The 103,147-nt window shown below is 39.8% G+C and carries 82 protein-coding genes, 1 tRNA gene and 1 other RNA gene; 41 read left to right on the top strand and 43 right to left on the bottom strand.

Annotation, left to right across the window (positions count from 1 at the left end; translation table 11 throughout):
- The coding region (locus tag HDF25_RS24905) for a non-ribosomal peptide synthetase (RefSeq protein WP_184629128.1) at positions 1-5,543 on the bottom strand (5,543 nt) is incomplete at its 3' end.
- Between the two features lie 82 nt (positions 5,544-5,625).
- Positions 5,626-7,224: an MBL fold metallo-hydrolase gene (locus tag HDF25_RS24900; protein ID WP_184629127.1), complete on the bottom strand. Its 1,599-nt coding sequence runs from the start codon at positions 7,222-7,224 to the stop codon at positions 5,626-5,628.
- Positions 7,225-7,644: 420 nt separating this feature from the next.
- Here HDF25_RS24900 and HDF25_RS24895 point away from each other — a divergent pair, with 420 nt between their 5' ends.
- The 6 genes from HDF25_RS24895 (at position 7,645) to HDF25_RS24870 (ending at position 14,650) form a co-directional block, all read left to right on the top strand.
- Positions 7,645-8,673 (top strand): alpha/beta hydrolase family protein, encoded by a 1,029-nt coding sequence (locus tag HDF25_RS24895; protein ID WP_184629126.1) that lies wholly within the window; start codon positions 7,645-7,647, stop codon positions 8,671-8,673.
- Positions 8,674-8,734: 61 nt separating this feature from the next.
- Positions 8,735-10,051 carry an ethanolamine permease gene (gene eat / locus HDF25_RS24890; protein ID WP_184629125.1) on the top strand — a complete coding sequence of 439 codons (1,317 nt, stop codon included), beginning with the start codon at positions 8,735-8,737 and terminating at the stop codon, positions 10,049-10,051.
- Positions 10,048-11,406, top strand: coding sequence for a glutamine synthetase family protein (locus HDF25_RS24885; protein ID WP_184629124.1), 1,359 nt, complete (start codon positions 10,048-10,050; stop codon positions 11,404-11,406). Before eat ends, HDF25_RS24885 begins: the two co-directional genes overlap by 4 nt.
- Positions 11,407-11,417: 11 nt before the next feature.
- Complete coding sequence (locus tag HDF25_RS24880; RefSeq protein WP_184629123.1) at positions 11,418-12,566, top strand: iron-containing alcohol dehydrogenase; 1,149 nt, start codon at positions 11,418-11,420, stop codon at positions 12,564-12,566.
- Positions 12,567-12,575: 9 nt separating this feature from the next.
- Entirely contained in the window at positions 12,576-13,289 is a 714-nt protein-coding gene (locus HDF25_RS24875) for a gamma-glutamyl-gamma-aminobutyrate hydrolase family protein (RefSeq protein WP_184629122.1), read from the top strand.
- Complete coding sequence (locus HDF25_RS24870) at positions 13,286-14,650, top strand: aldehyde dehydrogenase family protein (RefSeq protein WP_184629121.1); 1,365 nt, start codon at positions 13,286-13,288, stop codon at positions 14,648-14,650. The genes HDF25_RS24875 and HDF25_RS24870 overlap by 4 nt, the downstream gene beginning before the upstream one ends.
- Before the next feature lie 24 nt (positions 14,651-14,674).
- Here the strand turns inward: HDF25_RS24870 and HDF25_RS24865 are convergent, their stop codons facing one another.
- Together HDF25_RS24865 and HDF25_RS24860 are read right to left on the bottom strand one after the other, a co-directional pair.
- On the bottom strand, positions 14,675-15,673 hold the full coding sequence (locus HDF25_RS24865; RefSeq protein ID WP_184629120.1) for a hypothetical protein: 999 nt from the start codon (positions 15,671-15,673) through the stop codon (positions 14,675-14,677).
- Positions 15,674-15,725: 52 nt separating this feature from the next.
- On the bottom strand, positions 15,726-16,319 hold the full coding sequence (locus tag HDF25_RS24860; protein WP_184629119.1) for a TetR/AcrR family transcriptional regulator: 594 nt from the start codon (positions 16,317-16,319) through the stop codon (positions 15,726-15,728).
- Between the two features lie 177 nt (positions 16,320-16,496).
- Between HDF25_RS24860 and galA the strand changes: the two genes are divergently transcribed.
- The 3 genes from galA to HDF25_RS24845 all read left to right on the top strand — a co-directional run bounded on the left by galA (position 16,497) and on the right by HDF25_RS24845 (position 21,298).
- Entirely contained in the window at positions 16,497-18,944 is a 2,448-nt protein-coding gene (gene galA, locus HDF25_RS24855; RefSeq protein ID WP_184629118.1) for a beta-galactosidase GalA, read from the top strand.
- Between the two features lie 33 nt (positions 18,945-18,977).
- The gene (locus HDF25_RS24850) at positions 18,978-20,426 is read left to right on the top strand and encodes a S41 family peptidase (RefSeq protein ID WP_184629117.1); all 1,449 of its coding nucleotides are present in this window, start codon (positions 18,978-18,980) and stop codon (positions 20,424-20,426) included.
- A gap of 173 nt (positions 20,427-20,599) precedes the next feature.
- Entirely contained in the window at positions 20,600-21,298 is a 699-nt protein-coding gene (locus tag HDF25_RS24845; protein WP_184629116.1) for a hypothetical protein, read from the top strand.
- A 52-nt stretch (positions 21,299-21,350) separates the two neighbouring features.
- Here the strand turns inward: HDF25_RS24845 and HDF25_RS24840 are convergent, their stop codons facing one another.
- The 8 genes from HDF25_RS24840 to HDF25_RS24805 form a co-directional block, all read right to left on the bottom strand.
- On the bottom strand, positions 21,351-22,268 hold the full coding sequence (locus HDF25_RS24840) for a PorP/SprF family type IX secretion system membrane protein (protein WP_184629115.1): 918 nt from the start codon (positions 22,266-22,268) through the stop codon (positions 21,351-21,353).
- Between the two features lie 10 nt (positions 22,269-22,278).
- Positions 22,279-28,938, bottom strand: coding sequence for a gliding motility-associated C-terminal domain-containing protein (locus tag HDF25_RS24835; RefSeq protein ID WP_184629114.1), 6,660 nt, complete (start codon positions 28,936-28,938; stop codon positions 22,279-22,281).
- Positions 28,939-29,310: 372 nt separating this feature from the next.
- Entirely contained in the window at positions 29,311-30,330 is a 1,020-nt protein-coding gene (locus HDF25_RS24830) for a glycosyl hydrolase family 18 protein (protein WP_184629113.1), read from the bottom strand.
- Between the two features lie 25 nt (positions 30,331-30,355).
- Positions 30,356-31,360, bottom strand: coding sequence for a glycoside hydrolase family 18 (locus HDF25_RS24825; protein ID WP_184629112.1), 1,005 nt, complete (start codon positions 31,358-31,360; stop codon positions 30,356-30,358).
- Between the two features lie 33 nt (positions 31,361-31,393).
- Positions 31,394-32,965, bottom strand: a complete 1,572-nt coding sequence (locus tag HDF25_RS24820) for a SusD/RagB family nutrient-binding outer membrane lipoprotein (RefSeq protein ID WP_184629111.1) — start codon at positions 32,963-32,965, stop codon at positions 31,394-31,396.
- A gap of 9 nt (positions 32,966-32,974) precedes the next feature.
- The gene (locus HDF25_RS24815; protein WP_260409464.1) at positions 32,975-36,301 is read right to left on the bottom strand and encodes a SusC/RagA family TonB-linked outer membrane protein; all 3,327 of its coding nucleotides are present in this window, start codon (positions 36,299-36,301) and stop codon (positions 32,975-32,977) included.
- A 270-nt stretch (positions 36,302-36,571) separates the two neighbouring features.
- Positions 36,572-37,723, bottom strand: a complete 1,152-nt coding sequence (locus HDF25_RS24810) for a FecR family protein (RefSeq protein ID WP_184629110.1) — start codon at positions 37,721-37,723, stop codon at positions 36,572-36,574.
- 21 nt (positions 37,724-37,744) lie between these two features.
- The gene (locus tag HDF25_RS24805) at positions 37,745-38,353 is read right to left on the bottom strand and encodes an RNA polymerase sigma factor (RefSeq protein ID WP_184629109.1); all 609 of its coding nucleotides are present in this window, start codon (positions 38,351-38,353) and stop codon (positions 37,745-37,747) included.
- Between the two features lie 248 nt (positions 38,354-38,601).
- Between HDF25_RS24805 and HDF25_RS24800 the strand changes: the two genes are divergently transcribed.
- The 5 genes from HDF25_RS24800 (at position 38,602) to HDF25_RS24780 (ending at position 44,260) form a co-directional block, all read left to right on the top strand.
- Positions 38,602-39,816, top strand: a complete 1,215-nt coding sequence (locus HDF25_RS24800; RefSeq protein ID WP_184629108.1) for a TCR/Tet family MFS transporter — start codon at positions 38,602-38,604, stop codon at positions 39,814-39,816.
- 63 nt (positions 39,817-39,879) lie between these two features.
- Complete coding sequence (locus HDF25_RS24795; RefSeq protein WP_184629107.1) at positions 39,880-42,042, top strand: FUSC family protein; 2,163 nt, start codon at positions 39,880-39,882, stop codon at positions 42,040-42,042.
- A 47-nt stretch (positions 42,043-42,089) separates the two neighbouring features.
- The gene (locus HDF25_RS24790; RefSeq protein ID WP_184629106.1) at positions 42,090-42,500 is read left to right on the top strand and encodes an organic hydroperoxide resistance protein; all 411 of its coding nucleotides are present in this window, start codon (positions 42,090-42,092) and stop codon (positions 42,498-42,500) included.
- Positions 42,501-42,613: 113 nt separating this feature from the next.
- Complete coding sequence (locus tag HDF25_RS24785) at positions 42,614-43,219, top strand: hypothetical protein (RefSeq protein WP_184629105.1); 606 nt, start codon at positions 42,614-42,616, stop codon at positions 43,217-43,219.
- A 39-nt stretch (positions 43,220-43,258) separates the two neighbouring features.
- Positions 43,259-44,260, top strand: coding sequence for a hypothetical protein (locus HDF25_RS24780; protein ID WP_184629104.1), 1,002 nt, complete (start codon positions 43,259-43,261; stop codon positions 44,258-44,260).
- 9 nt (positions 44,261-44,269) lie between these two features.
- On the opposite strand, the gene mgtE is transcribed toward HDF25_RS24780, so the two are convergent.
- The 3 genes from mgtE to HDF25_RS24765 are packed head-to-tail and all read right to left on the bottom strand — an operon-like array spanning position 44,270 to position 47,398.
- Positions 44,270-45,619 (bottom strand): magnesium transporter, encoded by a 1,350-nt coding sequence (mgtE, locus tag HDF25_RS24775; protein ID WP_184629103.1) that lies wholly within the window; start codon positions 45,617-45,619, stop codon positions 44,270-44,272.
- A 45-nt stretch (positions 45,620-45,664) separates the two neighbouring features.
- Complete coding sequence (corA, locus tag HDF25_RS24770; RefSeq protein WP_184629102.1) at positions 45,665-46,783, bottom strand: magnesium/cobalt transporter CorA; 1,119 nt, start codon at positions 46,781-46,783, stop codon at positions 45,665-45,667.
- Between the two features lie 3 nt (positions 46,784-46,786).
- Positions 46,787-47,398, bottom strand: coding sequence for a WbqC family protein (locus HDF25_RS24765; protein WP_184629101.1), 612 nt, complete (start codon positions 47,396-47,398; stop codon positions 46,787-46,789).
- Between the two features lie 103 nt (positions 47,399-47,501).
- Between HDF25_RS24765 and HDF25_RS24760 the strand changes: the two genes are divergently transcribed.
- Complete coding sequence (locus tag HDF25_RS24760) at positions 47,502-48,527, top strand: glycosyltransferase family 2 protein (protein ID WP_184629100.1); 1,026 nt, start codon at positions 47,502-47,504, stop codon at positions 48,525-48,527.
- Here the strand turns inward: HDF25_RS24760 and aroQ are convergent.
- The gene (gene aroQ / locus HDF25_RS24755; RefSeq protein ID WP_184629099.1) at positions 48,502-48,921 is read right to left on the bottom strand and encodes a type II 3-dehydroquinate dehydratase; all 420 of its coding nucleotides are present in this window, start codon (positions 48,919-48,921) and stop codon (positions 48,502-48,504) included. The two genes, HDF25_RS24760 and aroQ, sit on opposite strands and share 26 nt — an antisense overlap.
- A gap of 42 nt (positions 48,922-48,963) precedes the next feature.
- Between aroQ and xerD the strand changes: the two genes are divergently transcribed.
- Positions 48,964-49,863, top strand: a complete 900-nt coding sequence (xerD, locus tag HDF25_RS24750; protein WP_184629098.1) for a site-specific tyrosine recombinase XerD — start codon at positions 48,964-48,966, stop codon at positions 49,861-49,863.
- On the opposite strand, the gene prmC is transcribed toward xerD, so the two are convergent.
- A complete protein-coding gene (prmC, locus tag HDF25_RS24745) occupies positions 49,864-50,712 on the bottom strand; it encodes a peptide chain release factor N(5)-glutamine methyltransferase (RefSeq protein ID WP_184629097.1) in 849 nt (282 codons plus the stop codon).
- Positions 50,713-50,795: 83 nt separating this feature from the next.
- On the opposite strand from prmC, the gene ribD reads away from it, so the two are divergent.
- From ribD to HDF25_RS24715, 6 genes are all read left to right on the top strand, one after another.
- Complete coding sequence (gene ribD / locus HDF25_RS24740; RefSeq protein WP_184629096.1) at positions 50,796-51,851, top strand: bifunctional diaminohydroxyphosphoribosylaminopyrimidine deaminase/5-amino-6-(5-phosphoribosylamino)uracil reductase RibD; 1,056 nt, start codon at positions 50,796-50,798, stop codon at positions 51,849-51,851.
- The gene (locus HDF25_RS24735; RefSeq protein ID WP_184629095.1) at positions 51,848-52,711 is read left to right on the top strand and encodes a DMT family transporter; all 864 of its coding nucleotides are present in this window, start codon (positions 51,848-51,850) and stop codon (positions 52,709-52,711) included. Before ribD ends, HDF25_RS24735 begins: the two co-directional genes overlap by 4 nt.
- Positions 52,701-53,315 (top strand): IMPACT family protein, encoded by a 615-nt coding sequence (locus tag HDF25_RS24730; RefSeq protein WP_184629094.1) that lies wholly within the window; start codon positions 52,701-52,703, stop codon positions 53,313-53,315. Before HDF25_RS24735 ends, HDF25_RS24730 begins: the two co-directional genes overlap by 11 nt.
- 35 nt (positions 53,316-53,350) lie before the next feature.
- Positions 53,351-54,226 (top strand): nucleoside phosphorylase, encoded by an 876-nt coding sequence (locus HDF25_RS24725; RefSeq protein ID WP_184629093.1) that lies wholly within the window; start codon positions 53,351-53,353, stop codon positions 54,224-54,226.
- Positions 54,227-54,230: 4 nt separating this feature from the next.
- Positions 54,231-55,460, top strand: coding sequence for a multidrug effflux MFS transporter (locus tag HDF25_RS24720; protein WP_184629092.1), 1,230 nt, complete (start codon positions 54,231-54,233; stop codon positions 55,458-55,460).
- A gap of 97 nt (positions 55,461-55,557) precedes the next feature.
- The gene (locus tag HDF25_RS24715; RefSeq protein WP_184629091.1) at positions 55,558-55,878 is read left to right on the top strand and encodes a hypothetical protein; all 321 of its coding nucleotides are present in this window, start codon (positions 55,558-55,560) and stop codon (positions 55,876-55,878) included.
- A gap of 36 nt (positions 55,879-55,914) precedes the next feature.
- Here HDF25_RS24715 and HDF25_RS24710 read toward each other — a convergent pair whose 3' ends face one another.
- Entirely contained in the window at positions 55,915-56,307 is a 393-nt protein-coding gene (locus HDF25_RS24710) for a hypothetical protein (protein WP_184629090.1), read from the bottom strand.
- A gap of 17 nt (positions 56,308-56,324) precedes the next feature.
- Entirely contained in the window at positions 56,325-57,191 is an 867-nt protein-coding gene (locus HDF25_RS24705) for an RNA polymerase sigma factor RpoD/SigA (protein WP_184629089.1), read from the bottom strand.
- A gap of 208 nt (positions 57,192-57,399) precedes the next feature.
- Between HDF25_RS24705 and HDF25_RS24700 the strand changes: the two genes are divergently transcribed.
- Both HDF25_RS24700 and HDF25_RS24695 read left to right on the top strand, forming a co-directional pair.
- Positions 57,400-57,864: an Lrp/AsnC family transcriptional regulator gene (locus HDF25_RS24700; RefSeq protein ID WP_184629088.1), complete on the top strand. Its 465-nt coding sequence runs from the start codon at positions 57,400-57,402 to the stop codon at positions 57,862-57,864.
- Between the two features lie 129 nt (positions 57,865-57,993).
- A complete protein-coding gene (locus tag HDF25_RS24695) occupies positions 57,994-58,893 on the top strand; it encodes a lysophospholipid acyltransferase family protein (protein ID WP_184629087.1) in 900 nt (299 codons plus the stop codon).
- Here HDF25_RS24695 and HDF25_RS24690 read toward each other — a convergent pair.
- From HDF25_RS24690 to HDF25_RS24670, 5 genes are all read right to left on the bottom strand, one after another.
- Positions 58,859-60,364: a malate:quinone oxidoreductase gene (locus HDF25_RS24690; RefSeq protein ID WP_184629086.1), complete on the bottom strand. Its 1,506-nt coding sequence runs from the start codon at positions 60,362-60,364 to the stop codon at positions 58,859-58,861. The genes HDF25_RS24695 and HDF25_RS24690 overlap by 35 nt on opposite strands.
- A 247-nt stretch (positions 60,365-60,611) precedes the next feature.
- Positions 60,612-61,859 (bottom strand): glutamate-5-semialdehyde dehydrogenase, encoded by a 1,248-nt coding sequence (locus HDF25_RS24685; protein ID WP_184629085.1) that lies wholly within the window; start codon positions 61,857-61,859, stop codon positions 60,612-60,614.
- 12 nt (positions 61,860-61,871) lie between these two features.
- Positions 61,872-62,951: a glutamate 5-kinase gene (proB, locus tag HDF25_RS24680; RefSeq protein WP_184629084.1), complete on the bottom strand. Its 1,080-nt coding sequence runs from the start codon at positions 62,949-62,951 to the stop codon at positions 61,872-61,874.
- A gap of 38 nt (positions 62,952-62,989) precedes the next feature.
- Positions 62,990-65,614, bottom strand: coding sequence for an MGH1-like glycoside hydrolase domain-containing protein (locus HDF25_RS24675; protein WP_184629083.1), 2,625 nt, complete (start codon positions 65,612-65,614; stop codon positions 62,990-62,992).
- A 52-nt stretch (positions 65,615-65,666) separates the two neighbouring features.
- Entirely contained in the window at positions 65,667-66,014 is a 348-nt protein-coding gene (locus tag HDF25_RS24670; RefSeq protein ID WP_184629082.1) for a hypothetical protein, read from the bottom strand.
- A gap of 120 nt (positions 66,015-66,134) precedes the next feature.
- On the opposite strand from HDF25_RS24670, the gene HDF25_RS24665 reads away from it, so the two are divergent.
- The 3 genes from HDF25_RS24665 (at position 66,135) to HDF25_RS24655 (ending at position 67,639) form a co-directional block, all read left to right on the top strand.
- Positions 66,135-66,575 carry a DoxX family protein gene (locus HDF25_RS24665; RefSeq protein ID WP_260409463.1) on the top strand — a complete coding sequence of 147 codons (441 nt, stop codon included), beginning with the start codon at positions 66,135-66,137 and terminating at the stop codon, positions 66,573-66,575.
- Between the two features lie 209 nt (positions 66,576-66,784).
- Positions 66,785-67,198 carry a YtxH domain-containing protein gene (locus HDF25_RS24660; RefSeq protein ID WP_184629081.1) on the top strand — a complete coding sequence of 138 codons (414 nt, stop codon included), beginning with the start codon at positions 66,785-66,787 and terminating at the stop codon, positions 67,196-67,198.
- 75 nt (positions 67,199-67,273) lie between these two features.
- Positions 67,274-67,639 (top strand): MauE/DoxX family redox-associated membrane protein, encoded by a 366-nt coding sequence (locus HDF25_RS24655; protein WP_184629080.1) that lies wholly within the window; start codon positions 67,274-67,276, stop codon positions 67,637-67,639.
- Here HDF25_RS24655 and HDF25_RS24650 read toward each other — a convergent pair.
- From HDF25_RS24650 to HDF25_RS24620, 7 genes are all read right to left on the bottom strand, one after another.
- Complete coding sequence (locus HDF25_RS24650; protein WP_184629079.1) at positions 67,603-67,920, bottom strand: hypothetical protein; 318 nt, start codon at positions 67,918-67,920, stop codon at positions 67,603-67,605. The two genes, HDF25_RS24655 and HDF25_RS24650, sit on opposite strands and share 37 nt — an antisense overlap.
- Positions 67,920-68,639 (bottom strand): pirin family protein, encoded by a 720-nt coding sequence (locus tag HDF25_RS24645; RefSeq protein WP_184629078.1) that lies wholly within the window; start codon positions 68,637-68,639, stop codon positions 67,920-67,922. Before HDF25_RS24645 ends, HDF25_RS24650 begins: the two co-directional genes overlap by 1 nt.
- A 76-nt stretch (positions 68,640-68,715) precedes the next feature.
- Positions 68,716-70,581, bottom strand: a complete 1,866-nt coding sequence (locus HDF25_RS24640) for a TonB-dependent receptor plug domain-containing protein (protein ID WP_184629077.1) — start codon at positions 70,579-70,581, stop codon at positions 68,716-68,718.
- 67 nt (positions 70,582-70,648) lie between these two features.
- Positions 70,649-71,275, bottom strand: a complete 627-nt coding sequence (locus HDF25_RS25960; protein ID WP_317618249.1) for a phosphatase PAP2 family protein — start codon at positions 71,273-71,275, stop codon at positions 70,649-70,651.
- A gap of 1 nt (position 71,276) precedes the next feature.
- On the bottom strand, positions 71,277-71,924 hold the full coding sequence (locus HDF25_RS24630; protein ID WP_184629076.1) for a DsbA family oxidoreductase: 648 nt from the start codon (positions 71,922-71,924) through the stop codon (positions 71,277-71,279).
- A 12-nt stretch (positions 71,925-71,936) separates the two neighbouring features.
- The gene (locus tag HDF25_RS24625; RefSeq protein ID WP_184629075.1) at positions 71,937-72,506 is read right to left on the bottom strand and encodes an NADPH-dependent FMN reductase; all 570 of its coding nucleotides are present in this window, start codon (positions 72,504-72,506) and stop codon (positions 71,937-71,939) included.
- Positions 72,507-72,528: 22 nt separating this feature from the next.
- On the bottom strand, positions 72,529-73,548 hold the full coding sequence (locus HDF25_RS24620; protein WP_184629074.1) for an aldose epimerase family protein: 1,020 nt from the start codon (positions 73,546-73,548) through the stop codon (positions 72,529-72,531).
- Positions 73,549-73,686: 138 nt separating this feature from the next.
- Here HDF25_RS24620 and HDF25_RS24615 point away from each other — a divergent pair, with 138 nt between their 5' ends.
- Positions 73,687-74,838, top strand: a complete 1,152-nt coding sequence (locus HDF25_RS24615) for a galactokinase (RefSeq protein ID WP_184629073.1) — start codon at positions 73,687-73,689, stop codon at positions 74,836-74,838.
- 15 nt (positions 74,839-74,853) lie between these two features.
- The gene (locus HDF25_RS24610) at positions 74,854-75,384 is read left to right on the top strand and encodes an RNA methyltransferase (protein WP_184629072.1); all 531 of its coding nucleotides are present in this window, start codon (positions 74,854-74,856) and stop codon (positions 75,382-75,384) included.
- 65 nt (positions 75,385-75,449) lie between these two features.
- Here the strand turns inward: HDF25_RS24610 and HDF25_RS24605 are convergent, their stop codons facing one another.
- Positions 75,450-76,916 (bottom strand): glutamate synthase subunit beta, encoded by a 1,467-nt coding sequence (locus tag HDF25_RS24605; protein WP_184629071.1) that lies wholly within the window; start codon positions 76,914-76,916, stop codon positions 75,450-75,452.
- Positions 76,917-76,918: 2 nt separating this feature from the next.
- Positions 76,919-81,430 carry a glutamate synthase large subunit gene (gltB, locus tag HDF25_RS24600; protein WP_184629070.1) on the bottom strand — a complete coding sequence of 1,504 codons (4,512 nt, stop codon included), beginning with the start codon at positions 81,428-81,430 and terminating at the stop codon, positions 76,919-76,921.
- Between the two features lie 438 nt (positions 81,431-81,868).
- On the opposite strand from gltB, the gene ffs reads away from it, so the two are divergent.
- Together ffs and fsa are read left to right on the top strand one after the other, a co-directional pair.
- Positions 81,869-81,968: signal recognition particle sRNA small type (ffs, locus tag HDF25_RS24595), an RNA gene on the top strand.
- 101 nt (positions 81,969-82,069) lie between these two features.
- Positions 82,070-82,735: a fructose-6-phosphate aldolase gene (gene fsa, locus HDF25_RS24590; RefSeq protein ID WP_184629069.1), complete on the top strand. Its 666-nt coding sequence runs from the start codon at positions 82,070-82,072 to the stop codon at positions 82,733-82,735.
- A 76-nt stretch (positions 82,736-82,811) separates the two neighbouring features.
- Here fsa and HDF25_RS24585 read toward each other — a convergent pair whose 3' ends face one another.
- Positions 82,812-83,309, bottom strand: coding sequence for a D-glycero-alpha-D-manno-heptose-1,7-bisphosphate 7-phosphatase (locus tag HDF25_RS24585; RefSeq protein WP_184629068.1), 498 nt, complete (start codon positions 83,307-83,309; stop codon positions 82,812-82,814).
- An 85-nt stretch (positions 83,310-83,394) separates the two neighbouring features.
- Positions 83,395-83,628, bottom strand: a complete 234-nt coding sequence (locus tag HDF25_RS24580; protein ID WP_184629067.1) for a hypothetical protein — start codon at positions 83,626-83,628, stop codon at positions 83,395-83,397.
- A 370-nt stretch (positions 83,629-83,998) separates the two neighbouring features.
- Here HDF25_RS24580 and HDF25_RS24575 point away from each other — a divergent pair, with 370 nt between their 5' ends.
- The 6 genes from HDF25_RS24575 to HDF25_RS24550 all read left to right on the top strand — a co-directional run bounded on the left by HDF25_RS24575 (position 83,999) and on the right by HDF25_RS24550 (position 90,058).
- Positions 83,999-85,327 (top strand): MATE family efflux transporter, encoded by a 1,329-nt coding sequence (locus HDF25_RS24575; RefSeq protein WP_184629066.1) that lies wholly within the window; start codon positions 83,999-84,001, stop codon positions 85,325-85,327.
- Between the two features lie 30 nt (positions 85,328-85,357).
- Positions 85,358-85,735 carry a hypothetical protein gene (locus HDF25_RS24570; protein WP_184629065.1) on the top strand — a complete coding sequence of 126 codons (378 nt, stop codon included), beginning with the start codon at positions 85,358-85,360 and terminating at the stop codon, positions 85,733-85,735.
- Positions 85,736-85,854: 119 nt separating this feature from the next.
- Positions 85,855-87,921, top strand: coding sequence for an OPT family oligopeptide transporter (locus tag HDF25_RS24565; protein ID WP_184629064.1), 2,067 nt, complete (start codon positions 85,855-85,857; stop codon positions 87,919-87,921).
- 205 nt (positions 87,922-88,126) lie between these two features.
- Positions 88,127-88,199 (top strand) — tRNA-Lys (locus HDF25_RS24560).
- A gap of 285 nt (positions 88,200-88,484) precedes the next feature.
- Complete coding sequence (locus HDF25_RS24555) at positions 88,485-89,093, top strand: Crp/Fnr family transcriptional regulator (protein ID WP_184629063.1); 609 nt, start codon at positions 88,485-88,487, stop codon at positions 89,091-89,093.
- Between the two features lie 86 nt (positions 89,094-89,179).
- Positions 89,180-90,058: a patatin-like phospholipase family protein gene (locus HDF25_RS24550; protein ID WP_184629062.1), complete on the top strand. Its 879-nt coding sequence runs from the start codon at positions 89,180-89,182 to the stop codon at positions 90,056-90,058.
- A 352-nt stretch (positions 90,059-90,410) separates the two neighbouring features.
- Here the strand turns inward: HDF25_RS24550 and HDF25_RS24545 are convergent, their stop codons facing one another.
- Positions 90,411-90,704, bottom strand: coding sequence for a hypothetical protein (locus tag HDF25_RS24545; protein WP_184629061.1), 294 nt, complete (start codon positions 90,702-90,704; stop codon positions 90,411-90,413).
- Between the two features lie 452 nt (positions 90,705-91,156).
- On the opposite strand from HDF25_RS24545, the gene HDF25_RS24540 reads away from it, so the two are divergent.
- The 4 genes from HDF25_RS24540 (at position 91,157) to HDF25_RS26000 (ending at position 95,103) form a co-directional block, all read left to right on the top strand.
- A complete protein-coding gene (locus HDF25_RS24540) occupies positions 91,157-92,476 on the top strand; it encodes a hypothetical protein (RefSeq protein WP_184629060.1) in 1,320 nt (439 codons plus the stop codon).
- Between the two features lie 8 nt (positions 92,477-92,484).
- Complete coding sequence (locus HDF25_RS24535) at positions 92,485-93,030, top strand: hypothetical protein (RefSeq protein WP_184629059.1); 546 nt, start codon at positions 92,485-92,487, stop codon at positions 93,028-93,030.
- Between the two features lie 451 nt (positions 93,031-93,481).
- Positions 93,482-93,943, top strand: a complete 462-nt coding sequence (locus tag HDF25_RS24530; protein ID WP_184629058.1) for a hypothetical protein — start codon at positions 93,482-93,484, stop codon at positions 93,941-93,943.
- Between the two features lie 674 nt (positions 93,944-94,617).
- A complete protein-coding gene (locus HDF25_RS26000) occupies positions 94,618-95,103 on the top strand; it encodes a hypothetical protein (RefSeq protein ID WP_411267948.1) in 486 nt (161 codons plus the stop codon).
- Between the two features lie 299 nt (positions 95,104-95,402).
- Here HDF25_RS26000 and cas13b read toward each other — a convergent pair whose 3' ends face one another.
- The 7 genes from cas13b to HDF25_RS24495 all read right to left on the bottom strand — a co-directional run bounded on the left by cas13b (position 95,403) and on the right by HDF25_RS24495 (position 102,710).
- Positions 95,403-98,804 (bottom strand): type VI-B CRISPR-associated RNA-guided ribonuclease Cas13b, encoded by a 3,402-nt coding sequence (gene cas13b, locus HDF25_RS24525; RefSeq protein ID WP_184629057.1) that lies wholly within the window; start codon positions 98,802-98,804, stop codon positions 95,403-95,405.
- A 119-nt stretch (positions 98,805-98,923) separates the two neighbouring features.
- On the bottom strand, positions 98,924-99,733 hold the full coding sequence (locus HDF25_RS24520; protein ID WP_184629056.1) for a zinc ribbon domain-containing protein: 810 nt from the start codon (positions 99,731-99,733) through the stop codon (positions 98,924-98,926).
- Positions 99,734-99,957: 224 nt separating this feature from the next.
- Positions 99,958-100,596 carry a DUF6266 family protein gene (locus HDF25_RS24515; RefSeq protein ID WP_184629055.1) on the bottom strand — a complete coding sequence of 213 codons (639 nt, stop codon included), beginning with the start codon at positions 100,594-100,596 and terminating at the stop codon, positions 99,958-99,960.
- Positions 100,584-101,000, bottom strand: coding sequence for a hypothetical protein (locus HDF25_RS24510; protein WP_184629054.1), 417 nt, complete (start codon positions 100,998-101,000; stop codon positions 100,584-100,586). Before HDF25_RS24510 ends, HDF25_RS24515 begins: the two co-directional genes overlap by 13 nt.
- A 98-nt stretch (positions 101,001-101,098) precedes the next feature.
- Positions 101,099-101,671, bottom strand: a complete 573-nt coding sequence (locus HDF25_RS24505) for a peptidoglycan-binding protein (RefSeq protein ID WP_184629053.1) — start codon at positions 101,669-101,671, stop codon at positions 101,099-101,101.
- Positions 101,590-101,979 (bottom strand): hypothetical protein, encoded by a 390-nt coding sequence (locus HDF25_RS24500; protein WP_184629052.1) that lies wholly within the window; start codon positions 101,977-101,979, stop codon positions 101,590-101,592. Before HDF25_RS24500 ends, HDF25_RS24505 begins: the two co-directional genes overlap by 82 nt.
- Positions 101,980-102,059: 80 nt before the next feature.
- Entirely contained in the window at positions 102,060-102,710 is a 651-nt protein-coding gene (locus HDF25_RS24495) for a DUF6266 family protein (RefSeq protein ID WP_184629051.1), read from the bottom strand.
- Positions 102,711-103,147: the final 437 nt, after the last annotated feature.

Genomic DNA, 103,147 nt, shown 5'->3' with positions numbered 1-103,147 from the left:
TACATCACATAACATAAATTACTAACAATAAGACTATTAATTACCGGATCAGATGAACTCTCATCAATAGCCTTCTGGTCTCCGTCAATAGAAATCACACGAACACCAGCATAATTATCCAGCAGTGCCCGGTTAGCTTCATTGCTTAAAACTAAACTAGCTGCTGTATCTGCAAGCATGTAGGTAATTCGTTCCTTTGGATATTCCGGATCGATTGGCACATAAGCTCCTCCAGCCTTTAAAATACCCAGTACACCAATCATCATATCAATGGAACGGTCTATACAGATCGGCACCAGGATATCTTCTTTGACTCCTGCCTGACGCAGATAATGCCCTAACTGGTTACTCTGCTGATCCAGTTCGCGGTAAGTCAGCTGCTGATCTGAATAAACCAGTGCAATAGCATCAGGGCTACGCAAAACCTGAGCACTGAACAAATCAACTACAGTCTGATCATCTGGATAAGCGACAGTAGTTGCATTGAAATCATATAACAAATGTTGCTGCTGTAATTCATCCAGTATCGGAAGCTCACCAATCTGTTGTAAAGGTGATGATACAATTGAACCAATCAGTTCCTGGTAATTCGTAAACATCCGGTCTATCGTATCCTTGCTAAACAGATCAGTACAATATTCAACCTGAATCTCTATTCCATCTGCCGCTTCTACTACAGCGATGTTCAAATCAAACTGACTGGTCTCCCGTTCTGTCCGGTATTCTGACAAAACAGCCTCTCCCAGGCTGAATTCAGGTACATCAGGTATATTCTGCACAGTAAAAATAACCTGATACAAAGGGTTACGGCTTTTGTCACGTTCCTGACCAACAGCCTCGACAACACGCTCAAAAGGTACATCCTGATGTTCAAAAGCTCCAAGAGTCATGTCTTTGACCTGTTGAAGCAAACTCAGGAAAGAAGGGTTACCACCCAGATTACTCCGCAACGCCAGCGTATTGGCAAAATAGCCGACCAGTCCTTCCAGTTCATGACGTGTGCGGCCTGCAATCACGCTACCTACACAAATATCGTCCTGATGAGTATAACGATGAAGCAGAACCTTAAAGATAGATAACATGGTCATGTACAGCGTCACATCATGCTGACGCGATAATAGCTTCAGACTTGCAGACAATTCTGCATCGATCTTAAACACTGAGCTTGATCCTTTAGTGCTTTGTATAGCTGGCCTTGGATAATCTGTAGGTAAATCAAGCTGATTAACTCCGTCCAAACGGTCTTTCCAGTAAGTCAGATCTGCATCCCACGAATCTTCCTGTGAACGCTGCCAGATGGCATAATCACTATATTGTAATGGAAGTGCAGGAAGCTCTGCTTTTAAACCATCCGTATAAGTCTGATATAGGGAAACCAGTTCTCTGACCAGTACAGATAACGACCATCCATCAGCGGCAATATGATGCAGAACGATGACCAGTACATGTTCCTGTTCTGACAGTCGGACCAGGTGTCCACGCAACATGTGGTCAGCATGTAAATCCATAGGTACCGAAGACAAAGATGACAGCAAACCTGTTAAACCTGCTTCACCTCCCTGATAATCGGTAATCCTGTCCAGTGACCAGTTGTCTTTTGCTGTAATCACCTGAAAAGGTTGCCCTGAGCCGTCCTGATGGATTACTGTCCGCAATATCTCATGACGATTAATGACTTCATTAATAGACTGCTCCAATGCTTCAACACTGAATACCCCGGATAACCGGAAGTATAAAGGCATATGATATTGCGTACTTCCACTCAGCTGATCTATCCGCCAAAGTCCCTCCTGTCCATAAGATAAAGGAATCTGTTCTTTTGACCCATTAACCGGAATAGGTAAATGATCCGGATCAGCAATTCTGTTTGCGGCAATGTATGCTGCCAGTTTCTCTATATTTTTACACTGGAATATGTTCTTTACCGGGACATTCACATCCAGTCTCTTTCGGATGTAACCACTCACCCGCATGGCCAGTAAAGAATGACCGCCCAGCTCTAAAAAGTTGTCATTAATTCCTATAGGAGATAATTGAAGCAGCTCCTCCCAGATACCGATTAACAGCGATTCAATCTCATTACTGGCAGGGACATAACTCCTGTTTAACTGATCTTTGGCAGTTACTGCAGGTAATGCTTTTTTATTCACCTTACCATGAGAAGTCAGCGGGAATACATCCATCTCTACAATTAGCCTTGGCACCATATACTCCGGTACCCGGGTTTCCAGATAAGTCACCAGACTCTCCCTGCTAAAGCCCCCGTCCGGAACTACATAACAAACAAGCTGATTACTGCCAAATTCATCCGCACGGACAATGACCACGCACTGTGCAACCAAACCACTCTGCTGAACTGCATTTTCAATTTCACCCAGCTCAATACGATATCCGCGTACCTTAACCTGGTCATCTATCCGTCCCAGGAATTCAATATTTCCATCTCCAAGCCACCTGCCTACATCGCCCGTCTTATATAATCGACCTCCGGTTGTTGTATTAAAAGGATCCGGAATAAAACGCTCTCTCGTTAATTCTTCACGGTTCAAATAACCACGTGCCACACCGTCGCCACCTATATAAATCTCACCAGGTATTCCTAAGGGCAATAAATTACCTCCTGGCCCCAGTATATAGATCTGCGTATTGCCTACCGGTTTACCAATCGGCAAATACTCGCCATTATCATCATTTTCATCGTAGTGATAGACCGTAGAAGTTATTGTACACTCAGTCGGACCATAGGCATTGGAAAACTTCAGTCCCGGACGCGTGGTAAAACACTGCGCCAGTAAAGTCGTACAACGATCTCCACCAGCCATCAGGTCTCTCAGGCTACCCGGAAGCTTTTCCGGAGGTATATTACTTAAAAAACCAGGTGTATTTAGCACATAAGTAACCTGCTCTCTTTCCAGAATAGCAAGAACCGCATTGCTATCCAGCAATACTTCCCTGGGTATGAGTACCAGTCTTCCACCGTGCAGCAAAGCCACGAACAACTGCTCTACAAAAGGGTCAAAAGTGTAATTTGTAAATGAGGCCACTCTATCACCAGGAGCTACCTTTAAAGTCCGTTGACGGTCACTGACCAGATTGATTACATTTCTATGCGCAATCATTACGCCTTTAGGCCTGCCGGTAGAACCTGAAGTATACATGACATAACACAAATTATCTGCGCGAAGAATAGCCGGCACTGGTGACCATGATTCCTGCGAGATCAGTTCCCGGTCGCCATCTATTGAAATCACCCGGATCCCTGCATGATAAGCCAGTAAAGCTTTGGTATCCTCACTGCAAACTACAATAGTCGCGCCTGCATCATCAATCATAAAACTGATACGATCCTCAGGATACTCCGGATCAACCGGAATATAAGCTCCGCCAGCTTTCAGAATACCCAGGATACTCATGATCATATCCAGAGAACGATCTATACAAACTGGCACCAGCATCTCTTCGCGGACACCTGCCCGGCGAAGATAATTTCCAAACTGATTACTTTGCTCGTCAAGTTCCCTGTAAGTTAACTGCTGATCAGAATAGACCACTGCAACTGCATCCGGGGTTTGCTCAGCCTGCATCTGGAATAGTTCTACCAGTGTCTTGTCATGCGGATAAGCAAAATCTGTCCGGTTAAAATTGTTTAATAAACTCAGTTCCTGTGCAGGCAACACCGAAACAGCTATAACCTGCTCATCATAATGGTTCCTGTAAGCATTTAGCACCTGCTCAAAATAAAGTTGAACATCAGTCAGTGTTTTACCACCTTTAAGTGCTCCGCTCAGTTCATAACTGACAAACAGCAGACCTTCTTCCGGACTGATCAGGCAATCCAGGTAACCACTTGTAATTTTAATACCAGAAAAGGCAGTTTTACGCTTTCTGAGCTCAGACAAACCCTGTTCGACCTTTGCAAAATAAGCTTGCCAGGTAGAGAAATCCACCGCCCGTTTATGGCTGAAAACCACATTACTTTCATCAATTTCTCCACTATTTATCGATATATTCAGGTTGATTTCGTCCTGATCTGAAAACAGGTCCAGTACAAATAGATAAGCCCCTAAAAATAGGCCATCTAAAGAAAGATCATTTGTTTTTGCCTGCTCCCTGATATCTTTTAAATGGCAATCAGCATATGTTTTTTCTAGTTTCTCTTTTGTAGCCTCGTTCCTGCTTACCGGATTGCTGCCTGCTTTCACAAATGCAGGAATTCCCATTCCGGCGTTAACCTGAATATTTCCGACAGGTTGTTCAAGCTTCTGATCAAACTGTTTAAGGATGGATAATAATTCTTTCAAAAGCAACTCAATTTCAGCTAACTGAAAGTACTCGTATCGGAATCCTATACTAAGTTCCAAAGGCTGTTTATCTCCATATTCGAGCCACATGATTTCTAAAGGGGCCTTTTGATATTCGCTATAAGCCAATGAATAGGCTGTCTGGATATCCGGCCCTAAATCAAGCAATTCGCCAAACACCACATAATTGACAATAATTTCAAAGAATGGCCCGTCTACAGGATCATGTTTAAAATCCCTGCTTAAATCACTGACCAGATATTCAAGATGACTATGATCTGTTCTTTGAGAACGGCTGATACTTTTTATAAAATCTATGAGTTTAATCTCAGACTGATAAGTTCCTTTAACCGGAACTATTCCCGAAAACATCCCTAAAATCTCTCTGAGTTGTTTTTGCTTTCTCTTATGAGATGGTGTTCCAAAAAAAGAGGTCTCCTGTCCATACATTTTTGCCAGATAGATGGCCATTGCAGCTATCGTTAAATGCTGGATACTCACCCCGCAATTAGTGGCTAACTGCTCTAATTGTCTTTGTTCATCACTTTGTAGTGCATAAATATAAAGGGCACTTTCTTTTCCAGATTTATTAATCACATCAAATCTGCGCTGAAGGACAGAGGATGGTTTAGCGCCAATTTTATCCTTCCAATATACACCACTGGCTTTATAGGCATCGGACTGTTTATAAGCGATGGCCTTTTCTATTGCTGATAAATAGGAAGGCGCTGTAAAGACTTCACCATCATTATTCAACAGGCTCTTGTATTTCCTGGAAATATAATTTGACCAGATTTTAACACTATAGCCATCAAAAAGCATATGATGGAATTTAAAGTGATAATAGTGTTCAGTATCCGATACCCTGAGTAAATGTTGTTCTACAAGTAAGTTTGATTTTTCAATTACAAAAGGTTGATTACCCTCGTTATGTATCCATTGGCGAATAGATTCGGCGGGATGATCTTGATGACTGAAATCAATGCGCTGAACGCTCAGGCGGTCATCATCAACTAACTCATAATTGGGAACAAAATCATCTGCTCCGATAGCCATTTTAAAAACATCAAAAACAGCATGAGAAGAAATTACAGCCTCGATAAATTTATCAACGGCCAATGCGCCGGTAATTTTAAAGTAACAATTGATATTGTAGTGCGGACTGTCCGAATTAAATAACTGATCAATATATACATCCTGTTGAGCAGGATGCAATGGAAATTTATTAGAATAAGTTGTCATTTGGATTTGTTTTTTTATCCCCATAGGTTGTGGGGTTGGTAGATATGATTCTGGTAAAATGTGTGCTGGCCGGGGAAACCAGTTATTTGTTATATAATATTTCTCTTTCTCCAAATAATCGTTCAGCAACAATTCCTCTGCTTTTACACTCTTCTATCAACTTGTTGGATTGAACAATCGGATTTGATTCATCAGTATATTTGATACTACTTATAAATTCAACCCAGGGCTCCTGGCCCATTGCATAAACGTAAACTTCTTTGGGATTGAAGATATTCACCAGGGACATTCCTTTTTTACAATCAGAACCTGACAGTCTTCTGCTGTTATCCTGGTCCCGGGGCAGCTTTTGGGTAAGCAATTGTCCGTACAACCACGATAAAGGGGCACCATCACATTCCATTCCCAGGAAAATAACATCAATATCCCCCAGTTTCTTCTGAACGTGGGCATACAATTGTGGTTCCATGATCCTTGAATCGGCAAAAAAGGCTATTTTAAAACCTCCGAACTGTACAAAATAACAAGCCTTCGTTAAGATATTCAAGTCGCTGTGTTCGCCTGTAAAAGGCATTCCTGTAATCACTGCATCGGCAAATTTGATGGACTCCATTTCATTGATGGAGGTCACGTTATGAAAACCAATATGATTAAACATCAGTTTTAAATCCGGATCCTGAAGTTTTCCACTGCAGGTATTAGGCACTATGATATTTTTAATTTTATGGCGTAAAGGCAATAATGTTTCAAACAGGATATGGTCCTGATGGTTATGCGTTATCAGTACATAGTCAATAGTATCAGGAAGATCTTCATCCGAGAAGTGATCTACCTCAGAATGATATCCATAATAACTGATCAGCGGATCAACCAATATGCTGATATCCTTGGTCTCTACAAGTATGCAAGCATGTCCAAAATACCGCATCCGGATCTTATCACCTGTATACTTCTCATACACAGGCGGAGGGGTTGTGGTAAAGAAAGTCTCAAAAAGCGCCGACTGATCTTCAGTAATGCCCAGTATTTCTTTAATGTATTCCATTGATTTAGGGCTTCTCTTCATTTTGGCCAGTTCATCGATACCAGCATGATCAAACGGAATTTCTAAATTCAGGGTACGCTCGTCATTTAATCTTGGCGTACTTAAACAAAAAGGTCTGTGATCATTATCGGTAATCCAGAAGGCCATACTTTGAGAACTTTTATTATAATAGGCACTATCATATAAAAGAGGTTCAAAGAACCTGAACCCTCCATTATTGTTGCGATCGTAATACAACTCTACATATCCTTTAAGTTCTTCAGGGACATTGGCATACAGCTCTTCCATTGCAAAACCTGTCGCATCAGCTTTTAAGAGTTTATCTAATTTATTTACTGCTTTTGAAAATCCCAATACAGATTGTTGTCTCGATAACGTGTCTTCATATATAACTTTTACTTCTTCAGCTCTTTCAACAGGTATGTCCATAAAAGGGCCCCCTCTTAATTTGGGATTCAGGACGGCCTCGGCATGAAGCTCCGGTGCCATTAAATAAGACTCCATTATAGTAAGGTGCCTGCCAGCTATATTCATAGCAGCAGTTGCAGGAGAAATAAGGTGACTCCATGCATACCATCTGTCTATTAATGGCTCCATTACGACGTTGGGTTTAAGAAATACTTCGATGTTTTTCATTGGGATGTTAATTACAGGTTAATTTAACTTTAAGATAAACAATATTATAATTATTTGATTTTTACAAATTACAAACTAATATTCTTGTTACAAAGCTTACGGATAAGGTATTTTTTACACTAAGTAGGTCAATAATAATTAATTAATAAACACAATTTCACATAGAAAAACCGTAAAAACAAATAATAATTACATATTATTGAAATATATTTTCAAATACTGGTAACATCATTGTTAATCTAGAAAAACCCACCATTACCAGACTGGCTAGTTGCCATCACCACTAATAGAAGACATCAAAACAGATTTAGTTATTTCTAAAAACTGACTGAAATTAGCCGTAAGGATTTGCGTGAAAAATAGTATACTTGGTATAATGGAATGTTACACTGGCCAATGAGCCTCAGAAAATAAACTCAGATGAATAACTCTTCTTCATTAAAATTAATAGCAGTACTCCTATTGCTTCTGGGAAGCCTCAGGTCCCATGCGCAAAGTCCCTGGGAAAAGTACTTTGAACATTATACACTTGCAGACAAGCAATTAGGAACTGTTCTCATCCATGTAACCAAAACAAATGGGGCAGCAAAAAAACCATTGCTGATTTATATTGATGGCTCTGGTAATTATCCGTTGTTTTACCGTAAAAGCTCTGGAAATTATAACACCTCCATTGCTTTCGATTTCATAAAATATTCCAGGGACTACACTATTGTATTTATTAGCAAACCTGGAACGCCTTTTAGCGATAGCCTGCATTATGAATCAGGTAAGCCATTTTATCCGGAGAATGAGATTTATAATCGTCTCTATAGCCTGCAATGGCGTGCGGGCGCTGCATCAAAAGCCATTGACTACCTGATCAGGAAAATTCCAGTTGACAAAAAACACATTGTTGTAATGGGGTATTCCGAAGGATCTCAGGTCGCTCCTATGGTCGCAGTACTTAATAAAAAAGTTACCCAAATAGTTTGCTTTGTCGGAAATGCACAAAATCAGCTGTATGATTTTATAATCAATGCCAGGCTTGATGCCGACAGAAATAAAATCACTCAGGAGCAGGGCCAGCAAATAGTCGATTCATTATATACGGTATATGAAAAGATTTATGCTAATCCCAAAGCCACTGATAAAAAATGGTTTGGGGCAACCTACTTCAAATGGAGCAGTTTCTCCCAATTCACCCCTCTGGAAAACATGCTTAAGCTTGATATTCCTATTTTATATGTCGCTGGAGGAAAAGATAACAATCAGACCATTATTGATATAGACTATGCTAAACTGGAATTTTTGAGAAGAGGCAAAAAGAATCTCACTTATAAAGTTTATCCGAACAGCAACCATGGATTTCAGGAAATCACGGTAAAAGATGGAAAAGAAACCAAGGTTGACCGAAGTGATGAAGTACATCAATTTGCTTTTAACTGGTTAGCAACAAGAAAAAGTTAATCTGAAATGACTTTTTAAAATACTTTATATTATATTTAGTTCCATACTAAACATAGCATAAATGACAGAACCTAAGGGGTTAAAGAAAACACTGACTCCATTTATGCTTTGGGGACTTGGAGTAGGTTATGTGATTTCAGGGATGTACTTCGGCTGGAATCTGGGCCTTGAAAAAGGCGGTACAGGCGGCATGGCAATTGCCACAGTTGTCATTGCCCTGATGTATGTAACTTTTACTTTCAGCTACGCAGAACTGGCCTGTGCAATTCCAAAAGCAGGAGGAGTATTTGATTACGCCAACAAAGCCATGGGCAACAACATCGGCTTTATAGCAGGTATCGCTCAAATCGTCGAATTCATCCTGGCCCCACCCGCTATTGCTTTTGCCATCGGAGCCTACTTTAATGCATTTTTCCCAACTGTTCCTATCCTGGCCAGTGCAATCGTCATTTATCTCATCTTCACCGCACTCAATATTTATGGTATTAAAGCTGCGGCTTCATTCGAAGTCATTGTCACCGTTCTCGCTGTAGGTGAATTATTGCTCTTTTCAGGCATTGCCCTTCCTAAAATTCAACTCTCAAACCTGACGCACAATTCTTTCCCTAATGGGTGGGATGGTGCGCTGGCAGCGATACCCTTTGCCATCTGGTTTTTTCTCGGTATAGAAGGACTGGCAAATGTTGCCGAAGAAACCAAAAATCCTCAAAAGGACATCAGTAAAGGCTTTGGCTGGGCCATATTCACCCTTGTTGTCTTATGTGTCCTCATTTTCATAGCAGCCACAGGTATTGCCGGATGGGAAGCCATCGTCTACAAAAACGGCATCAGCGGCGAAACTTCAGACTCCCCGCTCCCTCTGGCACTGGCAAAAATCACAGGAAGCAACCACCTGATGTATCATTTACTGATTACCGTGGGTTTGTTTGGCCTTGTAGCTTCTTTTCATGGGCTGATCCTGGCGGCCGGACGCTCCACTTATGAAATGGGACGTGCTCACAACATTCCTTCCTTTCTGGGAAAAATTTCTCCAAAATTCCAGACTCCGGCAAATGCGCTGTTTGGAAACATGGTCATTGGCATTTTTGCTTTGTTATCCGGTAAAACCTCCGAAATCATTATTATCTCAGTATTCGGAGCGCTGACCCTGTATATCATTTCCATGATTTCGATCATTGTTTTAAGAAACCGGGAACCAGAACTGCACCGCCCTTTCCGTGTTCCTCTTTACCCTGCCTTGCCAGTCATCTCTTTAATCATCGCTACCGGGTCGATCATAGCCATGTTCATCTTTAACATCAAGCTAGGTCTGATCTATTTTTCTATAATCGGAATTGCCTTTTTGTTGTATAAACTCCTTAAACCAGTTGATCAATGACAGTACAAGAAATATTAGCGTATATCAAAGAACACCCAGCGAACAAAGTCAAAGTGGCTATAGCCGATATTGACGGCGTGTTAAGAGGAAAGTATATTTCGGCGGAGAAATTTGCCTCCGTTATGGAAGGCCGCATCGGATTTTGCGATGTCACCTTTGGATGGGACGTAGGTGATGTAGCCTATGACAATGTAAAATTCACAGGATGGCATACCGGATATCCCGATGCACTGGTTAAACTGGACCTGGACACCTTCCGCCAGATCCCCTGGGAAAACGACATCCCATTTTTCCTGGGCGACTTTCTGGACCACCAGGATACACCTGCTTACACCTGTCCGCGTCAATTGCTGCGTAAAATACAGACGGAAGCCCAGCAAGCAGGTTTCCTGCCCTATTTTTCGCAGGAATTTGAATGGTTTAACTTTGCCGAGACTCCAGAAAGTGCACATGAAAAAGGTTTCAAAAACCTCAAACCTTTGACTCCAGGCATGTTTGGTTATTCTATTCTGCGCAGTTCCTTAGGCAGCGAGTACATGAATGATCTGTTTGATCTGCTGACCAAATTTGGCGTACCCATTGAGGGCCTGCATACCGAAACTGGCCCAGGAGTTTACGAGGCCGCGATAAAATACGCCCCTGTGTTGCAGGCAGCAGATCAGGCTATATTATTTAAGACTGCAGTCAAGGAAATTGCCTACAAATACGGCATCATGGCTACCTTTATGGCCAAATTCAGTGAAGATCTTCCTGGTTGCAGCGGCCACGTCCATCAAAGCCTCTGGGATAAGAACGCTAAAAAGAATCTCTTTTACGAAGAAAGTGATCCGGAAAAAATGAGCGAACTGATGAAAAACTACATCGCCGGTCAGCTCTATTGTCTTCCGCATATTCTACCCATGATCGCCCCCACAGTAAACAGCTACAAAAGACTCGTTGAAGGCGCATGGGCCCCTACAACCTTAACCTGGGGTATTGACAACAGAACCGTTGCTTTACGGGCTCTGCCGGGTAGCATTAAGGCCACAAGGCTCGAAACCAGGGTCGTTGGATCAGACACGAACCCTTATCTCGCTTTATCGGCCTGTTTAGCAGCAGGCTTATATGGCATCAAACATAAAATCAAACTACAGCAACCCGCCACCAAAGGGAATGGGTATAAAGACCTCTCCCACGGAGTTTTACCGCAGAACCTGCATGAAGCCACTCAGCGGATGAAACAATCACCCATAGCTAAAGAATTATTTGGTGAACAGTTTGTCGAACATTTTACGTTAACCAGGGAATGGGAATGGAAACAATACGCTAAAGTGGTGACTGACTGGGAGCTTAAACGATATTTCGAAATTATTTAAATACAATAGCCATGACATTTGATAAAGTATATCAGTATAATTTTCCGACTACTATTCGTTTCGGAGCCGGGGCAATTCAGGAACTGCCGGCTTACCTTCAGCAAAACGGTTTAAAAAGACCAATGATCGTAACAGATCCAACTATAGCCGGCTTATCCTTTTTTAAGGCAATTATAAGCGATCTGCAGACACATCACCTTTCGGTCGAAGTCTTTAGCGACATTCACAAAAACCCCGTTAAAAGTGATGTATACAAAGGCACGGAGGTATGGGATAATACTTCAAGAGATTGTATTATCGGAATTGGTGGTGGTGCAGCTATAGATGTGGCTCGTTCCATTGTACTGAGAGTAAACCACAGAGAGGATCTGTTCAAATATGACGATCTGATCGGCGGAGATATTTACGTCACGAATGATGTTCCTCATTTCATAGCCGTTCCTACTACAGCAGGTACAGGAAGCGAAGTGGGCCGTAGCGCTATCATCGCCGACGACGTGACACATCAGAAAAAGATCCTGTTCTCACCTAAACTGATGGCTAAGATTGTCTTTGCAGACCCACTGTTAACCATGGACTTACCTCCGTTTATAACAGCCGCAACAGGCATGGATGCACTGACACATAATCTCGAAGCCTTTTTAGCAAAAAACCCGCATCCATTATGCGACGGGATTGCCCTGGAAGGGATTTACCTGATTAAAGACGCTATTGAGCCAGCAACCAACCGCCCGGATATAGCCAGCAGAAGTAAAATGCTGATGGCCTCGATGATGGGTGCTATTGCTTTTCAAAAAGGCTTAGGTGTTGTGCATTCCCTGGCGCATCCGCTTTCTTCTTTATTGGACACCCACCACGGACTAGCCAATGCCGTGAACCTTCCCTATGGAATGGAATTTAACGTTGCAGGATTTGAAGACCGGTTCAGACGTATCGCCAGAACACTGGAGCTCAAAGAGGAAACTGGTGCAGCCGTAGTCAGGTATCTTTCAGAGCTCAATTCAAAAGTAAACATCCCGCACACCCTGAGTGAGATTGGCGTAAAACCAGAGCATATTGAAACCTTAGCTGATTTAGCCCTGGCCGATTTTGCGCATCCTAATAATCCAAAACCAGTGAGCAGGGAAGATTTTAAACAGCTATATCTAAAAGCACTTTAAGCAAAGCTGATGAAGAAGAAAATCGGAATAAGTTATACCGAAACTAATTTCCAGAATTACTGGAACTGGTTCACCGATACTGACCTGGGCAATGAACTTGAGCTGGTTGAACTTTCCTTCGAAAAGAACAATACCAAAGACATTGAAACCTGTGCTGGTTTTGTACTGACCGGCGGCATTGACGTAGAGCCCTCTTTTTATCAGGGCGCTCCAGACTACCCGAACAAACCCACAGAATTCCTGCCGGAAAGGGATCTTTTTGAGAAGCTGATTTATGAATATTCACAAGCACATCTAATACCTGTTTTAGGAATCTGCAGAGGTATGCAATACATCAATATCCTGGAAGGAGGAAGAGTTCTCGAAGACATTGGAAAGGCAAATGATATCCACAAAAAAACCACCGAAGATAGGATCCATCAGGTCGATATAAGTCATAACTCTATGTTATACGCTATAACAAACGTAAAAACAGGAATAGTCAATAGCGCACACCATCAAGGAGTTACATTAAACAACTTAAGTGACAATTTAATAGCTAATTCCTACTCAGTTTCTCCGGACGAACTTATCGAAGGACTGGAATTCAAAGACAAGACAGGCAAAGCTTTTATGCTCGCGGTGCAGTGGCACCCCGAAAGAATGAAAGAAAAAGAGATAAACCCGCTATCTCAAAAACTTAAAGAACAGTTTATAGAGGAAGTGAAAAAACAGGCAAAATGAACATCATCAATCCGGCTACAGAAGAAATCATAACGACATTACAGGAAGATAACAAAGCTTCACTGAACCAAAAGCTTCAGCTATTAAAGACGTCCTCTAAAGACTGGGCAAAAAAAGACCTTACCGAAAGGATAAAAGTCATCAGGCACTTTTCTGAACTACTCGAAACAGAGAAAGAAAAGCTAGCTTCAGTGCTTACTTCCGAAGTTGGAAAACCATTGCAGCAATCCCGTAACGAGATCAATGGTGCAAGGGCAAGAATCCAGTGGATGACCGAAAATTCAGAAAAATATCTATCTGATGAACAGATAACTAACACTGACGAATTAAAGGAAACAATCTCTTATGATCCACTGGGCGTAATTTGTAACATCTCTGCCTGGAACTACCCCTATCTGGTTGGTGTGAATGTTTTCATCCCTGCCTTATTAGCCGGCAATGGCGTTATGTATAAGCCATCTGAATATGCATCCCTTACCGGTCTGGAAATTGAAAGATTGCTCAAACTGGCCGGAGTACCTGACGGGGTTTTCCAGATCGCATTAGGCGCTAAAGATACAGGCGAGCAATTACTGGATATGGACTTTGACGGCTATTTTTTCACAGGTTCTTACCGCACAGGCCAGCATATTTACGAAAGAGTGGCAGCAAAAATGGTTCCCTGCCAGCTCGAATTAGGCGGTAAAGACCCATTGTATGTTGCAGACGATGTTAAAGACATTCATGCAGTAGCTGCCGGGACAGCAGACGGAGCTTTTTACAACAACGGACAAAGTTGTTGTGCGGTAGAGCGTATTTATGTCCACGAAAAGGTTTATGATGACTACATCGCTTCTTTTCTGAAAGAGGTTCAATCCTGGAAATCGGGCCTGCCTACCGAGGAAGGGGTTTATATTGGCGCCCTGACCCGAAAAGAACAACTCAGCGTTTTAGAAAACCAGGTTAAAGATGCTTTAGACCAGGGAGCAACACTACTTCAGGGCGGAAAACGAAAACCTGGTAAAGGATATAATTTCGAGCCCACCGTATTAACCCATGTAACCAACAACATGAAAGTGATGCAGGAAGAGAGTTTTGGGCCCATTATAGGCATTATGAAGGTAAAGGATGATGCAGAGGCCACAAAACTAATGCAGGACACTGAGTACGGCTTAACGGCCGCCGTTTACACCGACGATTTGAACCGTGCAAAGCAAATCCTGAAACAAATTGATTCAGGTACAGGATACTGGAATTGCTGTGACCGGGTAAGCGCTGGCGTTCCTTGGAGTGGCAGAAAACACTCTGGTATCGGTGCAACCTTATCTCATCAGGGATTAAGAGCTTTTACCAAAACCAAATCATGGCACCTAAGAAAATAAATATATAAAACTGACTAACAGCAATTAATGAACCTTATTTAATTGCTTAATATAATCCCTGATCAGCTTTACTCCTTCTTCATCAATAACCGTTGTACCCAGCTTGGGCATATGAAATGCGCCCAGGCTACTCACCCTGTCAACTATATTATTCTGATTAATGGCTATGCCTGTATGTACATACGGCATGTTATAATTCAGCAATAAAGACTTCCCCGAAGCCAGTCCATTTGGGTTATGACAATGTGCACAATTGATCTCCATATAAGCTCTGGCTCTATAGGCTGTTGCAACCATGGTATCTTCATAAGCAGGCAAAGCACTCAGTTTTGACAAACCGGTCTTGAATTGAAGCAATCCCTTATTTTGCAGATAAACCAACTGGTTGAGTTGATTTCCTTCACGGGTTACAGTCCTGTTCAGATTCATCGCCTTTGGGCCTATAGGCATAATTTCATCCGAAAACTGGTGACAACTGACACACTCCTGCTGACTGGGTATATGGTATCCTATTTTCCTGAGTTGCCCATTCTTGTTTTTCCAGGTCACCCCCACATTAGCAGTATCCTTCGTATAAAACGCCTCATTTTGCCGGGTATTCCAACGATAAGTCCCTGCGTTCCAATGACCATTTTTCAGCAATAACAGCCTGGTTTCAACAAGCTGTCTTCCTGCAGCAGGATCATTCTCCTCCTTATCATAATAGAACGTCTTGATCAGCAATGTGCCTTCAGGATATTGAGGAAGGCCGTTTCCAGTCACACTCATACGGGAACCCGGAGGCAGCTTCATCAAACGTTGTTTTTTAGCATAATCTGTAAAAAGCGTAGAAGAAAGCTCTATTAATTCTATACCCGATGACGGAATCAAGTCTTTCGGTTCACCAGTAAAAAGTTTAAATGCAGATAGTTTTTGGGGAAAATCAATCCGGGTTGCCACCAGGCTTCGCTGGTTTCTGTTACGGGACAGCAAATAGATCAGGGGAAGCAAAAACAACAATACTACAACAATTTTAGACCTCATTTTTTATTTTCAGTACAATACATTAAAAATTTATCAATCAGATACTTATTACTTAATCACACCTTAACTGTTCAAGATATATCTTCAGTTCCTTCAGGTAAACATCATAGACCTCTCTTCCAAATACCTTACCCGTATTGCGTATGCCAGCATAGCCGCTTGTGAGAAATAAAGCGACCTGACCGGGATGCACTTCTTGTTTAACTATTCCTTTTTTCCGGCCATTTTCTAAACTGCTGCTCATTGCCTCCTGCCACTGCTTAACCTGAAAACCCAGCTCCTCCCTAAAAGATTCATTGACCGACGCCATCTCTGCGATCATACTCATTGCGGGACATCCGTACCGGGCATCAAAAAAAAGGGTATCCGATAATAAACCCTCCATCATTTCATAGATAGCTGTGAGCGGATCTTCAGCAGCAACCAGCGGTATAATCAATGTGTCATACATACCAGGTCGCATAACTTCTTTAACCATGGCCAGTCCCATTTCATCTTTACTCTTAAAATGATAAAAGAATGCCCCTTTGGTCACCTTCATCGTAGCTATAATATCATCTATACTGGTGGCCTGGTAACCATTTTTATAAACGAGTTCAAATGACTTTTGTAATATATTCAGCCTGGTCAGTGTAGCTTTATTCATAAGATACTAATTAGTATGTTTTATGCAATGCTACCTAATATTTCTGAAACAGGGTAATCATTAAAACTATTTGACCAGATCATGACCAGATAAAATCGCTTAGTATTTTGGTAAATTCACAGTATACGATGCTAAAGTGATTTTGTTTCTTTATGAACCACACCTAAATACACAGGAATGAAAAATAACCTTCTTAAAATAACTTCAATACTACTTATAATCATTTATTTTACAGATAGTAAAGCATATCCAACTAAACCTAATACAGAGAAGGAAAACCATGAACGCCTGTCATTGGATAAAGGATGGCGGTTTAATCTGGGCGATATTCCATTCCCTGAAATCAAGGGCCACGAGGTTAGCTATAGTAATGCCAAAGCAGGTAAAGCATGGGGTGCAGCTGCTCCGGAATATAATGACACCAAATGGAGAACGGTTAACCTGCCCCATGACTGGGCTGTTGAAGCGCCTTTTGATTCTACAGCTAATGTATCCCAGGGATATCGTCAGCGAGGTTTCGGCTGGTACCGCCGTAATTTTAAGTTATCAAAAGCCGATAATGGTAAACACCTTGAACTGCAATTTGATGGTGTGGCTACAAACTGTACGGTTTGGGTAAATGGCATTGTGGTACACCGCAACTGGTGTGGTTATAATTCATTTTATATTGATATTACTGCTTTGGCCAAATACGGCGATGAAATCAATAACATCGCAGTTCGCGTAGATGCCAATGCACAGGAAGGCTGGTGGTATGAAGGAGCTGGTATATACAGGCATACCTGGCTGGTCAAACAATCTCCCCTGCACCTGATTACAGACGGTGTATATGCACAACCTGTTAAGGCTAAAAATGGCTCCTGGTCTGTACCAGTACAAGCTACAGTTGAAAATACAGGTAAAACTACAGCAAGCTATGTTATCGAAACCAGCCTCCTGGATAAAAAAGGAAATCTCATTGGTCAAAGCACTGCTAATGGAGAAGTTACACCACTTAACCAAAATATCACTTCAGCAACAATAGCTGTGTCCAATCCCGAATTATGGGATATTGACCAGCCGACGTTATATCAGGTCAGGACAGTAATCAAACAAAATGGCAATGAAACTGATCACCTGACTACAAGTTGTGGCTTTAGAACGATCCGTTTTACCGCAGATTCGGGTTTCTACCTCAATGATAAACATGTAAAGATAAAAGGTGTATGTAGTCACCAGGATCATGCGGGTGTTGGCGTAGCCGTTCCCAATTCGCTTTGGGATTTCAGGTTGAAAAAACTAAAAGAAATGGGCGTAAACGGTTATCGCTGTGCACATAATCCACCTTCAGCCGAGTTTTTGGCTGCCTGCGACAGGATTGGGATCCTGGTAATGGACGAAAACCGCAATTTCAATTCCTCACCCGAATATATGCGTCAGCTGGAATGGATGATCAGAAGGGATAGAAATCATCCCTCTATTATTCTTTGGTCGGTTTTTAATGAAGAACCTATGCAGGGTACTGAAATTGGTTATGAAATGGTTCGTAGAATGGCGGCTGTCGTTAAAAAACTGGATTCTACACGTCCGGTGACAGCCGCAGCGAACGGAGGACTATTCGAACCTGTCAATGTTACACAGGCCGTTGATGTCGTTGGATTTAATTACCAGATAGACGTTTATGATCGTTTTCATAAAGAACATCCTGAAATGAAGTTAACCAGTTCAGAAGATGCCTCCGCCCAGATGACACGTGGTGAATATGCCAATGACAAGCAAAAGCACCTGATTGAATCTTATGACACACAGTATCCTTCATGGGGTCAGACACACCGTAATACATGGAAAGCAATTGCTGAACGGCCATTTCTTGCCGGATGTTTTGTCTGGACTGCCTTCGATTACCGCGGTGAGCCGCAGCCTTTTGAATGGCCTACAGCAGGTGCAAGCTTTGGGATCATGGACCAATGTGGTTTCCCAAAAGCAGCATTTTATCTTCACCAGGCACAATGGGTTGAAAACAAACCTATCCTGCAACTTATTCCTCAATGGAACTGGCCAGCCGATAGTACCGGGAAACAGATTCGTGTAATGGCCTTAAGCAATGCAGACAGGATCAAACTTTTCCTGAACGGGAAACAGATAGAAGACAGCCCGGTTGACCGATATGAAATGATTACCTGGAAAGTCCCCTACCATCCTGGAAAACTGGAAGCAATCGGTTATAAAGCTGGTAAAGAGGTATCCCGCTCAAGCGTTGAGACAACCACATCTCCTGTTAAACTGGAGCTGATTGCTGACAGAAATGCTATTGCCGGAGAGGGCTGGGATGCTGTTCCTGTAACGGTAAGGGTACTGGACGCAAAAAACAGACCTGTGGAAACAGCCAATTTACCTGTTGAATTTGAGCTTCAGGGGCCTGCAAACATCATAGGTCTGGGTAATGGTGATCCAAATTCTCATGAGGCCGAAAAAGGAAACAAAAGAAGACTTTATAATGGTCTTGCACAAGTAATTTTGCAGAGCAAGGCAAATAGCAGTGGCACTTTGACCCTCATTGCCAGATCAAAAGGGCTGAAAGATGCAAAAATCAACATCACGGTTACAAAATCAATTCAGGTACCTGAGGTAGCAGTGATCAATTAGTTTTTTTATGCCCGGAATGCTTATATTTAGATTATGAGAGTTTTTTTTACCAATGTGATTATTAAATACGTTTGTGTAACTATAATTCTGACCGCTTATTCATTCCATGGACAGGCTAATACTAGTGATTCGACCGACCGGCTTAGTGTATTGCAAATGAAACAGGATCTGGCTTATACTTATCAAAAATTAAACGAAAACCACATCAATCCTTATTTATACATTACCAAAGCCGAGCTTTTTCGCAAGTATCAAACTATCAGTAAGCAGATTACCCACCCCCTGACCCGGCTACAATTTTATGTAATCGTTTCCCAGCTGGTAACCGCCCTACGCGATGGCCACACCATTATCGATCCCCCAACAAACTATTATGAGGCATATACGAAGACAGGCCTGGTGTTCCCAATTATGGTGATGATGAACGAGGATGGTATTTTCGTAATGAATAATTCACTGAACCATTCACCTATCCGAAAAGGCGACCAGTTACTATCAATCAATGGTCATACAGCTTTAGCACTCACAGCCGATTTCCGCACACTGATCAATGATGTCAGTCCGCTGTATGATATCTATGCCCAGCTGTTTAACGAACTCTACTGGTTTAAGTATGGGGCCTACAAAAGTTATCAAATCCGCTACAAGCACCCTTCGGGGCAAATCGGAACCACAACTGTTTCTGGCATCACCAAAGAACAATTCAAGACAGACATTTCAACAACAGCAAGTGATTTTGAATTTAAAATGATAGATCGAACTACTGGCCTGCTAACTTTCAACAGGATGTTTAAGACCAAAGAATTTGACACCTTCCTGGACAGCACCTTCAGCGTCATCAGGGAAAACCATATTACTAACCTGATCATTGATATCCGCAAAAATGGCGGCGGACGGGGGCGCATGGCAGACAGTCTGTTTAATTACCTGACCAACCAGCCTTACCAACTCTACACTGGTATAAAATACAAGATCACCCAAGACCTGAAGGACCTCTACCTTAGCCATGATCCCAACCACAGTGATCCGGTTGATTCAGCATTTATTATGAGCCAGCCAAATGGCATCGTAGCAGATTATCTGAAATTCAACCACAAAGAGATGATCACTGTTACGCCGCACCTAAAAACCAACGTATTCAAAGGAAAAACCTATCTGCTGACTAGCAATCATACGTTTTCAGGGGGTGCGATCATTGCTGGCCTATTCAAATGTAATGGATTCGGCAAAATCATCGGGACAGAACCAGCACAAACAACTAAGTTCGTAGCTGATCATACTTACGTCTCCCTGCCCAATTCCAAACTGGATCTGGGTATTTCCTTTGTTGAGCTGCACCTACCCTGTGAACAAAGTTATTATCATGGCATAAAACCCGATTTTGAAATCAAACCAAAATCAACAGATATCAAAAAGGGTGTGGACACCCAACTACAATTCGCGTTACAACTGATCAGGCCAGGAAATCAATCTGATAATTAATTGAATATCGGGGTATTACACCCGATACCGAACTCAAAAACAAACAGGTTTAAGGCTCTGTTTTTCCTTTACAACTTATTTACGGTATAATTGCAGCATACTTGTCTAATGGGCAAAAAAACTCAAGAATTTAACAAAGATTTACTGATATTAATTTAATTATTATTCATCCTATGACAAAAGTCACTTCTCTCCTTTTCCTCTTATTTTTAACAACAAATTGCTTCTCACAGGAAAAAATAAAATATTTCGATGCAGACTGGGAACAGACCGACAAAGAGAATATGGTTTATTACCGGCCGCTTCCACAGCTCGTAAACGGAAAATATCTTTTTAAGGATTACTACAAATCTGGTAAACTACAATCCGAGGGTCTGTCCTTATCTCAGACAGAAGATAAATTTGAGGGTATTGTGAAATACTACGCTGAAAACGGACGACTTACCGAAGAATCCCGTTTTGAAAAGGGTAAGTTGAATGGAAAAAGTACTGGCTATGATGAAAAAGGAAGAGTAGTATTCACTGGAACCAATAAAGATGGCGACCAGCTCAAGCGTACCACATTCTTGTACAAAGGGGACCCGGATGATGAAAACAAATCTTTACTCTTTAATGTTGCGATAGATTATGAGGGTGAAGAAAGAGTAAAACAGACTATATATGATACAGATATACATGGAATCAGAGCCGAGTCTTATTTTGCTGAATTGAAGGCTAAATTTTATGATACAGGCGGTAAGTTATTGGGAGAAATGATTTTCGGCCTGGATGGAAATCCAAATAACGGAATTTTAGTAGAGTACATCTATGAACCGTCAATGAAGGTTGATAAAATAATCACATACAAAGACGGAGTAATCCAGACAAAATAAAAAAAGCCGGTTGATCATAGATCAACCGGCTTTTTCATAACTATACTACGATTTATTTCTTTCCGATATTAAACCGGACATTAATTTCAAAATCGCCTCCGGTATAACCTTTAATAGCTGAAGTTGCTGTATTATAGTAAGCCATAATATATACGCTTGACAAATAATTAACTCCCACTCCTACGGTTGCATTTTCGGTACTGTGATACATCCCCATTACATATAATTTATCTTCAGCGAAGCTCACATTTGCCCCTGCATCCCATAAATTATTGTAATTTTTGATCCCTCTGAATACTCCCTTAGGCTCCAGATTAACACTATTCAAACCACTGCCCAGAGCAAATTTATAACTGATCGCAGAATAAAAAGTTGGTTTATCTGCATAGCTTAAATCATCCTTTCTGAGTACAGAGCGCAAATTAGGCAACGCACCTTCAATATTCAGGCCTTTTGAGGTATAGGAAACACCAAAATCCCCGTCAAGGTAATAACCCCTGTCATTGAAACGTGCAATTGACGGATCATTCGGATCACTGTTATGCAGCTCGTTCAAATCAAATCTATCCTTACTGGTTCCAAAGGAAACACCAAAATTCAGCTGCTGATCTTCCCCGTTTACAGGCAGATGATAAGCAAAAGTGGCTACTGCCTTTGTAAACTGGATACTTCCTGCTTTTTCATTAAACACATTGATACCCAAACCAACCTTATTCAGCTGCTGATCAATAGTCAGCCCCTGAGTGACTGGCGCACCAGGTATATTTGACCACTGTTTGCGAAAGCTCCCGTTGATATTCAAACCACTGTTTATACCCGCAAAAGATGGGTTAGTCAGATATTTGTTCTGAAAGTACTGCGCATTTAATGGCTGGATCTGTGCTTTGGTTGTGTTTAAAAATAAAACTGTATTTGCAAATAAGAAGACGATAACGCGACCCATTTGCTTCATATATTTCATTACTCTCATGTCTTGTAAATTAGTCTCTTATAATATTGATATAACCTTTAAAATTCTTGATGTTAGGCCCCATATCAAGGATGTAATAATAGGTGCCTTCTGCTAAAGGACTACCGTTTAAAGTGCCATCCCAATCATTAGCATAAGCTTGTCTGGTATAAATCACCCGACCAGTTTTATCAAAAATTCTCAGTGTATTGTTAGGATATAAATCAATATTCTTAATCACGAATTTATCATTGATACCATCCCCGTTTGGTGTAATTACAGTACCAGCTTCCAGCTTGTAATCATCTAAAACTGTAATATTGATTGTCTGATTTGTGTTACAGCCGCTGGCATTACTTACTGTTACTGTATAAGTACCACTTTGTTTTGGTCTGATAGTCAGTACAGGACTATTTTGTCCTGATAGCACATCGTTACCTGTCCAGCTGTACCTTGCTCCTCCTGATGCCGTTAACTGGATAACATCACCTTTAGATATACTTAAAGGTTTATCACTTCCAATCTGAATCATCGGCAAAGCATTGACAGTTACTACTGCATTCCCAGTTTGCGGTTGGCTGGCATAAGCATCAGCAACACTTAAAAGCGTGTAAGTAAATACGCCCGGCTGATTAACAGGAACACTTACAGTAGCTACTGCAGTATTAGCCGTAATCGTTTTACGGCTTCCGTTCAGCGTATAAGTAAAGGTATATGGAGCTGTACCATTAGAACCTGTGAAAGTAATCACCGGAGTTCCTGAATTCGCACAAAGCTGTGTTGTACCTGAAATATTTGCTAAAGGAAGTGATTGTACAATCACAGTTGCTGCTCCTGTTTGCGGCTGACCACAATTTGCATCGTTTACGCTAATCAGATTATAAGCATAAGACCCTGGTGTATTTGTAGGTACCTGAACCGTTACCGTATTACCAGTGGTTGTGGTCACAGTTTTAGCCGTTCCGCCGTTGATATTATAAGTAAAGGTATATGGAGCTGTTCCTTTTGCACCAGTGAAAGTGATTACCGGTGAAGGTACATTTACACCAACAGAAGTACTGCCTGAAATACTAGCTGTCGCTAACGCATTGACTGTAATTGTAGCATTCCCTGTTTGTGCCTGCGATGTATTCGCATCACTTACATTAATCAGGTTATAAACAAAAGAACCGGCCACATTAACTGGCGCCTGAACGGTTACTGTATTACCAGTAGTAGTTGTTACAGTTTGCGTTGCTGCTCCATTGATATTGTAAGTAAAAGTATAAGGTGCTGTACCATTAGAACCTGTGAAAGTAATTAATGGAGATCCGCTATTCATACAAACACTACCAGTACCAGAGATATTTGCTAAAGGCAATGATTGTACGATTACCGTTGCAGTTCCGGTTTGTGGCTGACCACAATTTGCATCACTTACATTAAGTAGATTATACACATAAGAACCTGACGTAGCTGTAGGTACCTGAACTGTTACTGTATTACCAGTTGTTGTTGTCACAGTTTGAGCTGCTGCTCCATTGATGTTATAAGTAAAGGTATATGGAGCTGTACCATTAGATCCCGTGAAAGTGATCAAAGGTGAAGTCGCATTTACAACAACCGATGCATTACCTGAAATACTTGCAGTTGCTAATGCATTGACTGTAATCGTCGCATTTCCTGTTTGCGTTTGCGAAGTATTGGCATCACTTACGCTAACCAGACTGTAAACAAAAGAACCAGCTACATTTACCGGCGCCTGAACAGTTACAGTATTACCTGTAGTAGTTGTTACAGTTTGTACTGCCGCTCCATTGATATTGTATGTAAAAGTATAAGGGGCTGTACCATTAGAACCCGTAAAAGTAATCACTGGGGCTCCGGTATTTACACAAACACTTCCTGTACCGGAAATAATTGCCACAGGTAATGGACTAACTGTAACCGTTGAAGAAACATTTTGGGTCTGACTGCTGTTTGCATCGGTAATTTTAGTCAGGGTATAAACAAAAGTACCAGCTGTAGCTGTCGGAACATTTACAGTCACCGTATTTCCTGAAGCCGTTAATGTCTGATCGGCCCCATTATTAATATGGTACGTAAAAGTAAATGGTGCAGTACCGGTGGTAGCAGTAAATGTAATTACCGGAGACGGTGCATTTACCGCGACATTTGTTGTTCCGCTGATACTACCTGCTGCTCTTGCCAGGATTTGTAGAACTGCCGGTTTATAATTAAGTGCATAGTTTGAACCCAGAGACAGACTACCTACCAGGATATTATAATTTCCTGTTTCTTCTCCCGTTTCCCTGATTAGGCTGCCAGAAAAAATATCTGTACCAATCAGTGGAGATGAAGTCGTATAAGTCAGCATCGGATCTAGATCACCAAAGAACTTCTGTCTTGCATCTGCAGTAACCACTATAGGTTTAGGCAATATGGTTAATACTTGCTGTTTCGTTGCAGGATTAAATAAAGCATCACCGGCCTGACTTGCTGTTATGGTAACCACACCTGCTTTTAGAAGCTGTATTTTATTGTCTGTTACCGTAGCAATGCTAACATCACTGCTAGCATAAGTGATATTGGTATTTGGATTATCACTCGTTGCACCCGCATCTAAATCCGGATCACCATAAGTAACACTTCTGGTTGGAGCAAATGTAATTGTTTGATTTTTTTTGACATAGCTGTCGTCACGGCTATACCAGATTGGAGAAGTAATAATGCGGCTGCCATCTGTTTCCACAATATCAGCATAATAGTAACCTGTTGCCAGATTAGCCAGTGCATCATGGGTATAACTTAATGTTCCTGAAGCACTGTTAGTCACTTCAACCGCGTTTACACCACTACCAGGTGTTCCATATAATAACCTGATACTGGTTACTGGACTTGTAGTTGCCGCATTTACTGATATCGCCGGAGCACCAGCACCAGTAAATACACTACCTACAGGTTGTTTATTCAATAAAAACGTCACTTTTGCCGCAGAATCTTCTGAAGCGTAAAAACGCATTTTCTTAATCGCATCCAGCAAGTCATTTTCTGTCAGTGCCGGAGCAAGTACAACTAACCTCGCACGGGTATGACGACCAAAGGTCAGGTTATGGTTATCATGGTCAATCGTTGCCCCAAGGTGATATCCCCTTGACAGCATCCGGTTATAATAACTTAAGTAACTCATAGACGAAGCAGGATCTGAATAAGTAATATTCGTCGAAAATGCCGGTCCGCTTTCTAAAGCTGCTCCTACAATAGCACTATCCGCACTAAGATCATAAGTAGCTGAAATATTATTGAAATCGGTTGTATTGGGGTGAGCTAAGGTAGCTATCGCATTCAGCCCATGACGGTTAATAATCCTGAATAAACCATTCGGCCCGGTATAAGTACTCTTAGGTACATAAATCTGGTTTTCTCCAGGTTCCCATCCAATCAGTGAATCAATACCATAAACAATCACGTGTCCACCACCACTGATTACACCCCACTCCATCCCATGAAGCGCCAGGAATGTAGAGGTAGTTGCCTTTTTTGCAGCATCAATACCCGGCTGCCAGTTAGCCAGTGACATACCTGCCTGCGTATGGTTATGCTCTGATATACCCAGGAAATCCATTTTCATAGAGTTCTTGGCAAACGCATAATCATCTTCTGGTTTTTTCTTTGTATCATCTTTATTTCCATCCGAATAACTACTGTGACTATGTAAGTTTCCGTAATAGAAATTAAGGTTATTCGCATCTAAAATCCCTGTTTTCCGGCTGCCTGTCAATGGCGCACTTGTCAGATATAAAGGACCACCTGCACAGCTGCTGTTCAATGAAAACAGGTAGAAATAATAGGTCGTATTCTGCGCCAGACCGCTTCTTGTAAAGCTATTGCCTGTACCCCTTTTGATAACAATACCACCACCTAACTGATCACCCACATTATACACAGTCTGGTTAAGTGGATTTGAAGTAAGGGTATTACTTGTACTCATCACAACCAGGTACTCATCTGCATTACTTGCCGCGTTATAACTACCCTGGATGAAATTATAGTTGGAAGAAGTGATTGTAAAATTAGTTGGCTGATCTGCCGGTGTTATACAGGCGGCCAGTGTTTTTGTAGTTGCAGTTCCGGTTAAATAACCTGTAGTCAGATATTTTGGACCACCGGTACAGGAAACATTATTTAATGGAAAAATGAAATAATAGTAATTGGTAGAACTGGTTAATCCATTATCTGTAAAAGTATTGGTTACAATACGGCTGGAAACAATCCCGCCACCCAGTGCAGCACCAGTATTATAACTTACTCCATCCTGTGGAAACGCCGTTAACGTACTATTGGTACTGCGGATGATCAGATATTCATTAGCATCTGTAGAAGCCGTAAAGGTACCTGTGATACTATTTGTTTTCAGATTACTGAATACTAAAGCTGAAGGAGCCACTGCCGGGGCTGCACAGGCAGGCAGGTTAGGTGGAAAATGAACACCTAAACGGTTAGGATCATCATCATCTATGGCATTTTGAACGGTAGCCAAAGGTATTCTTGCCCAGTCATCAGCATTAAAAGTTGCACTAGGTGCAGTTACTGAAAGATTTCTGACATAAGACACATCTTTTGCATTTACGCCCTGTCCGAAAGCATCGATGATATTATTATTGGCATCCAGCAGGGTGATACCATCATTTCCATTAAAATTGATGACCGAGTTATTCGTCTGAGCTGCACTGGCAACCGTCAGATAAGGTACTTCACCAGCATTTCCGGTATTCGCTATTAACACAGTACCGAATGGTGGAATAATCACATTCAGGTTCATCGTCTGTGATGGCGTTGCTGTGATATTGATTGGTCCCGCATCACCCGAGATATTATATAAAGCAAGTTTTAACTGTGGAGAAGCAGTATTCACAGGACTACTGCTCAGGTTTGTTAACTCAATCCACTTATTAACTGATAAACCTTCATAATACTGACTGATAATAACGGGAGCACTAACCAGCGGAGGATTAGCGGTACTTACATTCAGCGTACTGATGGTAGTCTGAAGATTTGGTACTGGCGTCACTGCATCAGCCGAAACAGTATAGATAGTATAAGCAGTAGAAACAGTTAATCCACTAATGGTGCTGGTAGCATCTGTATTTGCAGTGTTCAATATAGAACCCGATTTAAGCGCAGCTGCATTATTCCCATCCAGACCCGCTTTTACCTGTACAGCGGTTGTCGGTGCTGTGCCTGTTGCCGGAATCAACACATAATAAGTTGTACCAGCTTCGTTGATATTACTTAACAAGTCAATTGAAGTTGTCGTCATATTATTGGTTTTAGGATAACCTGCGGTATTAACCGGAGGAGTCACATCCCCCAAACCAATTGTAGTTGCATTAACCGTAACAAATGCACTTTGAAGATTCGGCACAGTTGCCGCATCAGCAGCAGCAACATAGAGTTTATAAGCAGTTAAAGCCGTTAATCCATTAATCGTTGTAGCAGCATCTGCATTAGCAGTATTGATCAGTGAGCCAGCCTTAAATGCTGCATTTCCATTTCCATCCAAACCAGATTTAACTTGCAGAGCAGTTGTAGGTGCTGTGCCTGTAGCAGGAAGCAACACATAATAAGTAATACCCGCTTCATTGATATTACTTAACAGGTCAATGGATGTTGCAGTAATATTACTGGTTTTTGGATAACCAGCAGTATTAACCGGAGGGGTCAGATCTACCGAACTGATTGTAGTCGCATTCAGCGAAGAGAATGTAGTCTGTACATTCGGAACCGCGTCCGCAGAAACTGTATAGACCTTATAAGCAGTTGAAGCCGTCAGTCCATTAATGGTTTTAGTTGCATCAGTATTAGCTGTATTAGCAAATGATCCGGCCTGAAGTGCTGCATTATTATTACCATCCAGACCTGCCTTGATCTGAGCAACAGTAGTTGGTGCTGTCCCTGAAGCAGGAATTAACACATAATAAGTTGTACCTGCTTCATTGATATTACTCAACAGATCAACTGAGGTAGCTGTAATGTTATTGATCTTAGGATAATTCACTGTATTTACCGGAGGCGTAGTATCTGCACCTCCTGCATCTGTTACAGTACCTCCGACAGTAAGCCCGTTTGTCCCTGATGCGGGCGAAAAGAACCCCCAGCCACCAGTAGCTGTTTGCCCTTTAGCATAAAAGCGCAGCGTGACAGTCGTAGTGGAAGGTACATTCTGTAAAACGGAAACTGCCGCAAGATTAATCGTCGGAAATTTAGGCGTCGCCCCTACTGTAGTAACCGTTGTAGGTGAACCAATTAATATAAAATTAGTTCCGTCAAGGCTATAGGCAAACTGATTATCAACCCCAGGACTGGCAAAAAAACTTGCTGTCCCCTGAAATATGGCATCTATTGAAGTCAGCGATAGCTTTTTCCCGGTGGCAGCCGTGAATTTCACTTCAAAATAGGCCTGATTAGCTACACTAATCGCGAGATTTTTAAAGCCCGTAGTCCTGAAAGAGTTTGCGCCGGCACTAGCTGAAGCCAGAGTCCCTCTGGTTAAATTAGGGGCGGCAGACAAACCAGGATCATAGACATTGGCTGTAGATGTAACTACAGTAGCTTGCCCCGTAAAATCCCAGCTGGCCAGCTGAGCATAAAGCTTTGCCGGCAAAAAGAGCGCAAAATAAAACAATAGTAGTAATGGTAAGAGTTTTCTCATATCTTGTTGGTTTGGTAAGTCGGTAAAAATATACAGAAAAACCAGCACCAATGTTAGGCTTTCATTAATTATTATATTTGTGGAAAACTAATTTCATCCTAACAATCAATAAGTTAACAATTACTCACCTTAAAAAGGCATTAAATACAGCTTAAGATCTATGAAAAAGATCTTGTAAGTACAGTCTTTGAACTTTGGCCTGACAGGTAAATAGTTCAGACTTTGTTCCTGTTTTCTTCAGTTCCATTCGAACAATCTTCGAAGGATCTTCGAACCAAGTCCGAACGAAGTTCGAATCAAAGTACATTTTCACTATCAATAAAAAAGGGTGCCGCTAATGGACACCCTTTTACAAAACAACACCTGGTTTAATTATGGGTTCATAATTTTGATCAGGTCTTTAGTGACTTTGAAATCAGGCTTAACGATTGTATTATCGTGTTGTGATGTCAACGGCGCATCTCTGTCTATCGCATAAGAAAGCACCCCTCCTTTTTTCCCGGTTGTTGGCTCCCATCTTGCATAATCATATGCGCGGCCTGTACCATTTCTAGGATAAATCACATCATCCCAGTAATTGCTTGGATAACCATTTTCTTCATAGAAAGAGAATCCGATAACAAACTGTTTGGACTGAATATAAGGCGAAAAAGTGTTCCAGGTACTTTGCATTCCACTCGTTCCGCGTCCATAGGCTTGCAAAAACAAGTAACTAATGTAAGTATTTGCTTGTCTGAACAGATTGTTGCTTCCACTCTGGTTAGTATCAAAAATCAGCAGTTTGCCTGTCGTTGATTTTGGACCAAAATATTGACTTAAAGCCTTAATCATACCTGCCTGTGTAGTTAAGGTAGCGCCAGTAGGATTATATTCTACGTCGAAGTCAATACCATCGTACCCCATCGCATTATAAGAATTATAAGTCGCTAATGCCCATGCGGCATAACCCGCAGCGTTATTGGTATAATGATTGGAATAAGCGGTGTCAGTTACTGAAGGGAAACCTTGTGTATTCACTACTTTAGTCCCTTTAGCGTGTAAAGCAGGGATGTAGGTGTTCTTAAGTGTAGTCCAGTAGGAAGAGCTTGGCGGCGTGTAATTAGAGAAATTACATACAATATCCAGGCTGTCCGGTACATCAGTCATAATCGGATCGTTTGCATTTCCCGAAACTGTCCTGTCACGCCATGTTCTGTAATAACCAACAGCTAGTTCATGCGAAGTAGCTTTATAGGCAATCAGACTTGCATTCGTTGCATTGGCTTCTGTTTTGCCGGTAGTACCACTGCCGCCCAGTTTCTCAATATCCTTTTTACAGGATGTCTGAACTAATAAAAAAATGCCTGCAGCCATTAAGACTGTCAGTTTTCCAGGATTAAATTGTTTTTTCATGTTATTTGGTTTTTGTAAATGGTTCTTAAGGGTTCATCATTTTGATGGCATGACGAGTATAGATATTATGTACGCCATTCGCAATCTGGTAATATTCGTTATCCATACCATAAGAACCAACACCTCCTTTGGTACCCTGGGTTGGCTGCCAAGCGGCATACTGATAAATCTGTACAGGATTGTATATGTAATTTGAATTTTGACCATCACCAGAGCCATCCTCAAAATCAACGATAGGTATAAACTGTTTAGGCAGGATGTAGGGCGCGTAACTATTGAAGGTTCCGGTCAGTGAACTGGTCTGGCGCCAGTAGGCTTGCTGAAACAGGTAATCTATTTTAGTATAGATTTGTTTAAAAAGGTTATTGGTTCCGCTTTGATTGGTATCAAAAATAAGCAGTTTCCCTGTTGTTGATTTTGGGCCGAAATATTGACTCAACGCATTGATCAACCCTACATCAGCAGTTAATACAGCCCCGGTAGGATTACTCTCTACATCCAGGTCAATCCCATCATAGCCCATCGCATTATAAGAATTATAGGTAGCTAATGCCCATGCTGCATAACCTGTGCTATTATTTGTATAATGGTTGGAATAAGCTGTATCGGTTACTGAAGGTAATGAAGTTGCATTGACAATCTTGGTTCCTTTAGCATGTAAAGCAGGAATATAAGTGTTTTTCAAAGCAGCCCAGTAAGGATTTCCGGCTGGGGTATAATCCGTGAAATTACTGATGATATCGACACTGTCAGGCATATCTGTCATTGCAGGTCCATTTGCATCACCAGAAACTAATTTATCGCCCCAGGTTCTGTAATAACCTACCATTAACTGGTGACTACTTTTTTTATAAGCAATCAGATCGGCATTAGAGGTGACGGCTGAACTGGCATTACGCACATTACCAGCCAAAGTATTGACTGTCCCGGTCTGGCTCGAAGTCTCCTTCTTACAGGATACCTGCACCAGCAAAAGAACACCTGCCGCTACTGTAGCGGTCAGGGTTCCGAAATTGAGTTTGTGTTTCATAGGTCTATATTTGTTTTTTAATAATTATCCATTTTAAAAATTCGCCTTATCTACATCCCACCAAAGCCTTGTTCCGCCATTATCCGGGCCATTTAAATATTTCTGTACAGCATTGTTAACAGCCTGTCCGTTGGTATTATATTCATTACTGGGATATGGAAGACGGCGGATCTGAATCTTTGTATCTATAGTACCACCGCTTAAATTATTGACAACCGGGAATAACTTAGGGTAACCTGTTCTGCGGAAATCTGCCCAGGCTTCCTGTCCGTCAGGAAATATAGCCAGCCATTTTTGAGTAATAATTCTTTCCAGTTTTTGCTCATTTGTAGCCGATGGATCCCATTTAATCGTAACTGTACTTAATGCTACAGCGTTATTGACTGCATTTTTCGGATCAGTATAAGCTGCAGGCAGACTGGTCGCATCACTCAGATAATTACCAGTACTGACACCCCATTGCTGCATAGAAGTAGTAATCCCTTTTTCATAATTTCCCTGGGCATCTCCTGCACCCGTCCAACCCCGCAAGGCAGCTTCTGCTTTTAAAAACCAGATTTCGGCTGCTGTCATAATCAGCTGAGGGGCTGATTGTGTAAAAGTTTTACTGGTGTTTAAACTGGAGTAACCATCATAATCAGTTCTGTTATTTAGTTTAAGCCCTATGCGGATACCTACATATTGCCCGTTTAACAAAGGATCTGTCGCCGGAGTACAATAAACAGGCAAACGCGGATCATTATATCCGGTCATATAAGTCTGCAAAGAAGCACCCATCCGGTTATCATCATAAGGCAGGGTAACTACATAGAGATCATTTTGTCTGCCGCCGGATTGTGAAATGGCCGCATCATCAGCTGGTGAACTTAACAATCCACCTACTGCACTCATCGCTTTTTCGGCCTGTTGCTGTGCCATTGCCGGATCAGCTTTAACGATACGCATCGCTAAACGAAGACGTAATGAATTGGCATATTTAAGCCATTTGGTATAATCTCCGTTATAAATCAGGTCTACACCTACCAAAGGCGCTTTACCTGGATTTGCACCGATAAATTTCTGCAGATTGGCCGAAGCAGTATCCAGCTGGCTAAAGAATGTCTGATAAACTGTTTTCTGATCATCATAGGGTATGGTGATCAGAGAAGTACCAGCTTTAGTATAAGGGATCGGACCAAAACGGTCTGTCACCCTGTCCATCGCTTCAATCTGTACCAGCTGTAAAACCGCAAACTGATCAGGTGACTTTGTTTTCAGACCAGCGGCCACTATTTTACTGATCGGCCCCATGACTTCCTTATACTGATTATTGAATCCACCGGCATTCCAGCCATCAATCAAAGCATAGTTCATATTGTTTACGCCGCCGGCAAAATTATCCGGGGACATCATATAACCGCAATAAGCGTCGGCGCTTAAATTCTGTGCAACCTGGTAATTGGCATAAATAGCCTGTTCAATCGGGCCAAATGCTGTAGACAGGATGGCAAGCGTCTGCGCGTCATTCAGTGAATTTGGATTGGTATCCAGCTTCTCGAAATTCTTTGTGCATCCTGACATCACTAAAATCATCAGGATCAACATAGGTTTTATATAAATATTCATGATTCTCAATTAAAATGTAACACCTAAATTCAAACCAATAGTTCTTGTAGCCGGCTGATTGAAAACATCAACTCCAGACAGCCCGTTACCTGTAGACATCGTGATTTCAGGATCAAAAGGGGCTTTTTTGTAGAAATAAAATAAGTTTCTGCCAGTCAGGGAAAGTTTGACATTCCTGATGGCTCCATGAGGGATCGGGAATGAATAACCGAGCGCCGCCTCACGTAAACGAACGACAGTCGCACTATAAATATATTGTTCTGAGATCCCGCCACTGCGTGAACCTACAGCTGTATACCAGGTTTGCGGATCAACTGTAGTAACCGCGTTGCCATTTTTATCTACTCCATTGATTTTAACACCACCATTTGCACGGGCATCGGCAGTAGCTGGCGAAACGCCATACGCATCCATAATAGATTGTGTTAATGATAACACATGTCCACCGAATTTACCATCAACCAGGAAGCTGAAACTAAATTTCTGATAAGTGAAGCTGTTACTCCAGCCTAACTGGAACTTAGGATTTGGATTACCTATATAGGTAGCGGCATTGCTTTTTTGAGGGGTATAAGGGTCTGCTTTTGTACCACTCCCATTCAACATGATCCGGTTTTGCGCATCACGAACGAATGTGATACCATAAATATCACCATAAGAACCTCCCTTTGTTAAAGCAGATGAATAAGAGCTGCCATCACTGCCTGTAAGAAAAAACTGGTTGATATTGTCTCTTGAATCGACATCAATCACTTTATTCCTGTTCATCGCTCCGTTTATACTCGTGTTCCAGGTCAACAGCCTGTCTTTTAAAACATCCGCCCCCAGAATAAACTCAATACCGGTATTCTGGATATTCCCTGCGTTCACATAACCGGTTGAGACCAAAGAGGCAACTACCGGTGCAATAGGTACATATTGATTTAAGGTATTGGTCTTGTAATAAGTAAAACTGAAGTTAACTCTGTTATCAGCAAAACGCATATCGGTTCCAAGCTCAAAGGATTTAGTTTTTTCCGGTTTTAAAGTATGAAATGCAGCTGCGGTATTAAAAACTAATGATCCCGCCTGGCTTTGCGTGTTTTGAATATAAGTCAGATAAGGTGGAACGGTATTACCTACTTCAGCATAAGTTCCGCGTAATTTAGCATAGCTGATTACTTTTGGCAGATTCAGCACCTGTGTCAGGATCACTGAAAGACCTGCTGAAGGATAGAAATAGGATATATTAGGGGTAAAGGCCAGATTGGACGACCAGTCTTTTCTTCCGGTAAGCGTCAGAAATGCCCAGTCTTTATAGGCTAAATTGGCATTGGCAAAAATAGCCTGCAGCTGACTGTGGTTCGGCGATACAGCGGTTGCATTACTGGTCGTATTGACTGTAGAGTTGGCTATTGCAGCGATTGTGTTGCCAGGAGTAAACAAATTTGGTGTTGAAAGATCACCTCTAACGGATATACCATCTGTTTGCTGATCTGTAATACTAGTTCCAATAATACCGTCTATTTTAAAATCAGAATGCGTTGGTACAGTAATACTGGCCAGGAAGTCACCATATTTCTGTTCCAGCACCTGATTGCTGTAAATCAGATACCCTCTGCCATTTCCATTAAACAAACTGGCTGTACCTGAATATCTGTCCGATTCAAATCTATCTGTAGTACGGTCTACATTTCCTCTGACCTGAACATTTAGCCAGCTGTTGATATCATATTTTACCTTTCCACTCAGCAATACACGGTTCCGTTTTGCTGTACTGATATCTCTGGTGATGATCCACCAGGGATTCTGCTGTAGTTCAGTGTTCTTCACAATCCAGTTCTGACGGTCAAATCCTGTCTGATCAGGAAATTCATACTGATTTTTATAAGGAGTTATATCCAGTCCTCTTGGAAAAAGGTATAAACCAGTTAGTGGATTCAGGTAAAAACCTAAGGCCGGACTATTGTCAATCTGCTGATTAACGTAGTTAATACTGGCATCAACAGTTAGTTTATTATTTAGAAAACGTGCAGTTTCCCTAAGATTGAAGTTATTTCTGTTTAACTTATTTCCAGGTTCAACACCTCTTGCATGAGTATTTGCATAAGAAAAATAGGTTTGCGCAACATCATTTCCACCGGAAAGGTTAACGGCATTGGTCAGGTTCTGTCCATTCTGGAAAAATTGTTTAAGATTGTCTTTGCTGCTTGAAATTGCAGGGCCCCAGCTATCCACCGCCCCTGTTGTGGTCTGTCCATACTGGTTTTGGAATTTTGGCTGGTAAGCAATATGGTCTACAGAGTAACTGGAAGAGTAATTAATCTCAGCTTTACCGGATTTGCCGGATTTGGTTGTGATCAGGATTACTCCATTTTGTGCCTGGCTACCATATAAAGCCGCCGCTGAGGCACCTTCCAGTACAGAAATACTGGCAATATCTTCTGGATTAAGATTTGAGATCCCATCTCCACCATCTGGTCCACCACCATAAGTGGTAGAATTCTGACCATTGGCATTCGCACTATTGGTAATCGGAACTCCGTCAATGACATATAGAGGCTGATTGGTTCCATTTGCTGAACGGCTACCTCTCAGAATTACTTTCGCGGAACTTCCAACTCCTCCTGCACTTGGTGAGATGGTTAAACCAGCCACCTTGCCATTCAGCGAATTCATTAAGTTATCTGTTTTAACCCGGTTTAGCTCCTCTCCGTTTACTTGCTGGGTAGCATAAGTCAGGGATTTTTCAGATCTTTTAATCCCCAATGCAGTAACCACAACTTCCGAAAGCCCTTCTGACTGTTGTTTTAAAACTACATTCAGATGTGCTTCATTATTAATCCTGATTTCCTGGTTTTCATAACCGATATAACTAAAGACTAAAGTACCGGTTCCATCGGGTAAATTTAATTTATAAATGCCTGCTACATTAGTTGTTGTACCTATAGTAGTCCCTTTCAGCTTTACATTTACGCCAGGTAATGGCCCACCTGTACCATCGCTGACTGTCCCCGTCACAGTGAATTGCTGAACAATAATCTTTTTTACTTCAGGATCTTCTTTCCTGGTAATCACAATGGTTTTACCAGCGATATTATAGGTTAACGGTAAACCTCTCAGGCATTGGTAAAGGACTTCATCCAGATTCTTATCCTGTACGGTGATGTCGATATTCCCTGTGTTTTTCAGCAGACCATTTTCATAGAAAAAAGTATAACCGCTTTGTTTTTTAATTTTTTTAAAAATCTTTACCAGTGGAGTGTTTTTTTCTGACAAAGTAACTTTCTGTGCAAACCCGGAGGCATGGACCTGAAGAACGGCTATAGTAATTAATAATGCAGTTATCTTCATCATAAGGAAGCATTTGTGGAATAAAAGCACATGATGTTTGTGACCATGCAAATAAAATTTCATAATTTGTACTGGTTTTAATTGATAATTTGATGAACTGTAACACATTTATTCAAGGCCTCAGTAAAACTATTTGCGAGAGCAAACGATGCCGGTTGTGTTCGAGCACTTCCGGCATTTTTTATGATTAGCCTGGGAGGGGATTCATAGTATAACTTTCTTCATACGTCTGGTGATTTGGTTAGTATTTGGTTAATTTGTTTTATCTTTCTTTCAAGGGGATACGATTACCTTCTTCCCTTCTATTTTAAAATTAATTTTACTGAGCTGAAGGACTTTAAGTACCTCTGAAAGCCGGGCATTCCTGGATATTTCCCCGCTAAACACACGTTCTTCTGGAATTTTACCATTAAAACTCACTTCTATATCATACCATCTGGCCAATTGGCGCATCACACTTTTAATATCCGAATTGTTGAAGGTGGTTTCTCCGTTTTTCCAGGCAACAATATCATCTACGTCTACATTTACTTTAGAAATAACACCGTTAACCAGGACTGACTGTTCATTAGGTTTGATCATCAATTCTGTATTTTTTTTATTCAGTGCAGAACCAGCTAAAGAAATCTTCACGCTACCTTCCAGTAAAGTTGTTTTAACAGCACTTTCGTCCGGATAGGTGTTCACATTAAAATGAGTACCTAAAACCTGTACCATCTGCCCTTCTGATTTCACAGAGAAAGGCATAGCTTTATTCTTAGTAACCTCAAAATAGGCTTCTCCTGTAATATTTACCTGACGTTGTGTACCCGTAAAAGCTGTTGGATAAGTGATTGATGATGCCGCATTCAGCCATACCCTGGTACCATCGGGCAAGGTCAGTTTATACTGTCCTCCGCGTGGAGTGGTCATCGTGTTATAAAGGACTACCCCTGTTCTGGCATTGTCTTTCTGATAAGCAATTTCTCCATTGGCCAGTTTTACAATACTGGCATTCCCTTGCCGGGTAAGCATCCCGTTTTTAGCATCGTTTAATACAATCTGAGAACCATCACTCAAACTCAATGTCGCTTTATTACTGCCAGGAAGAACATCATTAGCTATTTGCTGGTCTGCCGGTACTTCCTGTTTTGCAGTATAATTTTTCATCAGAAAGAATCCTGCAGATAAAGTCACCAGAATAACCGCTGCGGCGGATAAACGGCTCCAATTTAAATAGGATGTTCTTTTTGTATTTACTGCCGGAGGTAATCTTGCCCAGATTTCTTCACGGAGATGGACATAGTCTGGTTCCTGAAAACCTGTATCTGCATTTTTCGACACCTCATTATACCAATGCTCAACCAGAATCTTTTCTTCTGGTGTACAGATACCCTGCCGGTATTTTTCAAGTAATTGTTCCTGTATTGAGTCTAAGTCTCCCATGCAAGCCGGTTTAGGGTTGATTTACAGGTATAACGAGCTACTTAGGTGCAGGGAGTAGAAAAATATTAAAAAAAAAGTAAAAAACATACCCAGCTTTGCTTTAAGAATATGTAAAGCATTACTAACCTGCTTTTTAACGGTCTGATCAGAGATATTGAGTTGTTCGGAAATTTCTTTGTGCGTTTTGTATTCTTTGCGGCTGAGTTCAAAAATTGCCCTCATTTTTGCCGGCAGGCGCTGGACTTCCTGCTCGATCTGACTGGCCAGTTCGCGTTCAATACACAAAGCATCAGGTAATACAGGGGTATTGTCCATCAGCTCTTTTAAAGAGTTTGTATATTTTGCCTTTACCTGAGCATGTTTGATCAGGTCGAGAATCTTATTCCGTGTGCAGGTATATAAAAAAGCGCCGAGCGGAGGTTTGATGGTTTGCTCATTGACCCTGGTCCACAACATAGTGAATACTTCCTGAACCACATCTTTAGCATCTTCTTCGTTCTGGAGCATTTTTCTGGCGTGCCTGTAAAGTAATGGCCAGAACCGGTCATAAATTACTTCATAGGCATACTTCTCTCCTGCTATAAAGGCTAGCAGAATCTCGTTGTCGTCTAAATGCGAGAATTCTTTCAATCTTTGGTTAGATAGGATATGTTTAACAGGAATAATATTAATTAAATATTTTCAAAAAACATTATTTTCAATTCATTAAAACGTTAAACCTTAAATAGGAAACATTTCAGAATCAGGACTTAATCTATGAGTCTGTTGCGAAATTAACCAGCATTTATCAGTAAATTAATGGAATGGTAACTTATACTCAACTACCTGCGATTTGTGCAATAAATTAATTAAGTTAAATTTACGGTTTAACTTCATATATGGCCTCTCAGAAGAAATCTGCAATTGGATTTATTTTTATCACTTTATTGATTGACTTTACAGGATTTGGGATCATTATCCCTGTCCTTCCCAAATTAATAGAAGAACTCACTGGCGGAGGTTTAAGCATTGCTGCAGTTTATGGCGGCTGGCTGACCATTTCTTATTCGGTCATGCAGTTTATCAGCGCGCCTATACTGGGTGGCTTAAGCGATCGTTTTGGACGCAGACCAGTATTACTGGCTTCACTATTTGGTTTAGGTATAGATTATATCTTTCTGGCTTTTGCCCCTACTATTGCCTGGCTGTTTGCGGGAAGGATCTTTGCCGGAATTACAGGTGCCAGTTTTACAACTGCCATGGCTTACATTGCCGATGTCAGCCCGCCCGAAAAAAGATCACAAAACTTTGGTTTGATTGGTGCAGCTTTTGGGATTGGTTTTATTATAGGTCCGGTAATTGGTGGTGTTTTCAGCCAGTATGGTTTAAGAATTCCATTTATCATATCAGCGGTATTATCTTTAATCAACTGGTTGTACGGATACTTCATCCTGCCTGAATCACTGGCATTGGAAAACAGACGTAGTTTTGACTGGAAACGGGCAAATCCGATAGGTTCTTTACTGCATATCAAAAAATACCCGGCCCTGATAGGGCTGTTAGCAGCTTTATTTTTATTATATATTTCAGGACACGCGGTTCAATCCAGCTGGACTTACTATACGATGGAAAAATTTCACTGGAATGAAGCCTGGGTTGGTTATTCACTGGGTTTTGTCGGTATTGTAGTGGGAATAGTACAGGGCGGGTTAATCAGGGTAATCATTCCTAAAATCGGACAGGTAAAAGCTGTTTATTATGGTTTGATTCTATACATCATCGGATTTGTACTTTTTGCTTTTGCAACGCAAGGCTGGATGATGTTTGCTTTTATGCTCCCCTATGGCCTGGCGGGTATCTTTGGCCCGGCCATGCAGGGAATAATTTCCAATAATGTTGAGGCCAATGCACAGGGTGAGATACAGGGAGTTACAGCTGGTTTGATGAGCGCTGCAGCAATCATTGGTCCTTTACTGATGACTAATCTTTTTGCTTATTTTACCAATCCGCATCATACAGTTTATTTTCCGGGTGCACCGTTTATACTGGCAGCGATCCTGACTCTGATTGGCTTGTTTATATGTTCAGCAGCATTAAAAAAACATCATTCCTAGTCTTGTTTCAGGAAATAGATTGTTTCGGTCAGATTATTGATAAATTAGGATTTTAAATCAACTATGTTTAATCGTCCAATAAGAAGCATCCATGATTTTTTACTGAGTACCTATTTTGCAGATGGGCTGCGCATCACTTTTGGTGTACTGCTCCCCTCTTTGATTTTAGCTCAGTTCGGGATGTTGAAGTACGGAATGACTTTATCATTAGGTGCCTTATGCGTTAGTGTGGTAGATACTCCCGGGCCGATTGTTCACCGGAGAAATGCAATGCTGGTTACCACGGTACTCATCACCGTACTATCGGTTATTGTAGGCCTGACAAATAAGAGCCCTTATTTTATAGGAACACTACTGGTAGTTTGTAGTTTTCTGTTCTCTATGTTTTTTCTTTACGGTACCAGAGCCGCTTTGGTCGGTACTGCAACGCTATTGATTATGGTATTGAGTATTGACGATGTCCGTCCATGGAAAGACGTACTGATCTATTCTCTACTGGTATTCACGGGGAGCATCTGGTACTTCTCTTTAAGTTATTTCTTTTACCGGTTAAGACCCTACAGGCTTGTTCAGCAAACTTTAAGTGACTCTATCCATGAAGTGAGTGAATTTCTGCGGGCTAAAGCAAAATTCTATCATGAAAATATAAATTATGATGAAAATTATGCCGAGTTACTGCAACTCCAGGTTGGTGTTCATGAAAAACAAGATGCTGTAAGGGAAGTACTGTTCAAAACGCGTGAAATTGTCAGGGAATCTACTCCTGAAGGCCGCTTTTTATTACTAGTCTTTGTGGATATGGTTGACTTGTACGAACAGGTCATGTCTACCTATTATAACTATAATCAGTTGCATGATCAGTTTGACCAGGCCGGGATACTATCCCGCTATGAGCAGGTGATCAACAGGATTGCCTGGGAACTGGATGAAATTGCTTTTGCCCTGAAAACTGGTGGCACGCCCCGTCCTCCGGTAGTACTGACCGAGGATGTGAAGCTATTGAAGGAAGAGATCCTCACGCTGGAAAAAGAAAACAAGGATGGGAAGTATAATACGCTTGGATTAATCGCCCTGAAAAATATCGAGGTCAATATTGAAAATATATCAGCCAGGGTTAAAACAATCAATGGCTATTTCAATAAAAAGGAGAAAAAGAACCTGAAAAACAGCAGTGCTGTGGATACTGAGCGCTTTATTACCAGGCAGAAATTTGACGTTAAATTATTTTTTGACAACCTGACACTCAGTTCTTCAACTTTCAGACACTCTATGCGTGTGGCTATTGCCATGCTGATTGGTTACCTGGTTGCCAGGTTCCTCGACTCTTCGCATAGTTACTGGATCCTGTTAACTGTATTGGTTATTTCCAAACCCGCCTTTAGTTTAACCAAACAGCGAAATTATGAACGTCTGATTGGTACAGTGATCGGTGCATTTATTGGGATGGGGATACTGGTCTATATCCATGACAAACATACTTTGTTTTTCATCCTGCTGTTTTGTATGATCGGAACTTATAGTTTCCAGCGAAAGAACTATGTCGTGAGCGTATTGTTTATGACACCATATATTCTGGTCTTATTTGATTTCCTGGGTATGGGTAACCTGTCAATAGCCAGGGAACGGATTTTTGACACTTTGATTGGTTCGGGGATTGCCTTATTAGGCAGCTATACTTTATTTCCAAACTGGGAGAATAAAAATATTAAGGAAGCCATGCTGAACACCATCAGGGCGAATATGGATTATTTTAATCAGGTTACCTTATTGTATTTTGAAACCGAACACAACCTGACGAATTACCGAGTAGCCAGAAAAGAGGTCTATGTAACTTCAGCAAACCTTTCCTCTTTATTTCAGAAGATGTTCTCTGAGCCTAAGAGCAAACAACGGATGATGACTGAAATGCATCAGTTTACAGCGCTGAATCATTTGCTGTCTTCTTATATCGCCACCTTGTCTTTATATTATAAGGAGCATTCCTTTACGCTTTCAAATCCGGAGGAGTTAAAGCCAATAGTGAATAATACTTTATATCTCCTGAACTTATCTTCAGAGTACCTGATCAAAAATGAGCAGGAACAAAGTAATGTTCCACTGATCAAAAGTTTACAGGATGATCAGAAATCTATTCCTGAAAATGATATGATGATTATTGAGCAATATGATATGATCCAAAAGGTCGCTTATGATATCTTTAAGTTATGCGAAAAAATTAAAATCTAAAACTTAAGGTCGTTCGTTTTGTTATTATTGAACTAAGATTGCAAAACATGGAAAAACTATATACAGCTTCAGTATTGGCCAGGGACGGCCGGGACGGGCACATCAAATCAAGCGACGGCACTATCGAATTCGATGTCAGGACACCTAAGGAAATGGGTGGCCAGGGTGGTGCAACTAACCCGGAACAATTATTTGCAGCGGCCTGGGGACCTTGTTATCTGGGTGCATTACACGCGGTTGCTAAAAATGAAGGAATAGAAGTTGGGGATGCCACAGTTAATGTACAGGTCTCCTTTAATCAGGATGGAAATGCTTATGTATTGTCTGCCGAACTGGATGTACACATTCCAGGACTGAATCATGAGGAAGCCCAGAAACTGGCTGATAAAGCTCACCGGGCATGTCCTTATTCTAAAGCTACCCGTGGTAATATTGAGACCAGAGTAACAGCTATATAATCCGGATATAACCCTATGAATTTTAAATTTGCCGCTTTACGCAAACAATTTTGCGAAAGCGGCATTTCTTTTGCTGAGAATTTAAATCTCAACGATTTGAAATTAATTAAACGATGAAATCAACACGCTTTTTACCCTCCATTATCGCATTCATTTTAGTAGCTACAACGGCCTATGGTCAGACACCTGCACCTGTTAACTACCTGAATGTGAAAAGCCCTATTGTCTTTAATAGTGCTTCTTATAGCTTATCCTGGTCTTCGCACCCTGCAGCTAACTTTTATAAACAAGAATACCTGACCAAAGGAGATAATTCCGACAGGTACAAAAGTATGCTCCTTACTGATTTAATTATCGGAGAGGTAACCATACAAGACCTGGTCAGAAAGAAGGTACTGGAGTTAAAGAAAGCAAAAGAAACCAATCCTATTATCAATTATCAGCTATTAGAGAAAGATGGAGAACCAATGCTTGATTTTATGCTGTCGGCAAGTTCTGCAGATGGAAAAACAGTCACTATTATTGAACGGAATATCTATCGTTATCAAACAATAACTGGTAAGAACGGACAAAAAGCGGTACTCCTGTTTGGAATAAGTACCAGAGCCTATGGTGATGACATTATTAATTTCATGACTAATTTAAAGACAAAAAGGATGGATTTGCTCAACAAATTCGGACAATATAAATTCCCTGGGATCACGCTGCCAGGAAAATAATTTTAACCAGTACAAAACGCTAATCAATTTTTAATTACTATGGCAAAAACAAAGTGGACTATAGAAGCAGATAACTTAACTATATATCCTTCATTAATAGCCCGTACGTTAAGTATAATTTATTTTATAGCAGCTTCGGCTTTAATTATTACCCTATTTATCAACCAGAATATTCCGCTTGGTTCACTGATCAATTATGAAATCTTTATCCTGGTCACCTCCCTGGTGCTCTTTGGCGTTGGAGGCCGTCATATTTTCTTTGATGGCATTAATCAAATCATGTCTGTTAAAGTATTTGGGATAGCCATTAAAAATATTCCTTTCAATCAGATCGGCAAAGTAACTTCTTATAGTGTTGCCGGGTCTTATTGCTACAAAATATTTACTGCAGCCTACAGTCACGGCAGAGGAATAGCTATATCCGCTGGTTATTCAAAAGCTACTGATCAAAACCTGATAGCTTATCAGCAGGAAGTTTTGCCAAAGATTGATCAACTGGTATTTGCGAGTCAGCCATTAATTGCTAAACCTGTGATTTACGATTTTAAATATTTCAAGGAAGAAAATGGTGTCTATAAAGTAAAAAGTGATCGTGTGGCCTCTTTGATTTTCGGGATCCTTTTGATCGGCGTTACACCACTTATACTAAATACACCGGATTTTATGAGTAATGATTCAGATATTAAAAGAATATTGGTTACTTATTTCCCTTTAGTGATTGGTTTGGTACTCGCGAGTACTTTTTTCAGATCGGTTAGATTTGATAAAAATAGTCGCCAGATCATCCATAAATCAATAACAGGTCTTAAAGTCTATTCTTATAATGACTTCATTCGTTTTCTGATTGTACGTAAAACCACTAACCTGATCTATTCCGGAACAGAAATAAAGGCAGAGATCTACCTGCCGGAAACAAAAAAGGTAAAAGTATTGTTCCTCACCTCCTTTTGGAAGACTAAAAAAGTTCAGCGTTTTATCGACGAGACTAATACCATATTAGGCAAGTACCATGCAGATTCTTCAGCTTCAAAAATGGAGTAAAAAGCGTTTTTAAAGCAGAAGCTTACTCGCCATCCCTAACAGCAATAAGAATCCAAACACATCGGTAAACGTTGTGATGATGATTGACGAAGCAATTGCCGGGTCTATTCCTACTCTTTTCAACATGAGCGGTATCCCCGCTCCTGTTATTCCCGCAATAACCAGGTTTCCGGTCATGGCCAGAAAAATAACTAAACCCAGCATTGGGTTCTTATCAAAGATGAGTGCGAAAACAAAAACAATCAGTCCGGTTGCCGCACCATTGATCAGGCCAACGGTAAACTCTTTTAGTACGGTACGATAAGCCTGGTTATCGGTCAGATCATATAAGGAAATTCTCCTTACAGTTACTGCCAGAGCCTGCGTAGCGGCATTCCCACCCATACCGGCAATAATAGTCATGTAAGCAGAAAGTACGGCGATTTTTGCAATGGTAGGTTCAAAGTAACGGACTACAGCCGAGGCCAGAAAGGCAGTTCCCAAATTGATAACCAGCCAGGGTAACCTTGATTTTACCGCTTCGACCCAGTTACCGCTTAGTTCCTCATCTTCAGAAACCCCGGATATTTTCAGGATGTCTTCGGTATTCTCTTCTTCCAGTACATCGATAACATCATCAAAAGTTACTCTTCCTAATAATTTCATCTGTTTATCCAACACCGGAATACTGGTAATATTGTATTGGGAAATCAGCCTTGCTACCTCTTCCTGATCGGTATCGGCGCTTACCCAGGCTACATCCGACTTCACCAGTTCAGTGATTTCGACATTTCCTTTGGCTTTGATAATATCTTTCAGAGAGACAATCCCCTGAAAAACGTTGTTTTCATCAGTTACAAAAATGGTATAGAACTCTTCAATTTCTTCACTTTGTCTGATGATTTCTTCAATCGCATCCTTTTTGGTTAAATGAAGGTGTATACGGATAAACTCCGTATTCATCAGCCCGCCGGCTGTATCTTCATCATAACTCATCAGGTTTCTGATATGCGATGCATCATCTTCACTCAGATCTTCGAGAATTTCTCTCTGCTCATGTTCATCAAGCTGAGAGATAATATCCGTCGCATCATCATAATCAAGCTCTTCTACGATCTCGGTACGTTTGTCGGGATGAAGCTGGAATAATAAATCTTCGGGATGCGATTCCTCAGGCATCTCTGCGAAAATCTCAGAGGCTGTTTCTACCGGAAGCAGATTGATAATACGCTCTCTGTCTTCCTGCGTCAGGCTTTCAAATAATATGGCAATTTCAGACGCGTGATATTCATCCAGAATTATAGCTAACTGGTTATCACTGCCACTCAGAGCGGCCTTTATTTTGGAAACGTCGGATTTGTCTAGTTCATAAGATTGCATGCCCCGCTAAGGTAATTATATTTTCTCTTTTATCTGGCCCTATTCTTATTTAAACCAACCTTTGCGCCAAAAATAGATTACCTGAAGTATAGCAATCACCACCATAATGATCATTGTATACAAATATCCGTGCGAAGCATAGAGCTCGGGCATATTATATGGCATCAATTGGTGGGTAACGGGATCTTCCTTGGCGAAATTCATTCCGTAGATCCCGGCAATAAACGTAAGGGGGATAAAAATAGAAGAAATGATGGTCAGCACCTTCATAATTTCATTCATCCGGTTGCTGACAATAGATAAATACATATCGATATTACTAGCAGAGATCTCTTTCAATGACTCTACGATATCGATGATCTGTATACAGTGATCATAGGCATCGCGGATATAGAGTTTAGTCTGGTCAGTAATCAGTGGACTATGGCTGCGTAAGATATCATTCAGCTTATCCCGCTCTGGCCAGGCTACACGGCGGATATTAATCAGGTTCCTTTTAATCAATTGGATATCGAACATGAAGCTCCTGTCGGGTTTGTCAAAAAGACGGTCTTCAATCAAATCAAGATCCTCACTCCAGACCCCTAAAATTTCAAAATAGGTATCTACAATGATATCCATCAGGGCATACATAATATAACTGCTCCCTGCAATTCTGATATTACCTTTTCCTGCTTTCAGTCTTTGCTTGATCGGCCCGAAACAATCCGAATACCGTTCCTGCAAAGTAATAAGCGCATTATCCGTCAGGATAAAAGAGAGCTGTTCATTCTCCAGGTTCTTCTCCTCATCGAGCAAAAGCATCCTGCTGACAGCGAAAACATAATCGTCATACTCTTCGATTTTAGGACGCTGGTAACTCCTGGTGATGTCTTCCAGAATTAGCCTGTTTATATTCAGCTCACGGTTCAGGGTTTCAAATAACTCAGCTGAATTATAGCCTTTGATTTCAACCCAAAAGGTAAAGTTCTTATCGGAAAGCAGCTGGGAAATATTGCTCAGACTATCCAGTTCCCGGGTTTCAAAGGTACTTTCATTAATTTTATGAAGGGTAATGACTGGTTTGAGTGAATTTTCATCGATATATACTAAACCAGGACTGCTGCCTGCTTTAGGTAATTTTATACCCTGTCTTTTTTTTCTTGATTTCCCTTTTTTATCCATATTCTAGAGATAGTTTTTTGTCTGAGGTCCCTGGTTAAACAACAAATCAACTATACTCATGTTTGGCAAAAAGCCCTTTCTGTCTTCAAATACCTGGAAGTAAGGTTTTGCAGGATAGATCAGTTCTTGTTCCTTAAAGTGAATCTTTGAACGGAAATCATTTTCCGGGGCTATCTCTTTGCTATATTCAGTTGTAAAATTAAGTTCTACCTGCTTTTTCAGTTGTTTAAAAATCCATTGCAGCATCTCCAGGTTATAATCAAAAAGGAAATCAAACTTTTTATTATAAAAAACTGCCAGCTCATCTTCGTAGTATTCGAAATAGGCAGAATTCCGGTAACAGCTTTCCAGGCTTAGCCAGTGCAGGCGCTGCCATTTAAAATCATAACTTATTTTAACATCTTTGATCTTGGTATGATATTTTGATCCTTTAATTACTGGCAGAAACAGATCAAGCGGTCCGTTAGGCGAATAGATCCTGGTTCTGTTACGATAGGTCTGCTTTGGAAAATGTTCTTCTTTTTCTATAGTAAATTCGTAATTATGAGCGTTTAAAGCAGAGAAATAACTTACAGGAGGAAGATAAAAAAGAGGAAATATAGCTGGATTGTGCATTGGTTAATTTATGTTTGCATTTTCAATCAGGCAAAATAATGATAAAAAAGGCTTTTTTCCTATTGATCCCTATTTTTTATGAACGTAAACAAGAAATTATTTAATGTCTGAGCCTAGTGTAGCTGTTGTAATCCTCAACTGGAACGGGAAACAATTATTGGCAGATTTTTTACCCAGCGTGATTAAAAGCAGGTATAGTAATTTGCAATTAATTGTTGGTGACAATGCTTCAACGGATGGATCTGTTGATTTTGTCAGAGCTAACTTCCCTACCGTCCAGATTATTGAGAATGACCGTAATTATGGATTTGCTGAAGGTTACAACCGTATCTTGCACCGGGTAAGTGCTGACTATTATGTCTTGTTAAATTCTGACGTCGAAGTTCCTGAGAACTGGATCGAACCTGTGATCAAAGCCATGGAGGCTGACGTAAATATTGCGGCCGCACAACCTAAAATTAAATGGCAAAAAGATAAAGCCCTATTTGAATATGCCGGTGCAGCTGGTGGATTTCTGGATATCAACTCTTTTCCATTTTGCAGGGGAAGGATCTTTGATGTGATTGAGGCTGATCTGGGACAATACAACAATGCTAAAGAGATCTTTTGGGCCAGCGGTGCAGCTTTCTTTATCAAGAGAGCACAATGGGAAGAAACCGGCGGACTTGATCCGGATCTTTTTGCGCATATGGAGGAAATTGATCTTTGCTGGCGCTTAAAAAACAGGGGTTACCATATTATCTATTGTCCCGATGCAGAGGTCTACCACGTCGGCGGAGGCACCTTAGATTCGAACAATCCTTACAAGGTATTTCTGAACTTCAGAAATAACCTGATTATTATGCAAAAAAACCTCCCTGCCAATGAAGCAGTCTGGCGTATCTTTATCCGTATGAGCATAGATTTTGTAGCCTGGATACAATTCCTGCTGAAGGGGAAGACAAAATTTGCCTGGGCAATTAACAAAGCCCATTATCAGTTTTTAGCAAACATCAAAAGAACGACGGCTAAAAGGGATACCCCACATTTAGTGTACTCCAAACACACAGGAGTTTATCATTCCAGTGTGGTATGGAGCTTTTTTATCAAAGGGACAAAGTATTTCAGCCAGCTAAAAGACTCTCTATAGCCAGGCGATAACCATCTAAGCCAAAACCGGTTAATACACCTTTGCAGTTTTTTCCGGTTAACGAAACATGACGAAATTCTTCGCGGGCGTATATATTGGAAACATGGACTTCAACCACGGGCGTCTTAATTCCTGCAATCGCATCTGCAATGGCTACAGAAGTATGTGTATAGCCACCCCCATTCAGAATTATACCGTCGAATGAAAAACCAACTTCATGGAGTTTATTAATCAGCTCGCCTTCTACATTACTTTGAAAATAGAACAACTCAATAGCCGAGTATTTAGCCTTTAATTCTTCAAAATAGTCTTCAAAACTCCTGTTTCCATAAACTCCGGGCTCACGTTTACCCAGCAGGTTTAAATTCGGTCCGTTAATAATTTGTATCTTCATCCTTTCAAACTTAGCCTTAAAAACTAATAAATAAAAATTCGTGTGATTAATTATCCTTATCATAATACCTATAAGGCCTATCTTAAACTGGAACGCGGACTCTCTGAAAACTCTGTGGAGGCCTATCTGAACGATGTCAATAAATTGTTTCAGTACTATGAAGTTATAGGTGAGGAATTTAATGTTAAAACCATAACTGAAAAGGCTTTACACGATTTTATCATCTGGTTAAGTGAACTGGGAATGCTGGCCAATACGCAAGCCAGGGTAATCTCCGGACTGAAGTCGTTTTTCAATTTTCTGATAGTCGAGGAGCTGATTGAAATTGATCCTTCACAACAGCTTGACTCTCCCAGGCTCAGCCGTAAGTTACCCGACGTGCTTAACGTTGAGGAAATCAATCAGCTGATTGCTGCGATTGATGCTTCTAAACCAGAAGGGATGAGAAACAAGGCCATTATAGAAGTACTTTACAGTTGTGGATTAAGGGTCACCGAACTGGTTACACTCCGGATCTCGGATTTGTACCCTGAACAGGAATATATTAAGGTAACTGGTAAAGGAAATAAGGAAAGAATTGTTCCTATTGGCGGAACAGCTTTGAAATTTCTGGATATTTATCTCAGTCAGATCAGGGTTCATTTACCCTTAAAACATGGAAATGAGGATTATATTTTTCTGAACAGATTAGGTACGCGCCTGTCCAGGATTTCTGTTTTTACCATGATCAAAGCGCTGGCACTGGCGATAGGTTTACAAAAAAGTATCAGCCCGCATACCTTCAGACATTCGTTCGCTACTCATCTGATTGAAGGGGGAGCTGATCTGCGTGCCGTACAGGAAATGCTTGGACATTCGAGCATCACGACCACAGAAGTTTACACCCACCTGGACAGGGATTACTTAAGAGGGGTAATCACGCAATTCCACCCCAGAAACTAATTACAGTGTGCAGGAAATCATTCTATCCTTCCCTTGCATATCTTTTTTTAAGACAATATTAATGAACCCTTTATCTTTAAGCATATCAACTGTTTCCTGACCTAAATATTCGTTAATTTCAAAAAACAACTTTCCCTTTGGCTGTAAATTTAACAAAGCAAAATCAGCTATTCCTTTATAGAAAACCAAGGGATTTTCATTACTGACGAACAGGGCCAGATGAGGTTCAAACTGCAACACATTCTGATGCATTTCAGCTCTTTCAGTTTCTGTAATATACGGTGGGTTGCTTACAATCAGGTCATACTTTATGGGGCTGCTGTAGGTCAGAATATCAGTCTGTATAAAATTCAGAGCAACTTCGTTATTCATGGCATTTTCTCTGGCTATCTGTAAGGCGTCTGCCGAAACATCCAAAGCAGTTACTGCCAGGTTCTCCAGATTCTTCTTTAAGGTTATTGCGATACAACCACTACCTGTACCAATATCCAGTATACTGGAAACCTGATCTTCAGTCTGATTTACTGTTTCTAAAATCCACTCGATCAATTCTTCCGTTTCGGGTCTGGGGATTAAAACGGCGCCACTGACCTTAAATTTAAGACCATAAAACCAGGCCTCAGCCAGAATATGCTGCACTGGTCTCCCCTGTCTGAGTCCTACCAGTATACTTTCGTAAGCTGTCATTTGCCCGGGATCAGGTGACTCTGTACTACAGGTCAGTAATTTTCCCCGGTTCCATCCGCAAACATGTTCTACAACCAGGTAAAACAATTGTTTTGCTTCCTCTTCCCCGTATAGAGAAGATAACTCACTGATAAAGTATAGTTCTAATTGCTTAAAATTCATTAAATGCAAAAGTATTAATAAATGTTGCATCTCTATGGTTGAAAAATTTCAATAGCTCATAAATTGCAGGTACTTTTGTCCATATGAGCGATGAATTATATATGAAACGCTGTCTGGAGCTCGCAGAATTGGGTAATGGCCGGGTAAGTCCAAACCCTCTGGTAGGTTGTGTGATTGTCAGCGACGGAAAAATTATCGGTGAAGGTTATCACCAGCAATATGGTCAGGCTCATGCCGAAGTCAATGCGGTACGCTCAGTTACAGACAAATATGGTGACCGGGCAACTGATTTATTAAAAAACGCGACTGCTTATGTCAGCCTGGAACCTTGCGCACATTTTGGCAAAACACCTCCCTGTGCCGATCTGCTGATCCGCCACCAGGTTAAAAAGGTCGTCGTTGGTAACCGGGATCCGTTTCCCGATGTGAATGGTAAAGGCATTGAAAAATTAAAACAGGCAGGTATAGAAGTAGTATCCGGTGTGCTCGAAGAACAATGTAGTTATGTGAACCGGCGTTTCTTTACAAGAATTGCTCAGCAGCGTCCTTATATTATCCTGAAATGGGCCAGGACAGCTAATGGCTTTTTTGCTCCTGAAAATCCTGTTCAACAGTGGATCAGTGGCCCTCTGGCTAAAAAAATGGTACATAAATGGCGGACTGAAGAAGATGCTGTCCTGGTGGGTAAACAGACTGCAATTACAGACAATCCTGCGCTTACTGCAAGAGAGTGGCCTGGCAGAAATCCGGTAAGGATCTTAATCGACCGCAATCTGAAAGTACCTGCCACTAGTCAGTTATATAATGCAGATGCTAAAACTATTGTTTTCAATGAACAGAGAACAACTGTAGAAGACAATATCCATTTTATCGAAATGGAGGATATGCAATATTATCTGCCGCAGAAAATTGCTTATCAATTGTATCTGATGGATATACAGTCTATCATTATCGAAGGTGGAGCAAATATACTGAACCAGTTTATCAATGCAGGTTTATGGGACGAAGCAAGGGTCTTCCATTCTTCACAGAGCTGGAGTACAGGAATACACTCCCCTAACATCAATGGAAACATTATATCAGTAACGCAAGTAGATAAGGATCAATTAACTATTTATGAAAATTTTAGCAATCAATGATATATATATTACTTAGCATAAGCTGTAGCGTAACGGTTGCTGTACTCTTAAAATTAGCAAAACGGTATAAGATCCACGTACTGCAGGCCGTATTATGGAACTATCTGACTGCAATCATATTGAGTTATATCTTCTTCCGTCCCGATCTGAAAGAAATGACCGGAACGCCTTCTGCACTGGCATTATCCATTGGTATATTACTGCCGGTATTATTTGTCATACTGGCCGCTTCAGTACAGAAGATCGGTATAGTGAAATCTGATATTGCGCAACGTTTATCGCTGTTTATTCCGATTCTTGCCTCGGTATATCTGTTCGGAGAAAATTTCACCTGGCTCAGGATAGCTGGATTAGGTGTAGGCTTTTTAGCTATTATTCTAACACTCTCCCGCAAATCAACCGTTAAAAATGATTCTGGCTCTTATATCTATCCTGTTCTTGTTTTTGTAGGCTTCGGACTGATTGACGTGATGTTTAAGAAACTGGCACTGGATAAATCAATCCCTTATACCAGTACATTAATGATCATTTTTTGTATTTCATTTGTCGTGGCTGCATTCATCCTGGTTTATGTGGTACTGGTTAAAAAAAGAAAAGTTGAACTGATCAATTTCTTTTGTGGAATAGTACTGGGCGGTTTCAATTTTGGAAATATCCTGTTTTACATGAAAGCCCACCGGGCTATGGCTTCAAACCCATCTACGGTATTTGCAGCTATGAATATGGGGGTTATCATTTTAGGTAGCCTGATTGGAATAACCCTGTTTAAAGAAAAAGTAAGTAAGTTAAATTATATAGGAATAACCATGGCTCTGGTAGCTATTTTCCTGATTACATTATCACAAAAGTATGCTGTTTGATGACACCTACAAAACGATAGATCAACCTGCAGAAGGAACCTTTAAAGACAAAGGAAGTAAATTTATCGCTTATGCCTATCCATTGCTTTCGGAAAATGAGGTTAAAGCATACCTGGTTAAATTAAGAGCTGAGCATACCAAGGCAGTCCATTTCTGTTATGCTTACCGTTTGACACCTGATAAAAGTGTTTACCGGGTCAACGACGATGGAGAGCCCTCGGGAACAGCAGGAAGACCTATATTAAATGCTTTACTGTCAGCCGGTTTAACCAACATTCTGATTGTAGTAGTCCGGTATTTTGGCGGAACATTACTAGGTGTACCTGGTTTAATTAACGCCTACAAAACTACTGCTGCTGAAGCAATTATAGCTGCTGCTATCGTAGAAAAAACAGTGAATGATGTTTACGAGATCAAATTTGATTACCTGGTGATGAATGATGTCATGCGCCTGATTAAGGAAGAGCAGCTCCATATACTGGATCAACAATTTGATAATGAATGCAGAATCAAATTTGAAGTAAGAAAATCTCAGCTAAACAGAGTCCTGGAAAGGATAGAAAAACAGTCTGCAGTTGAAATAAAATACCTTAGCACTATTTAAAATGCTAATTTTGAACCCTTATTAACTCTATTACCATGCAAAAATTATCAGAAGCAGACCTGGTCATCAACCCGGATGGCAGTATTTATCATTTAAACTTACTTCCTGAAGATGTCGCAGATACAGTAATTACTGTGGGCGATCCTGACAGGATTTCAGAAATAACCAAACATTTTGACCGTATAGAACTTAAAAAGGGAAAAAGAGAATTCCTGACACATACGGGCTATATAGGTCAGAAACGAATTACTGTGATTTCTACAGGTATCGGGACTGACAATATTGATATCGTCTTTAATGAACTGGATGCATTGGTGAATGTTGATTTCAAAACACGGGAGGTAAAGCGTGAACTAACCTCATTAGCCATTATCAGGGTGGGAACCTCTGGGGCTGTGCAACCAGACCTGCCAATGGGAACTATTCTGGCTTCTACCTATGGACTGGGACTGGATGCTTTAATGCATTATTATGTTCATCATGTCCCTGAGCAGGAACAAAGCCTTTTTGAACACATCAAAACGCACTTTAAGGATTTACATGCTGTTAACCCTTATCTGACTTCTGCTGATCCTGGATTACTGGATACAATCGGTAAAGGAATGGAATTAGGTATTACAGCTACTGCCCCTGGTTTTTATGCCCCTCAGGGAAGACAGGTAAGAGCGCAGAATGCGGTGCCAAATTTTGTTCAGAAGCTGAACAGTTTCAACTATGAGCAACACAGAATTACCAATCTTGAAATGGAAACAGCTGGTATTTATGCTCTGGCAAAGGTATTGGGCCACAGAGCGCTCTCAGTGAATGCCATCCTGGCAAGCAGAGTGAACTTTCAGTTTAGTCAAGACCCGAATGCTGTTGTAGATAAGGCAATTAAATTGGTATTAGAAAGAATCACTGCTTCTTCATAATTGGATGACTAAACAAAAACACTTTTTCCTTATCCTTCTTTTAGGTTCGCTGACAGCGTTAGGCCCATTTTCTATTGACATGTACCTGCCGGGATTTCCGGCGATAGCGAAAGATCTGGGTACCTCTATAGCCAGGGTTTCTTTATCTCTCTCTGGTTTTTTTATTGGGATTTCTGTCGGACAATTACTTTATGGCCCCCTGCTTGATCGTTTTGGAAGAAAAAGGCCATTATATATTGGGTTAACAATCTATATCCTGGCTTCTCTGGGCTGTGCCAGTACCAAAAGCATTGATGCATTGATTATATTCAGATGCATACAGGCAATTGGTAGTTGCGCGGCCGCAGTAGCTTCGATTGCTATGGTACGGGACCTGTTTCCCGTTAGTGAGAATGCCAAGGTATTTGCCCTGTTATGGCTGGTTGTGGGTGTTTCGCCCATGATTGCACCTACTGTCGGAGGATATGTAACTTCTACTTATGGCTGGCATGCTGTATTTCTGGTGCTGATGTTGCTTGGTTTGCTTAATCTTGTAGCCAGTTTCTTTGGACTTCCGGCCACATTTAAGCCGGATACAACAATCTCGTTAAAGCCTAAACCAATTATTCTGGGTTTTATCACTGTTTTAAAGGAGCCGCAGTTCTATACTTATGCTTTTACCGGTGCAGTTGCATTTGGAGGCCTGTTTGCTTATATCTCAGGCTCTCCACTGTTATTTATGAAGATCTTTGCAGTTAGTGAGAAAACTTATGGATGGATCTTCGCTTTTCTCTCTATAGGACTTATTGGAGCTGGCCAGGTCAATACGCTGATGTTGAGAAAATACAGCAGTGAACAGTTGATCTTTGGCGCTTTGATCTGTCAGGTAATTACGGCTGTTGTATTTCTTATTGGAAGTATAAATGGCTGGTTTGGTCTGACGGAAACTATTCTCCTGTTGTTTATCTTCCTGAGCTGCCTGGGTTTTGCCAGTCCGAATGCTTCGGCACTGACCCTTGCCCCTTTTACCAAAAATGCAGGTAGTGCTTCTGCTTTAATGGGTGCAATCCAAATGGGCCTGGGTACACTGGCTTCTGTTGCGGTAAGCTTGTTTGACACACATTCTTCTGTCCCGATGGTGAGTATAATGGCAATGACATCAATTCTTGCTTTGGCAATTCTATATTTTGGCAGAAAAAACATTCAGGTTAAAATAGAAGCAGACCCCAAAAATTCGGCGGTATCCCTTCATTAGTCATACTGATTTCATAACTCTTAAAACAACAAATTTATATCGGTTAAAAACAAAAACGTGGCACAGATGTTGAATTTAAACAAACAAATAGAAACCCATGTTAAATAAAATCACCCATAATCTAACTATTCTGGCGGCTAAGAAGATTCTGGTTGCAAATAAAGAGGAGAATCTAACCACTGCCAAACGTCTGGTTACTATAATAGCCGGCGCATATATCCTTCAGAGAGGTTTGAGATGTATCACCAAACATCCTGTAATAGGTATTCAGGAGACTGTTTTAGGCGGATTTCTAATGTATGATGCAGTTAAGAGTATTAAAGATACCTACCCGATCAGACCAACTGAAGTTTCACAGGTACGAAGAAACCAGATACAAGGTAATGATCCGAATTCTTCGGTACCTGCATTTGTATAGTTCATTTTTTTTAAAACAGGTAAACCGACAGGTGGTTTACCTGTTTTCCAGTCTTACCATCTTTATTCCCAGCAGTTCATAGAATACGATCAGTTTTCCAAATTCTTCATGAAGCCTGGTGCAATGCTTAAATAAATACATTTCGCGATCACTCAGATAGAAGCTGTCCCTTAAGCTTCTCAGCAGATCAATGACACGGATCGTTAGCCCATAAACCAGACAAAGATGAAAATTAAGGTATTTATCCGCATGGGTGCCAAAAACCAGGACGTCCCTTAATGCCGAAACCTTAATCCGTTGAAATTCGGTGGTCAGATAAGACTCCTCATCAAATTCCTTTAGCGGGCTTTTGATATTTTCAATTTCCTTAACCAGATCTGCCAGCAAACCTAGTTCATTATAGCTTTCTGCTAAATATAAATATGGCATAAAATTTCAGTTTTGATTTATATACTTCTGGTGCCTTTTGCAGCTTTTTCTCTGTGCATCTTTGTTCGTAATTTTTTTAGTCCGCAATCCTTTAATTGTCTGATCCGCTCCCGGCTTAACTGGAATTGCTGGGCTATAGTATCCAGAGATAAAGGTTGATTACCCCTTAAACCAAAAAACAGGGTCAGCACAGCTTCTTCCCTTTTAGAAAGGATCCTTAAAATCTGACTGGCTTCCTCCCTACCCGAATCCATGAGCAGCATATGATCTGGAGCAGGCTGATTTGCCTCTGTCAGATCCAGTAAGGTACTCCCGGAATCCGGATTGATCACTTCATCAAGATGTCTGCAATGACGTGCTTCATTCAGATAACTACTTACATATCCAGCTCTTATATTAATTTCCCCAGCAACTTCTGCAGGGGTAGGTTGCCGTTCCAGGCGTTGTTCCATACCAGCTATGGTATTGTTTATCCTGGAAATTGAATTGATCAGGTTAAGTGGTAAACGAATAATCCTGGTCTGCTGGGCAATTGCGAGCATAATAGATTGCCGGATCCACCACACTGCGAATGATATAAATTTGAATCCTTTGGTTTCATCGAAACGTGAAGCAGCCTTGATCAGGCCTAAATTTCCTTCATTAATCAGATCACCCAAACTCAGCCCACGATGCTGATATCTCTTAGCCACAGAAACAACAAATCTTAAATTTGTTCTGACCAGACGGTCCAGAGCCTCCTGATCTCCCTTTCTTGCTTTTGCAGTCAATTGGATTTCTTCATCAATAGTCAGCAGCGGTATTTTACTGACTTCCTGGAGATATATGGCGAGTGACTCCATATCCCTGCCGGTAATCGCATTTTCAATTTTCAATTCTCTCATATATTTACATTATTAAGTAAAGGTGTTAACAATAACCTAATAAAGAAAATAAACCACATCAATCCGACAAAATAACGGTTTAAAGATGATTATCCGAATAAAATCCGATTTACCATCCCTTCAATTAAATTAAAACAATAATATATTTATTTTTAATTAACTAATTATAGATGTTTATATAAATTCACAACTTATATAAATATTAATTATGGAGAAAAAGCTTGACAAATTAGACATTTCTATCCTGAGACAACTGCAAGAGGATAGTTCACGTCCATACAAGCAAATGGCTGGAAATTTAAATACGTCACCCACTACAATTTGTGACCGTATCAGGAAATTAGAAAAACGAGGTTTCATCATTGCCTATGTTGCGGTTCTGGAACGCAGAAAGCTGAAACAGGATGTTTTAGCCTATATCTATCTTAACCTTAGCCGGTGTTCAGCAGAAGTCATTAATGCCTTTAGGGATGCAGTTTCTGAAATCAGGGAAGTCTGCGAATGCTGTACGGTTACCGGGAGATATAATATCAGGCTAAAAATTACGACAACAGACAGCAACATGCTGTCATCAATTGAGCGAAAGATAGCGGGGATAAAAAATGTGATGACTATAGAAACTTATGTTGTACTTGATAATATTATAGCTGATTCTGGCTTTAATTTCCAGTAACCATCAGGAACTGGTCAGCCAATTTTAAACGGGAAAGCTTCAGATCATAAACATCTGAAGCTTTTCTAAATGATTTTTATTGCCGGGCTAGTAAGTAATTAATTATGTTTGTATCTTATTTAACCGTTAATGTTTAAAAGAACCACCTCCCAGATTGGGATATTCTTCCTCTACTTGCTTGCTTTGCTTCCTCTGCCAGTACTTTATGTGTTTGCGAATGGTATTTATGTCTTACTTTATTATGTCTTCGGATATCGCCGCGCAGTTGTCCGCGAGAACCTGCATCAGGCATTTCCCGAAAAGAGTGAAGAAGAGATCAGCCAAATAGAAAAGAAATATTACAAATACCTGTCTGCGCTGATTTTTGAAATCATTAAGATGGCGACCATTTCGAAGGCAGAAGTACAAAAAAGGTTTAAGTATAAAAACACAGAAATAATCAATGCCTATTTTGAACGGGGAGAGAGTGTCCTGGCTTGTTCGGGCCACTATGGCAATTGGGAATGGGGAACTTTGTCAATTGGCTTAAGTTTGAAATGTGATACCTATGCCATCTACAAAACTTTATCGAACAATGAATTTGACAACTGGTTTCACCGGATCAGGACAAGATTCGGAAATAAGTTAGTCCCTATGCGGCAAACCTTCCGGGCACTGACCGATAGCAAAGGATCGCCTACCATGTTTCTGTTCGGGAATGACCAGGCGCCGCCTAAAAGTGAATCTCATTACTGGACTGAGTTCCTGAATCAGCAGACTTCTATTCAACAAGGGATGGAGAAGATCGCTATAAAAACCAGCAGACCAATTTTTTATATTAAAGTAAATGTGATAAAGAAAGGCTATTATGAGGTTGATTTTGTGCCTATATGCCTGCATCCGGATCGGACACCAATTAATGAAATTACCCAGAAGCACGCCCTTCTCTTAGAAAAACTGATACAAGAAGAGCCTGCTTACTGGTTATGGAGTCACAGAAGATGGAAACACCAGCCTACTCAGCAACCTGAAGATTTAGTGCATGCGTAGTTTGTGCTCTGATATTTCTGCTTAACTGTGCATCATCACTCAAGGTATGGCCGTAGGAAGGAATCATTTGTTTCAATTTCGCCTGCCATTCCGGACTTTCCATTCTGTCACTGAAACAACGTTTCATTAAGGTGATCATAATAGAAACTGCAGTTGAAGCTCCTGGTGAAGCACCTAACAAGGCAGCAATTGAACCATCTCCGGCAGATACAACTTCGGTACCGAATTCGAGGATACCCCCGTGTTTTTCGTCTTTTTTAATTACCTGAACACGCTGACCAGCTGTTTCCAGCTCCCAGTCTTTCATTTCAGCAGCCGGCAAATATTCTTTCAGCGCTTCCATACGGTCTTCAGGTGACTGTCTTACCTGATCGATCAGGTATTTGGTCAGTGGTATATTATCTAAACCCGCAGCGATCATCGGACGGATATTATTAGCTTTAATTGATAAAGGCAGATCTAAGAGAGAACCATTCTTTAGGAAACGGGTTGAAAATCCTGCATAAGGTCCAAAAAGCAATGCCTTTTTTCCATCAATCATCCTGGTATCCAGGTGAGGAACAGACATTGGAGGCGAACCAACTGCTGCTTTACCGTACACTTTTGCGTGATGGTGTTCAATTACATCCGGATTAATGCATTTTAACCATTGTCCGCTTACAGGAAAACCACCAAAACCTTTTCCTTCAGGAATATCAGATTTCTCCAGCAAAGGAAGTGAACCACCACCAGCACCGATAAACACAAATCTGGCTTTCACCGTTCTTCTTTTACCAGTTTCTTCGTCTTTCACCTTTACTTCCCATAAACCGTCTTTTTGTTTCAGTTTACGAACTTCCTGATTAAAGTCCATCGATACATTAGGTTTGCGTTGTAATGTATTCAGCATCATCCTGGTTAAGGCACCGAAGTTTACGTCAGTACCCAGCATCATTCTGGTTGCAGCTACTTTTTCATCAGGATTTCTGCCTTTCATTACCAAAGGCATCCATTCTGCAAGTTGTTTCGGATCTTCAGAATAAGTCATTTCTTTAAAGAGTTCACATTGCTGTAATTTCTCAAAACGTTTATTCAGAAAATCAACATTATCAGCTCCCCATACAAAACTCATATGCGGAATACTTTTGATAAAGGTCTCTGGTGAATCTACTAACTTATTCTGCACCAGAAATGACCAGAACTGCTTAGATACCTCAAAGGATTCTGCAATGGCTACTGCCTTGTCTGTTTCAACGGTACCATCCTCCAGCTGAGGCGTATAATTTAATTCACAAAAGGCAGAGTGCCCTGTTCCGGCATTATTCCAGGCATCAGAACTTTCTGCTGCTGCAACATCAAGCCGTTCAAAAATTTGTATCGTTAAGTCCGGTGAGAGTTCTTTTAATAGTACACCAAGTGTTGCGCTCATAATACCCGCGCCAATTAACACAACGTCAACTGCTTTATCTGAATTAGTACTTTTACTGGTCATGAAAGGATAGATAATTTATTCTCTTTATATCGGCGACAAAATTAATATAAAGCGCGGGAAATGAGTCCTAAATTCCCATTTAATAAGTATTTTTTTTACCCGTATCTGATAAAGAGAGAAAAGATGACCTTTTTTAGTATTGTTTTTTGTAATTATTGTCAGACTCAGGTCTTTTTTTGCAATTAACTTCCACCTGATAAGCTTGTTACCACCATATTATTCCATCTGCTCAATCTAAAACCTTCTTTTACTGACGTACCTGACCGTTACCTCTTACTACCCATTTATAACTGGTCAGTTCTTTCAATCCCATCGGCCCCCTTGCATGAAGCTTTTGCGTACTGATCCCTATTTCAGCCCCAAGACCAAATTGTCCGCCATCGGTAAAAGCCGTCGATGTATTTGCATACACCGCAGCAGCATCGACGGCATTGAGGAAAGTTGTCAGCTGACGTTCATCCTCTGCAATGATAGCTTCACTATGTTTAGAGCTGTAAATGGAAATATGATTTAAGGCATCATCCAGGTTTTCAACTGTTTTAACTGCCATTTTGTAGTCCAGGAACTCGGTACCAAAATCATGCGGCCCGGCCCGATGCAATAAATTGGATGGATAATAGCCATCCAGTACAATAAAAGAAGCCGGATCAGCATAAAGATGAACTGATTTTGTGGCTAGTGCGGCAACAAGCACATAAAGATCATCCAGTCGTTCGGAGTGAATGAGCAGACAGTCTAATGCATTACAAACACTGACTCTTCTGGTTTTAGCATTAAAAATAATGGCCCTGCCTTTTTCAGTATTACCCGAAAGATCGAAATAAGTATGGACGATTCCGGCCCCGGTTTCTATCACCGGAACTTTACTGTGCTCACGAACATAATCAATCAATGCCTGGCTTCCACGGGGAATCAATACATCGACAAAATTAGTCGCATTGAGCAATGCGGCAGTTGCTTCACGTTCCGAAGGTAGTAAAATAGCTACATTGACGTCAACACCGTGTTTAAGCAATACTTTATGAATGATTTTTATTAAGGCAAGATTAGAAAACTCGGCATCACTCCCTCCTTTCAAGATCACTACATTCCCTGTTTTAAAACATAGAGAGAATACATCTACAGTGACATTAGGTCTTGCCTCGTAAATAACACCGATTACGCCTAAAGGAACCCTGACCTTAGTTAAAGCCAGTCCATTGGGCAGTGTTCTGGACTCCAGAACCTCCGAAAGCGGACTTTCCAGTTTAACCACATTCAATATTTCCTGGCTGATATCGTTCAGTCTTTCCTTCGTTAACTTCAGCCTGTCATATTTTGGATCATCAGCAGACATACGTCTAAGATCCAATGTATTAGCAAACAAAATATCATCTGCCTGCAATTTGATCTGGGCAGCCAGGTCTTTCAGTATATTATTAACCTCCAACTGATCAAGACGATGCAGTGTGCGGCTTGCTTTTAATGCATTTTCGAAACTTAATTGGTATTTCATTTCCTCTCCCATCTAGTTTACAGCATAAAAATAATTATAATGAACCAAAGATTTGTGTCCTTTCTGTCCTATTCGCTCTTTTGCTTTCTCTGACCCATATTCTGCGATACCTAAACCAATTAACTTTCCATTTTCATCTACCAGCCGGATAATATCACCTTTTTGAAAGGAGGATAATACTTTAATAATTCCAACGGGTAATAAGCTTCTGGCCTGACCAGAAATCAGTGCTTCGGTAGCTCCTGTATTGAGCTGTACGCTTCCGGTAGCAGAGTGTTCAGAATGCGCAATCCATTTTTTCTTTCCAGAAGTATTTTTTTCCGGTACAAAATAAGTATGTACAGCTTTCTGATCAATCAGGTCAGTCAGAATATCATTGCGTGTTCCATTAGCAATATGAACAGGAATACCCAGTTTAGCCACTTTCTGTGCCATTCCAAGCTTCGTTACCATCCCTCCTCTGCCCAAACCGGATTTAGTTTTACTGATAAAGGAATCAATACTGTTATCCTCTTTTTTAATCTCCTGTATAATACTGGAACCGGGCGATTTTGGATCCCCATTATAGATACCATCTACATTGGACAAAATAATGAGTGCATCTGCCTCCAGCATAGAAGCAACCAGTCCAGCCAGCTCGTCATTATCTGTAAACATCAGCTCAGTAACTGAAACCACATCATTTTCATTGATAACCGGGATTACCTTATGCTTTAGTAATATGGAAAGACAATTTTTGATGTTTAAATAGTGTTTCCGGTCACGAAAATCTTCTTTGGTGACCAATACCTGCGAACAAAGCATTTTTTGTTTTTCAAAAAGGGAAAGATAGGTATTGATCAGTTTGATCTGCCCTATGGAGGCCAGAAGCTGTCTTGCAGCGACTGCATCCTGTTTTTCTGAAATTTTGATCATGCTTCTGCCCGCAGCAACAGCTCCGGAAGAAATAACCACAACGTCAATACCTTTATTTTTAAGTATAACAATTTGGTCTACAATATGCTGAATCCGGGCATGATCTGGCAGACCATCGGATTGGGTAAGTACATTTGAACCGATTTTAACAACGATTCTTTTATAGGCAGCAGCCATAATATGATTCGGTAATAGATTAGGAAATAGTGATTTCTTTAAAGAAGAGCAATCAGACCTGTCCAGCCTGTCTGATGGCTGGCCCCCAGTCCTTTGCCATTATCCCCATTGAAATATTCATGGAACAGGATATAATCTTTAAAATGCGGGTCATGGTTAAATTTTGGGTTCCCACCCAGTACGGGTCGTTCGCCTGCTTCATTTTTCAGAAATGTAGCTTTTAATCTTTTACCTAAGAAAACCGCGATTTCCTGTAAACTTAAAAACTGACCGGAACCTGTTGGGCATTCTACCTTAAAATCATCACTATAATACTCCTGAAAATTCTTTAGAGATTCAATAATCAGATAATTAACAGGCATCCACATCGGTCCACGCCAGTTGCTGTTACCACCGAACATCCCGGAATCGCTTTCTGCCGGAATATATTTTACATTATAATCGTTTCCGTCCAACTGATAGTTAAACGGATACTGACAATAAGCTTTGGAAACTGAGCGGACTCCATAATCGGATAAGAACTCATTTGGATCAAGCATTCGTTTCAACAGTAATTTCATACGGTGACCCCGCAAAAGAGAAAGTAAATGCTGATCACTGCCTTTGGTATCTGTCCAGTGGCTTACCAATTGTACCAGATCGGGCCTTTGTTTCATGAACCAGTCCAGACGCTCCTTCAATTTCGGCAGTTTAGTCCATTTATCTTCGTCAAATACCACCTGAGCAAACATAGGAATCAAACCAACCAGACTTCTCAAACGAAGACGATCCGACGAACCATCAGCCTTTCTTAACATATCGTAATAAAATCCGTCTTCCTCATCCCATAAACCGATGGAATCTTCTCCCATATTGGAGATAGAGCCGGCAATGTATAAAAAGTGCTCTGAGAACTTAATCGCCATACTTTCAAATACATCAAAATGCAAAGACAACTCCATACTGATCTGCATCATATTGAGTGCATACATTGCCATCCAGCTGGTACCATCCGCCTGCTCGAGAAATCCTCCTCCAGGCACTGGCTGACTACGGTTAAATACACCAATATTATCCAATCCAAGGAACCCGCCTTCGAAAATATTATTCCCTTCACTATCCTTCTGATTGACCCACCAGGTAAAATTGAGTAACAATTTATTGAAGATCTCTACCAGGAAATTAATATCTCCCTTGCCTTTAACTTCTTTATCTGCGAGGTATACATGCCAGGTAGCCATCGCATGTACAGGTGGGTTTACATCTCCAAAATCCCACTCGTAGGCTGGTAATTGCCCACTTGGGTGCATATAATTGGCACTGACCATTAACCGGAGCTGATCCTTGGCAAAATCAGGATCTAATGCAGCAAAACTGATACAGTGAAAAGCCAGATCCCATGCGGCAAACCAGGGATACTCCCATTTATCGGGCATAGATAAAATATCATTGGCCACAAAATGTTTCCAGTGCGTGTTTCTGCCCTTTTTTCTTGACTGAGGTGGAGCAGGCTGCCCTGAATCACCATTCAACCACCGGTTTACATCATAACTGTAAAACTGCTTATTCCAAAACATTCCTGCCCAGGCCTGACGCTGCATTAATTTCTCTTCTGCATCAGCAGATTCGTCTTGTCTGGCAGCATAGAATTCATCATTTTCCTGGATACGTAGTGAAAATATATCATCAAACCCGGTAAAGGGCGTCGCTAATTTAGCTTTGCTTAACCTTATCCTGAGCTCCACGCTTTGTCCGGCTGGAATATTCAGTTTATACCATATTCCAACCTTTGTACCAAAATTATCCTTATTAATAGCTTCGGGCTTTCCGTTTACGATATACTCATGAATACCATCTTTAAGGAAATTATTGGTGTTTACTGACTGATATAAACGTTGATTGTTAGTTTCATTATCAGTAAACAAGAACTTCGGATTACCATCGGTATAACAATGATAATCATCCATATGAGGAGATCTTAACAACAAAGTATGGTTACCCTGGTTAAGGATCTCAGGTTTAACTCCGTGCTGATTATCAAACCAGTTATTGCGATACCATAACTGAGGAATTACATCCAGTTGTGCAGCGTTTGGGCTTCTGTTAAAAACAGTATATTTTATTAAAAGGTCTTCTTCATTATTCTTAGCGTATTCAATAAAGACATCGGCATATTCGTCCTGATCAAACAGTCCCGTGTCTATCAGCTCAAATTCGGGCTGCATCCTGTCCCGTTTTGCATTCTCGGCAAGCAATTGCTCGTATGGGAATGCCTGGAAAGGATATTTATACAGCATCTTCATATAGCTGTGGGTAGGGCTGCTATCAAGATGGTAATACAATTCTTTTACATCTTCGCCATGATTACCTTCTCCATTGTTCAATCCGTATAAGCGCTCCTTAAGAATTGCATCTTTACCATTCCAGAGCGCCAGCGCAACACATAGATTCTGCTTATCATCACTAAAACCTCCTATACCTTCTTCTCCCCAGCGATAAGCTTTACTTCTGGCCATATCATGAGTAATATGCTGCCAGGCGTCACCATTTGAACTATAGTCTTCCCTTACGGTCCCCCATTGACGGTCAGAAACATAGGGTCCCCATTTCAACCAGTTAGTCTCACCTTTATAATGATTGCTGAGGCGCTCTTGTTCGGGATTAACTTGATTCTTGGAGTTCATATCTCAATATTAAGAATTGTTAAGCGAATTAAAGAAGAGAACAGAGAATTGCTTAAGTTTTTACAATGTCAGTATCCTGAAGATCAACGATCATAGAAGAAATTTCTACAGTAAACCATTCCTGAAAGACTTTATAGGTGCGTTTTTGTGGCCAGTCATTTTCATCGGTATGGAAATCGCGCAGTTCATTTTTAAATAACTGATCAAAATTCTTCTTTAACCAGCTTTCAATCTTGGCTTTTGTCTTTTGCTCTTTAATCAGATATACAGTTCCTTCATCATTACCAACAACAGGAAATTCAGGATCTACATAATTAATCCAATCGTAAAATGGTTTTTTGGCTTTAATCAGAATAGCGTTTCTGTTAATTGTTTCGTAATATAAAGTGGGCTCGATCATATTAATATTTTTTTGCAAACTTAAGGAATATAATCAGCTGCAAAACACACAAAATACCATCATTTATCTTTGATATCCAGCAGATTATTTCTTATATTCATAGAACCAAAATATAATATTATGATGAACCTACTATCAAGAATTCAGGATTGGGGTGATCACCACCATCCGAAATGGCTGGACTATCTGAGAATAGTTTTAGGCATTACACTAATCTGGAAAGGAATAGCTTTTGCAATTAATCTCGATGCTTTTACCGTGTTGATGGAAAATGCCGGTCTGGGAACAGCCGTGTCCATCAGTCTGATAGCACATTTGATTATTGCATTACATATTATTGGAGGTCTGCTGATTACCTTAGGTACGCATACAAGATTATTTTGTCTGCTGATTATCCCTATACTGGTTGTCGCAGTAGTTTATGTTAATCTGCCGCAACAGATTTTCAGACCTTATTCAGAGTTCTGGTTATCGTGTCTGGTATTAGCTGGTTTGATCTGTTTCCTGATTGAAGGAAATGGCGTCCTGTCTATTGAGACAGTAAAAAAATCAGAAGACTAAACATTTCTTTTATCGTAACATAGTAGAAGACGGCTTTAAAAAGGCCGTCTTTTTTTGTACTGGTGTATTTCACACATTATTTTTATTCATTTTTTTTTATGAAAAATCCAGAATGGACTGGTTTTTGAAAGGTAATGACTTAAGCATTAATTATTAATGCCAGCTTACAGAGATAAATTTAATACCGTTTAATCATAAAACTAATTACCATGGATTACAAAAAATTAATTAATGACCATCTGGACAGACAAACTGATAAAACTCCTGTTGCTGTAGCTTTATTAGCTGGATTAGCGATTGGAGCGGCTTTAGGTATACTTTTTGCTCCCGGAAGTGGTTCGGAAACCAGGAATCTGATTTCAGATAAGACTAAAGATCTTACTGATAGTGCGAAAGATAAATTGCATTCATACAAAGAGAAATTAAAAAACAGTGCTGACCATTTAGCAGACGCTGCAAAGGATAAATACCAGACATACGGTCAAAAAATACAACATCATGCTGATGGTCTGGCTGATTTAAAAGACAGAACAGTGGAAACTGTTAAATCTAAATTCAGTGACGCGAAAGAGGAACTGAGTGATAAAGCACACGAAATAAAAAAAGATATAGAAAACGCCTAAGCTGAATTCATCAATTTAGGGTAATCAATATAAAAGCCGGTTGTATAAATAACAAACCGGCTTTTTCATTTTTATATGGAAAAACTCAAGCTCATATTCACCTGGATTTTCGCCCTGTTCCTTGTTGTTGCAGGGATTAATCACTTGATTAAACCAGCACTCTACGCCCCATTCATTCCCGACTGGTTACCACTTTTAGCCGTGAACTATTTGACGGGGATCATTGAAGCCGGCCTAGGCATTGCCCTGTTGTTTCCAAAAACCAGACGTAATGCTGCGATTGGCATAATCCTTTTGATGGTATTTTTTCTTCCTTTCCACCTGATTGATGTTTTTCGTACTCATCCGGCTATTGGCTCCAGAACACTGGCCTTCATCAGACTTCCTTTTCAGTTTGTACTGATCTACTGGGCCTGGTTCATTTTACCCAGGGCCAGATAGATTTCGGCAAATAACAATCCGCTCCCCCCTCCATAATGAGGTACAACCGGGAGCGTAGGATAAAGTGTCTTTACTTCTGTCTTAAGTTCTTCTTCCTCCTGGCTGGTCAGCCCAGCTCCAAGTAACAGTATATGATAAGCCTTCAGTCCGCACTTTGCCAGTGCTTCCTTAATTCCGGAAACACCCTCCGCATGCCATGATTCCTCAGCGTTCAATAACCGAAGTATAGTCTGCAGAATATCCGGATCTGTACCGATAACCAAAATTTCCGTTTTCATCATTAAAATTCCATGGGAACATCCATAATCAAAAATTCAGTCTGATCACTGACTGCCTGTATAGTAAAAGTATCAGTGTCCCAGATTCCGAAACCATCTCTTTTATGCAGCAACTGACCATTCACCTCAATCTCCCCTTCTAATACAAAAATATAAGCACCATTACCTTTTTTCTGGAAGGTATAATCTACTTTAGTCCCTTTTTCCAGTTTACCCAGGTTAAACCAGGCATCCTGATGAATCCATACTCCGGCATCATCCGGATTCGGAGATAAAATCTGTACCAGTGTATTTGGTTTTTCAGGAGCATTTATTTTAAGCTGATCATATCTTGGCTCTACATTTCTTTTATTCGGGAAAACCCAGATCTGCAAAAATTTAACAGGCTGATCTTTGTCTTTATTGTACTCAGTATGATATATTCCCGTTCCTGCACTCATCGCCTGAATCTCTCCAGGTTCAATAGTAGCCAGGTTGCCCATGCTATCTTTGTGCTGTAATGATCCTGATAATGGTATAGAGATAATCTCCATGTTATCATGTGGATGTTCACCAAAACCTCTTCCTCCATCTACTGAGTCATCATTCAAAACTCTCAATGCACCAAAATTAACTCGTTCCGGGTTAAAATAATTTGCAAAGCTAAAAGTGTGATAACTTTTTAACCATCCATGATCTGCTCCGCCTCTTGAGGTTGCAGTATGTAAAACTGTTTGTGCCATGTTCTTAATCCTTTGGTTTGTTATACAAATTTACCATCTATAATTTTGTTGCATCTTACCATAGATTAAGAAATCATTACAAAGCTATTTTATAACCTAAAGTCGCCCAGACACCCGGCATAGGAACTGCTCCAGCCTGAATAAAGTTAACATCAAACAGGTTTGATCCATCAGCATAAATGCTGCTGTTCTTAAATTTGTAGCTCAGTCTTGCATCCATAATGGTATAATCTTTATAACTGATCCTTTCGTTATACCTGGCTGTAACAGTTAAAGTCATTACTTTCAGGAAATCTGCATTTACTGTTCCTGTAAGCTGGTTTCTTAAAGATTCTACGGCATAACGCGAAATATTTGCATCTGCCAGTGTCGTTTTAACCTTAGGATTAAGATGGGTATAAGCCACGCCGAATCGCAAACTGTTAAAAGTGGTACTCTGGAGTGCGCCGGTATTATAGTCTGCACTTAAGGTATAACCCATGGTATTCAATTCACTGAAGTTTTTAGGCTGCCATGGATCGGTTACCTGAGCCTTTACCCAGTCAATGAAATTAGTGATTCTGCGTTTAAACAGACTTGCATTCAGGACAAAGTGTGTAGAATTATATTTGATCCCTCCTTCAGCATAACGTGATTTTTCTGGTTGAAGCTGGTCATTACCAATATTGGTAGGCCCTTTATAATAAAGGTCAGTAAAGGTTGGTAACCGTTGTCCTGTCCCTACATTTACAAAAACCTTCCAGTTTCCATAAAAAGTATAACCTGCATCAATGCCCGGGAATGCCTGCCAGCCATAATCAGAATTATAGTTTACATAACTACCAGCATTGATGAGTAGATTTTTAACCAGATCAAACTTGTATTCTCCATAAATCCCAATGTTATCTCTATTTCTCTTACCCAGGTTAGTACTGTTGATCTTTTCCTTTCTGGCTTCAAGGCCTAATCCAAATTCACCAATACCAGTTTGGAAGGAGTTATTGAGTTCAGCACTTAAAACTTGTGTAACATGGTGATTATGGAATTTATCAGGTGTCTGTTTAATATAGAGATAGTCGTCTACATTATTTCTATAACTCAACCTGGGCATTAATGTCCAGAAAGAGGTCAGCTGTGTTTTGTAAGCAATTGCCGCCAATGCTGTTTTTACAGTTTCTTCCGAATCCTTGTCACCAGGAGCAGAATAATACCCGTTTGCACCAAAATTATTATGAACGTAACCACCTGTAATGTCCAGCTGATCTGTTTTGCCTACATTAACCTTTCCTTCATAAAAGAACTTCTGATTGTTAAATGCAGTATTGTAACGGTATCCATTTCCAGCTTCCTGCCCAACAGAAAAAAGATGTGACGATTCTTTAAGTGCAAGTGTACCTGTGGCGCGTACGCCATAATTTGCGTAGGTACCGCCAGTATCATTCTTTTTAAAACTGCTTCCTGTGAACACATTTGCAGAAACACCCGTTTTGGTCACTGATTTAGTCACAATATTAATTGCTCCGGTCAGTGCATTCGTACCATATATACGTGACGCCGATCCTCTCAGTACTTCAATATGGTCTATATCATCAACCGAAATCGGCAGGTTCATCATATTATGACCAGTCTGTGGATCGGATACTTTAACTCCATTGATCAACACCAGGGTCTGATCAAAAGTTCCACCATCGATACTGATATCAGCCTGCACTCCGCCCGGGCCACGCTGTCTGACATCCACACCTGTTACATAACTCAGCAATTCACTGATAGATCTGGATGGAAGGTTTTTGATTTGCTGATTATCTATAATCCAGATATTCCGGTTTTGTTTAGAGAATGGAAGTTTAAGTCTGTTTTCTCTGACCATCACTTCATTCAGATTATTGGTGGTATCACTTTGAGCTTCTGCATAACCCGCAGAAAGACATAATGCAACCAGAACGGGTATCATTTTCTTCATATTCGATTAAAATTGCTGCGAATATAGGAAATCCCGGAACACATCAGTTTAATGACCTTCGTTTTAACTAATTAGATGGTCTGATGAATTTCATGGAAAGTGCAGAACCTGTGCCTAATAACGCACCTGTGGCTACATCCGAAGGATAATGAACACCCAAATATAATCTGGAATAAGCCACTGAACCAGCCCATAAATAAGCTGGTGCAATCACATACCATTTGTGATAAACCTGTGCTAGTGCAGTTGCGGTAGTAAAAGATGAAGATGAGTGTCCCGAAGGAAAAGAAGTCTGACCAGGCTGATAGACAGCATTGATTTTGATCTGTCCTAAAAATGGCCTTGGGCGTTTAACGATTTTTTTAATAGCAAAGGTAAGTAATAGATTGACGGCGGAACTGCTGGCTACATAGAATGCATCCTGGCGTGTTCCTTTATCATTGCCGATTACCCCTGCCGCAAACATCCCGGCAGGAACAGCAGCATTGACCAGGTTATTATATTTAGACAGAAACATAAAGAAACCCGTTTGCCCGGGTGTCCTGTGCTCAGAAAGATCTATCAATATCCGGTCATCAATATGCTGAATAGGGTTTTGAGGTGATAAACCTGTCTGTGCAACTAACTTTAATGGTATTGCAGCACATAAAACCAGCTGCAATACCATTATATATTTCTTAAAGCCTTTACTCATATCAGGCTTCCGTCGTTTTTTTAGACCATGCCTGATCAAGGGCGCCTAAAAAAGTTTCTGGTTGCTGTGCACCTGACACGGCCAGTTTCTGATCAATGATAAAGAAAGGAACTCCGCTTATACCTATTTGCTGCGCAATTTGTTCATCTCCACGAACATCCATGCTAAAATCATCACCAGCTAACATTTGCGTTACTTCTGCTTCTTCCAGCCCAATCGATTTACCTATAGCAAGCAAAGTATCACGATCATCTATGTTTTTACCAGTTACAAAATGTGCAGCGAATAATTGCTCTTCAATTTCATTCCCCAGACCTTTAGTCTTCGCCAGCTGAATTAACCGGTGTGCATTAAATGAATTGGCGACAACTGTCTGATCAAAATTGAAATTCAGACCAACTTCGGCTGCTGCCCTGGTTACCTGTCCATGCATTTGCTCAGACCATTCTCTGCTTTGCCCCTTGGTCTGGGCCAGGTGATCGTAAGAACTTACTCCTGGTTTGGTTTCCGCATTGGGATCAAGCTCAAAGCTATGCCACTCCACTTCTACCTGATCTTTATGATCAAACTGTGCTAGTGCCAGTTCGAATTTTCTCTTCCCTATATAACAAAACGGACATCTTACATCCGACCAGATATCTACTTTCATTATTTTAATATTTTATACGTCTGCTTTAATTAATTTCAGCCCTTTTGTCCATCTGACCAACTCTTTCAACATGGCTAAAGCCGCTTTTTCAGAACGTTCATGTGGTACAAAAACATCATCCTCATTGATCAGTTCTGTGAAAAAAGAGAAATTGACGGCTTCATACAAAGGTACCATTTTAAAAGTACTGAGATCATTTTTCAACGAATTGGCAGCCCTGGTTCCAGCAGAAACCCCACCATAACTCACAATTCCGGCAGCTTTATAATTCCATTCTTTGTAAAGATATTCCAGTGCATTTCTTAAAGGCGAGGGATAACCAAAGTCGTATTCTCCTGTCACAAAGACAAAAGCATCTGCTTCATTAATTTTAGCACTCCATTTTTTTGTATGTTCATGCTCATACCGCTGCATGGCAGGATGATTCTGTTCATCCATTAAAGGCAGGTTCAGAACACCTAAGTCTATCAGTTCAACTTCAAAAGCACCGTATTTTCTCGCTATTTCTGTAATCCACTCTGCAATAAGGGGTCCTTTTCTACCTGGTCTTACTGTCGCACTAATAATCTTAAGCTTGTCCATAACTATTTATTTAAAGATTGTCTTAATGACTTAATTTAAAAATTGTGGTTTGCGCATAAGTTTCTCCCGGTCTTAAAATTGTAGTCGGAAACTCTGATACGTTTATCCCGTTTGGATAGTGTTGTGTTTCTACACAAAAAGCTTCAAAAGGCTTATATCCCTTATGATCTTTACTGTCTGCTGTGTTCAGATATTTGGAAGTGTAAAAATGAGCAACCGGTTCAGTGGTATAAACTTCTAATTTCAAGCCCGATGAAGCCTCTGTTGCTTCAGCAGCCAATCCCAGATGACCATAAGGTTTATCCAGTACATAACTCTGATCGTATCCTTCTTTCGGGTCCCAGTCCTGTCCTATTTTCTTGCCCCCAAGAAAATCATGAATAGTCCCTTCTACAGGAATCAACTTTCCTGTAACTACATAATTAGCATCCTGTTCCAGGTAGTTACTTGCTGGCATACGCAGATGATGATCACCTACATTTCCACCATTTTTATTTAAATTGAAATAACTGTGATGCGTTAGATTGATAGGCGTAGGTGCATCAGTAACTGCCTTATAATCCAGAATCAGTTCATCTTCATCAGATAGTTTAAAAGTAAGCTGAACGGTCAGATTACCAGGGAAACTCTCTTCACCGGCAGGGCTGATATATTGCAAAGTCAGACTTGGATCAATTGTAGGAAGAATATCCCATACTTTTTTATCAAAACCAGCTACTCCGCCATGCAGACTCTGTTCCATCTGATAATCTTTACCATCGATGCTATACTTTCCGTCTTTTATCCTATTTGAATATCGACCGACAATAACCCCGAGATAAGGATATTCTGCGAGATAATCTTCATTCAGGTAACCATCTATATCGTTAAATCCTAAAATCACATCCTGCTGTTCCCCATGCCCGTTCTTTACTATAAATTCACTGACTATAGCACCATAATTATATATTTTGACCTTGCTGCCCAGGCTATTGGTAAGCTCTACCGCGAAGATTTCTTTTCCATCAATAAATCGCCCGGTGCTAATTTGATTTTCTTTCATAAAACGTATATTAGTCGATATTTATAATAACAATACTACAAATAATACCCGCAAAATTTAAACTCCACAGTGATTTAATCATTTTATTTTTTTCGGGCCATACTATTGAACCACCTAACCAAAAACATTAATTAACGAATGAAATCTGAACTATCCATCAAATTCTTTGAGACCTATGGTCAACAACCAGCAGCTACTTATTTTACTCCCGGCCGTGTAAATCTGATCGGTGAACACATTGACTATAATGGTGGTTTAGTTTTACCCTGTGCAATCACTTTGGGCACATGGCTTTGTCTTGCCCCGAATAAAGATCAGGTCATCCGTTTTAAAAGCTTAAATTTTCCTGAAGAGGCTACCATTGAACTACAGGGGAAATACAAAAAAGATGGAACCGGATGGTATAATTATCCGCTGGGTGTTTTTAATGAGATACTGAAGGATTTTCCTATCCCCCATGGTTTTGACTTGTTGTTTGCAGGAAATATCCCTGTTGGATCTGGCCTCTCCTCTTCCGCTTCTATTGAGGTCATTACGGCCTATGCATTAACTGCCTATCTGACGCTGGATTATGACCGCCTGTCACTGGTAAAGCTGGCCAAGAAGGTTGAAAATGAGTTCATAGGTGTAAACAGTGGTATTATGGATCAGTTTGCAGTGGCTTTTGGAGAAAAAGACAAAGCAATAGTACTCAACTGTGATACACTAAAATATAAAATTGTAGACTGTGATCTTGGTGATCATGTACTGACAATTATCAATACCAACAAACCCAGATCGCTTGCCGAATCTAAATATAATGAAAGAGTAGCTGAATGCCAGGCTGCCCTGAAAGCACTCAACCAGGAAATAACATTGAACAATCTGTGTGAACTCAGTGCAGATAAATTTGCCCTGCACAGTCATTTGATTACCGATGAAACTATCTTAAAACGTGCTACTCATGTTATTAAAGAAAATGACCGGGTAAATCTGGCGGCAAAAGCATTAAATAATGGTGATCTGGAAGAATTCGGCCGGTTAATGTACGCTTCGCATCAATCACTTAAAGACTTATATGAGGTAACAGGAAAAGAACTGGATACTGTTGTCGACTTCTGCGCAGGGTATCCGGAAGTTACCGGAGCCCGGATGACTGGTGCTGGTTTTGGTGGCTGCGCCATTGCGATACTGAAGAAAAGTGCCATCGATGATTTCAATAAGAAGCTTACAGCATACTACACAGAACATATTGGTTATGCACCAGCTATATATATCAGTGAAATTGGAGATGGAGCTACGACAATTTAATTCTATTTTTGCAGCATGCAGAAATTAAAGACAACTGAATTAAACCGGGTAGGTATTGAGGAATTTAAAGAACAGGATAAACTGCCGGTCGTTGTAATACTGGATAATGTGCGCAGCATGAATAATGTGGGTTCTGCTTTCAGAACAGCAGATGGTTTTGCCATTGAGAAAATTATTCTTTGTGGAATCACTGCGCAACCACCACATCGTGAAATTGAGAAAACAGCCATAGGGGCCACACAATCTGTAGCCTGGGTACATTTTGAGGAAACGCTGGATGCTGTCAGAGCTTTAAGAAAAGATGGTTATGAAATCATTGCCATTGAACAAGCTGTAGACAGTATTATGCTGAATACTTTTAAACCTGATCAATCCAAAAAATACGCATTAATCTTTGGAAACGAAGTTAACGGCGTGAGTGATGAAGTGATGGCCGAAATTGATAAATGTATTGAAATACCTCAGTTTGGTACTAAACACTCTTTTAATATCGTAATCTCAGCAGGAATTGTCTTGTGGGATTTCTATGCGAAACTACGTTTATAAATAAAAAACCACCTCCATATTCTGGAGGTGGTAACTAATTGGTTAGAACTATTTGTTTGTTTTGTTTAAGCGTACGGAATACCGTCTTTAGTAGGAAGTTTACTTGAACCCATCAGATATTCATCTACTTTTCTGGCTGCTTCGCGACCTTCAGAGATCGCCCACACTACTAATGACTGCCCCCTTCTCATATCGCCGGCGGCAAAGATTTTAGCAATATTGGTTTGATATTTACCCTCTTCAGCTTTCACATTTCCTCTGTTATCCAACTCAATTCCTAATTTCTCTATCAATCCTTCTTTTTGCGGGTGCATAAAACCCATCGCCAGCAAAACCAACTGACAAGGAAGCTCTCTTACTGTACCTTCAATTTCCTTGAAATTTACAGGACGCCCTGCTGCATCAATTTCCCATTCTACATCTACAATCTGCAATGCTTTTAAAACATTGTTTTCATCGGCAATAAATGCCTTGGTATTGACTCCCCATGCTCTACTGCAACCTTCTTCATGTGAACTGGTTACCTTCAGCAACATAGGATAAGTAGGCCAGGGCATATTGGCTGTACGATGTTGTGAAGGCATCGGCATAATCTCAAACTGGGTTACAGATTTTGCACCCTGACGGTTTGAGGTACCAATACAATCTGATCCTGTATCACCCCCACCAATCACGATAACATCTTTTCCTGTTGCCAGGATATCTGCCTGATCTATGCTGAAATTACGAACTCTTTTATTCTGCTGTTTCAGGAAATCCATCGCAAAATGGACACCTTTAGCCGATCTGCCGGTGATATTCAGGTCGCGCGGTATCGTAGATCCTCCTGCCAGAACAATTGACTGGTACTCTCTTAAAAGGGTATTGAGTTCTACATTAACCCCAACATTGGCATTACATTTAAATTCAATTCCTTCTTTTTCCATCAGGCTGATCCTTCTGGCCAGGATATCTTTCTGCAATTTAAAATCAGGAATACCATAATTTAACAGACCTCCCGGGGTGTCATCACGTTCGTAAACAACTACCTCATGTCCTGCTTTATTTAATTGTGCCGCTGCTGCTAAACCCGCAGGTCCCGAACCAATCACAGCTACCTTTTTACCACTGCGGATCAATGGCGGCTCTGCTTTAATATATCCTTTAGAGAATGCTATCTCAATAATATGTTTTTCAATTTCTTCAATAGAGACAGGAGACTTATTGATTCCCAATACACAAGCCGATTCACAAGGAGCAGGACAAATCCTACCTGTAAATTCAGGAAAATTATTGGTACTCAATAAAATATTAGCTGCTATCTCCCATTCTGCTTTATATACAGCTTCGTTGAATTCAGGAATCACATTACCCAGGGGACAGCCTGACTGGCAGAAAGGCACACCGCAATCCATACAACGTGCAGCTTCCTGTTTGACCTGGTCCTGTTCAAATGCGACTACAAATTCGTCGTAGTGTTTTAAACGCTCCTTAGCATCTTGTTTTACAGGAGCAGTTCTTTCATACTCTAAAAATCCGGTTACTTTTCCCATAATTATGATGTTTTAACTTTAGAACTTCTTTTTAATAAAACTGCTTTATATTCTTTAGGGAACACCTTGATAAAATGAGCCGATTGTGTTGTCCAATCACTTAATATGAATTCTGCTAATTTGCTTTTTGTCAATTGTATATGTTTTTTCAACAGACTATTAATACGCAATTCATCTTCTTCATTTAAAGGATCAAGATCTACCATTTCCTTATTGCATTTATTAGGAAAATCGCCGTTCACATCATAAATCCAGGCAACACCCCCGCTCATCCCAGCAGCAAAATTACTACCTGTATTTCCAAGGATAAGCACTTCACCACCAGTCATATACTCACAACCGTGATCTCCCAGACCTTCAACTACAGCTGTAGCTCCCGAATTTCTAACCGCAAAACGTTCTCCTGCCAGTCCTCTGACAAACAGTTCACCCGAAGTAGCACCATAAAGCGCTACGTTACCGATAATGATATTCTGTTCTGGTACGTAGGTTACTTCGCGGAAAGGATAAATAGATAAACGTGCTCCTGAGAGTCCTTTTCCTACATAGTCATTTCCTTCTCCTTCCAATTCCAGCGAGATTCCCCTTGCTGCAAAAGCACCAAAGCTCTGACCTGCCGAACCGTGGAATTTAAAGTTGATTGTATCAGCTGGTAAGCCTGTTCCTTTATAAATCTTGGATACCTCGTTCGACAACATCGTACCAATAGCACGGTCTGTATTTTTTACTTCAAACTCTTTGAAGACAGGTTCTTTATTTAATAAAGCAGGCTGAGCTGTAGCAATTAATTCATGATCTAAGACATGATCAATTCCATGATCTTGTTTTTCGGTATTGTAAAGGCTTAATCCATTGTCTGGGGCCTTAAATAAGATTGCAGAAAGATCCAGGTTTTTCAGTTTCCAGTCGGCATCGTCAATGGCACGCATACTCAAGGCATCTGCCTGACCTACCATTTCTTCTACTGTTCTGAAACCTAATTCGGCCATAGTCTCACGAAGCTCTTCGGCAAGGAAATTGAAAAGGTTAACTACATGATCGGCTTCACCGGTGAACAATTTTCTTAATTCGGGATCTTGTGTCGCTACACCAACCGGACAAGTATTCAGATGACATTTTCTCATCATAATACAGCCTGAAGTAACCAGGGCAGCCGTAGCTACTCCCCATTCTTCAGCACCCAGTAATGCTGCAACAGCAATATCCCTACCTGTCTTTAACTGTCCATCAGTTTGCAGGACTACCCTGCTACGCAGACGGTTTTTCACTAAGGTCTGGTGAGCTTCTGCTAAACCTAATTCCCATGGTAAACCCGCATGCTGAATAGAAGTCAGCGGTGATGCACCAGTACCACCATCAAATCCGGAAACCAGGATTACATCAGCATGTGCTTTCGCTACACCTGCAGCAATGGTACCCACTCCTGCTTTAGAAACCAGCTTCACATTAATTCTTGCTGCCCTGTTTGCATTCTTCAAATCAAAGATCAACTGCGCAAGATCTTCAATAGAGTAAATATCATGATGCGGAGGAGGAGAAATCAAACCAACTCCAGGTGTCGCATGACGGACTTTTGCAATCCAGTCATCCACTTTGTGTCCCGGAAGCTGTCCTCCTTCACCTGGTTTTGCCCCCTGAGCCATTTTGATCTGAAGCTCATCTGCATTGGTCAGATAGTTACTGGTCACTCCAAAACGGGCAGAAGCAATCTGTTTGATGGACGAACGCATAGAATCTCCGTTAGGCATCAGTTCGTATCTCAGTTCATCTTCACCACCTTCTCCTGTATTACTTTTTCCACCAATACGGTTCATCGCAATAGCTAAAGTAGAATGGGCTTCGTGCGAAATTGAGCCGAAAGACATCGCACCTGTTGCAAACCTTTTTAATATGGCTTCAACAGGCTCAACTTCCTGTAAAGGAACAGCCGGACGGTTATAATTGAATTCAAATAAACCACGTATAGTATAAGCCTGTTTAGTCTGCTCATTAATGAGTTTACTATACTGCTTATAAATGTTATAATCATTTCTGCGGGTAGCATTCTGTAATAAATGGATCGACTGCGGATTGAACAAATGCTGCTCTCCTTTTCTTCTCCATTTGTAATTACCACCAGTAGGCAGCAACAAATCAGGTCGGGTCGATTTACCAAATACACGGCCATGTTTAATTAAAGCCTCTTTAGCAATTTCATCTAAACCTAATCCACCAATTCTTGACACAGCACCACTGAAGTAATTGTCAACAACGCTTTTATGGATTCCTAAAATTTCAAATATTTGTGCACCGTGATAAGATTGCAGTGTTGAAATACCCATTTTAGAGAATATTTTCAATAAGCCGCTGTTCACTGCATAGATATAATTTTGAATCAGTTTTTCTGCTTTAAGATCACTTTCTTTATCAAAACCAGTGATGGTTTCCAATGCTAGGTATGGATTAATCGCTGTTGCACCAAAGCCTATTAAACAGGCAAAATGATGAACTTCCCAAACATCTCCTGCTTCTACGACAATTCCTACCGCTCCCCTGTGCCCCTTACGGATCAGGTGGTGATGGACCGCAGATACTGCCATTAAAGATGGAATTGCAGCATGCTCCGAATCTAGTGCACGGTCAGATAAAACAATGACCTGGAAACCATCTTCTACAGCATCAACCGCATAACGACATAAACGCTCAAGTCCTTTAGCTAAGGAACCAGGTTTACCATCAGCTCTGAAATAGGTTTGAAGTGTTTTAGACTGGAATACACCGGTATCTATACTTCTTACTTTCTCTAATTCCAGATTGGTTAATATAGGGTGTTTAATACCTACACAATGGCATTGCATCGCATGCTCTTCTAAAAGATTGCCGTTATTTCCCATAAATCCGGCAAGGCTCATCACTACCTTTTCCCTGATCGGGTCAATAGGCGGGTTAGTCACCTGCGCGAACAACTGTTTAAAATAAGAAGAAAGATGCTGAGGTTTTTGTGATAAAACTGCTAATGGAATATCAGTACCCATTGATCCAATAGGTTCTTTCGCTTCCAGCGCCATCGGTTTTAAGATCAGATCAATATCCTCTCTGCTATAACCGAATACCTGATGATATTTGAAAATTGATTCTTGGGATAATCCTGTAAATACAACTCTTGGATCAGAAAGTTCTTCCAGACGAATCTGATATTGGTTCAGCCAGTCAGCGTAAGGACGGCTGCTACATACTTTGGTCTTGATTTCTACATCACTGATAATCCTTCCCTGCTCCATGTCTACCACGAACATTTTTCCTGGCGTTAATCTTCCCTTTTCAATAATCTGGCTCTGATCTAAAGCCAGACATCCTGATTCGGAAGCCATGATCACACGGTCATCTTTTGTAATGGCATATCTGGACGGCCTTAATCCATTTCTGTCCAGGGTGGCACCAATCAGGTTACCATCGGTAAATGCAATAGCTGCCGGTCCGTCCCAGGGCTCCATCAATGTAGCATGAAACTTATAGAAAGCCTGTTTAAGCTCATCCATGTCATCATTACCATCCCAGGCCTCTGGTATCAGCATCATTAAAACATGTGGCAGAGAACGACCCGCATGCAGCAATAATTCGATAATATTGTCCAGACACCCAGAGTCAGATTGCGTTTCATCAATAACTGGCAGCAGGATGTTTAATTCTTCAGCAGTAAAATAACTTGAGGCAAATGATTTCACACTGGCACGGAACCAGTTTAAATTACCTTGTAAAGTATTAATCTCGCCATTGTGCGCGATATAACGGAATGGCTGTGCGAGTCTCCATGAAGGAAATGTATTGGTTGCAAACCTCGAGTGAATCAGCCCGAAAGCAGACACTACTCTTTTATCACTCAGTTCAGTGAAATAAGTACGCACCTGCATGGAGGTCAGCTGACCTTTGTAAACTATAGTACGAGAAGAAAAAGAAGCGATATAAAAATCGGTCTTAATTCCGTTAACTGTATTCAGAATAGTTTTAGTCAGGTAATTTTTGAATACATATAGTTTACGTTCAAAGTCAGCACCGGCAGCGATCTGGTCAGGTCTCGCTACAAATACTTGCTCCATTTCGGGCTCTACTGAGAGTGCCATATCTCCAATCCCATCTGGATTGGTGTTTACTTTCCGGAAACCTAAAATTTCCAGGTTCAGCTTTTCTGCTGCACGATAAATCACTTCACGGCATTCTTCACGCGTTCTGACATCTTTAGGCAGAAATAACATCCCTACACCATAGTCACCAGACTGATTTAAGCTGAATCCAATCCTGAGGCACTCGTCATATAAAAACTCGTGTGGGATCTGTATCATAATCCCGGCACCATCGCCGGTATTAATCTCAGCACCGCAGGCACCCCTGTGGTCTAGATTCTCTAATATCGTAATGGCATCAGAAATTATTTGCTGAGACTTCCGTCCTTTGACGTGAGCAACAAAACCAATACCGCAAGCATCATGTTCAAAGCCCGAATTATATAGGCCCTGACTATCTTCAATTTGTTCCATATCTTAATGTATTAGAGACACTAAGATAATAAATTTGTTGTCTAATTACCATTTTGCTATTTTTTTTACGAAAAATAAATAACAGAATAATAAGAAGGCCTATTTTTTACAAACACAGCAATAAATACATGTAATTATTACGAATTACATAATGACGTTATTTAGAATAATTTTGCATTAGCAACCCATTTATCTGCCTTTTAAAAGAATTTTCACAAAAAAAATCCTTTTTCATCCAATTTTCGGCGGATAAAAAGCATACAAAATGTGCCATTCGGTCAATATTTCGAGGATATTACCCTAAATATACAGATAAAATTAATTTTTATTCAAATACAATGCGCTAAATCTCAATCCATTATCATTAAATCCGCAAAAAACTGCAAATATTTCTTGTTTTCGTTTTTGTAGACTGAACTCTTTTGCTACATTTGCAGTGGGCAAGTCCTTTACGATCAGCTCCCTTTGAACTCCCCCAGGGCGGGAACGAAGCAAGGGTAGGAGGTTGTAGCGGTGCGATAAAGGTTGCTTGCCCATTTTTTACTTTTCATAGATTGACTATGCTTTCAATGCACAATCTTCTGGCTAAAGCATACGCTAAATTTATCCATAGTTTATTTTTCCTTAAATCATATAATCATGAAATTTTTCATTGACACAGCTAATCTTGAGCAAATCAAAGAAGCGCAGGATCTTGGTGTATTAGATGGTGTAACGACCAATCCGAGCCTTATGGCTAAAGAAGGTATCTCAGGCGATCAGAAAGTAATCGATCATTACAAAGCAATTTGTGCTATCGTTGACGGAGATGTAAGTGCTGAAGTAATCTCTACCGATTTTGAAAATATTATTAAAGAAGGTGAAGCATTGGCGAAACTTGATCCAAAGATCGTAGTTAAAGTTCCAATGATTAAGGACGGTGTTAAAGCCATCAAATATTTCTCTTCTAAAGGAATCAGAACTAACTGTACATTGATATTCTCTGCCGGACAGGCATTATTAGCTGCTAAAGCCGGAGCAACTTACGTTTCTCCTTTCCTTGGCCGTTTAGATGATATAGGTAGCGAAGGTTTGCAACTGGTTGAAGATATCCGTTTGATTTTTGATAACTATGGATATGCAACTGAAATTTTAGCAGCATCTATCCGCGGACCATTACATATTATCGAATGTGCTAAATTAGGCGCTGATGTAATGACAGGTCCTTTATCTGCTATCTTAGGTTTATTAAAACACCCATTAACTGATAGTGGACTGGCAACATTCCTTGCTGATCATAAAAAAGCAGCTGAAGCTCAGAAATAAGCACAGCTTTATAGTATAAACAAAAGAGTCCCGGTCGTATGGCCGGGACTCTTTTGTTTTATTTCGGTTTTGATCTTTAATTTCCTGCCAGAACAGCTTTGACTTTATCATAGTCTATCTGCTCATCAGGTGTAATCAGTATCCCCTTCACTCCTGCTCCGTTAGCAGCTTCTACATCTCTTGGTTTATCGCCAATCATCACAGATAAAGCAGGATCTATATTATATTCGGCAATTGCTTCGAGCAGCATACCAGATTTTGGTTTACGGCAATCACATTCTCCTGATACTGTCGGATGGTGCGGACAATAGTAGGCATGGATAATCTCAGCGCCATGTTCTTCGAATTTATTGAAAAGGATCTCATGCATTTCTGCAAGGGTATCTTCTGTATATCTTTGCAGGGCAATTCCTCCCTGATTAGTAATTACTACCAAAAGGTAACCTTCATCAAAGAATTTCTTTAAAGGTGGAATCTGGTATTCCAGCACTTCAAAATCTTCCAATCGGCAGATGTAATCATAAATCTCATGATTAAGGACCCCATCACGGTCTAAAAAAATTGCTTTATTCATTATTTTTGATTTGCTGTCAAAGATCAAAATATAAACGAAAAAACCACGATGATTCCTGGGATTTATAAAAACAACAGCAAGCTCTTTATAAAGTATTTACAAGCGGGATTTCACCATATTTCTTCAGGTAATAAAACCCGGTCTTTGCCGAATCACAAAGATCGTCTACCTGAGCATCAGGGTTTTCAGTGATTAGTTTCTCGCAGAATGTTATGTATTTATTCATAACTGTCCTTGATTCATTGTCTTTATTGGTGTTATAGGCTCCTAACCCGCTACTAAATACGATATCGTATTTTTCTCTGTTAAATATGTCCATAATCAAATATAACCAATGCTGAATGGCAAAACAAATTAAATTAATTATTTGTCACTCAAATAGATACACTGCAATAAAAAACTAAATCTAAATCACATTATTTTCCCCCTCTATAAATTATTCATTCTTTTTATAATTTATTTCAACAACCGTTTAAACCATTGGAAATTCTCATAGTCATACTACTCAATAACGGCAACCAGTTTAACAAACCGGAAAAGCCCACAGACAAGAACAGCAACAACACACCCAATAGCAGACGCCCGGCAGAATATCGCCGGGTTTCTCATTTCTGGCTCATCCTCAATTTTTGCCGCTTCAGCCAGTTCTTCACCAGAACCTCCTCCTATTTAGGCGATCTTTGCGGTCAATGGAAACTTCTAAAACAATAAAACTGGCCATACCACTTATTATTGGTGAACTTTCTCAGATCGTATTACATATTATAGATATGGCCATGGTTGGCAGTCTCAGCTACAAACACCTCGCTGCTGCATCCTTAGTAATGAATGTCATCAATATCCCTTTCATTATGGGAATTGGGATAGCTATGTCTATTGCTCAGACAGTGTCAATGGCTAATGGAAGTCATGATGGCAAAAAAATTTCCCATTATTTATTCAATGGATTAATCCTCTGTTTAATTACCAGTATAATTATCTGTATAGGATTAGAATTGGGGACCGGTGTGTTGCACCATCTGGGGCAGGACAAGGAAGTGGTTGAACTGGCTATTCCTTTTATGCGTATCATGAGTTATTCGACTATACCTATGCTATTGTTTATCGCTTTGCAGCAGTTTACTGATGGTCTGGAAAAAACGCGTACGGCAATGCTTATTTCATTAATAGCTTTACCGATCAATATTTTTTTTAACTGGCTGCTTATCTTAGGAAACCTGGATTTTCCAAGAATGGAGTTACTCGGCGCAGCATGGGGGACTTTGATGACGCGTGTTATTATTTTTGTCCTGATGGGCGCGACTATATTGATTAGCCCATTTTACAAGCGGTTCATAGCTGTATGGAAAAAGCAATGGGTAATCAAGTGGGAAACTATCCGTGAGTTATTGGGCTTGGGTATTCCAAGCGGTCTTCAGATCGGTATGGAATTCGGCGCATTTGCTGTTTCAGGTATTTTAATCGGGACTATTGGCGCAAAGGAACTTGCAGCTCATCAGATTGCATTAAGTTGTGTTGCTTTTACATTTATATTCTTCACTGGCCTGGCAGAAGCCGGTTCTATCCGGATTAGTAACGCCTATGGCGGGATGGACTGGAAGAAAGGTTATATTATTGGCAATGGAACTGTACTGACCGCATTAATATTCGGAGGATTCTGTGCACTTGTTCTATTCATGATCAGGAACATTATTCCATTTGCCTTCACGGCAGATCAGCAGGTGGTTGCCATGGCTGGCCCGTTAATTCTGTACGCAGCTGTTTTCCAGATTCCGGATGCACTACAGACGATTACTGCTGGATTATTAAGGGGAATAAAAGATGTGAATATTCCAACCGGACTAATCGCTATTGCCTATTGGGTGATTGGTCTGCCTAGTGGATACTATCTGGCTTTTCATTTAAACCTTGGCCCAATTGGGATATGGACAGGCTTTTTAATTGGTCTGAGCATTTCATCGGCTTTGCTCCTGTTCAGGTTTAAGAAAAAGATGGGTAATCAACACATTACAGTTTAAATAAGAGTAAATTAGTAAAAACGAATTCTTATGAAAACCATCAGCATTAAACACATCACCGATCTGCACAGTGATTCTTTAAGAGGACTTGATTTTTATGCTCAGGAACTGGATATCTTACAGGGCCGCCTGCAGGAAATTCTTGCGGACAATACCGGCGAAGAAGTTGCCGAACAGGTCGAACATTTTCAAAACCAGTTTATTATTCAGCGACACGCCATTGAAGAGCTGAGAGGTGAAATACTTGAAAACAACAGCATGATTACTGAACAGGTTATGGAATCTGGTGGGGTAGAAAAGAAAACAATAGCAGAGAATAATAATCTGCATGGCGACTACCTTACCGAAGAGAAGATAATCAATGATTTAAGACATGAGTTTTATCGCTTTGCGTCTAAATGGATGTAAGGTTCAATTTCATAAAAGGAAAATTAAAATTCTGCCTGCGGTGGTTTTAAAGCAGTTTTTCTAAGCTTTATCTTGTTTGATGGACAAAAAAAGATATCTTTAAACCATATTTTTTTATAATGATTAAAGAAGAGTTTAAGCCTTTCATACCCGCTGAAAGCAATATTGCAGAATTTACTATTAAGTCCATTTTACTGGGCTGTATAGCAGGAATTATATTTGGAGCAGCAACAGTTTATCTTGCGCTAAAAGCCGGACTAACTGTCTCAGCTTCAATTCCGATTGCCGTTCTGGCCATTACACTGGGTAAAAAGTTTTTTAAGACAACTATCCTGGAGAATAACATTATTCAGACTACGGGTTCGGCCGGAGAGTCGATCGCTGCCGGTGTGGTATTTACATTGCCAGGATTTTTATTCTTAAGCAGTGACATGGGTGGTCAAAGTTCGGGAGAAGCATTTTTCAATTACATGACGATCCTTATTCTGGCCATTCTGGGTGGAGTACTGGGAACGATGATGATGATCCCGTTAAGAAGATCTCTGATCGTTAAAGAGCATGAGACACTTCCCTATCCTGAAGGAACGGCTTGTGCAGCAGTATTAAAAGCTGGAGAAAGAGGTGGAACATTTGCGCGTACGGCCTTCTGGGGTCTGGGTTTTGCCATGATCTATGCCATGATGCAAAAGGTTTTCCATGTGATTTCTGAAGCACCAACCTGGGTAACGACACAAGCTAATAAATTTCTTCCTTCTGCACAGGTAAGTGGTGAAATCACGCCTGAATATATGGGTGTAGGTTATATTATCGGACCAAAAATAGCCGGTGTACTTGTAGCAGGTGGTGTTCTGGCGTGGCTGGGACTGATTCCTTTACTGGCTACGCTGATTGATCCGGCATTAGCTGCGCATCAATTGGTTAAACTGGGTTTGCTGGCTGATATTACTAAATCAGGTGGTTCTGGTGGATGGGATCCGGTAACGAAAACATTTGCCGATTACCCGCTGGCTATATACCAGGCTTATGTAAAACAAATTGGTGCCGGAGCAGTAGCAGCTGGTGGATTTATCACTTTGTTAAAGACTATTCCTACGATTATATCTTCTTTCAAAGACAGTCTTGGTTCTATTAAAGAAGGTAAATCGGTAGCTGATACTAAAAGAACTGAGCGTGATCTTTCGCTTAAAATAGTTGGTATCGGAAGTTTAGCCTTAATTATCCTGGTTGCCGTTTTACCTCAGATTCCAAGTAACGGGATTATGAGTAATTTACTGATCGGTGTACTGGTAGTTGTATTTGGTGCATTCTTCGTGACAGTTTCAAGCCGTATTGTAGGTTTGATCGGATCAAGTAATAACCCGATTTCGGGGATGACGATTGCGACTATTATGGGTACTTGTCTTGTTTTTATCGCTGTAGGATGGACTGGTAAGGTTTACGAACCAATGGCACTGGTTGTAGGTGGTATGATTTGTATTGCAGCGGCCAATGCGGGTGCAACTTCACAGGATTTAAAAACAGGTTATATTATTGGGGCAACACCAAGATATCAGCAGATTGCTTTGTTTATCGGTGTTATTGTTTCTTCTATTGTGATTGGTCTGACTGTCCGTATCCTGGACACTCCTACTCCTGAAATGCTTGCCCAGGGAATTAAACATGCGATCGGTACGGAGTTATATTCTGCGCCACAGGCTACTTTAATGGCTACCTTGATTAAAGGGATGCTTTCTTTTAACCTGGATTGGCAGTATGTACTGGTAGGTGTGTTTATTGCCATTACAATTGAGTTATGTGGTGTGAATGCATTATCTTTTGCTGTAGGGGCTTATTTGCCTTTATCTACTACGCTTCCAATTTTTGTTGGTGGTGCGATTAAAGGTGCAATAGACTGGAGAGACAGAAAGAAAGTAAAAACTCCTGAGGAAGAAGAACTGGGACCTGGAAATCTTTTTGCGACGGGACTTGTTGCTGGTGGTGCATTGGCAGGAGTCGTCGTTGCGGTATTGATGGTTATTCCGTCGGTCAGAACAAACCTAAGCAAGGTTAATGTAGAGCCTATCTTCACCCGCTGGTTTGGCGAAGGAGGTTATCAATTGCTGGGTGTTTTAATCTTCTTGTTTATGGGGTTTGTCCTTTATAACATCGGAAGAAAGAAAAGTGAAGCAGAAGATATTCTTAAATAGATAAATTTCAGGGAGGTTTTTTAACACAAAAACCTCCCCTATCATATTAATTTAACGTTTTTTTAACTTTAAATACAATTAATCAGGCTTAGAATCAGGCTACTATACGATAACCACATTTTTTATTTGCAGTATAAGCCTCCTAATCCTATATTTGCATCACTTTAAACGGAAACGCTTAGAGTATTGTTCTGAAAAGAATGATGATTCCGTAGCTCAGCTGGTAGAGCATTACACTTTTAATGTAGTGGTCCTGGGTTCGAATCCCAGCGGGATCACGAAAAGCCTCACTGAAATGTGAGGCTTTTTGCATTAAAAAATATTTTTGGTATTAGAATCGAACATCATCCGGATCAAGTCATAAACTTGTGAAAGAGGGATTAATCCGCAGGGTACACCATAACTTTTAAGCCCGGACATTGCACCACCATTCACGAATATATTATTTAAAGAATTACGAAAGGACACTCATATGTCCATCCTTTCAATTTGCTTTTATTGGTGGATTAGGCCATGCAAGGACAAATGGTAAAAAACTAAATTTGCTATAAGAACAATTTTAAATGGAACAAATAGAAATCAATAGACATTCTTTTGATGCACTTATAACTTTTTTTTTAGGTTTTTTCACCATAAATAAACAGGAAAGAAAGGAGTTAGAAAGTATTTTTGTGGAAAAAAAAATCAAAAGAAGAAAATATATTCTTCAACCAAACGAAATATGTAAAAATTTCACTTTTGTCATTTCAGGATGTTTTAAAATGCTCACAACTGATGAGGCAGGAAAAGAACATATATTAGATTTTGCAGCAGAAAATAACTGGATCTGCGACATGGCAAGCTTTTATAGCAAGACACCCTCAAAGGTATTCATACAAGCTATAGAACCATCTGTAATTATGCAGATCTCCTGGCATGACCTTATTCAATTGTATATTAAATATATGAAGTTCAATTCCACCTTCCGTATCATAGCCGAGAGAAAATCTATTGAACTACAGAATAGAATTTTACAAAACATCAGCCTCTCCAGTGAACAGCGGTATCTAAACTTCAGTTCCACATATCCACACCTGATTAATAGGCTTCCCAATACACAAATTGCGGCATATCTTGGTATTACTTCAGAGTTCCTAAGTAAAATCAGAAAAGAACTATTGTACAAAGGTTAATACCTAAAAGACGGTTTTCTTAAGATAGTTCATAGGTCAAATCAAAACAAGATACAGACCTTTGCTGTATAAAAATAGACAGCAAAATGAATATCAAAAAAGTAACTAAAGGAATTGTTTTGGGAGGAGGAGGACAAGTTGGGAGAGCATGGCTTGCCGGCCTTGTTTCACAGTTAATAGAAACAGGCGTTAAACTTCAGGATTCAGATGTGATTATTGGCACTTCAGCCGGATCGCAGATAGGTGCCCAGATTGCACTGGGAACACTGGACTTAAAGAACGCCCCCACACCACCTGAAAAATATGTTGATTTTAGCACCGTTACATCAGATGCCTTTACCAATTTATATACAATGTTGGCCGACGCAGCATTAGCTCCCAACCCTGTAAAAGTTTTAAAGGAAGTGGGTAAATGTGCTCTCAATGCAGATACTATGAGTGAAGACCAAGCTATGCACCGTTTAAGTTACTTGAATGGTTATAACTGGCCGGAAAATTTTAAAACTACCGCTGTAAGTGCTCTTACAGGTAAGTTTCATTTACTGGATAAAGACTCAGATATAACTTTAAAGTTAGCAGTTGCTTCAAGCTCAGCGTTGCCGGGTGTTTTTCCTCCTGTAAGCATAAATGGCGATCGTTATATGGATGGAGGAGTTAGAAGTATGATTAATGCAGATCTGGCTATTGGGAACGAATTGGTGCTTGTGGTGTCTTGTTTTTCGCTTGAGGTATCTTCGGCACATACAGCGCAAGATATCTTGAATAATAAAATACTTGAAGAGATTCAAACGCTTAAGGAAAATGGCTCAACTGTTAAACTTATTTCGCCAAATTCTGAATTTAAAAAGCTTACCAAAAACGGTACAGAAATGCTAAATCTATCGTTAATGCCAGATGCCTGGCATATTGGAAGAAATCAGGCGTTAGATGAAGGGAAAGATATTGATGTGAGATGGATGATGTAATTATGAAGAGCCAAATTATATTTCAAAAACAGGCATAGAATAAATAATACGAGAATCCTTAATGAGTTGGCGAGGGCGCTTGAATATTCGCCCAAATATTTTTGGCCGGATAACCCTCTATAAAAGTAAAGGTAACCAATCAGAACTGGTGCGGAAGTGATGTTATTTTAACGTCTTTGTGTATTGCTTGTTTGATTTGGGCTAATTTGTGCAGGCCGAAGATAAAAAGGTTCGAGTTTTGTCCCACAAGGTTCACGAAATACCTCAATGCAAATTGAGGCATTTTGTATTAAAAGGTATGCTGGAATCGGTATTTTCGACTGGATGTATCGCCGCAGGCAGAACGAAGGGGCTATCTCGTGTTCCCCTTCCTTTTTTCTATTTTTTGCAATTCTTCTACATCGGCCTTATCCTTTAATTTGCCGGTGTTAAATTTCGAAAGCACTAGGTCGTTAAGATGAAGAAACGGGACTTTTATGCCATCAATATCTGCAATAATTTTTCTCTGATCTGCCTGCTCAAACTCGATCATACTAATTCTGGTCAGGAAATCTACTTTTTCCGGTTCGTCCCACATTGAAAAGACAATATGTTTTTTAAAATCCAGCTCGGCAATATGTTGTATATCTTCTTCATCAAAGTCCATTTGCTTTAGAACATCCAACAATTTCAACTTATTTACATTATCCGGTCTTAGCCATTAATCCACATCGCCAGTGCTTCTAGCGTAGCCATGAAAGGTTAATATTATATTCAGTGGCTTAAAGAATTTCGTCTAGTTGAGTGATCTTTTTATCTCTCTTTACACTTCTATTTTAAGTTACTTCGGAACTGTTTAATTAGTTCTTTCCATATAAAAACCAGAAACACATAAAGTATTACCGAGAAATATCCCTATTTGGGTACTCAATTTCGTCATTTAACCAAAAGTACCAGTATAAAACATCCAATTAATTGGCCCTTAGAGAATAAGAGTGTCATATAACACCAATATATGGCATATAGACAATTTCATTTACCCGGGTAATACAGCAGTTGACGTAATTATTAAACTATACTTAATTATATGTGGTACACTTGCCGAAAATTTACTTTTTCATGAAAATAACATTAAGATTAAAGCATTTTACAAGTATACTTCTAATAAGTTGCTTTATTATGCTTGTTAATTCCTGTAAAAAAGATCACCCCTTGTCAATTGATCCTACACCAAAGACTAATGTAACAGTTGAAGAAGCCAAATCCTGGCTTAAGAAAAATCAACCGGCTTTAGATTTAGGAGAAAATTGGGAACACCCAATTACAATGACTACGGGTGCCGGAGATAACATTTTAAAGATCCGCATAAATGAGACCCTTTATCAAAAGAAAATCTGGGTATTAAGAGATATCTTATTTCAAAAGGATGCCAATGGAAACATTCAAAGTGTCGGCTACAAAGTCTTTCTTGATACCGCATATTTTTCTAATAAAAAGGACGCAAATCTACCATCAGGCAATAAAAGAGAATTTATTCAGAATAGTGACTTTACTGGAAAAATCATACTTTACACTTTAAATAATGAACCTATAAAAGGTGTTGATTATTTAAATGGAAGAAAAACAGGAGATTTGATACTGAAGGACACAAAGAAAAGCGGATTTAAAATTACAATGGGACAACAACCGCTTGACATTCCACCTACCTGTTATGGAAGTAGTCTTGATGACCACCAATATTGCGATGGCGGCGGTGGTCCGGAAGATCAGCCCCCATTTGATGGTCGTCAGTTTATTGAACCTGGAAATAGAGATACCCCCACTCCTCAAGCTCCGGATTATAGCTGGTTATTTCCACCAACAAATCCAGCAAACAACCCGGCTCCTGATAATGGCATTCCAATCGGTAATCCAGGTGCAGCAGGTGGTGCTAGCGGCAGTGCAAATCCAATAGTAATCGGCTTAGATGATAGACTAAAATACCCAACACTTGCAAAAATAGTTGATGGTTTGTACATAAAGGTAAAAAACAACCCAACTCTCATGGCAGCATTAAAACAATTTACTCATCTTAGCGAACAGCAAATACTAGATAATTTGAAAGCTGGAAAAGGACCATTATTACAAGTTGCGCCTCATAATAGTTTACCTGGTGGATCTGATGGTCAATTCACCCCCTCAACAGGTATTTTAAAGATTGATGAAAGTATTGCTACTAATGCAAATTACTTTTCCACTACATATCCTACAGCTACAGAATTTTTTCTTACTGCATGTATTTTGCATGAATTTGTACATTATGGAGAAAATGTAACTCAAATATTTACTCCTCATAGCGGTGGCCAGGATGATGCTGGATTTCAGTTTGAAAATACGTATTACGGAGGAAAAGTAGATTTTAATTCGCAAACTGGTATCACTACATTTAATCCATTATAAAATTTAATATGAATTTAAAAAAAATAATAGTACCCGTTCTTATTTTATCTGGGACGATGTTATTGGGATGTTATGGGGGGAATAACCCTATAACTGAAAAGCAAGAAAAAAAAGAGGTCAGTAATCTATTAAGTTATTATATCAATAAAGAATTAAAGAGGGATTCCATCTATTTATTTAACAAATCACCAGTTTTATTAACGGAATTATGCGTTAACAACATAGTATCTGAAAATAAGGATCTAGGTCTTACAACAGATGAAATTTTGAGTAAATCACAAAAAGATACTATAGTTTGGTCGAATGAGATCATCCCTAGTGCATACATAGTTAGTGATAAGGATATTACTAAATTTAATAACTCCGCAGAACGTGTAAAGAAAGGTCAATTTTTCTATTTATCAAATCCCATCTTTTCAAAAGATTATAAATATGCCATATTACACTCGGAGTTTGTTTGCGGCAGCAGATGTGGAGAAGGTTCGACTCAATTATTTAAAAAGGAAAATGATAATTGGCGTTTGCTTAAAACTTATTGCAAAACTGTAAATTAAAGTCCCTTAAAGGATGTCAATAAAGCCAAAATACCTTTCGCTAATAATTATTATTCTAATTCCGATTCTTTTAGGAACATTCAACTATCTGATTGAAGTTATAATTATCCCAGAGAAAGCATTAATCAAGTTGAATTATTGGGGATATTATATCTTCAATTATGCATTATTTAGGCTTATATTCTTTGTACCTGCAATTTGGATCTATACACTACTTTTCAAAAAGGCTACAAAACGTAATAAAGCGCTTGGATTCTTATACGCAATTGGAGTAGCCTTATTTTATGCATTAGTCGTATTTTCGAATGATCCGAGAATTTCTCTTGAATTATCAGATAAATTTATGATGTCAATTACCTATACCCTGACTGCTATTATAGTTTACTTTATCTATGAACTTTCCCATAAAACCAGAATGACTCGAGTATCATAAACGAAAACGTTTAAAACTATGAAGTATATAATAATATTTTTATTAGGTTTTGTGTGTTTAACCATTCAAAAAGTCAAAGCACAAAGTGAAAAAGTCAAGAAAGATACCGTTTATTATCATCTGGATACAACTGCCATACCTATCAAGGATAGAATGTTTGCCATTGATGAAGAGGCTGGAACAGTGAGCTATGTTTTATTGTGTAAATGTTATCCGTGGGAAACTGATTTACGGTTTTTTTATACAAAAGGGAAAAACACAAAAAGCATTTCCAAAGAAGAATTTAGTAAAATCAAAACTATCTCAATTACTCAGCTTATTGAAATTGCTGTTAAATATGCGAAAGATAGAATAGATCGTCATACATTCTTTTTCATATTGCCAAATGGAAAAAACATGAAGGTTACAAAAGCTTATCTGTCTGATCCTCGAAAGCCTCGGGCTCCTACCATAACTGTCGAAACTGTCAATCCAAATTAAATTAGTAATTACGGACAAAAGTGCATATAAGCCTCGGGGTTAACAACCCGGGGCTTTTTATTTATGTGTTTACCTGCCAAAATATGGTCAACAACAACGAGAGATAAAGCAGAGTGAAGATAGTTTAGTTGTGTATGTCCACCGAAATGTGGTCAATCACAACAAAACATCAAATGACGGGTTTACAGAAGATGTTGTTTCTACCCACCAAAATGTAGCCAACCACAACCTCGAAGCCCGTCCAGAAATCACCATATTAATTGTGTTTACCCACCAAAATGTGATCAACTACAACAAGATCTTTCTTTATAACTGATTGAAAGTTTTGTGTTTACCCACCAAAATATAGCCAACAACAACTTAACCATCCCATAAGGGATAACAACAAGTGTTGTGTTTACCCACCAAAATGTTGTCAATCACAACTTATACCTGGTTGTCTAGCCTGACAAATGAGTTGTGTTTACCCACCAAAATGTGGTCAATCACAACATCTGGATAATGTTGGTCTGCATCTATCAAGTTGTGTTTACCCACCAAAATGTGGTCAATCACAACAACAATATTAAAACAAATATTATGATAACCAGTTGTTTGTACCTACCAAAATGGAGTCAACCACAACTTCAAAACACATAAATCGTAAAACAAATCCGTTGTGTCTACCCACCAAAATGTGGTCAATCACAACAACAACTAAAAATAACGATTATGAAAAGTGGTTGTGTCTACCCACCAAAATGTGGTCAACAACAACATGGACATTAGGTACTATTGATTCATTAATGTTGTGTCTACCCACCAAAATGTGGTCAACAACAACTATCGCGGTTGATATGGTTGCGGCATGTATGTTGTGTCTACCCACCAAAATGTGGTCAACAACAACGGTATTTGACCCTGACTTTAAAGTAACTTGTTGTGTCTACCCACCAAAATGTGGTCAACAACAACAACATTTTTCGATTGCAATGATCACAGGTAGTTGTGTCTACCCACCAAAATGTGGTCAACAACAACTTGAAAAGGAATTTAAAAACATCGTTTCGGTTGTGTCTACCCACCAAAATGTGGTCAATCACAACGGAGTTCAAGTCGATAGCATACATCTTAGTGTTGTGTCTACCCACCAAAATGTGGTCAATCACAACCTGTCATGATCGAAGTTAAAGTTTCCAGATGTTGTGTCTACCCACCAAAATATGGTCAATCACAACTTGCTTGCGACTGTGCTTGTTGTTGTTGCTGTTGTGTTTACCCACCAAAATGTGGTCAATCACAACGTCCAAAGCGCCTGAACAAAGCTCAAAACCGCTGTGTCTACCCACCAGTATATGGCCAATACTTCAAAGAACAAACAATTAATAAGCTCTTATGCCTTTCCAAGATTCCTTTATGAGGATTAATCTTAATATATGCGAAGATCAGTGTTCTATTTTACCACCAGACTCCATTTGTATTAACAATTGATCCTTTTAACCAGATCATTTATATTGAGTTCAACAAAATTATAAAGTTGTTTTGCTACGGAAGTATAATTCAGATTTAACCAGTCCTTTTTATTTGAATTTTCATCAAACAGTTTTTGTTGCGTCTCACCAATAATTGGTAAATTAAATACAACGTGTTCAGGATATTGATTATGGGAGAACTTATTTCTAAGAACACTCAATTCATTCAAATTTTCATCTGCAAATCCATTGCATTCTAACCATTCTATATAGACCTTAAATTGTATTTCATTGAAATTATTGAGTTTTTTCTTATTTAGCTCCCATAATCCCTTCTGATCTTTCAATACAATAGCCTTTTCCAGTTCAAATATCTTATCAAAGACAAGTTCCCGATAACGGTCATACTCCCTTAATTCAAAGAGTAGTACGTTAACTGAGATTTGACTTACATCAAAATATTCAACTAAATTAGTTAGCCTTTTATCATATAATATTTTCCTAAAAAACCCGGAATCTTTCAATGTCCAAACAAAACCTTTTACACCATCACCATTTTCAACTCTACTAAGTTTCACTTCTTCTTTCCACGATTCAGTATCTTCAGCAGTAAGAATAACCGACTTATTCTTATTTATTCTTAAACTCTGAGTAAAGCTTACTGGTAAATCAAGGGGATTATAGGTTGAACCAGGATAAATATTTGCCAACGAGAATTGTCCTTCAAAACCTAAATCTTTATCAATTACAATTAGATTTTCGCACATCAATCTTACTATACGATCCTTTGTTTGGATGAAGCGGATATATTTTTCATTTTGTTCAACTAACGATCCGAATTTTTTCTTGATGGCACTATGCTTAAACTTACGAACGTCTATCAACGAATCCTTACCATTTTTCCCAAGAAGCTTATAAATACGTTTATAACTATAAAATGGTTGTTCATCTCCTTTCAAATACTGTCCTAACAATCTTGCAAACTTATCTTCATTTGTATATTCACCCTCCTTTAATCTCATTCTTAGTAGGGTGTTTATTTTCTCATCAAAAATTGTAGTTGGCAAATCAATTACAGCGTCCCTTTTATTTACAATCCAATTATTGATTTCAAAAGTCTGATTCAGCTTTTTCTGCATTTTGTATGGGACTGGAATTAATTCCGGGATTATATAATTCACCTTCTTCTTTGCCCCTTCTCTGGTAGTTTTAATAAAATTCCTCTCAAGCCATCTGAGTTTTTTCCCAAGATAATTATCATAAAATTCTAATACAGAATTCGATTGTTTTATTAAACCTTCAGTCAAAAAAACATGCCCCTTAGCTTGATCAAATAAATTTAGCTCCCTACATAAAGAAATTAAATTGTTCTTTTCATTTGCAAAATATGCGATATATTTCTGCAAATAATTGTAGTAAATGCTGGTGATCTTCTGTTTCAGCTCTTCTTCAATAACCAATGAAATGATATCACGGGCAATGTAAGTTGCTATTTCACCTATTTTGGGCAGCTTATTCTTTTCAATTTCTTTTATCTTTTCTTTGACTTCAGTAATGCTTGATTTAATATGATGACTATTCCTTTTAACCATTGACACGTCCTCAATATTCAAAAGGTAGTCCTTTATACGACCAGGCAGCTCAGTGACTTTTATTTTATCACCTATATGCCCTTGTAAAATCTCTCGTCTTTGCTTGATAAAACTCTGGTATTCCTTCCTCTTTTCAAATTCAAATACGGGTGTCCTATTTTTAACTTTTTTTAGATTATCATTTCTTCTTGTAAGTTGCAAAGGTTCATATTTTAACTGTGCAGCAATACTTTCAAGACTAGATAAACTTAGAAACTTGCTTCTATACTCGCGCATAAAAGAAAAAATATGGTGTTCAATGTCTTGTCCACTATTTTTCCCTTTGTTCTCACAAAGCATAGTAATAAGAACAATTTTAGGTAATTCATGAATACTTATGAATGCAGTAGGTTTTACGTGATTTATTTTCAGTTTTCCCTTTTGATTGCTAGTTACTTTAGATGCATGAAAATCCTCATTGATAGGTAAAAGTATTCCTATTTTGTTATTCTCAATATGATAATGAGGATTGAATCGTTCAAATGAAAGACCTTCTTTCTCCTTTTCAGATAAAGTGTTTGTTATTTGTTCTAATATTTTATCCTCTTCTAAAAGGAGGGATAATTTACCAAATGCATTTATTGGAAATTGGATGGTTCTTGCCTGTACCTGTCCTATGATTTTCTTATCGTAAGGTTCGTGTTCTAAGCTACCGAGCCTTATTTGAAATTTAATTTTACTAAACGCCTCAGTTTCTTCCAAATATCTTAAAGCAAAATATGCGAACCGGTCATCACTACGTCTTAAGGGAACAATCTTTTCAAGTAAACAGTCTATATCATCATAAGAAGATTCATCAGTATTATTTAGTATGTTCAATAATGATTGTTCATTTATAGTATCGAATTCTTCTTGATCTCCTATGCTTAGATGTCTATACAGTTCTTTAGGAATTTTATTTAACTCATTAAGCATATCTAACAATAATGCCTGTTTAGGATCCTCTACAATCAGCTTTTCATGTGGTAAACGAATAGTATAGGCAGTAAAAGCTCTTAATGTTGCTTTAAAAGGCTGAGTTGATTCATTTTTAAATCCATTAAATCTTTTTAAAAAAATATAGGCATACTTTTTTTCAAGAAATAAACATGTAAAAAAGAATAACCCTTGTGCTGTTAATTCCTGACCACTGAAAAGTATGTAATCATCCAAATGTTTAAAATCACCCAATTCATGGCCATCTGATAACTTTTCATCTGTACTTCTGAACCTCTGCCAGGTATACTTTGGAGCTAATTTAAAAAACTTGAATAGTTGATAACAAGCTATATGAGAAACTTCTTTCTTATAGTCACACCTATTTCCAGCTTCATCAAGTGCTATATAATGACTATATGAGTTCCTAAATAAAACCAGTTCGTGGAGGATAGTAATAAGAAATTCATACAATTCCATAAAATCTATAGGAATCAAATCATTTTCTGACTCTTCTTCATCAATAACCTGCTGTTCGAAAACCTTAAGAAACGGGAGGTACCTATTCATTGCTCTAAACACCTTTACAGCATAAAGTTGATGAAACTTATGAGTCGGATTAAATACCTCTATAATACTGTGCTTCTGAGTCGATTTATTAGCATTGTTAATTCGAAAGTCTTGATCAATGTACTCATCATCCGCTAAATCAGAAAAACCAAGTTTTTTAAACCTGCTGTTTATCTCATTAAGAATTTGAAAAACATTGTGTTGGGCCATATTCAGATATACTCCAAAATATTGAGCATCATCCTCAGGCGTTCTTTTATTATTTGTCTTGGTGAGAGTCGTTTCAAGTGACATAAAATATACTAATTAAGAGTCAAAAAAAATATTCATTCAATATAACTAGACACAAAATATATAATAAATATTACACATAAAATGTCGCTAAATCTAAAGAGCTATGAATTTAGGATATTCTAGTATTTACCATACCACCACCTTCTCATTCTATAAAAATCTTGTTTAGCTGTCCAAATGCCCAATTTATTGGTTATCCCTCGTTGAGAAATATACTTTGCAAATGCTAGTTCTTTAGTTAACTCAGGCTCTATAAAATCGTCGTTACTAAAACACTCATTACAATAATATTCATTTATTTCACCATCATTAAATTTAGCACGTTGAACAGTGGCATTGAATTCTTTTGTACAGGATTGGCATTTGAAATTCTTTCTTCCTTCATTGATCTGCTTATTAACTAAGGCATTTTGTTTAATTTGACCAAACATCAACCCTAAAGTACTAATTACTAGTAAAGCTGGGCCTAGAGGGATTAAATCAATCCATATGATGTATTTTTTAACGCTTCTATTCAAATCCTCATTTATTATTTTTAATGTCTTATTAAGTTTTCTTGTTTCAGAAGCAGATATTCTTTGATTTAACACATACTTATCCCAATTGCCTTTTATCTTATTAGCAACAATCACATCATTCTTATTTCCCGATACAACTTCCTTAAACTTAGTAAGAGAATCATTGTCTACTATTGGATTTTCTGTATGATACTCAATAGATAATCGATTTGAATAAAGAATTAGATTTTTCAATTCCAAATCCAGAATCTCCTTTTGCAAAGAAATTGAATCAGTAATTGTGTCAACTCTTCTGGAAAGGGCTGTATGTGTTGCTGAATATTTTTCAGTTTGTAGATATGTATATCCAATTAGAAACATTCCAATTGTAAATAAAATATTAAATATATTACCTGATAAGCTTGTCGGCATAAATTAGAGGTTAATTTAACCAAATAAACAAATAACCTTTCAATTTTTCATCACTTTGTCAGAGATAAAAGTACCAATCAAGATTACCTAAGTCAATTACAGCTTATTTCCATATAGTTACAATAAGATCGCACTGATATTTTGTTTCCTACCAAGTTAATATTATAACCAAACACAATAAGCAAATAATCTGAATTACTGGCTTATTGTGTTTAATCCTACTTTTACTTCAAAAGATAAACACTACCAGAGACGTATCTTTTATGAACTGCTGATGCTAAAAACAACCAGTAATGCAAAACATCTTCCTTTTCAAACACAGGACATTGTATCTCTACCTGGAAATCCAATCTTTTAGCTGCGTATTTAAAATTATGCCCTGTACTTGTTGTAGCATTATAAATAAAAAAATGCACATCATCATCAGTCCGACTATAACGGTTTAAAGAATCAAGATCATCATCCCATTTGATATTGATTTTTCCACCTTCAGAAATAACCATCTCTAAATCAAATACCATATTCAGATGACCTTCACTTATTTCCACTTTCGGATAATCAATCCGATAATCGGGATATTCTCCTGTAATCGCCTCATTTAAAATCTGTCTGACAGCTCTATTTCCTGGAGTGACCGGTATCTTTTTTTGAGTAGCATATCCAATCACAACGATTTCTTTGAGATGTCCGGCAAATGAACTTGCTAAACCCAATTTCAATCGTTGTGCCATCTGCCTTTCGGTAGGTGGTTTCAACCTTTTTTCACGTTTGATTCCATTAATAATGTAATACAACTTCGTTCTTTTATCATTTGCCTCCCTCTCATTAAAGAGAGGTGATAGCCTTCTTCCTATAGGTGCCATTCTTTCCTGTTTAAATTGTAAATAGATTTTTTATACCACCACAGTCCAAAAAACCCAGTTAACACTAAAATCAACGTGATCCATTTCCAGGAAACCAGACTTTGTTTCTCCTTGGTTTGTTGCTGTGAGATGTCTTGCTTACTTTGTTTCGACTTCTCCTCTATCCTACCCTTGTCAAGTTCCTGAGCTGTAGTTTTACCTGAATAAGTTAAAAGCTCAGTTGAACCTCCCATAAACAGGATACTATCCGCTCCACCTGAAAAACCTTTCTCTGGAGAATAGGTAAAAGCTCCTTTTGGCCAAAGTTGAACAGCATAATCCCGACGCATGGAATCGCGATAAAACATTAAACTGGCTGTCTTTTTAAACCAGTCTTTCTTTTCTACAAATTCCGATTCGGCCAAATGCTTTGAGGATTGATAGGATTTCTCAGAGCTTGATTGCGTATTTTTAAATAAACCGCAGCCAGTTAGTAGTAATAGCAGTATTAACGCATAAATTTTCATGGCGCCCTCCTTCCTGCTGTTACCCAATCTGCTATTTGATAAATGCTTTTCAAATGCCTGCGTTTGCGATACACACCATCTCCTTCAATACCACCACTCAAATTGGTATTTCCTTCAATGCTCAAACACCAGGCTCCCTCGGTTTTCTCTACCAAACCCACATGGGCAATACGCTTTACTTTGGGAATATAAATACCTATTACATTACCGGGCAATGCCGATCTGGCTAATCTGGAAGAAGGGAAAAGTGCCGGAGACCACCCGGACCTGGGCTGAGCATACCCTGCCTTTGCATACAACCAACTGATATAGGCCGCGCACCAGGGCTGCCTTTTTTTTAACCCGACAGTTGCAAGATATTCTTCAACCCTGGCTCCATCATTATGCCCCGTTTGCTCTCTGACACCAATTTCTGCCCTGGCCAAATTAACCAACTGCAAACGGTATTGAGCATCATTAAAGGTTTCCTGTTTAATTGGTATCTGTCCTAACAGATCGCGCTTAAGCATACCGAAGCTACCAGCAAAAGCAAAGCAAAAGATGCCCAATAAAAGCCTAATTGTTGCCATAATGATAAAGTGTTAAACTGTGAAACCATAGTTCTCAAAGAAGGCAGTCCTGCTGCCATCCAGAACTTTTGTAATAACCACCAGCATAAACCCGTTATCAGCATAAAACTGATCAAACTCAATATAACCAGCAACCAAATGCTTTGGTCAATATTACCGGCTGTTTCATCAATCTTATGCAACCAAAATGGGGCAAAACACCAGACCATCAATAAGCCAATAAAAAGCAAATGCTGTTTCAATCTGCGAGGTACCTGACCTGTCCGCAATCGCAATACAGGATATAATTTTCTAATTGAAGTATTCATAATAAATCATTTAAATTGTGAGAATGAAATTGATTGAAAGCTACTGGCAAGCTTTCATCATCCTGCCAGTAGCTTTCGGACTAGACTATCGTTACCTTGCCCAAGTATTGAGTGATAGACGCCTGTTTGCCATCTTCAGAGCTAAAAAACATCCATCCATGAACCTCACCTTGAAATATTCTTGGCATAGAGGTATCAACAGTTAACTTACTTCTTACAATCTTACCAGGGGCAGACATGGAGAGTTGACTTTGCGGATGATAGTATAAAGTGTAAAGAATATCCGTTGGTTTGGTATCTCCACCCGGTACATCTTCCAGCTTCCAGGTAAGTTGTAAACCACGTTTAGGTAAAGCAGTCATCACCGGATCAAGACCTGCATCAATCCATGTACCCACTTGTACTTTACTCAACATGATATTGGGAAGATCCAGTAAATAATTGGGATAAATACCACTTACAGCATGCTCCAGGTTATACCTGATTGCTTCATTCATTGCTGTTGTTTTTTTCGTTTCCCCGTACCCAGCAGCAATTATTTTGGGAAACCTCGTTATAAATTTGCCAACCAGCGCAAATTTAGACCGGGTATCTAACTGTCCGGCTGTAGGTGCTTTGGTTGATTTTTTAGGTTTGCCTCTACCAACATAACTGTTTTTCCATTTGGAGATAACCAGCGCACCAATTTTTCCGTTGAAAAGCCCTAATTGGCCTTGTTCTAAAATTGCCATAATTTTGAATTTTTAAAATGTAAATTAATTTGTTAATTCAAGTCATTGCATGCCGGCAAGCTTTTCTGGACTCGTTGAAACGAATGTAAACCACAGAATAACAACATCCTAACCCACTCATCAAAATGTCCGCAATTGTCCGGGATTGTCCGCAATTGTCCGACCCTCACCATCAACACGGACAATAATCTGCTGCTAAATTTGAATTTAGCAGCAGAAAAAGAGTAGGCATAGAAAGCCTTGGATCGTAATCAATACAATCATAGATCTACATGGATAATAAGGTCGAATGAAAAATCTGGAGGCTTATTTCTTATTTAATTTATTCGCTTTAGCGGATAGCTGAAGTTCCAATTTAGAAAAGTGAACAGTGCCGCCAATGTACATAGGTTTGATAATACCATCGGCTTGCCATCGCCTTACCGTTCTCCCGGTTA

Origin of the sequence: Pedobacter cryoconitis (assembly GCF_014207135.1) — a bacterium.
GTDB classification, from domain to species: Bacteria; Bacteroidota; Bacteroidia; order Sphingobacteriales; family Sphingobacteriaceae; genus Pedobacter; species Pedobacter cryoconitis_D.
Note: the sequence above shows the minus strand (reverse complement) of the source record. Positions and strands in the feature narration are given on the sequence as shown.

What these genes read in the sequence shown, in the direction of transcription:
- HDF25_RS24900 (WP_184629127.1), bottom strand. Translation starts at nt 7,224, where the DNA reads ATGAAAAACATCGAAGTATTTCTTAAACCCAACGTCGTAATGGAGCCA.
- HDF25_RS24895 (WP_184629126.1), top strand. Translation starts at nt 7,645, where the DNA reads ATGAATAACTCTTCTTCATTAAAATTAATAGCAGTACTCCTATTGCTT.
- eat (WP_184629125.1), top strand. Translation starts at nt 8,735, where the DNA reads ATGACAGAACCTAAGGGGTTAAAGAAAACACTGACTCCATTTATGCTT.
- HDF25_RS24885 (WP_184629124.1), top strand. Translation starts at nt 10,048, where the DNA reads ATGACAGTACAAGAAATATTAGCGTATATCAAAGAACACCCAGCGAAC.
- HDF25_RS24880 (WP_184629123.1), top strand. Translation starts at nt 11,418, where the DNA reads ATGACATTTGATAAAGTATATCAGTATAATTTTCCGACTACTATTCGT.
- HDF25_RS24875 (WP_184629122.1), top strand. Translation starts at nt 12,576, where the DNA reads ATGAAGAAGAAAATCGGAATAAGTTATACCGAAACTAATTTCCAGAAT.
- HDF25_RS24870 (WP_184629121.1), top strand. Translation starts at nt 13,286, where the DNA reads ATGAACATCATCAATCCGGCTACAGAAGAAATCATAACGACATTACAG.
- HDF25_RS24865 (WP_184629120.1), bottom strand. Translation starts at nt 15,673, where the DNA reads ATGAGGTCTAAAATTGTTGTAGTATTGTTGTTTTTGCTTCCCCTGATC.
- HDF25_RS24860 (WP_184629119.1), bottom strand. Translation starts at nt 16,319, where the DNA reads ATGAATAAAGCTACACTGACCAGGCTGAATATATTACAAAAGTCATTT.
- galA (WP_184629118.1), top strand. Translation starts at nt 16,497, where the DNA reads ATGAAAAATAACCTTCTTAAAATAACTTCAATACTACTTATAATCATT.
- HDF25_RS24850 (WP_184629117.1), top strand. Translation starts at nt 18,978, where the DNA reads ATGAGAGTTTTTTTTACCAATGTGATTATTAAATACGTTTGTGTAACT.
- HDF25_RS24845 (WP_184629116.1), top strand. Translation starts at nt 20,600, where the DNA reads ATGACAAAAGTCACTTCTCTCCTTTTCCTCTTATTTTTAACAACAAAT.
- HDF25_RS24840 (WP_184629115.1), bottom strand. Translation starts at nt 22,268, where the DNA reads ATGAGAGTAATGAAATATATGAAGCAAATGGGTCGCGTTATCGTCTTC.
- HDF25_RS24835 (WP_184629114.1), bottom strand. Translation starts at nt 28,938, where the DNA reads ATGAGAAAACTCTTACCATTACTACTATTGTTTTATTTTGCGCTCTTT.
- HDF25_RS24830 (WP_184629113.1), bottom strand. Translation starts at nt 30,330, where the DNA reads ATGAAAAAACAATTTAATCCTGGAAAACTGACAGTCTTAATGGCTGCA.
- HDF25_RS24825 (WP_184629112.1), bottom strand. Translation starts at nt 31,360, where the DNA reads ATGAAACACAAACTCAATTTCGGAACCCTGACCGCTACAGTAGCGGCA.
- HDF25_RS24820 (WP_184629111.1), bottom strand. Translation starts at nt 32,965, where the DNA reads ATGAATATTTATATAAAACCTATGTTGATCCTGATGATTTTAGTGATG.
- HDF25_RS24815 (WP_260409464.1), bottom strand. Translation starts at nt 36,301, where the DNA reads ATGATGAAGATAACTGCATTATTAATTACTATAGCCGTTCTTCAGGTC.
- HDF25_RS24810 (WP_184629110.1), bottom strand. Translation starts at nt 37,723, where the DNA reads ATGGGAGACTTAGACTCAATACAGGAACAATTACTTGAAAAATACCGG.
- HDF25_RS24800 (WP_184629108.1), top strand. Translation starts at nt 38,602, where the DNA reads ATGGCCTCTCAGAAGAAATCTGCAATTGGATTTATTTTTATCACTTTA.
- HDF25_RS24795 (WP_184629107.1), top strand. Translation starts at nt 39,880, where the DNA reads ATGTTTAATCGTCCAATAAGAAGCATCCATGATTTTTTACTGAGTACC.
- HDF25_RS24790 (WP_184629106.1), top strand. Translation starts at nt 42,090, where the DNA reads ATGGAAAAACTATATACAGCTTCAGTATTGGCCAGGGACGGCCGGGAC.
- HDF25_RS24785 (WP_184629105.1), top strand. Translation starts at nt 42,614, where the DNA reads ATGAAATCAACACGCTTTTTACCCTCCATTATCGCATTCATTTTAGTA.
- HDF25_RS24780 (WP_184629104.1), top strand. Translation starts at nt 43,259, where the DNA reads ATGGCAAAAACAAAGTGGACTATAGAAGCAGATAACTTAACTATATAT.
- mgtE (WP_184629103.1), bottom strand. Translation starts at nt 45,619, where the DNA reads ATGCAATCTTATGAACTAGACAAATCCGACGTTTCCAAAATAAAGGCC.
- corA (WP_184629102.1), bottom strand. Translation starts at nt 46,783, where the DNA reads ATGGATAAAAAAGGGAAATCAAGAAAAAAAAGACAGGGTATAAAATTA.
- HDF25_RS24765 (WP_184629101.1), bottom strand. Translation starts at nt 47,398, where the DNA reads ATGCACAATCCAGCTATATTTCCTCTTTTTTATCTTCCTCCTGTAAGT.
- HDF25_RS24760 (WP_184629100.1), top strand. Translation starts at nt 47,502, where the DNA reads ATGTCTGAGCCTAGTGTAGCTGTTGTAATCCTCAACTGGAACGGGAAA.
- aroQ (WP_184629099.1), bottom strand. Translation starts at nt 48,921, where the DNA reads ATGAAGATACAAATTATTAACGGACCGAATTTAAACCTGCTGGGTAAA.
- prmC (WP_184629097.1), bottom strand. Translation starts at nt 50,712, where the DNA reads ATGAATTTTAAGCAATTAGAACTATACTTTATCAGTGAGTTATCTTCT.
- ribD (WP_184629096.1), top strand. Translation starts at nt 50,796, where the DNA reads ATGAGCGATGAATTATATATGAAACGCTGTCTGGAGCTCGCAGAATTG.
- HDF25_RS24735 (WP_184629095.1), top strand. Translation starts at nt 51,848, where the DNA reads ATGATATATATATTACTTAGCATAAGCTGTAGCGTAACGGTTGCTGTA.
- HDF25_RS24730 (WP_184629094.1), top strand. Translation starts at nt 52,701, where the DNA reads ATGCTGTTTGATGACACCTACAAAACGATAGATCAACCTGCAGAAGGA.
- HDF25_RS24725 (WP_184629093.1), top strand. Translation starts at nt 53,351, where the DNA reads ATGCAAAAATTATCAGAAGCAGACCTGGTCATCAACCCGGATGGCAGT.
- HDF25_RS24720 (WP_184629092.1), top strand. Translation starts at nt 54,231, where the DNA reads ATGACTAAACAAAAACACTTTTTCCTTATCCTTCTTTTAGGTTCGCTG.
- HDF25_RS24715 (WP_184629091.1), top strand. Translation starts at nt 55,558, where the DNA reads ATGTTAAATAAAATCACCCATAATCTAACTATTCTGGCGGCTAAGAAG.
- HDF25_RS24710 (WP_184629090.1), bottom strand. Translation starts at nt 56,307, where the DNA reads ATGCCATATTTATATTTAGCAGAAAGCTATAATGAACTAGGTTTGCTG.
- HDF25_RS24705 (WP_184629089.1), bottom strand. Translation starts at nt 57,191, where the DNA reads ATGAGAGAATTGAAAATTGAAAATGCGATTACCGGCAGGGATATGGAG.
- HDF25_RS24700 (WP_184629088.1), top strand. Translation starts at nt 57,400, where the DNA reads ATGGAGAAAAAGCTTGACAAATTAGACATTTCTATCCTGAGACAACTG.
- HDF25_RS24695 (WP_184629087.1), top strand. Translation starts at nt 57,994, where the DNA reads ATGTTTAAAAGAACCACCTCCCAGATTGGGATATTCTTCCTCTACTTG.
- HDF25_RS24690 (WP_184629086.1), bottom strand. Translation starts at nt 60,364, where the DNA reads ATGACCAGTAAAAGTACTAATTCAGATAAAGCAGTTGACGTTGTGTTA.
- HDF25_RS24685 (WP_184629085.1), bottom strand. Translation starts at nt 61,859, where the DNA reads ATGAAATACCAATTAAGTTTCGAAAATGCATTAAAAGCAAGCCGCACA.
- proB (WP_184629084.1), bottom strand. Translation starts at nt 62,951, where the DNA reads ATGGCTGCTGCCTATAAAAGAATCGTTGTTAAAATCGGTTCAAATGTA.
- HDF25_RS24675 (WP_184629083.1), bottom strand. Translation starts at nt 65,614, where the DNA reads ATGAACTCCAAGAATCAAGTTAATCCCGAACAAGAGCGCCTCAGCAAT.
- HDF25_RS24670 (WP_184629082.1), bottom strand. Translation starts at nt 66,014, where the DNA reads ATGATCGAGCCCACTTTATATTACGAAACAATTAACAGAAACGCTATT.
- HDF25_RS24665 (WP_260409463.1), top strand. Translation starts at nt 66,135, where the DNA reads ATGATGAACCTACTATCAAGAATTCAGGATTGGGGTGATCACCACCAT.
- HDF25_RS24660 (WP_184629081.1), top strand. Translation starts at nt 66,785, where the DNA reads ATGGATTACAAAAAATTAATTAATGACCATCTGGACAGACAAACTGAT.
- HDF25_RS24655 (WP_184629080.1), top strand. Translation starts at nt 67,274, where the DNA reads ATGGAAAAACTCAAGCTCATATTCACCTGGATTTTCGCCCTGTTCCTT.
- HDF25_RS24650 (WP_184629079.1), bottom strand. Translation starts at nt 67,920, where the DNA reads ATGATGAAAACGGAAATTTTGGTTATCGGTACAGATCCGGATATTCTG.
- HDF25_RS24645 (WP_184629078.1), bottom strand. Translation starts at nt 68,639, where the DNA reads ATGGCACAAACAGTTTTACATACTGCAACCTCAAGAGGCGGAGCAGAT.
- HDF25_RS24640 (WP_184629077.1), bottom strand. Translation starts at nt 70,581, where the DNA reads ATGAAGAAAATGATACCCGTTCTGGTTGCATTATGTCTTTCTGCGGGT.
- HDF25_RS25960 (WP_317618249.1), bottom strand. Translation starts at nt 71,275, where the DNA reads ATGAGTAAAGGCTTTAAGAAATATATAATGGTATTGCAGCTGGTTTTA.
- HDF25_RS24630 (WP_184629076.1), bottom strand. Translation starts at nt 71,924, where the DNA reads ATGAAAGTAGATATCTGGTCGGATGTAAGATGTCCGTTTTGTTATATA.
- HDF25_RS24625 (WP_184629075.1), bottom strand. Translation starts at nt 72,506, where the DNA reads ATGGACAAGCTTAAGATTATTAGTGCGACAGTAAGACCAGGTAGAAAA.
- HDF25_RS24620 (WP_184629074.1), bottom strand. Translation starts at nt 73,548, where the DNA reads ATGAAAGAAAATCAAATTAGCACCGGGCGATTTATTGATGGAAAAGAA.
- HDF25_RS24615 (WP_184629073.1), top strand. Translation starts at nt 73,687, where the DNA reads ATGAAATCTGAACTATCCATCAAATTCTTTGAGACCTATGGTCAACAA.
- HDF25_RS24610 (WP_184629072.1), top strand. Translation starts at nt 74,854, where the DNA reads ATGCAGAAATTAAAGACAACTGAATTAAACCGGGTAGGTATTGAGGAA.
- HDF25_RS24605 (WP_184629071.1), bottom strand. Translation starts at nt 76,916, where the DNA reads ATGGGAAAAGTAACCGGATTTTTAGAGTATGAAAGAACTGCTCCTGTA.
- gltB (WP_184629070.1), bottom strand. Translation starts at nt 81,430, where the DNA reads ATGGAACAAATTGAAGATAGTCAGGGCCTATATAATTCGGGCTTTGAA.
- fsa (WP_184629069.1), top strand. Translation starts at nt 82,070, where the DNA reads ATGAAATTTTTCATTGACACAGCTAATCTTGAGCAAATCAAAGAAGCG.
- HDF25_RS24585 (WP_184629068.1), bottom strand. Translation starts at nt 83,309, where the DNA reads ATGAATAAAGCAATTTTTTTAGACCGTGATGGGGTCCTTAATCATGAG.
- HDF25_RS24580 (WP_184629067.1), bottom strand. Translation starts at nt 83,628, where the DNA reads ATGGACATATTTAACAGAGAAAAATACGATATCGTATTTAGTAGCGGG.
- HDF25_RS24575 (WP_184629066.1), top strand. Translation starts at nt 83,999, where the DNA reads ATGGAAACTTCTAAAACAATAAAACTGGCCATACCACTTATTATTGGT.
- HDF25_RS24570 (WP_184629065.1), top strand. Translation starts at nt 85,358, where the DNA reads ATGAAAACCATCAGCATTAAACACATCACCGATCTGCACAGTGATTCT.
- HDF25_RS24565 (WP_184629064.1), top strand. Translation starts at nt 85,855, where the DNA reads ATGATTAAAGAAGAGTTTAAGCCTTTCATACCCGCTGAAAGCAATATT.
- HDF25_RS24555 (WP_184629063.1), top strand. Translation starts at nt 88,485, where the DNA reads ATGGAACAAATAGAAATCAATAGACATTCTTTTGATGCACTTATAACT.
- HDF25_RS24550 (WP_184629062.1), top strand. Translation starts at nt 89,180, where the DNA reads ATGAATATCAAAAAAGTAACTAAAGGAATTGTTTTGGGAGGAGGAGGA.
- HDF25_RS24545 (WP_184629061.1), bottom strand. Translation starts at nt 90,704, where the DNA reads ATGGACTTTGATGAAGAAGATATACAACATATTGCCGAGCTGGATTTT.
- HDF25_RS24540 (WP_184629060.1), top strand. Translation starts at nt 91,157, where the DNA reads ATGAAAATAACATTAAGATTAAAGCATTTTACAAGTATACTTCTAATA.
- HDF25_RS24535 (WP_184629059.1), top strand. Translation starts at nt 92,485, where the DNA reads ATGAATTTAAAAAAAATAATAGTACCCGTTCTTATTTTATCTGGGACG.
- HDF25_RS24530 (WP_184629058.1), top strand. Translation starts at nt 93,482, where the DNA reads ATGAAGTATATAATAATATTTTTATTAGGTTTTGTGTGTTTAACCATT.
- HDF25_RS26000 (WP_411267948.1), top strand. Translation starts at nt 94,618, where the DNA reads ATGTGGTCAATCACAACAACAACTAAAAATAACGATTATGAAAAGTGG.
- cas13b (WP_184629057.1), bottom strand. Translation starts at nt 98,804, where the DNA reads ATGTCACTTGAAACGACTCTCACCAAGACAAATAATAAAAGAACGCCT.
- HDF25_RS24520 (WP_184629056.1), bottom strand. Translation starts at nt 99,733, where the DNA reads ATGCCGACAAGCTTATCAGGTAATATATTTAATATTTTATTTACAATT.
- HDF25_RS24515 (WP_184629055.1), bottom strand. Translation starts at nt 100,596, where the DNA reads ATGGCACCTATAGGAAGAAGGCTATCACCTCTCTTTAATGAGAGGGAG.
- HDF25_RS24505 (WP_184629053.1), bottom strand. Translation starts at nt 101,671, where the DNA reads ATGGCAACAATTAGGCTTTTATTGGGCATCTTTTGCTTTGCTTTTGCT.
- HDF25_RS24500 (WP_184629052.1), bottom strand. Translation starts at nt 101,979, where the DNA reads ATGAATACTTCAATTAGAAAATTATATCCTGTATTGCGATTGCGGACA.
- HDF25_RS24495 (WP_184629051.1), bottom strand. Translation starts at nt 102,710, where the DNA reads ATGGCAATTTTAGAACAAGGCCAATTAGGGCTTTTCAACGGAAAAATT.